Origin of the sequence: Comamonas sp. MYb69 (assembly GCF_037479315.1) — a bacterium.
Taxonomy (GTDB): Bacteria; Pseudomonadota; Gammaproteobacteria; order Burkholderiales; family Burkholderiaceae_C; genus Comamonas.
On the sequence record NZ_JBBGZG010000014.1, the window covers coordinates 56039 to 166786 of the forward strand.

The 110748-nt window shown below is 62.7% G+C and carries 98 protein-coding genes and 1 pseudogene (1 of these 99 running past the window's edge); 47 read left to right on the top strand and 52 right to left on the bottom strand.

Features of this window, described 5'->3' with window-relative positions; genetic code table 11:
* Nucleotides 1-5: the 5' end (the start) of an IPTL-CTERM sorting domain-containing protein gene (locus WH303_RS18410; RefSeq protein ID WP_445228312.1), read on the bottom strand. 1405 nt of this gene lie to the left of the window's left edge; 5 of the gene's 1410 nt are visible here — the first part of the coding sequence; the start codon lies at nucleotides 3-5; its stop codon lies beyond the left edge, outside the window.
* Complete coding sequence (locus WH303_RS18415) at nucleotides 5-466, bottom strand: choice-of-anchor J domain-containing protein (protein ID WP_339520232.1); 462 nt, start codon at nucleotides 464-466, stop codon at nucleotides 5-7. The genes WH303_RS18410 and WH303_RS18415 overlap by 1 nt, the downstream gene beginning before the upstream one ends.
* 237 nt (nucleotides 467-703) lie before the next feature.
* Between WH303_RS18415 and WH303_RS18420 the strand changes: the two genes are divergently transcribed.
* The 5 genes from WH303_RS18420 to greB all read left to right on the top strand — a co-directional run bounded on the left by WH303_RS18420 (nucleotide 704) and on the right by greB (nucleotide 4794).
* Nucleotides 704-901: a hypothetical protein gene (locus WH303_RS18420; RefSeq protein ID WP_339520233.1), complete on the top strand. Its 198-nt coding sequence runs from the start codon at nucleotides 704-706 to the stop codon at nucleotides 899-901.
* A gap of 179 nt (nucleotides 902-1080) precedes the next feature.
* Nucleotides 1081-1680, top strand: coding sequence for a TetR/AcrR family transcriptional regulator (locus WH303_RS18425; RefSeq protein ID WP_339520234.1), 600 nt, complete (start codon nucleotides 1081-1083; stop codon nucleotides 1678-1680).
* A complete protein-coding gene (locus WH303_RS18430; RefSeq protein ID WP_021026337.1) occupies nucleotides 1677-2630 on the top strand; it encodes a Bug family tripartite tricarboxylate transporter substrate binding protein in 954 nt (317 codons plus the stop codon). The genes WH303_RS18425 and WH303_RS18430 overlap by 4 nt, the downstream gene beginning before the upstream one ends.
* Complete coding sequence (locus tag WH303_RS18435; RefSeq protein WP_339520237.1) at nucleotides 2627-4138, top strand: amidase; 1512 nt, start codon at nucleotides 2627-2629, stop codon at nucleotides 4136-4138. The genes WH303_RS18430 and WH303_RS18435 overlap by 4 nt, the downstream gene beginning before the upstream one ends.
* A gap of 95 nt (nucleotides 4139-4233) precedes the next feature.
* A complete protein-coding gene (gene greB / locus WH303_RS18440; RefSeq protein WP_021026335.1) occupies nucleotides 4234-4794 on the top strand; it encodes a transcription elongation factor GreB in 561 nt (186 codons plus the stop codon).
* 81 nt (nucleotides 4795-4875) lie between these two features.
* On the opposite strand, the gene WH303_RS18445 is transcribed toward greB, so the two are convergent.
* The 4 genes from WH303_RS18445 to WH303_RS18460 form a co-directional block, all read right to left on the bottom strand.
* Nucleotides 4876-7053 carry a RelA/SpoT family protein gene (locus WH303_RS18445; RefSeq protein ID WP_084635755.1) on the bottom strand — a complete coding sequence of 726 codons (2178 nt, stop codon included), beginning with the start codon at nucleotides 7051-7053 and terminating at the stop codon, nucleotides 4876-4878.
* A gap of 166 nt (nucleotides 7054-7219) precedes the next feature.
* Nucleotides 7220-7423: a DNA-directed RNA polymerase subunit omega gene (gene rpoZ, locus WH303_RS18450; RefSeq protein ID WP_021026333.1), complete on the bottom strand. Its 204-nt coding sequence runs from the start codon at nucleotides 7421-7423 to the stop codon at nucleotides 7220-7222.
* Entirely contained in the window at nucleotides 7423-8061 is a 639-nt protein-coding gene (gene gmk, locus WH303_RS18455) for a guanylate kinase (RefSeq protein ID WP_021026332.1), read from the bottom strand. Before gmk ends, rpoZ begins: the two co-directional genes overlap by 1 nt.
* 14 nt (nucleotides 8062-8075) lie before the next feature.
* Entirely contained in the window at nucleotides 8076-8987 is a 912-nt protein-coding gene (locus WH303_RS18460) for a YicC/YloC family endoribonuclease (protein WP_021026331.1), read from the bottom strand.
* A 72-nt stretch (nucleotides 8988-9059) separates the two neighbouring features.
* On the opposite strand from WH303_RS18460, the gene WH303_RS18465 reads away from it, so the two are divergent.
* From WH303_RS18465 to WH303_RS18485, 5 genes are all read left to right on the top strand, one after another.
* Nucleotides 9060-10052 (top strand): serine/threonine protein kinase, encoded by a 993-nt coding sequence (locus WH303_RS18465; RefSeq protein ID WP_021026330.1) that lies wholly within the window; start codon nucleotides 9060-9062, stop codon nucleotides 10050-10052.
* Nucleotides 10049-10888: a PP2C family protein-serine/threonine phosphatase gene (locus WH303_RS18470; RefSeq protein WP_182343074.1), complete on the top strand. Its 840-nt coding sequence runs from the start codon at nucleotides 10049-10051 to the stop codon at nucleotides 10886-10888. The genes WH303_RS18465 and WH303_RS18470 overlap by 4 nt, the downstream gene beginning before the upstream one ends.
* A 145-nt stretch (nucleotides 10889-11033) precedes the next feature.
* A complete protein-coding gene (locus WH303_RS18475) occupies nucleotides 11034-11669 on the top strand; it encodes a non-canonical purine NTP pyrophosphatase (protein WP_312989664.1) in 636 nt (211 codons plus the stop codon).
* Nucleotide 11670: 1 nt separating this feature from the next.
* Nucleotides 11671-12912 (top strand): radical SAM family heme chaperone HemW, encoded by a 1242-nt coding sequence (hemW, locus tag WH303_RS18480; protein ID WP_339520245.1) that lies wholly within the window; start codon nucleotides 11671-11673, stop codon nucleotides 12910-12912.
* A 288-nt stretch (nucleotides 12913-13200) separates the two neighbouring features.
* On the top strand, nucleotides 13201-14343 hold the full coding sequence (locus tag WH303_RS18485) for an MFS transporter (protein WP_373604914.1): 1143 nt from the start codon (nucleotides 13201-13203) through the stop codon (nucleotides 14341-14343).
* Nucleotides 14344-14351: 8 nt separating this feature from the next.
* Here WH303_RS18485 and WH303_RS18490 read toward each other — a convergent pair whose 3' ends face one another.
* From WH303_RS18490 to WH303_RS18520, 7 genes are all read right to left on the bottom strand, one after another.
* Nucleotides 14352-16703 carry a CHASE2 domain-containing protein gene (locus tag WH303_RS18490; protein WP_339520248.1) on the bottom strand — a complete coding sequence of 784 codons (2352 nt, stop codon included), beginning with the start codon at nucleotides 16701-16703 and terminating at the stop codon, nucleotides 14352-14354.
* Between the two features lie 63 nt (nucleotides 16704-16766).
* A complete protein-coding gene (locus tag WH303_RS18495; protein WP_339520249.1) occupies nucleotides 16767-18470 on the bottom strand; it encodes a FecR domain-containing protein in 1704 nt (567 codons plus the stop codon).
* A gap of 120 nt (nucleotides 18471-18590) precedes the next feature.
* A complete protein-coding gene (locus WH303_RS18500; RefSeq protein WP_021026323.1) occupies nucleotides 18591-19298 on the bottom strand; it encodes a response regulator transcription factor in 708 nt (235 codons plus the stop codon).
* Nucleotides 19299-19455: 157 nt separating this feature from the next.
* The gene (locus tag WH303_RS18505; protein ID WP_339520251.1) at nucleotides 19456-20748 is read right to left on the bottom strand and encodes a tryptophan--tRNA ligase; all 1293 of its coding nucleotides are present in this window, start codon (nucleotides 20746-20748) and stop codon (nucleotides 19456-19458) included.
* 51 nt (nucleotides 20749-20799) lie between these two features.
* Nucleotides 20800-21453: a site-2 protease family protein gene (locus WH303_RS18510; RefSeq protein WP_043339503.1), complete on the bottom strand. Its 654-nt coding sequence runs from the start codon at nucleotides 21451-21453 to the stop codon at nucleotides 20800-20802.
* Nucleotides 21454-21627: 174 nt separating this feature from the next.
* The gene (locus WH303_RS18515; protein WP_021026320.1) at nucleotides 21628-22263 is read right to left on the bottom strand and encodes an L-threonylcarbamoyladenylate synthase; all 636 of its coding nucleotides are present in this window, start codon (nucleotides 22261-22263) and stop codon (nucleotides 21628-21630) included.
* Between the two features lie 50 nt (nucleotides 22264-22313).
* Nucleotides 22314-23219 (bottom strand): 3',5'-nucleoside bisphosphate phosphatase, encoded by a 906-nt coding sequence (locus WH303_RS18520; protein WP_339520253.1) that lies wholly within the window; start codon nucleotides 23217-23219, stop codon nucleotides 22314-22316.
* 315 nt (nucleotides 23220-23534) lie between these two features.
* Between WH303_RS18520 and WH303_RS18525 the strand changes: the two genes are divergently transcribed.
* From WH303_RS18525 to WH303_RS18545, 5 genes are all read left to right on the top strand, one after another.
* On the top strand, nucleotides 23535-24374 hold the full coding sequence (locus WH303_RS18525; protein ID WP_021026319.1) for a transporter substrate-binding domain-containing protein: 840 nt from the start codon (nucleotides 23535-23537) through the stop codon (nucleotides 24372-24374).
* 94 nt (nucleotides 24375-24468) lie between these two features.
* Nucleotides 24469-25137 carry an amino acid ABC transporter permease gene (locus WH303_RS18530; RefSeq protein WP_339520255.1) on the top strand — a complete coding sequence of 223 codons (669 nt, stop codon included), beginning with the start codon at nucleotides 24469-24471 and terminating at the stop codon, nucleotides 25135-25137.
* A 1-nt stretch (nucleotide 25138) separates the two neighbouring features.
* Nucleotides 25139-25912: an amino acid ABC transporter ATP-binding protein gene (locus WH303_RS18535; protein WP_339520257.1), complete on the top strand. Its 774-nt coding sequence runs from the start codon at nucleotides 25139-25141 to the stop codon at nucleotides 25910-25912.
* An 18-nt stretch (nucleotides 25913-25930) separates the two neighbouring features.
* Nucleotides 25931-26401, top strand: coding sequence for an Lrp/AsnC family transcriptional regulator (locus WH303_RS18540; RefSeq protein WP_021026316.1), 471 nt, complete (start codon nucleotides 25931-25933; stop codon nucleotides 26399-26401).
* An 8-nt stretch (nucleotides 26402-26409) separates the two neighbouring features.
* Complete coding sequence (locus WH303_RS18545) at nucleotides 26410-27090, top strand: aspartate/glutamate racemase family protein (RefSeq protein WP_339520268.1); 681 nt, start codon at nucleotides 26410-26412, stop codon at nucleotides 27088-27090.
* A gap of 69 nt (nucleotides 27091-27159) precedes the next feature.
* On the opposite strand, the gene WH303_RS18550 is transcribed toward WH303_RS18545, so the two are convergent.
* On the bottom strand, nucleotides 27160-28419 hold the full coding sequence (locus WH303_RS18550) for an NAD(P)/FAD-dependent oxidoreductase (protein ID WP_339520269.1): 1260 nt from the start codon (nucleotides 28417-28419) through the stop codon (nucleotides 27160-27162).
* A 44-nt stretch (nucleotides 28420-28463) separates the two neighbouring features.
* Here WH303_RS18550 and WH303_RS18555 point away from each other — a divergent pair, with 44 nt between their 5' ends.
* On the top strand, nucleotides 28464-28679 hold the full coding sequence (locus tag WH303_RS18555) for a hypothetical protein (protein WP_148293113.1): 216 nt from the start codon (nucleotides 28464-28466) through the stop codon (nucleotides 28677-28679).
* A 35-nt stretch (nucleotides 28680-28714) separates the two neighbouring features.
* On the opposite strand, the gene recJ is transcribed toward WH303_RS18555, so the two are convergent.
* Together recJ and WH303_RS18565 are read right to left on the bottom strand one after the other, a co-directional pair.
* A complete protein-coding gene (gene recJ, locus WH303_RS18560; protein WP_339520368.1) occupies nucleotides 28715-30430 on the bottom strand; it encodes a single-stranded-DNA-specific exonuclease RecJ in 1716 nt (571 codons plus the stop codon).
* Nucleotides 30427-31347, bottom strand: a complete 921-nt coding sequence (locus WH303_RS18565; RefSeq protein WP_339520271.1) for a phosphoglycerate mutase — start codon at nucleotides 31345-31347, stop codon at nucleotides 30427-30429. The genes recJ and WH303_RS18565 overlap by 4 nt, the downstream gene beginning before the upstream one ends.
* Before the next feature lie 100 nt (nucleotides 31348-31447).
* On the opposite strand from WH303_RS18565, the gene WH303_RS18570 reads away from it, so the two are divergent.
* Genes WH303_RS18570 through WH303_RS18585 form a run of 4 tightly spaced genes read left to right on the top strand, consistent with a single transcriptional unit; the run spans nucleotide 31448 to nucleotide 34772 of the window.
* Nucleotides 31448-32704, top strand: a complete 1257-nt coding sequence (locus WH303_RS18570) for a lipoprotein-releasing ABC transporter permease subunit (RefSeq protein ID WP_021025444.1) — start codon at nucleotides 31448-31450, stop codon at nucleotides 32702-32704.
* Nucleotides 32697-33380 (top strand): lipoprotein-releasing ABC transporter ATP-binding protein LolD, encoded by a 684-nt coding sequence (gene lolD / locus WH303_RS18575; RefSeq protein ID WP_021025443.1) that lies wholly within the window; start codon nucleotides 32697-32699, stop codon nucleotides 33378-33380. The genes WH303_RS18570 and lolD overlap by 8 nt, the downstream gene beginning before the upstream one ends.
* A 20-nt stretch (nucleotides 33381-33400) precedes the next feature.
* Entirely contained in the window at nucleotides 33401-34273 is an 873-nt protein-coding gene (locus WH303_RS18580; RefSeq protein WP_339520272.1) for a TatD family hydrolase, read from the top strand.
* Complete coding sequence (locus tag WH303_RS18585; RefSeq protein WP_339520274.1) at nucleotides 34266-34772, top strand: DNA-deoxyinosine glycosylase; 507 nt, start codon at nucleotides 34266-34268, stop codon at nucleotides 34770-34772. Before WH303_RS18580 ends, WH303_RS18585 begins: the two co-directional genes overlap by 8 nt.
* Here WH303_RS18585 and WH303_RS18590 read toward each other — a convergent pair.
* Nucleotides 34751-35044, bottom strand: coding sequence for a DUF2798 domain-containing protein (locus WH303_RS18590; RefSeq protein WP_021026890.1), 294 nt, complete (start codon nucleotides 35042-35044; stop codon nucleotides 34751-34753). The two genes, WH303_RS18585 and WH303_RS18590, sit on opposite strands and share 22 nt — an antisense overlap.
* A gap of 225 nt (nucleotides 35045-35269) precedes the next feature.
* Between WH303_RS18590 and WH303_RS18595 the strand changes: the two genes are divergently transcribed.
* From WH303_RS18595 to WH303_RS18645, 11 genes are all read left to right on the top strand, one after another.
* The gene (locus WH303_RS18595) at nucleotides 35270-36055 is read left to right on the top strand and encodes a spermidine synthase (protein WP_339520276.1); all 786 of its coding nucleotides are present in this window, start codon (nucleotides 35270-35272) and stop codon (nucleotides 36053-36055) included.
* A 329-nt stretch (nucleotides 36056-36384) separates the two neighbouring features.
* Nucleotides 36385-38148: a GspE/PulE family protein gene (locus tag WH303_RS18600; RefSeq protein WP_052329965.1), complete on the top strand. Its 1764-nt coding sequence runs from the start codon at nucleotides 36385-36387 to the stop codon at nucleotides 38146-38148.
* A 255-nt stretch (nucleotides 38149-38403) separates the two neighbouring features.
* Entirely contained in the window at nucleotides 38404-38892 is a 489-nt protein-coding gene (locus WH303_RS18605; RefSeq protein WP_339520278.1) for a tripartite tricarboxylate transporter TctB family protein, read from the top strand.
* A gap of 14 nt (nucleotides 38893-38906) precedes the next feature.
* On the top strand, nucleotides 38907-40421 hold the full coding sequence (locus WH303_RS18610) for a tripartite tricarboxylate transporter permease (protein ID WP_021026886.1): 1515 nt from the start codon (nucleotides 38907-38909) through the stop codon (nucleotides 40419-40421).
* Between the two features lie 170 nt (nucleotides 40422-40591).
* Nucleotides 40592-41089 carry a sigma-70 family RNA polymerase sigma factor gene (locus WH303_RS18615; protein WP_339520280.1) on the top strand — a complete coding sequence of 166 codons (498 nt, stop codon included), beginning with the start codon at nucleotides 40592-40594 and terminating at the stop codon, nucleotides 41087-41089.
* Between the two features lie 60 nt (nucleotides 41090-41149).
* Nucleotides 41150-42286: a FecR family protein gene (locus WH303_RS18620; protein WP_339520281.1), complete on the top strand. Its 1137-nt coding sequence runs from the start codon at nucleotides 41150-41152 to the stop codon at nucleotides 42284-42286.
* 151 nt (nucleotides 42287-42437) lie between these two features.
* Nucleotides 42438-44852, top strand: a complete 2415-nt coding sequence (locus tag WH303_RS18625; RefSeq protein WP_339520283.1) for a TonB-dependent siderophore receptor — start codon at nucleotides 42438-42440, stop codon at nucleotides 44850-44852.
* Nucleotides 44853-45126: 274 nt separating this feature from the next.
* Nucleotides 45127-45777, top strand: coding sequence for a hypothetical protein (locus tag WH303_RS18630; protein WP_339520285.1), 651 nt, complete (start codon nucleotides 45127-45129; stop codon nucleotides 45775-45777).
* Nucleotides 45778-45902: 125 nt separating this feature from the next.
* Entirely contained in the window at nucleotides 45903-47210 is a 1308-nt protein-coding gene (locus WH303_RS18635) for a DUF3422 family protein (RefSeq protein WP_339520286.1), read from the top strand.
* Between the two features lie 73 nt (nucleotides 47211-47283).
* Nucleotides 47284-48156: a DMT family transporter gene (locus tag WH303_RS18640; RefSeq protein WP_339520372.1), complete on the top strand. Its 873-nt coding sequence runs from the start codon at nucleotides 47284-47286 to the stop codon at nucleotides 48154-48156.
* Nucleotides 48157-48228: 72 nt separating this feature from the next.
* Nucleotides 48229-49056 (top strand): SDR family oxidoreductase, encoded by an 828-nt coding sequence (locus WH303_RS18645; RefSeq protein ID WP_312989645.1) that lies wholly within the window; start codon nucleotides 48229-48231, stop codon nucleotides 49054-49056.
* A gap of 76 nt (nucleotides 49057-49132) precedes the next feature.
* Here WH303_RS18645 and WH303_RS18650 read toward each other — a convergent pair whose 3' ends face one another.
* Nucleotides 49133-49993, bottom strand: coding sequence for a DUF2076 family protein (locus WH303_RS18650; RefSeq protein ID WP_339520287.1), 861 nt, complete (start codon nucleotides 49991-49993; stop codon nucleotides 49133-49135).
* Between the two features lie 123 nt (nucleotides 49994-50116).
* On the bottom strand, nucleotides 50117-51019 hold the full coding sequence (locus WH303_RS18655) for a DMT family transporter (RefSeq protein WP_312990384.1): 903 nt from the start codon (nucleotides 51017-51019) through the stop codon (nucleotides 50117-50119).
* 113 nt (nucleotides 51020-51132) lie between these two features.
* Between WH303_RS18655 and WH303_RS18660 the strand changes: the two genes are divergently transcribed.
* The 3 genes from WH303_RS18660 (at nucleotide 51133) to WH303_RS18670 (ending at nucleotide 54340) form a co-directional block, all read left to right on the top strand.
* The gene (locus tag WH303_RS18660; protein WP_021027201.1) at nucleotides 51133-52113 is read left to right on the top strand and encodes a quinone oxidoreductase family protein; all 981 of its coding nucleotides are present in this window, start codon (nucleotides 51133-51135) and stop codon (nucleotides 52111-52113) included.
* 101 nt (nucleotides 52114-52214) lie between these two features.
* Complete coding sequence (locus WH303_RS18665) at nucleotides 52215-53066, top strand: NUDIX hydrolase (RefSeq protein ID WP_339520290.1); 852 nt, start codon at nucleotides 52215-52217, stop codon at nucleotides 53064-53066.
* Nucleotides 53063-54340, top strand: a complete 1278-nt coding sequence (locus WH303_RS18670; protein WP_339520291.1) for an NAD(P)/FAD-dependent oxidoreductase — start codon at nucleotides 53063-53065, stop codon at nucleotides 54338-54340. The genes WH303_RS18665 and WH303_RS18670 overlap by 4 nt, the downstream gene beginning before the upstream one ends.
* 31 nt (nucleotides 54341-54371) lie before the next feature.
* On the opposite strand, the gene WH303_RS18675 is transcribed toward WH303_RS18670, so the two are convergent.
* From WH303_RS18675 to WH303_RS18755, 17 genes are all read right to left on the bottom strand, one after another.
* The gene (locus WH303_RS18675) at nucleotides 54372-55019 is read right to left on the bottom strand and encodes an aspartate/glutamate racemase family protein (RefSeq protein WP_339520292.1); all 648 of its coding nucleotides are present in this window, start codon (nucleotides 55017-55019) and stop codon (nucleotides 54372-54374) included.
* Nucleotides 55020-55028: 9 nt separating this feature from the next.
* On the bottom strand, nucleotides 55029-56456 hold the full coding sequence (locus tag WH303_RS18680; protein WP_339520294.1) for an MFS transporter: 1428 nt from the start codon (nucleotides 56454-56456) through the stop codon (nucleotides 55029-55031).
* Nucleotides 56457-56900: 444 nt separating this feature from the next.
* A complete protein-coding gene (locus tag WH303_RS18685) occupies nucleotides 56901-57350 on the bottom strand; it encodes a hypothetical protein (protein WP_021027197.1) in 450 nt (149 codons plus the stop codon).
* Nucleotides 57351-57371: 21 nt separating this feature from the next.
* Nucleotides 57372-57683: a hypothetical protein gene (locus tag WH303_RS18690; RefSeq protein ID WP_021027196.1), complete on the bottom strand. Its 312-nt coding sequence runs from the start codon at nucleotides 57681-57683 to the stop codon at nucleotides 57372-57374.
* Between the two features lie 135 nt (nucleotides 57684-57818).
* Entirely contained in the window at nucleotides 57819-58103 is a 285-nt protein-coding gene (locus tag WH303_RS18695) for a hypothetical protein (RefSeq protein ID WP_339520296.1), read from the bottom strand.
* Nucleotides 58104-58243: 140 nt separating this feature from the next.
* The gene (locus WH303_RS18700) at nucleotides 58244-59089 is read right to left on the bottom strand and encodes a MurR/RpiR family transcriptional regulator (protein WP_339520297.1); all 846 of its coding nucleotides are present in this window, start codon (nucleotides 59087-59089) and stop codon (nucleotides 58244-58246) included.
* An 89-nt stretch (nucleotides 59090-59178) separates the two neighbouring features.
* A complete protein-coding gene (gene otnI / locus WH303_RS18705; RefSeq protein ID WP_339520299.1) occupies nucleotides 59179-59988 on the bottom strand; it encodes a 2-oxo-tetronate isomerase in 810 nt (269 codons plus the stop codon).
* Between the two features lie 69 nt (nucleotides 59989-60057).
* A complete protein-coding gene (locus tag WH303_RS18710; protein ID WP_339520300.1) occupies nucleotides 60058-60744 on the bottom strand; it encodes a class II aldolase/adducin family protein in 687 nt (228 codons plus the stop codon).
* Nucleotides 60745-60758: 14 nt separating this feature from the next.
* Nucleotides 60759-62036, bottom strand: coding sequence for a 3-oxo-tetronate kinase (gene otnK / locus WH303_RS18715; RefSeq protein WP_339520302.1), 1278 nt, complete (start codon nucleotides 62034-62036; stop codon nucleotides 60759-60761).
* Entirely contained in the window at nucleotides 62033-62956 is a 924-nt protein-coding gene (gene ltnD, locus WH303_RS18720) for an L-threonate dehydrogenase (protein WP_339520304.1), read from the bottom strand. Before ltnD ends, otnK begins: the two co-directional genes overlap by 4 nt.
* A gap of 100 nt (nucleotides 62957-63056) precedes the next feature.
* The gene (locus tag WH303_RS18725; RefSeq protein WP_339520306.1) at nucleotides 63057-64421 is read right to left on the bottom strand and encodes a GntP family transporter; all 1365 of its coding nucleotides are present in this window, start codon (nucleotides 64419-64421) and stop codon (nucleotides 63057-63059) included.
* Nucleotides 64422-64716: 295 nt separating this feature from the next.
* The gene (locus WH303_RS18730; RefSeq protein WP_339520307.1) at nucleotides 64717-66795 is read right to left on the bottom strand and encodes a catalase; all 2079 of its coding nucleotides are present in this window, start codon (nucleotides 66793-66795) and stop codon (nucleotides 64717-64719) included.
* Between the two features lie 340 nt (nucleotides 66796-67135).
* A complete protein-coding gene (locus WH303_RS18735) occupies nucleotides 67136-68176 on the bottom strand; it encodes a hypothetical protein (RefSeq protein WP_339520309.1) in 1041 nt (346 codons plus the stop codon).
* A gap of 213 nt (nucleotides 68177-68389) precedes the next feature.
* A complete protein-coding gene (gene pdeM, locus WH303_RS18740; protein WP_339520310.1) occupies nucleotides 68390-69094 on the bottom strand; it encodes a ligase-associated DNA damage response endonuclease PdeM in 705 nt (234 codons plus the stop codon).
* On the bottom strand, nucleotides 69094-71835 hold the full coding sequence (locus WH303_RS18745; RefSeq protein WP_339520312.1) for a ligase-associated DNA damage response DEXH box helicase: 2742 nt from the start codon (nucleotides 71833-71835) through the stop codon (nucleotides 69094-69096). Before WH303_RS18745 ends, pdeM begins: the two co-directional genes overlap by 1 nt.
* The gene (locus WH303_RS18750; protein ID WP_339520314.1) at nucleotides 71828-73543 is read right to left on the bottom strand and encodes an ATP-dependent DNA ligase; all 1716 of its coding nucleotides are present in this window, start codon (nucleotides 73541-73543) and stop codon (nucleotides 71828-71830) included. Before WH303_RS18750 ends, WH303_RS18745 begins: the two co-directional genes overlap by 8 nt.
* The gene (locus tag WH303_RS18755) at nucleotides 73540-74574 is read right to left on the bottom strand and encodes a ligase-associated DNA damage response exonuclease (protein ID WP_339520316.1); all 1035 of its coding nucleotides are present in this window, start codon (nucleotides 74572-74574) and stop codon (nucleotides 73540-73542) included. Before WH303_RS18755 ends, WH303_RS18750 begins: the two co-directional genes overlap by 4 nt.
* A gap of 245 nt (nucleotides 74575-74819) precedes the next feature.
* Here WH303_RS18755 and WH303_RS18760 point away from each other — a divergent pair, with 245 nt between their 5' ends.
* Both WH303_RS18760 and WH303_RS18765 read left to right on the top strand, forming a co-directional pair.
* The gene (locus tag WH303_RS18760; RefSeq protein ID WP_339520317.1) at nucleotides 74820-77432 is read left to right on the top strand and encodes a P-loop NTPase fold protein; all 2613 of its coding nucleotides are present in this window, start codon (nucleotides 74820-74822) and stop codon (nucleotides 77430-77432) included.
* Nucleotides 77433-77446: 14 nt separating this feature from the next.
* Entirely contained in the window at nucleotides 77447-79951 is a 2505-nt protein-coding gene (locus WH303_RS18765; protein WP_339520319.1) for a hypothetical protein, read from the top strand.
* A gap of 7 nt (nucleotides 79952-79958) precedes the next feature.
* Here WH303_RS18765 and WH303_RS18770 read toward each other — a convergent pair whose 3' ends face one another.
* Nucleotides 79959-80735, bottom strand: a complete 777-nt coding sequence (locus tag WH303_RS18770) for a FadR/GntR family transcriptional regulator (RefSeq protein ID WP_339520321.1) — start codon at nucleotides 80733-80735, stop codon at nucleotides 79959-79961.
* 325 nt (nucleotides 80736-81060) lie between these two features.
* Complete coding sequence (locus WH303_RS18775; protein WP_339520322.1) at nucleotides 81061-81627, bottom strand: fasciclin domain-containing protein; 567 nt, start codon at nucleotides 81625-81627, stop codon at nucleotides 81061-81063.
* Nucleotides 81628-81881: 254 nt separating this feature from the next.
* Between WH303_RS18775 and WH303_RS18780 the strand changes: the two genes are divergently transcribed.
* The 3 genes from WH303_RS18780 to WH303_RS18790 all read left to right on the top strand — a co-directional run bounded on the left by WH303_RS18780 (nucleotide 81882) and on the right by WH303_RS18790 (nucleotide 83848).
* Complete coding sequence (locus WH303_RS18780; protein WP_339520324.1) at nucleotides 81882-82454, top strand: DUF3455 domain-containing protein; 573 nt, start codon at nucleotides 81882-81884, stop codon at nucleotides 82452-82454.
* Nucleotides 82455-82523: 69 nt separating this feature from the next.
* A complete protein-coding gene (locus tag WH303_RS18785; protein WP_339520325.1) occupies nucleotides 82524-83102 on the top strand; it encodes a sigma-70 family RNA polymerase sigma factor in 579 nt (192 codons plus the stop codon).
* Nucleotides 83099-83848, top strand: a complete 750-nt coding sequence (locus WH303_RS18790; RefSeq protein ID WP_339520326.1) for an anti-sigma factor — start codon at nucleotides 83099-83101, stop codon at nucleotides 83846-83848. Before WH303_RS18785 ends, WH303_RS18790 begins: the two co-directional genes overlap by 4 nt.
* Nucleotides 83849-84075: 227 nt before the next feature.
* Here WH303_RS18790 and WH303_RS18795 read toward each other — a convergent pair whose 3' ends face one another.
* From WH303_RS18795 to WH303_RS18810, 4 genes are read right to left on the bottom strand one after another with little or no spacing between them, the layout of a single operon-like run.
* Nucleotides 84076-84852 (bottom strand): ABC transporter permease, encoded by a 777-nt coding sequence (locus WH303_RS18795; protein WP_312410315.1) that lies wholly within the window; start codon nucleotides 84850-84852, stop codon nucleotides 84076-84078.
* 20 nt (nucleotides 84853-84872) lie between these two features.
* Complete coding sequence (locus WH303_RS18800; RefSeq protein ID WP_339520330.1) at nucleotides 84873-85703, bottom strand: ABC transporter ATP-binding protein; 831 nt, start codon at nucleotides 85701-85703, stop codon at nucleotides 84873-84875.
* A 57-nt stretch (nucleotides 85704-85760) separates the two neighbouring features.
* Entirely contained in the window at nucleotides 85761-86789 is a 1029-nt protein-coding gene (locus WH303_RS18805) for an ABC transporter substrate-binding protein (protein WP_339520332.1), read from the bottom strand.
* Nucleotides 86790-86844: 55 nt separating this feature from the next.
* Entirely contained in the window at nucleotides 86845-87870 is a 1026-nt protein-coding gene (locus tag WH303_RS18810) for an ABC transporter substrate-binding protein (protein WP_339520334.1), read from the bottom strand.
* 255 nt (nucleotides 87871-88125) lie between these two features.
* Between WH303_RS18810 and WH303_RS18815 the strand changes: the two genes are divergently transcribed.
* Together WH303_RS18815 and WH303_RS18820 are read left to right on the top strand one after the other, a co-directional pair.
* A complete protein-coding gene (locus tag WH303_RS18815; protein ID WP_027010938.1) occupies nucleotides 88126-88779 on the top strand; it encodes a flavin reductase family protein in 654 nt (217 codons plus the stop codon).
* A 256-nt stretch (nucleotides 88780-89035) separates the two neighbouring features.
* The gene (locus tag WH303_RS18820; protein WP_339520337.1) at nucleotides 89036-90316 is read left to right on the top strand and encodes a PDDEXK-like family protein; all 1281 of its coding nucleotides are present in this window, start codon (nucleotides 89036-89038) and stop codon (nucleotides 90314-90316) included.
* 87 nt (nucleotides 90317-90403) lie between these two features.
* Here the strand turns inward: WH303_RS18820 and WH303_RS18825 are convergent, their stop codons facing one another.
* A complete protein-coding gene (locus tag WH303_RS18825; protein WP_339520339.1) occupies nucleotides 90404-91441 on the bottom strand; it encodes a LacI family DNA-binding transcriptional regulator in 1038 nt (345 codons plus the stop codon).
* A gap of 134 nt (nucleotides 91442-91575) precedes the next feature.
* On the opposite strand from WH303_RS18825, the gene WH303_RS18830 reads away from it, so the two are divergent.
* The 5 genes from WH303_RS18830 to WH303_RS18850 all read left to right on the top strand — a co-directional run bounded on the left by WH303_RS18830 (nucleotide 91576) and on the right by WH303_RS18850 (nucleotide 97851).
* The gene (locus tag WH303_RS18830; RefSeq protein ID WP_339520341.1) at nucleotides 91576-92595 is read left to right on the top strand and encodes a TRAP transporter substrate-binding protein; all 1020 of its coding nucleotides are present in this window, start codon (nucleotides 91576-91578) and stop codon (nucleotides 92593-92595) included.
* Between the two features lie 36 nt (nucleotides 92596-92631).
* Entirely contained in the window at nucleotides 92632-94518 is a 1887-nt protein-coding gene (locus WH303_RS18835) for a TRAP transporter large permease (protein WP_339520343.1), read from the top strand.
* Nucleotides 94519-94638: 120 nt separating this feature from the next.
* Nucleotides 94639-95178: a VOC family protein gene (locus WH303_RS18840; protein WP_021027048.1), complete on the top strand. Its 540-nt coding sequence runs from the start codon at nucleotides 94639-94641 to the stop codon at nucleotides 95176-95178.
* A gap of 30 nt (nucleotides 95179-95208) precedes the next feature.
* Complete coding sequence (locus WH303_RS18845; RefSeq protein WP_339520345.1) at nucleotides 95209-96486, top strand: ribulose-bisphosphate carboxylase large subunit family protein; 1278 nt, start codon at nucleotides 95209-95211, stop codon at nucleotides 96484-96486.
* Between the two features lie 9 nt (nucleotides 96487-96495).
* The gene (locus WH303_RS18850; protein WP_339520347.1) at nucleotides 96496-97851 is read left to right on the top strand and encodes a four-carbon acid sugar kinase family protein; all 1356 of its coding nucleotides are present in this window, start codon (nucleotides 96496-96498) and stop codon (nucleotides 97849-97851) included.
* Between the two features lie 123 nt (nucleotides 97852-97974).
* On the opposite strand, the gene WH303_RS18855 is transcribed toward WH303_RS18850, so the two are convergent.
* The 6 genes from WH303_RS18855 to WH303_RS18880 all read right to left on the bottom strand — a co-directional run bounded on the left by WH303_RS18855 (nucleotide 97975) and on the right by WH303_RS18880 (nucleotide 106884).
* Entirely contained in the window at nucleotides 97975-100278 is a 2304-nt protein-coding gene (locus tag WH303_RS18855; protein WP_339520349.1) for an NADP-dependent malic enzyme, read from the bottom strand.
* A 103-nt stretch (nucleotides 100279-100381) separates the two neighbouring features.
* Nucleotides 100382-101869: a nucleobase:cation symporter-2 family protein gene (locus WH303_RS18860; protein WP_021027045.1), complete on the bottom strand. Its 1488-nt coding sequence runs from the start codon at nucleotides 101867-101869 to the stop codon at nucleotides 100382-100384.
* A gap of 270 nt (nucleotides 101870-102139) precedes the next feature.
* The gene (locus tag WH303_RS18865; RefSeq protein WP_339520351.1) at nucleotides 102140-103411 is read right to left on the bottom strand and encodes a M20/M25/M40 family metallo-hydrolase; all 1272 of its coding nucleotides are present in this window, start codon (nucleotides 103409-103411) and stop codon (nucleotides 102140-102142) included.
* Nucleotides 103408-105183 (bottom strand): 2-oxo-4-hydroxy-4-carboxy-5-ureidoimidazoline decarboxylase, encoded by a 1776-nt coding sequence (gene uraD, locus WH303_RS18870; protein WP_339520352.1) that lies wholly within the window; start codon nucleotides 105181-105183, stop codon nucleotides 103408-103410. Before uraD ends, WH303_RS18865 begins: the two co-directional genes overlap by 4 nt.
* 67 nt (nucleotides 105184-105250) lie before the next feature.
* Nucleotides 105251-106210, bottom strand: a complete 960-nt coding sequence (puuE, locus tag WH303_RS18875) for an allantoinase PuuE (RefSeq protein ID WP_339520353.1) — start codon at nucleotides 106208-106210, stop codon at nucleotides 105251-105253.
* Nucleotides 106207-106884, bottom strand: a complete 678-nt coding sequence (locus WH303_RS18880) for a GntR family transcriptional regulator (protein WP_339520354.1) — start codon at nucleotides 106882-106884, stop codon at nucleotides 106207-106209. Before WH303_RS18880 ends, puuE begins: the two co-directional genes overlap by 4 nt.
* 92 nt (nucleotides 106885-106976) lie before the next feature.
* On the opposite strand from WH303_RS18880, the gene uraH reads away from it, so the two are divergent.
* The gene (gene uraH, locus WH303_RS18885; RefSeq protein ID WP_339520355.1) at nucleotides 106977-107327 is read left to right on the top strand and encodes a hydroxyisourate hydrolase; all 351 of its coding nucleotides are present in this window, start codon (nucleotides 106977-106979) and stop codon (nucleotides 107325-107327) included.
* A 150-nt stretch (nucleotides 107328-107477) separates the two neighbouring features.
* Here the strand turns inward: uraH and WH303_RS18890 are convergent.
* From WH303_RS18890 to WH303_RS18900, 3 genes and pseudogenes are all read right to left on the bottom strand, one after another.
* Nucleotides 107478-108500: pseudogene (locus tag WH303_RS18890) on the bottom strand (IS30 family transposase).
* Nucleotides 108501-108748: 248 nt separating this feature from the next.
* Nucleotides 108749-109321 (bottom strand): hypothetical protein, encoded by a 573-nt coding sequence (locus tag WH303_RS18895; protein WP_339520357.1) that lies wholly within the window; start codon nucleotides 109319-109321, stop codon nucleotides 108749-108751.
* Nucleotides 109318-110748: RHS repeat-associated core domain-containing protein (locus tag WH303_RS18900; RefSeq protein WP_339520359.1), on the bottom strand; the 1431-nt coding region annotated here is incomplete at its 5' end. The genes WH303_RS18895 and WH303_RS18900, both read right to left, overlap by 4 nt.

Sequence of the window (110748 nt, forward strand, 5' to 3'; positions counted from 1 at the left end):
CTCATCAGCAGCGTCGTGAAATCACCCACGCCAGTGCCGCTGCCGACATTTGTGCTGGCCCCATTCGTGCTGAGACGCACTTTTCCAAGCGATCGGCGTAGGTGTCCGGGGAGGGCTTTCTTGTATAAAAAGTCAGCACATCGCCGTTGCGTATGGTTCGATTAGGCGTGAGCAGCCAGTTGCTGATCGTTCCGACACTGCCAGTGTTGTTGTAATTGGCTCCGATATACGCATTGGCAGCGCCGCTTTGTGCGTCAAAAGGACCACCTGCAGTGGGCGGATTGCCTTGAAACCAGCCGGTGGACCCGACTCCCACGCTGGCATTGCTCATTACCCATCCGCCACTAACCAGGGTGTTGATGTCGTTAAAAGCTTCTGTAAACGCCTGTGCATGTGCACTGTGGTGCACCCCTATGGAAGCCAATGCTGCAAACGCTCCCGCACATAAAAACTGGTTCATGGCCATTTAGTACACCTTCATAAGCTTTTTACATATGTTGACATTTAAATGTGCGGTGTGTGCTAGATGGTGTCAATCCCTGAAAGTGGTGATAGTGCTCACCCTAGTGCCTTCGATGGCGATATAAAAATACTGTATATTCATACAGTATTATCCATAAACTGGCTAGGCTTGATGTCGCCATCCGGCAGCAGCTGCAAACGAAGCTCTGCGTTGGCTGCCCATAAGAAGAGAGGAGTTCGCATGATTGAAATAGCCCATGACAACCTGAGCGATGCCTGGGAGGGGGGAGACGGTGCCGCTGCGCTGCCGCAGCTGGCGGCGGCCTCGGTGTTTCGGCAGCTGGCGCACAAGCATGGCTTGCTGGCGCCGGGCGAAGAGGCCAGCCCGCAGATGCAGGCGTTTCTGGCCGAGCTGGCGGTGCTCACAGATCTTTTCTGAGGCCGGCACGCTGCGGGGCAAGCGGCCACCACTGCACTCTCCGAGAAAACGCAAGAGGGGCCTGGTCTGGTGATTGCAGCGCGGATCGCCCCTGAGACCGGGCGCCCTTTTCCTAGGCCAAACCCGGATGTCAGCCAAATTACATTACACGCATAATGTATTTTAGGAGACCCCCTGTTGTGCCCAACCTGCATCAGATCAAGAGTGAGCAGACGCGTGAGCGTCTGATGGATGCTGCGCTCGATGTAATGCAAACCAAGGGGCTTGCGAGCCTCTCGATGCATGAGGTGGCCCGCATCGCGGGGATGACGACGGGGGCGGTGCAGCACCATTTCCCGTCCAAGGCCGCGCTGATGCTGCAGATCATTGAGCGGCTGGTGCAGCAGATCGATACCGACGACAGTTTCTGGCCCGCGCCGCACTGGCCCTTGCAGCGGCGTGCCGACCACTTTGTGCAACAGGCCTGGCTGCGGCTGTATGGCCAGCCCCGCTTTGCGGTCGCCTGGGAGGCCTACTTGGCGGTGCGTGCCGATGCCGCCATGGTGGCGCATATCCAGGCCGCACGCGCCCCCATCAATGACAAGCTGCTGCTGCGCATGCTGCGCAGCTTTCCCGAATGGGCCGGTGGGCCCGCCGCTGAAGCGCGCTTTCAGCTGGTGCTGTCCTGCCTGCGCGGCCTGGGCGTGCTCGCGCCGTTCTCCAGCCCGGCTGCGATGGACCGGCAGCTGCAGCAGCTGTCCCTGCTTCTTCAATCTTTTTCCAGCGAGGTGACCCCTTGATCAGAGCATCCCTTCTTGCCTGTGGCCTGACGGCCTGGGCCCTTGGCGCCGCCGCCCAGACCCCGTTGCAGGTGATCGCGCAGCAGCCGCCGGGCAGTGGCTCGGACGCGATGACGCGCGCCTGGGGCGAATGCACCGGGCGGCTGATGGGGCGCCCGGTGGTCGTGCAGAACAAGCCCGGTGCCAATGGCATCCTGGCCATCAACTACCTCAAGGGCCAGCCGGCCGATGGCGCGTTTGCGATGACCATCGGCATGTCGCAGATGACGATCACGCCCTATGTGCACCAGCAGATGCCCTATGACCCGCTCAAGGACTTTGCCGGTGTCGCGATGATTGGCTCGTCCCCGCTGGTGCTGGTGGTGCCTGCGGGTGCGGGCGTGAGCAAACTCGCGGACCTGGAGAAGGTCGCCAAGTCCCAGGCCGGTGGGCTGAACTTTGGCTCGCCCGGCAAGGGCAGCCCTGCGCATTTGCTGACCACGGCACTGACCGATGCCATGCACTGGCCCGCCACCCATGTGCCCTTTGTCGGCGAGAGCGCGGGCCTGACGGCCCTGATGGGCCAGCAGATCCAGGCGATGACCCTGGTGCTCAACACCGCAGCGCCCCAGGTCAAGGCCGGCAAGCTGGTGCCGCTGGCGATTTTTGCCGGCCAGCGCTCGGCGGTGTTGCCCGATGTGCCGACCATTGCCGAGGCCGGTGGGCCGGCGGTGCTGGCGCGGCCATCGTGGATTGCGGTGGTGGCCAAAAAGGGCACGCCGCCTGAGGTGATCAAGGCCTTGAACGATGCCACCAACCAGTGCTACAGCGACCCGGTCTATGCCAACAGCATGGACAAGATGGGCATGACCCTGATGCGCAGCCAGCCTGCCGATGTGCTGGGCTTTGCCGAGCGCGACATCGCCGTCTGGAAGCCTTTGATCGACAAACTGGGATTGGCCACGCAATGAGTTTGGTAGAACACAGCGCAGTCGAGCTGCGCAGCCTGATCCAGAGCCGGCAGATCTCGCCGGTCGAACTGCTCGATGACTGCATCGCCCGCATGCAGGCCATCAACCCGGCGGTCAATGCAATCTGCGCCACCGATTTTGAGCGGGCCCGCACAGCCGCCCAACTGGCCGAAGCGCAGGTGGGGCGGTGCAGCCAGCTGCCGCTCTTGCATGGCCTGCCCTTGGGCGTGAAGGACTTGCAGGCCACCGAAGGCCTGCTGACCACCAGCGGCAATGTGCGGCTGCGCGGCCATGTGCCTGTCAAGGACAATGCCTTCGTGGCCCGGCTGCGCGCCCAGGGCGCGATCGTGACGGCCAAGACCAATACGCCGGACATGGGCGCAGGTGCCAACAGCCGCAACCCGGTCTGGGGCGCTACGGGCAACCCCTTCAACCCGGATTTGAATGCCGGGGGCTCCTCGGGTGGCTCGGCCGCGGCGCTGGCCACCGACATGTTTCCGCTGTGCACCGGCTCGGACACCGGCGGCTCGCTGCGCATTCCGGCGGCGCTGTGCGGCGTGGTCGGCCTGCGCCCCTCGCCGGGCCTGATCGCCAATGATGACCGGCCGCTGGGCTGGTCGGCCATCTCGGTGCTCGGCCCCATGGGCCGGGATGTGGCCGATACCGCGCTGATGATGCAGGCCAGCATGGGCCCGCACCCAATGGACCCGCTGAGCATGGGCGTGGGCCATGCCCCTGTCTGGCCTGTGCCAGAGATGGACCTGCGCGGCCTGCGCGTGGCCTATACCGAAGACTTTGGCACCTGCGCGGTCGACCCGGTGGTGCGCCGTGCCTTTCGCCAGCGGGTGCAGGCCTTGGCGGGTGAGGTGGCCTGCATGGACGCCTTGCCCTGGAACCTGGAAGAAGCGCACCGCTGCTTTGACATTATCCGCGCCGAGAGCTTTGTCGCCGCCTTTGCCGATATCTACCGCACGGCTCCCGAGACCCTGGGCCCGAATGTGCTGGCCAATGTGGAGATGGCCGCCAGCATCAGCCTGGGCGACCGGGCCTGGGCGCATCTGGCGCAGACCCGCATCCAGCGCATGTTCCAGCGCACGTTTGAGCAATACGACCTGGTGCTGGCCCCTGTGACTCCCCTGTCGCCCTTCCCCTGGACGCAGCTCTATGCGCAGGAGGTGGAGGGCAAGACCCAGCGCAACTACTACGAATGGCTGAGCCTCACCTATGTGGTGACCTTGGCGACCAACCCCGCGCTGTCGCTGCCCTGCGGCCGCGATGAGGCGGGCATGCCTTTTGGCCTGCAGATGGTTGGCCCGTTGCACCAGGATGGCCGCCTGCTGGCGATGGCGGCGGCAGTCGAAAAGCTGGGCTTGCACAACAGCGACTTTGCCCGCCCCCGCCCCGACCTGGCAGCCTTGGCCCAGCCCCGGCCCGAATTGCGCAGCATCGTCACCCACCCGCCAGGGTTGGGTGGCGCCGCGCAGGCGGAGGTCGGCCAGGCGGTCTAAGCCTTTCGCAGCTTGATGGGCCAAGCCTGCCATGGCGGTGGCAGGCTTTTTTCTTTCTGGTGGGAGCCATCGCCAATCTTTGTTTAAATAGCAGGATGAACAAGGCCTTTACCAAAGAGACAGACAACGACGACGATGACGATCTGCCGCAGCTGCCCAAGATTGCTGGCGGCAAGAACTACATCACGCCTGGCGGCTACCGCGCGCTGGAGCAGGAGCTGCTGCAGTTGATCGATGACGAGCGGCCCAAGGTGGTGGAAGTGGTGCACTGGGCCGCCAGCAATGGCGACCGCTCGGAAAATGGCGACTACCTGTATGGCAAGAAGCGCTTGCGCGAGATTGACCGGCGCATCCGCTTTCTGACCAAGCGCATGGAGGCGGCCGAGGTGGTGGACCCGGGCGTGCACCACGGCAGCGACCAGGTGTATTTTGGGGCGACGGTGCTGTACTGCGACCAGCATGGCAGCGAGGAGTCGATCACCATCATGGGCATTGACGAGGCCGATGCCAGCCGGGGCCAGGTCAGCTGGGTGGCCCCGATTGCGCGGGCGCTGCTCAAGTCCCGCATTGGCGATGAGGTGCAGCTGCCCACGCCGGGCGGGGTGCGGGTGCTGGAGGTGCTGGATGTACAGTACCCGGAGCTGGGGACCTCTTGAAATAGCCCGCTCTCAAAACACAAGCGCGCCTTTAAGGCGCGCTGTGGTTTGGGGACTGTCCCGATCGCTATCGGATGGCGTTCAGGCGACCGGCAGCACCCGGTGCGCGCGGATCACATAGGGCAGCTTGACCAGCTGGCGCAGCAGCAGCTCGACCTGGGCACGGTCCTTGACGGTCAGCACAAAGCGCAGCGCCATCGTGTCCATGGCCACTTCGTCGTCCATCGTGATGTGGGTGATGTCCGAGCCCATCGCAGCAATCTCGGCAGCAATCTTGCCCAGCACACCCTTGCCGTTGTTGATGGTGACGACGACGCCGGTGTCGAACTCGTTGGCGGGTTCGTCGGCCCATTCCACATCAACAAAATGCTCGGCATCCTTGGCCAGCAGGCGCTTGCAGACGGCGCACTGGGCGTTGTGCACAACCAGGCCGGCGTTGCGGTCCAGGTGGGCGGCAATCGGATCGCCCGGCACGGGGCGGCAGCATTTGGCGTATTTGACGGCGGCATTGGGCGAGCCGTCGAGCACGAGCGCCGCCGTGGCGGTGCTGGCGCCGGTCTTGAAGCGCTCCTGGCTCAGCAGCACGGCATCCGGCCGCTGGCCTTGCTCGGCCAGCAGGTCCACCACCTGCTTGGCGGCAAACACGGCAATGCGCTTGCCCTGGCCGATGTCGTTGAACAGCTCCACCTTGTTGCGCGCTTCGAGGCGGGTGAGCAGGCGGTCCCAGACGGCCTTGTCTTCGGGCAGCTGCGAGATGCCTTCGGCCCGCATTGCCTGCAACAGCAGGCGCTCGCCCAGCGCAGCGGTCTCGTTCTGGCCCTGGGTCTTGAGGTAGTAGCGGATCTTGGACTTGGCCCGGCCGGTGCGCACGATCGTGAGCCAGGACGGGTGGGGCGCGGCATCGGGCGAGGTCGAGATCTCGATCACATCGCCGCTCTTGAGCACGGTGCTGAGCGGCACCTGCTCGTTGTTGATGCGCGCGCCTTGCGTGCGCTCGCCGACATTGGAGTGGATCGCGTAGGCAAAGTCCAGCACGGTCGCGCCCCGGGGCAAGGTGAGCATCTGGTTCTTGGGCGTGAACACATAGACCGAGTCGGGGAACAGGTCCACGCGCACGTTGTCCCAGAACTCATGGGCGTCATGTGTCTCGTCCTGGATGTCGAGCAGCGACTGCACCCATTTGTTGCCCAGTTGCTCGCCATTGGGCATGGCCCGCGCCTGGATCATCCAGTGCGTGAGCACGCCGTACTCGTCGACCAGGTTCATGTCTTCGGTGCGGATCTGGAAATCCATGCTCACACCCGAGGGGCCGACCAAGGTGGTGTGCAGCGACTGGTAGCCGTTCGACTTGGGGTTGGCGATGTAGTCGCGGAATTTGGAGGGCACCGGGCGGAACACCTGGTGCAGCACGCCCAGCGCGGTGTAGCAGTCGATCAGGTTGGGCACGATGACGCGCACGGCGTAGGAGTCGGTCACCTGCGCAAACGACAGGCGCTTGCCATCCATCTTCTTGTAGATGGCGTAGAGCGTTTTTTCCTGGTTGCCCAGGCGGATCTTGATGCCGGACTTGGCAAAGGCCGAATCGACCTCGGCATGGATCTTCTGGACCACGTCCTTGCGCCGGTTGCGCGAGCGGCCCAGCGCCTTGACCAGCGTGTCATGGCGCCAGGGGTAGAGGTGCTTGAAGGCCAGGTCCTGCAGCTCGCGGTAGACGCGGTTGATGCCCAGCCGGTTGGCGATGGGCACATGGATTTCCATGGTCTCGGTTGAGATGCGGCCCCATTTGCTGCGCGGCATGTCGGACATGGTGCGCATGTTGTGGGTGCGGTCAGCCAGCTTGACGAGGATGACGCGCACATCGCGCGCCATGGCCAGCAGCATCTTGCGGAACGACTCGGCCTGGTTCTCTTCGCGCGAGTTGAACTGCAGCTTGTCCAGCTTGGTGAGGCCATCGACCAGTTCGGCCACCGTGTCGCCAAACTGGCGGGCAATGTCATCGCGGGTGACGCCGCAGTCTTCCATCGCGTCATGCATCAGCGCGGCCATCAGCGCCTGGGCATCGAGCTTCCAGCTCGCGCAGATCTCGGCAACCGCAATCGGGTGGGTGATGTAGGGGTCACCACTGCTGCGGAACTGGCCGGTGTGGGCCGTGGCGGCAAACTCGAAAGCTTCTTCCACCAGGGCCAGATCTGCTTCACCGAGGTAGTCGAGCTTCTCCAGAAATTCGGCGTAGGCACTCACCACTACCGGATACGACATGGCAGGCTTGGCTGCGGCGGTAGCGATGACGCCAGAGACTTGGGCGGGTGCGGAGGGGATGGACACGGACTTCACGCCTTAACTGTAGCGTGCGATGACAAATTTGTGTGAATACCAAGAAAAATGGCACCGCCATTCGGTGCCATTTTGTTGCATACGCAGGGGCTTAGCCGGGTACTTTTTTCAGCATTTCCAGGCCCACCTTGCCAGCAGCGATTTCGCGCAGCGCGGTCACGGCCGGCTTGTTGCGGCTTTCGATTTTGGGCGTGTGGCCTTGGCTCAGCATGCGGGCGCGGTAGGTAGCGGCCAGAACCAGTTGGAAGCGGTTAGGGATTTTGTCGAGGCAGTCTTCAACGGTGATGCGGGCCATCAGGAGTTCTCCAGGGTAACAGGGATGTCGAGTGACGAGAATATTTCGCTGCGAACGCGTCTTTGGGCCGAATAGCGCAAGCGTTGTGAATGTACAACGGCCTTCAAATCGAACAAAGCGCGCTCGAACAATTCGTTAATTATAACGAAGTCGAATTTGTGGACCTGGGCCATCTCGTCGCGGGCGTTCTTGAGGCGCTTCTCGATGACGTCGGAGGCGTCTTCGCCGCGGTTTTCCAGACGCGAGCGCAGCTCTTCCCAGCTGGGCGGCAGGATGAAGATCAGTACCGCATGGGGAAAGCTTTGCTTGATCTGCAAAGCGCCCTGGTAGTCGATCTCCAGCACGATATCGGTGCCCTTGGCCAGGCGCTCCTCAATCGCTTTCTTCGAGGTGCCGTAGAGGTTGCCATGCACATTCGCCCATTCGACAAACGCGTTGGAGGCAATCATGCGCTCGAAGTCATCGCGCGAGGCGAAGTAGTACTCGCGCCCATGCTTTTCCTGGCCACGCGGCGAGCGCGTGGTGTGGGAGATCGAGCGAAAGACTTGGGAGTCGAGCTCGAGCAGCGCCTTGACGAGCGACGACTTGCCCGCACCGCTGGGGGCCGAGACGACAAAGAGGTTTCCGGGGTATTCCATGGTTTGGCTTCTTCTTATTCGATGTTCTGCACCTGCTCGCGCATCTGTTCGATCAGGACCTTCATGTCCACGCTGATGCGGGTCAGATCCAGCGCTGCGGACTTGGAGCCCAAGGTGTTGGCCTCGCGGTGCAGCTCCTGGATCAGGAAGTCCAGGCGCTTGCCGATGTCGCCACCCTTGGTGAGCAGGCGGCTGATTTCTTCCAGGTGCGAGCGCAGGCGGGTGAGTTCTTCGGCCACATCGATGCGGATCGCAAAGGAGGTCGCCTCGGTCAGCGCGCGGTCCTGGGCGGCTTCTGGCGAGACGCTGCCGGCGCTCAGCGCCATCGCTTCTTGCCAGCGCTCCAAAAAGCGCTGCTTTTGCTGCTTGACCAGCTCGGGGATCAGCGGCTCGGCCTGTTCGGCCAGTTGGCGCAGCTGCTTGATGCGGTCTTGCAGCATATCGGCCAGGCGCTTGCCTTCGCGTTGGCGGGCGTCGAGCAGGGTCTTGAGGGCTTGCTGGCACAGCGCGGCCACATTGTCGGCCCAGTTCTCGGGCAGCTCGATGCTGCCGCTGCCGCTCAGGCGTAGTACTTCTGCCACAGTGAAAGGCTGGGCCGTAGGCATCCAGGCCTTGACGGTGTCCTGGAAGCTGCCCAGCTGCTGGAGCAGGCGGGGCGAGGCGACGGGCACGCTGGAAGCCTGTTCACTGTTGATCAGTACACGTACTTCCACCTTGCCACGCTTCAGACTATTATCTACCAGAGAGCGTAACTGTGGTTCGCAGCTTCTGAGATCTTCCGGAAGCTTGAAAGATAAATCGAGAAAACGGCTGTTAACCGAGCGAATTTCCAGTCCGACGCGCCAGAGGGAGGGAGCATTGTTGTCACCGTCAGGTGGGATGCTTTGCTGGACAGAGGCATAGCCTGTCATGCTGTAAACTGGCATAGGACTGTATGAGGTTGCTTGCAATCGCGCTCATTATCAGGCTTCTCATATACCTGCGTTGTTCATCAAACTATGTCAAAAGTAAAGCCAGCGCCGCTACCAGCCAATACCGTCATCGGTGGCTACCGGATCGTGCGGCGCATATCGGCGGGGGGGTTCGGGGTGGTCTATCTGGCGCTGGCGCCCGATGGCCAGCAGGTCGCCATCAAGGAGTATTTGCCGTCCAGCCTGGCCACGCGTGCGCCAGGGTCGCTGTCGCCAAGCATCGAGCCCGACAAGCTGTCGCTGTACCGCCTGGGCCTCAAGAGTTTCTTTGAAGAGGGCCGCGCGCTCGCCCAGATCTCGCACTCCTCGGTCGTCAGCGTCTACAACTTCTTCCGCGAAAACGACACCGTCTACATGGTGATGAACTACCTGCAAGGGGCCACCTTGCAGGATTTCGTCGTCACCGCCCGCGATCTCAAGGAAGCCAAGGTCTTCCGCGAGTCGACGATCCGCTCGCTGTTCGACGAGGTGCTGCGCGGTCTGCGCATCGTGCACCAGCACAAGATGCTGCACCTCGATATCAAGCCGGCCAACATCTTCATCACCGACGACAACAAGGCGGTGATGATCGACTTTGGCGCTGCCCGCGAGGTGCTGAGCAAGGAGGGCAACTTTGTCCGCCCCATGTACACGCCCGGCTTTGCCGCGCCCGAGATGTACCGCCGCGACATGTCGCTGGGCCCCTGGACCGACATCTATGCCATTGGCGCCTGCATCTATGCCTGCATGCAGGGCATTCCGCCCAACGATGCGCCCAAGCGCCAGGAAAAGGACCGCCTGAGCCTGGCCATGTCCAAGGTGCGCGGCGTGTACTCGGACAACCTGATCGAGCTGGTGGAGTGGTGCATGGCGCTCGATCCCCAGGCCCGGCCCCAATCGGTGTTCCTATTACAAAAAGAGCTGGCGCGCGAAGACGAGCGCCGCTATACCAAACTGAGCGTCTCCGAGAAGGTTCGTATGTCGATTGATTCGCTGGTCAGCGATACCAAAAAGCGCGTGGGCGGAGGCCAAACCAAATGAAGTTCTCGGTCTTCCAGCTCAGCCGCAAGGGCGGGCGGGAAAAAAACGAAGACAGGATGGGGTATAGCTATACCAAGGAAGCCTGTCTGTTTGTCGTGGCCGATGGCATGGGAGGGCATCCGGAAGGGGAGGTGGCCGCGCAACTGGCCTTGCAGACCGTGTCGCTGGATTTTCAGCGCCTCGCGCGCCCCAAGCTGGAAGACCCGGCCGAGTTCCTCGAGAACGCGCTGCTGTCTGCGCACCACAACATCCTCAAGTACGCGATTGCCAACAATATGGATGACCCGCCCCGCACCACCTTGGTGGCCTCGGTGGTGCAGGATGGCAATATCTGGTGGGTGCATTGCGGCGACTCGCGCCTCTACCTGGTGCGCAGCGGCAAGGTGCTGGCGCGCACGCGTGACCACTCCTATATGGAGCTGCGCGGCTCGGGCGTGACCAGCATCAACCCCGATCGCTTCAACCGCAATGTGCTGTTCACCTGCCTGGGCAGCCCCTCGCGTCCGTTCTTCGATGTGGCCGGCCCCACCGAGATGCACCGCAGCGACCGCATCATGCTGTGCTCCGACGGCCTCTGGAGCAGCGTCTCCGAGACCGTGATTGCCCGCGAGCTGGCCAACAAGTCGGTCTCGCGCGCCATCCCCGATCTGATCGATGCCGCGCTGCGCAAGGCGGGGGCGACCAGCGACAACGTCACGGCCGTGGCGATGGAGTGGGAGATGCCCGGTGCCGAGCGCTTTGAATCCGAAGACCCGGTGAGCGACACCTTGCCGCCAGCGCCAGAGCCTGAGGCTGGTCATCAGGCCCCGCCCAAGCCCGACGCTCCGGCCGCATAAGCCCGGCATGCACTGCGTTTTGTCGCTGGTCCGATAATTCAGCCTGTCCTGGCATGGCGGCGCAAGGCCGCCAGGCCTGTTTTTACCGTTCTCAAAAAAGCAGCGGGCTGCCCGGGGATCCTGGCGCAGCCGCTGGTGCCGACCCATGAAAATCGTTCTTGCTTCCAACAACCAGGGCAAACTCGCCGAGCTGCAGGCCATGTTCGAGCCGCTGGGCGTGAGCCTGTTGCCCCAAGGCACGTTGATGGAGGGCGAGGCGCCCGAGCCCTATGGCACCTTCTTGGAAAACGCCTTGAGCAAGGCCCGTTTTGCCGCCGAGCGCACCGGACTGCCCGCGATTGCCGATGACGCCGGCCTCTGCGTGGCCGCCTTCGGTGGCCTGCCCGGGGTGGATACCGCCTACTACTGCACGCAGTTTGGATACGACAAAAGCGATGCCAACAATGTGCGCGCGCTGCTCGAGCAAATGCAGGGCGTCACCGACCGCCGCGCGGCCATGGTCAGCACCCTGGTGGCGGTGCGCCACCCCAAGGACCCGGAGCCGCTGGTGGCCGTGGGCCGCGTGGCCGCCGAGATCACGACCGAGCCGCTGGGCGAGGGTGGCTTTGGCTTTGACCCGGTGCTGCTGATTCCGGCGCTGGGCATGACCTTTGCGCAGATGGCCACCGAGGTCAAGCATGCGCACAGCCACCGGGGCCGCTCCTCGCGCCAGATGATGGCACTGCTGCGCGACAGCTGGCTGGCCGGCGCGCCGATGGTGGCCGCTGCCCCCAAGGACTGAGATGGCGGTGCATATTCCGCTGCAAGCGGCGCAGCCTTCTGAACAGGTGGTGCAGCGCGACATCCAGCACTACATGCGCCCGGGCACCTTGCAGCTGCCCAGCCTGCCGCCGCTGTCGCTCTATGTGCACCTGCCCTGGTGCATCAAGAAATGCCCCTACTGCGATTTCAATTCGCACGAAGCGCGCGACGGCCGCCATGCGGTGCCGGAAGAGCGCTACATCGATGCGCTGATCGCCGACCTGGAGCAGGCCCTGCCGCTCATCTGGGGCCGCAGCATCCACAGCATTTTTCTGGGTGGCGGCACGCCCAGCCTGTTTTCGCCCGAGTCGATTGACCGGCTGATCTCGGCCATCCGCGCCCGCCTGCGTGTGGAAGCCGGTTGCGAAATCACGATGGAGGCCAACCCCGGCACCTTCGAGAAGGACCGCTTTCGGGCCTTTCGCGGCGCGGGCATCACCCGGCTGTCGATTGGCGTGCAGAGCTTTGACGACCGCTTTCTGGAGGCCATTGGCCGCGTGCACAACGGCGCGCAGGCGATGGCTGCGGTCGAAGAGGCGGCCAGCAGCTTCGAGACCTTAAACCTCGACATCATGTATGCCCTGCCGGGCCAGACCACCCAGGACCTGGCGCGGGACCTGGACAAGGCGCTGGGCTTTGCGCCGCCGCACATCTCGATCTACCACCTGACCATCGAGCCCAACACCTTTTTTGCCAAGTACCCGCCGGCCGTTCCCGAGGACGATGTGGCCTATGCGATGCTCGACCAGATCACCGCGCGCACTGCGCAGGCCGGCATGCAGCGCTACGAGGTCTCGGCCTATGCCAAGCCCGGCCACGCCTGCGTGCACAACAGCAACTACTGGCTGTTTGGTGACTACCTGGGCATTGGCGCGGGCGCCCACAGCAAGCTGAGCTTTGCCCACCGCGTGGTGCGCCAGGTGCGGCTGCGCGACCCGGCCCGCTACATGGCTCAGGCACTGCAAGGCAACGCGCTGGCGCAGGACGACGAGGTCAAGCGCGCCGATCTGCCGTTTGAGTTCATGCTCAATGCGCTGCGCCTGCGCGAGGGCTTTGCACTGCAGGACTACCTGGACCGCACCGGCCTGCCGCTCAGTTCCATCGCCAAGGCCTTGCACGAGGCCGAGGCCAAGGGCCTCGTCAAGCTGGATTTCCAGAAAGTCACCCCCACAGAGCGTGGTTTTGACTTTCTGAGCGACCTGCAGGAGCTGTTCCTGGCTTGAATATTCCATGGTAGGCGGTCATTTTTTACCGACTAGTCAATATGTGGACTGCGCAGGCCCTACGCAGAGCGTATAGATATCGCGCACAATAGCGCCCGCTGCTGAGCAACCATGCCGCCGTCTGTGCGGCATTTTTGTGCGCGCAGCTGTCATAAAACCTACTACAAAGCGCTTGTCATGTCTTCTTCCGCTGTTGGGTCTGCCGCTTCAGGCACTGCCTCTCCCTTGTCCGATACCGTCAACCGCTATGGCTGGAAGGCCCTGGCCGGCTCGGCCGTGGGCTATGCCATGGATGGCTTTGACCTGCTGATCCTGGGCTTCATGCTCAGCGCCATCCGCGAGGACCTGGGGCTGACCACGGCCCAGGCCGGCTCCCTGGTCACCTGGACCCTGATCGGCGCGGTGTTGGGCGGCATTGTGTTTGGCATGCTCAGCGACCGCTATGGCCGCATCCGCGTGCTGACCTGGACCATCGTGCTGTTTGCGGTGTTCACCGGGCTGTGCGCGTTTGCGCAGGGCTACTGGGACCTGCTGATCTACCGCACGATTGCCGGCATTGGCCTGGGGGGCGAGTTCGGCATCGGCATGGCGCTGGCGGCCGAGGCCTGGCCTGCGCGCTACCGGGCACGGGTCTCGTCCTATGTGGCGCTGGGCTGGCAGGTGGGCGTGCTGGGCGCGGCCTTGCTCACGCCCTTGCTGCTGCCCCATATCGGCTGGCGCGGCATGTTCCTGGTGGGGGTGATCCCCGCCTTTGTGGCCTGGTTCATCCGCAACCGCCTGCATGAGCCCGAGGTGTTTGTGCGCAGCCAGGAGAAAAAGCAGTCCGTGCTGCAGTGCTTCAAGCTGCTGGTCAAGGACCGCGCCACCACCCGCATCAGCGTCGGCATTGCCGTGCTCACCTCGGTGCAGAACTTTGGCTACTACGGCATCATGATCTGGATGCCCGCCTTTCTGGCCAACAAGCTGGGCTTCAACCTGACCAAGTCCGCGCTGTGGACGGCGGTTACCATCCTGGGCATGATGGCCGGCATCTGGATCTTTGGCCAGCTGGCCGACCGCATCGGCCGCAAGCCCAGCTTTTTGCTGTTCCAGGCCGGCGCCGCACTGATGGTGTTGTTCTACTCGCAGCTCAACGACCCCATCACCATGCTCTGGGCGGGTGCCGTGATGGGCATGTTCGTCAACGGCATGATGGGCGGCTTTGGCGCGCTGATGAGCGAGGCCTACCCGACAGAAGCACGCGCCACCGCGCAGAATGTGCTGTTCAACATTGGCCGCGCCGTGGGCGGGGCAGGCCCGGTGGTGATTGGTGCGATCGCGGCGCAGTACTCGTTCCAGATGGCGATTGGCCTGTTGGCCGCCATCTATGTGCTCGATGCGCTGGCCACCGTGTGGCTGATTCCCGAGCTGAAGGGCAAAGAGCTGCACTGAGCGCCGCGTTAGGCGGCGGGCAGCTCCTGCTGCGTGCCTGGCGCTTTCGGTAAATGCAGGCTGAAGCAGGAGCCGGCGTTGACCCCGCTGGTCACGTTGACAAAGCCCTGGTGGCGCAGCACCACGGTCTGCACAAAGCTCAGGCCCAGGCCAATGCCCGAGATCTGCGGCTGGCTGTTGTGGTGAAAGCGCTGGAAGGGCTGGAACAGCCTGTCCAGCTGCTCCTGCGTCATGCCAAAGCCCTGGTCGCGCACCTCCACCCGCCAGTACGCGGCATCGTCGGCGATGCTGGCCTCGACGGCGGTGCCGCTGGGGCTGTACTTGATGGCGTTGCTGAGCAGGTTGACAAAGCAGCGCTGTAGCAAGGAGCGGTCGCCCACGCAGGCGATATCGGTCTCGGCCGCCTCCAGCTCCCCGGGCAGGTAGCGCACCTGGATCTTTTTCTCCGAGGCCTTGGCCCAGCAATCGTCCACCGCCTCTTGCAGCAGCACATCGAGGCTGAGCACATGGCGCTGCATGGCCTGCGACTGGGCCGAGGCCAGCTGCACAAAGCTCTCGGCCATCTCCAGCGATTGGTGGGCCAGGCGGTTGATCTTCTGGTGCAACTCGGCCTCGCTCATCTGGCCGGGAAACTCCTTGTACATCTCCAGCAAGGTGATGATCGAGGACTGGGGCGAGCGGAAATCATGCGAGATAAAGCGCAGCGCCTGGTCGCGCTGCTGCTGGGCCTTGTGCAGCTCGGTCAGGTCCACCAGCATCAGCAGCCAGCCCGCAGGCGCGGGCGCGCGAAAGGCCTCGGCCAGCAGCAGCCAGCGGTGGTCCTCGCGGTCCAGTACCTCGCATTCGGCCGGCAGCGCGCGCAGCTGCTCGGCATTGGCAAAGGACAGCACCTGGCCCGAATCCTTGACGCGCATGCCGCCCAGTGCCGACTGGATCGCGATCAGGCCCTGGCTGGGCATGCCGAGGTTTTGCAGGTAGCTGACGGCGGCGGCATTGTGCAGGCTGACCATGCCCAGCGGGTCCACCACAAAGGTGGGCGAGGGGATCTGGCGCAGCGTATCGCGCACAAAGCCGTGCATCTGGCGCAGGGTGTCGGTAGCGGTCTCCACCGCCTTGATGCGCCGCTCCAGAAAATCATCCATTAGCATGCCGCTGCGCTGCGGGGCGCTGGTGGTGTCCAGCGCGGCGCGCAGGTTGTGCATCTCCTGCTGCAAAAATTGGGCCGCAGCACTCAGGCGCCGCCAGCTCCAGATCGGGTAGATCGCCAAGAGCCCCACCAGCGCCGCCCCGGGCGCCAGCTGCAGGCCGGCAAAGCTGCGCAGCCCCAGGCACAGCGCCAGCAGGCCGGCAGCGACCACGGCTTGCGCCAGCAGGCCCGCCATCGGGCCCAGCATCGCAATGGCCAACAAGGCCAGCACAATGGCGGCCAGGTTGACGGCCATATTGCCCGGCAGCGATACCGCATGCACATGCTGGCCCGACAGCTGCGAATCCAGCGCATGGGCAATCAGCTCCACCCCCGCGATGTGCCGGGATGCGGGCCGCGCCGGGCTGGCAAAGTAATCGCCCAGGCCGGAAGCCGTCGCTCCCAGCAGCACATACTTGCCGCCAAAGCTGTCTGCGGGAATGCGGCCCGTCAGCACATCCTCGGCCGAGTACATGGTGTAGGGCCGGTCACCACGGGCAAAGTTGAAGATCTCGGGCGAGCGCTGCTCCCACTGCTCGCCGGGCTCGGGCGGGCGGGTGCCCTGGCACAGCGGATGGCTCTGGCCGCTGGCGCAGAGCATCGCAATGCTGAAGTGGGGCCAGGGCCCGGTGTTCTCACCCTGCGCGCCAAAATAGCGGCGTATCACGCCGTCGTCGTCGACAGTCACATTCACATGGCCGAGCTGGCGCGCCGCCGTGCGCAGGCTGGCCAGCGGCAGCTCGGCGCCAATGTCCACATTGGCCATGCGCCAGTCCACCGGCAGCACCACATTGCCAGCCTGGGCAATCGCCTGGGCCAGCTGGGCATCGTCGTCGGGGTGCTGCAGATCGGGTTCGCTGAACAGCACGTCCACGCCCAAGGCCTTGGGGTGCTGGGCGGCAATGCGCGCAATCAGCTGCGCATGCACGGAGCGGCGCCAGGGCCAGCGCCCCACGCTTTGCAAGCTGGCATCGTCAATGGCGACGATAACGATGTCGTCGCGCGGCGCAGGCGCGCTGAGCCAGCCGGTGATGTCCTGCACAAAGGTGTTGATGACGCGGGGCTGCTCGCGCAGACTGGCCCAGGCCACCAGGCCCAGCAGCAGCGCAGACAGCGCCAGCCATTCCAGCCAGCGCAGTTGCGTGCGGCTCAGCGAAAAGGAAGGGGCAGCCATGCGCTAGTCCATGGACGGGGGAGGAGTGCGGTCATGCGCTTGTGGCAGAGGCCGCAGCGCCCCTCACTTCGGGCTGAGCACCGATTTGCCGTCACCGCTTTTGAGCACGCCGCCAGCACCGGTCAGGATGGCCGGCTCGACCGGCAGCTTGCGCGGGGCGGAGTAGCGGCTCTTGAGGCCCGAGGGGTCCAGCACCTGGATGCGCACATAGTAGTCGCCCGGGGGCAGGCTGTCCGATGCCCATTGCGGGGTATCGAGCGCGAAGGTGCGGGCATCGGTGAAGCTGTCATCAGAGGCCAGCTGCAGGTTGAAGCGCTGGCCGGCTTCAGCAGGCCAGGACAGCTGCAGCTGGTTGGGGTTGTTGGACTCGGCGGGGCTTAAGGCGTCGGCGCCCAGGGTCGGCGGGTTGCTGCCGGTCCTGAAAGCCTGGGGCTGTGCAAACGGGCCTTGGTCCAGGCTGCCATCAGCTAGCTTGCGCACGCTGGCCACGCGCCAGAAATAGGCGCCCACGCCCAGCCCGGACGCGCTGGCCTGGCAGTTGTCCACGACGCCGCTGTCTTGCAGCGGGCTGCTGAAGTCCTGGCTGGCTGCGACCTGGATTCGGTAGCCCACAATGCCGGGGCCGCCTTCGGTGCACAGCAGCTCGCCGTCGGCCAGGCCAATGAGGCCGCCGGGCGCCGGGTTGGCGTAGAGCGGGGGCACCGGTGTGGCCTTGACCTTGATGGCCTGGACCGCTGGCGTGCCCGGAATGTCCTGGCCATCGATGGCCCGGGCGCTCATGTAGTACGTGCCATCTGCCACGGCCTCGAACTTGAACGTGGGGCTGGCATGGCTTTGCTGAAGGACCACGCGCGCGAGCTCTGGATCCAGCGCCAGGACCACGCCGTATTTTTGCGCCTGCGCGACCTCGCCCAGTTGCAAGGTCAGAAAGTTGGCGTCCTCAAACACCGGCGGATTGGCCTGCAGGCTGGGCGCGGGCAGCAGTGCCACCGTGGGCCCGACCTGGCCGCTGCTGGCCACGGCCACCCCTTGGCCGGCCTGGACACGTGCCTGCTGCGCCGCCTGGCGGCCCTGGACATCGACCACCCCTTTGTCAACGGCCGTGATGGCCTTGCCGGAGTCGGAAATACTGACCGAGAACACGGTGCCGCGCACGCTGGTGGTGGCCATCGGGGTCTTGATCTCGAACTTGCGCTTGCGGCGCTGGTCCATCACCGGCGTGACATGCGACTCCAGCCCGCCACGGCTCAGGTCCAGCACCGACTGCTGCTCGTCGGTGCGGCTGTTCTTGCGCAATTCGCTCAGTTTGAGTTCGGAGTTTTCGTTGATGCGCACCGAGCTGCCATCGGCAAAGCGCAAGGTCACAAAGCTGCCGGCAGGCACCTGCAGCTCATCGCCTTCGGTCAAGATGGTGCCCGAGGCTGCACTTTGCCAGTCGCCACCGGCCAGTGGCGAGCGCACGCGCGCCACGCCCTTGACGTGGCTGATGGTCACCTCCTGGTAGCCCACCATGTGCGCGGGGATGACGATCACCGAGCCAATGGGCAGGCGCAATGGGTCCTTGACGCCATTGAGCGTGCCCACGGCGCGCCACTGCTGCGGGTCCTTGAGGTAGCGCTTGGCGACGGCCTCGAGCGTGTCACCGCTGGTGACCGTGTGGCGGATGTCGGGCAACTGGTCTGCCGATGCCGCCAGCGCGAGACCAGGGGCGGCCACGCCAAAGGCCAGCAAAACGGCAGCAGAAAACGGCAGACGAGAAAGAAACAAAATGGCTCTCCTTACCGCCAGGCCATGGTGCCTGGCAAGGCCGCTGCATGCGGCAGAGTAAATACGGCCAACACGTGTGGCGTGTTGGCCGTAAACCGCACTGCATGCAACCGCAGAAATTTATTCAGGCTGCGCCTCGGACAGCGGTTTGACGGCCTCAAACCGGTAGCCGACACCATAGACTGCCGTGATGATGAAACCGTTCTCCGGTCGCAGATCCAGCAGCGTGCGCAGCCGCGATACATGGGTATCGAGCGAGCGCGAGATGACATCGGAGTTCTGGCCCCAGATGATTTCGCGCAAATGGTCGCGTGACAGCAGGCGGCCCATGTTCTGGAACAGGAACAGCGCCAGGTCGTACTCGCGGTTCTTCAACTCGACCAGCTTGCCATCGACCTCCAGGGCCCGCGAATCGGAGAGGAACTTGTAGCGGCCAAACTCCAGGATGCCCTTGGTGGCAGCCGGGTAGGCACGGCGCAGCAGTGCCCGCACGCGCGCGACCAGTTCGGCCACGCGCAGCGGCTTGATCATGAAATCGTCCGCACCCGACTCCAACCCCTCAACAATGTCGGCCTCCCCATGGCGGCTGGTGATGAAGAGCACCGGCAACTCCTGGTTGACGTTCTCTCGAATCCAGCGCACGACCTGCGGGCCCGTGGTGTCTGGCAGCTGCCAGTCCAGGATCAGCAGGTCATAGGTCTCGCGGCGCATGTCCTTGATCAGAGAGGCGCCAGAGGAATGGGTTGTACAGGCGTGGCCCTCCGCCTCCATGGTTTTGGAGAGCATATCCAACACCACCAGATCATCATCCAGTGCCACAATTCTCATAACAGCTCACTCCCACTAAGCTCAATAGCTTGCTTTTATTTGATAGCTCAATAATAAAAGCAAATTGAATCACCGGCTCCACACTGCGTTAAACGGGGAAGTTGCCACTACGGTGACAGCTTCAACAATTGGTTGCAAATGCAGTATAGGCAGTCTCTTAACTCTCGGCTATCTCTTTCAACGCCAACTGCACATCCGACAGCGAAAAGCTGTCACCCAACTGCAGGTTGTCCATGGCGTCCTGCAGATTCTGCGGCGCAGCCTGCAAATGGGCAATCATGGCGCCCGCATCCCGGGGGGCATCAAAGCCCTGGCTTTGCAGCAGCAGTGCGCCATCGGCGCGCACCAGCTTGAAGTAGAACTTGCCGTCCTTGTCGCGGTACTGCTTGAAGGCAGCGCCGCCTTGCTTGGCCGCAGCCTTGGGTGCCGCAGCCGTGCTGGCTGGCGTCAGTGGCCGCAGGCCAACAGCGCCACGTAACTTGTGTAGTAAAGGGCCCGAATATGTACGCGCCTTTTCTGCGCCTTTGCGCAAAATAGCTTCGACTTCCTCGGGGTGGGCCATCAGGTAGTTGTAGCGTTCGCGCAACGGAGCGAGCTCCCGGTCAATGCATTCGAACAGCAGGGTCTTGGCCTCGCCCCAGCCAATGCCATCGGCATAGGCCTGGCGCAGGGCCGCCGTTTCCTCGGCGCTGGCAAAGGCCTGGTAGATCTGGAACAGCGCCGAGCCTTCGACTTCTTTGGGCTCACCCGGGGCGCGCGAGTCGGTGACGATGCTGCCGATCAGCTTCTTGAGCTGGGCCTGGGTGGAGAACAGCGGGATCGTGTTGTCGTAGCTCTTGCTCATCTTGCGGCCATCGAGGCCGGCCAGGGTCGCCACGTTGTCGTCGACCGCCGCCTCGGGCAGCACGAAATGCTCGCCATAGAGGTGGTTGAAGCTCGATGCCATGTCGCGCGCCATCTCGATGTGCTGGATCTGGTCGCGGCCCACCGGCACCTTGTTGGCATTGAATGCCAGGATGTCGGCCCCCATCAGCACCGGGTACATGAACAGGCCCGCAGTCACGCCGTCATCGCCGTCCTTGCCGGTTTCGGCATTTTTGTCCTGCGCGGCCTTGTAGGCGTGAGCGCGGTTGAGCACGCCCTTGCCGGTGACGCAGGTCAGAAACCAGGTCAGCTCGGGAATCTCGGGAATGTCCGACTGGCGGTAGAAAGTGACGTGCTCGGGGTTCAGGCCCGCGGCCAGCCAGCTCGCGGCAATCTCCAAGGTCGAGCGGTTGACGCGCTCGGGATCCTGGCACTTGATCAGTGCGTGGTAGTCGGCCAGGAAGTAGAAGTTCTCCACATCGCCTGCGCGGCTGGCAGCGATGGCCGGGCGCATCATGCCGGCGTAGTTGCCCAGGTGGGGCGTTCCAGAAGGGGTGATGCCAGTGAGATAACGTGTCTTAGTCATAACTATCAATCAATATGCTTTGCGGTGCTGCAGGGCACTGGGGCCTGGCGATCAGCTAAAGGGCATCAGCACCACGCTGACCACGGCGTAGCCCAGGCTCATCAGGGGGCGCATCCAGAAGGTGCTGACGACGCCGGCGATGACCAGACCCATGACGATGAAAAAGCCATAGGGCTCGATCTTGGACACAGCCACCGCCTGTTTGTAGGGCAGCAGACCGACCAGTACCCGGCCGCCATCGAGCGGGGGCAGCGGAAACAGGTTGAAGGCCCACATCACCAGGTTGACCAGCACCCCGGCCTGCGCCATCTTGAGGAAAAAGCGCTCATCGACGCCGGAGGCGACCAAGATGCCGTAGACCAGCGCCCACAGCAGCGCCTGCACAAAATTGGTGGCCGGGCCAGCCAGCGCCACCCAGATCATGTCGCGCTTGGGGTTGCGCAGGTTGCCAAAGGCGACCGGCACGGGCTTGGCATAGCCAAACACAAAGGCGCCCGAGGTCATGAAATACAGCATCAGTGGCATCAGGATGGTGCCGATGGGGTCGATGTGCTTGAGCGGGTTGAGCGTGAGGCGGCCCAGCATGGCGGCGGTGTTGTCACCAAAATGGCGCGCTGCATAGCCATGCGCTGCCTCGTGCACGGTAATGGAGAACAGCACGGGCAGGGCGTAGATCAGAACGGTTTGTATCAGGTCAGCGTTCACGGAATGGGCGGTGGTCAAAGGGGAGGAGGGGCGCGCCGCAGCGCACCAGGCAGTGGCGAGCCTATCAGATTTGCCAGTGGCCGCTGCCAGGCGATGGCAATGGCCGTGGCAAACGATTGCGCAGCCCGGGCAGGCAGCCCTGGCGCGGCGCTGCTGCCACCAGCCAGTATGCGGCTACAGACCCAGCTGCGCCAAGGGGCCGCGGCCCTCGCGCACCACCACCGGCGCGCCACCGGTGCCCATCGGCGTCAGGTCGACAATCGTCGTGGGCTCCAGCGGGCAGGGGCCGGCATTGACGACCAGCTCGATCTGCGATTCAAAGCGCTCGCGGATCTCCTCGGGGTCGTTGAGCGGCTCGGTCTCGCCCGGCGGGATGAGGGTGGTGGACAGCAACGGCTCGCCATGCAGCTCCAGCAGCATCAGCAGGCCCTTGTTGTCGGGCACGCGCAGGCCGATGGTCTTGCGCGACGGATGGCTGATGCGGCGCGGCACTTCCTTGGTGGCATCCAGAATGAAGGTGAAGGGCCCGGGTGTGCCCAGCTTGAGCATGCGGAACTGGTGGTTGTCCACCATCGCATAGCTCGACAGTTGTGACAGATCGCAGCACAGCAAGGTCAGCATACGCTTGTCGTCGATCTGACGAATGCGGCGCAGGCGATCGACCACCTGCTTGTTGTCCAGTGCGCAGACAAAGGCGTAGCTCGAATCGGTGGGCACGGCCAGGATGCCGCCATCCTTGAGCATGGCGGCCGCCTGCTTGAGCAGGCGCGGCTGGGGATTGTCTGGATGAACCTCGAAATATTGGGCCATGGTCTTGCTGTTGCTCTTGTTATCGTGGGGGCTGCTGCGGAGCGGCTATATCAATGGACTGCGGCCTGCGGCGGCGGGCTGGCGTTCGGATGGGGGTGGGGGTGCAGGATGCGCCCCTCCAGCGCCTGCCACACGGGTTGGACCCCGCTGGGCAGCGGGGGCAGCGCACCAAAATCGGTACCCGATTCACCCGGGCTGTGAAAATCGCAGCCGCGCGAGGCATAGAAGCCAAAGCTCCTGGCCATGTCCGCGTAAATCGCGTATTCATGCGGAAAATGGCTGCCGGTCACCACTTCCACCCCCTGGCCGCCATAGTCCTTGAACGACGAGAACAGCGCATGCTCTTCGCCGCCATTCAAGTGGTAGCGCGCCGGGTGGGCGATGACGGCCATGCCGCCCGCTTGCACGATCCACTGCACGGCATCCTGCAGCCGGGCCCAGCGGTGGGGCACAAAGCCGGGTTTGCCTTCGACCAGGTAGTGGCGAAACACCTCGGCCGGATCGCGGCAGACGCGCGTGTCCACCAAAAAGCGCGCAAAGTGGGTGCGCGAGATCAGATCGGGGTTGCCCACATAGCGCAGTGCGCCCTCATAAGCGCCACCGATGCCTATTTTCTCCAGGCCGGCCGCCATATCGCGGGCGCGCTGCTCGCGGCCGCCGCGTGTGCGGGCCAGGCCGGCGCGCAGGCCGGGGTGCTGCCAGTCAAAGCCCAGGCCCACGATGTGTACCGTGGTTTCGCCAAAGCTGACCGAGATCTCCACGCCGCTCAAAAACGCCAGCTGCTGCTGGGCGGCAGCGGCGCTCGCCCGGTCCAGGCCGCTGACCTCGTCATGGTCGGTCAGCGCCCACAGCTGCACACCCCTCTCGCGCGCACGCTGCGCCAACGCTTCCGGGCTCAGGGTGCCGTCGGAAAACGTGGAGTGGCAGTGCAGATCGGCGTTGAGCATGTCTGGCATGAAATTGGCTAGAGGGACCAAGGTGCTTGCGGCGTATACGGGTGGCAGCGCATCAATATGTTCTTTCATTGTAGGCCGCGTGCTGCTTCCAGCGTGTCAGACCCGGCGCAGCGTCGGGGCTATCCCGGGTTTTTCGGGCTCGGCTGTCTCTGAAATGTCAGTATTAACCCTTAAATTGTCGTTGTTTCGCCGATTTGACGAAAATAACAATGCATCTCGACGTTTTGTGTTTTTTACTAGGGTTTTTAACAGGAATACACTGTCGGTTTTTCACGGTCGCGCAGCCCGTTTTCGCTGCGTCTAGAGGATACGTAGATGTTTTCTGTCAAAAAGTGGATGGGTGCAGCGGCCTTGGTAGTCGCAGGTGTATCAGTGGCTGGCGCGGCCCTGGCGCAAGGTGCGGAGTCGACGATGGACCGCGTCAAGCGCACCAAGGAACTGCGCGTGGGCACCGTTGCGGGTGCGATCCCCTACTTCAGCAAGGACCTGGTGACCCAGAAATGGGAAGGCTTTGGCCCCGACTTTGGCGAGAGCCTGGCCAAGAAGCTCGGCGTGAACGTCAAGTTCGTCGAGACCACCTGGGGCAATGCCGTGCTGGACCTGCAGGCCAACAAGATCGACCTGATGTTCGCGATGGCGCCGACCCCCCAGCGCATGGAGGTGGTCAACTTCTCCAAGCCCTTGCTCAACAACACCTTCACCGCCGTCTGCAAAAAGGGCCATGCCCCGGTGCAGACCTGGGAGCAGCTGAACAACCCCGATGCCAAGGTGGTGGTCGATATCGGCTCCAACCAGGACCAGTTCGCCACCCGCGCGCTGCCCAAGGCCAATATCTCGCGTCTGGAGAGCTCGGGCGCGGCCACGATGTCGGTGCAAACCGGCCGCTCCGACTGCCAGGTGCTGGTGGTGCTGCTGTCGCAGCCACTGGTGGCCAAGCGCCCCGATGTGGGCACGGTCTATGTGCCAACGCCGGTCGAGACGGCCAACACCAATGTGGGCCTGCGCAAGGAGCCGAACAAGGACTTTGAGAACGCCGTCAATGCCTGGCTGGATGAAGCCCGCTCCAAGGGCGAGATCCAGTCCGTGGTGCTCAAGAACATGGAAAAGCTCGCTGGCGTCAAGGCCGATTCCTTCCCCAAGGAAGTCAAGTTCTGATGGTTGGTCCACATGGGCGCGGTGCCCATGTGAAACACCCCGGTTGCAGCCGCGTGCTGCCTCCGGGGTGTATGCGTTAAAGGTAGATTGATTTATGTACGAGTGGGACTTTGGTTTCCTGTGGAAGTACCGCATGCTGCTGGTCGGCGGCGTGGGCTACACCTTGCTGTTCACGGTGATCTGTATCCTGGGCGGCCTTGCGGTCGGACTGGTTGCAGGCCTGGGCCGTCTGTCCAGCAACAAGATCATCACGGCGCCGCTGCGCGCCTTTGTCGAGGTCTTCCGCTGCACGCCGGTGCTGGTGCAGCTGGTCTGGTTCTACTACGCGCTGCCGGTGCTCACTGGCATCGAGATGAGCGCGCCGGTGGCCGCTGCGCTGTGCTTGTCGCTGTACGGCGGCGCCTTCTATTCCGAAATCATCCGGGGCGGCATCATCTCCACCGATATCGGCCAGACCGAAGCGGGCCAGGCCATTGGCATGACGCGCGGCCAGGTGATGCGCCGCGTGATTCTGCCCCAGGCTTTCCGCAAGATGATTCCGCCGCTGGTCAACCAGTCGATCCTGCAGCTCAAGAACACCTCGCTGCTGATGGTGCTGGCCGTGCCCGATCTGCTCTACCAGGGCCAGGTGATTGCGCATGACACCTACCGCCCCCTGGAGGTCTACACCTTCATCGCCATCACCTATTTTGTGATTCTTTTCCCTGTGACCTTGTGGGCCAAGCGCCTGGAGCACGGCACATCGGCCGGCAAGGAGGCCTGAGATGCAAGACCAACCGCTCATTTGTATTCGTGGCCTCAAGAAGTCCTTTGGCAAGCTCGATGTTCTCAAGGACATCTGCCTCGACGTGAACCGGGGCCAGGTGGTGGCGCTGATCGGGCCCTCGGGCTCGGGCAAGTCCACCTTGCTGCGCTGCATCAACCTGCTGACCGTGCCCGATGGCGGCGACATCCGCGTCGATGCGCAGTCGCTGGCCTTCAGCGGCAAGCAGACCCAGTTGCCCAAGGACAAGGTACTGGCGGGTTTTCGTGCACGCACCGGCATGGTGTTCCAGCATTTCAACCTGTTTCCGCATATGACGGTGCTGCAAAACGTCATGGAAGGCCCGCTCACGGTGCTGCGCATCAGCAAGGCGGAGGCCCAGGCCCGCGCCACGGCCCTGCTGCAAAAGGTGGGCCTGGGCGAGCGCGCGCAGATGATGCCCGATCAGCTCTCGGGCGGCCAAAAGCAGCGCGTGGCCATTGCCCGCGCGCTGGCCATGCAGCCCAGCGTGATGCTGTTTGACGAGGCCACCTCCGCGCTCGACCCCGAGCTGGTCGGCGAGGTGCTGCAGGTCATCCAGTCGCTGGCGCGCGACGGCATGACCATGATCCTGGTGACCCACGAGATCGCCTTTGCCCGCGAGGTGGCCGACAAGGTCGTCTTCATGCGCGATGGCGTGGTGGTTGAAGAGGGCCCGCCCGCGCAGGTGATCGACAACCCGCAGCACGAGGCCACACGCAGTTTTCTGGGCCGCATCATCGGCCACACCGCCTAACCAGCAGGGAGGAGAACCATGGATTTTCGACTCGACGATATTGACCGCAAGCTGCTGGCGCTGTTGCAGGCTGACGCCCGCGAGTCCACGGCCAAGCTGGCGCGCAAGCTCAACCTGGCGCGCACCACCGTGGTGGCCCGCATTGCGCGGCTGGAAAAAGAGGGCGTCATTGCCGGCTACGGCGTGCGCCTGGGCTCCAAGCTGGAGCAGTCGGCCGTGCGCGCCTACTGCGGCATCAGCGTGATGCCCAAGACCGCCCAGGCCGTCATGCAGGTGCTCGAGAGCATCCCTGAGGTCGAAGAGGTCTCGGCCGTGTCCGGCCAGCATGACTACATGATCTTTTTGCGCTGCGATTCCAACGAAAAGCTTGATGCCTTGCTCGACCGCATCGGCCTGATCGAAGGCATTCGCCAGACCTACACCTCGGTGGTGCTGAGCCGCAAGATCGACCGCCGAGGCGCACTGCCGGCGCTGCCCCTGCTCGACTGAACCTGCCCATGCTGCCCACCACGGACTCTGTGCCCTTCCTCGGCATCCTGATGCTCGATACCCAGTTCCCGCGCCCGCCCGGGGACATCGGCAACCTGCAGACCTGGGCAGCGCTGGGCATCCCCGTGCAGTTGCACAAGGTGCAAGGCGCCTCGCCCGCCAAGATCGTGCGCGAGGCCGATCCCCGTTTTGTGCAGCCCTTTGTCGATGCCGCCCGCGCGATGCAGGCACAAGGCGCGGCGCTGATCACCACCAGCTGCGGCTTTCTGGCCGCCTACCAGGATCTGCTGGCCAGTAGCGTTGATGTGCCGGTGGTCAGCTCCAGCCTGCTGCAGTGCGCGCAGCTGCCCCGGCCCGGTGTGGTCACCATTGCGGCAGCCAGCCTCACGCCGCGCATTCTGGCTGCTGCTGGCGTACCCGAAGGCACCCCCGTGCAAGGCGTGGCGCCGGAGGGCGAATTTGCCACGCGCATTCTCGGCAATGAATTGGAGATGGACATCGCCCAGGCCGAGCGCGATGTGGTGACCGCTGCTGTTGCGCTGTGCCAGGCCCATCCGCAGCTGGAATCGATCGTGCTGGAGTGCACCAATATGCCCGTCTACCGCGACGCGGTGGCACGTGCTACGGGCCTGCCGGTGCACGATGTGGTGAGCCTGCTGGCCCAGCGCTGGGCGGCGCTGCCGGCCTGATGCCTGGCCAGGCCTAGAGCGCTCGGCCATGCAGCCCGGGCGTAGCGGCATGAACGCTTGAGCTTTTGATTAGCCCTTGAGGAAACGCTCGGCGCGGAACGGCCGCACATCGACCGGTGCATCGTCGCCGCGCATCAGCGCCGCCAAAATGGCGCCCGTGCCCGGCCCGGTGCTAAAGCCAATGTGCTGGTGGCCAAAGGCCAGCCAGAGGTTGCGCTGGCCCGGCATCGCACCAATGATGGGGCGGCTGTCAGGCAGGGTGGGGCGGCTGCCCATCCAGGGCGCGGGCTCCAGCGCCTGGCCCATGTCGATTGCCTCGCGTGCCGCAGCCTCGGCCAGGCCCAGCTGGACCGGGTTGGCGGGGGCGTCGATATCGGTCAGCTCCACGCCACTGGTCAGGCGCAGGCCTTGCTCCATTGGGCTCAGCACATAGGCGCCAGCGGTGTCATAGACCGGGCGCGAGATATTGCAGGACGCGGGTGGCGCAAAGTGCATGTGGTAGCCGCGCTCATAGGCCATCGGCACCTTCACGCCCAGCGTTGCCATGAACTGGCGGCTCCAGGGGCCCAGCGCCACCACCACGCGGTCGGCCTCCAGGCCATCGTGCGCGCCATCGGCGCGGATGCGCCAGCGGCTGCCGGCGAGCGGCTCGACGGTCTTGATGCGGGCCTGCGCATACTGGCCGCCCTGCTTGCGGAACAGCTCGGCATAGGCCTTGACGACGTCGCCGGGGCTGTCCACCGACCAGCTGTCCTTGATCCACAGCGCGCGCTCAAAGATCGGGTTCAGGGCCGGCTCCAGCTGGCGGATATGGTCGCGCTCGAGCACCTCGGTGGCCACGCCAAAGTGGGCCATGCGCTCGCGCGCCAGCGCGCCGCCGGCAAAGGCGCTGGACTGGCGGTAGAGAAACATCCAGCCGTTGTCACGCATGCGGTGCGCGGCGCCACTGGCGCGCAGCAGCTGGGCATGCTCGTTCATCGACAGGCGGATGAGGCTGTCCAGCGCCGTGGTGGTTTCCTCAAACACCTGGCTGCGGGCCTGGGCGACAAAGCGCGCGGCCCAGCCCAGGTTCTGCAGCAAAAAGCGGGCCTGGTAGCGAAAGCCGGCGCTCTGGTTTTTCAACAGCACCGGCAGAATGCCCCAGAGGCCGGGGTTGTTGAAGGGCATCAGCGAGCTGCGCGCGATCACCCCGGCGTTGCCGTAGGAGGTCTCTTCGCCAGGGGCCAGCCGGTCCAGCAAGGTCACGCGGAAACCCTTTTTCTGCAATGCCAATGCGCTGGCAACGCCCACCATGCCGGCGCCCAGCACGGCCACGGAAATATTGCTCATGGAATGTCTTGGGTCCTAGCAGTCATCTAGAAACGATCTAGCGTATGACTGATATTAAATTAACAATCAAAACCAAGGGCTTGGCAAGCGCTGGCGTCCGGGCCATCGCCGGGCCATGCGGCCTGCCAGCCGCTGCGGGCCAGTCCCTGGTCGGGATGCCTGTGCGACAAGCGTTTTTCGCACCGCATCCTGCGGCGCGTATTTTAGGAAATTACGGTGACAAAGGTGTCCCGTTGCCGCGCTATTTCCTTAACTTTTAGTAAAGTCTTGCGGCCCCGCAAACCGCAGGCGCTGCTCAACCGGGCAGCTGGGCGCCTTCGACCAGAAACTGCAGCTTGCGCTGGCCCTGCCATTCGTTGATGTCCAGCCGGTAGGCCAGCAGCACCTTGGTGGGCAAGGGCTCGGTATGGCCAAACCAGATGCCGTCCACCATCTCGCCATGGTGGCGCAGCTTCAGCGACAAATGTTTTTCACCGACCAGGCGCTGGCTGACGATCTCCAGCTCTTCGCTGAAGGTCGGCGGCGCAAAGCCCTGGCCCCAGACCTGGCTGTTGAGCGTGTCCACGGTCTCGGCATGGCGGAACTGCACCGGCAGCGGGCCATCGGTCTCCAGCTGGCGGGTGAGCGTGCGTTCATCGAGCCATTCCTGCGCGACCTGGGCGAGGGCCTGCTCAAACACCTCGAAATCGTCCAGTGCAATCGTGCAGCCCGCCGCCATCGCATGGCCGCCGAACTTGATCAGCACGCCCGGGTGGCGCTTGGCCACCAGATCCAGCGCATCGCGCAGATGGAAGCCGGGGATGGAGCGGCCCGAGCCCTTGAGCTCATGCTCGTGGCCCGGCGCGCTGCTGGCGGCAAACACAAAGGTCGGGCGGTGCAGCTTGTCCTTGATGCGCGAGGCGACGATGCCGACCACGCCTTCGTGGAAATCCGGATCAAACACGCTCACAGCCGGTGGCGGCTCGGTGCCTTCTTCAAACAAGGCCTCGGCCAGCAGCATCGCGTGCTCGCGCATGCCCGTCTCGATATCGCGGCGCTCGCGGTTGATGGCGTCGAGCTGGCGCGCCAGGGTGTCGGCCAGCAAGGTGTCGTCGGTCAGCAGGCATTCGATGCCGATGGTCATATCGGCCAGGCGCCCGGCGGCATTGATGCGCGGGCCCAGCGCAAAACCAAAGTCAAAGGTGCTGGCCGTGGCCGCGCGCCGGCTGGCAGCGGAGAACAGTGCGCCCAGGCCAGGGGGCATATGGCCGGCGCGGATGCGGCGCAGGCCCTGGGCCACCAGGCGGCGGTTGTTCGCGTCGAGCTTGACCACATCGGCCACGGTGCCCAGCGCCACCAGCGGCAGCAGGCTGTCCAGGCGCGGCTGGGCCATGTCGGCAAAGGCGCCGCGATCGCGCAGCTCGGCGCGCAAGGCCATCAGCACATAGAACATCACGCCGACACCGGCCATGGCCTTGCTGGCAAAGCCGCAGCCGGGCTGGTTGGGGTTGACGATGGCATCGGCCGCCGGCAAGGTGGCTGCGGGCAGGTGGTGGTCGGTGACGATCACCGTCATGCCCAGCGCCTTGGCGCGGGCCACGCCGTCCACGCTGGCAATGCCGTTGTCCACGGTCACCAGCACCTGCGCGCCTTGCTGGTGCACGCGCTCGGCAATCGCTGCCGTCAGGCCATAGCCATCGACCACGCGGTCGGGCACCAGGTAGCTGACCTGCTGGGCGCCCAGCATGCGCAGGCCGCGCAAGGCCACGGCGCAGGCGGTGGCGCCGTCGCAGTCGTAATCGGCCACGACGCAAATGCGCTGCTGGCGGCCAATCGCATCGGCCAGCAGCAGCGCCGCCTCGCGTGTGCCCAGCAGGCCGGCAGGTGGCAGCAGTTGCGCCAGGCCGTCATCGAGCTCGGCAGCAGCCTGCACACCGCGCGCGGCAAACAGGCGGGCGAGCAGCGGGTGCACGCCTGCCTGCTCCAGCGCCCAGACGGTGCGCGGGGGAATATCTCTGGCCAGAATTTTCATAAAGAACTTAGAAGCGCCATGGGCTTGGTCGGAGCCAGCCATTGCTTGATTTTGGGTAGCCAGCCGGGGGCCGGGGGCGCCAGCGTGATGGCATTTTTCTCGCCGCACAGGCTGATCTGGCTCCAGGCGGTGGTGGCCAGTGTCGCATCCAGCTGCTGCCACTGCTGCTGCCAGCTGCGCCAATCGCCCACCAGGGCGCTGTCACGCAGTGCCGTGTTCAGCACCGGCGTCTGGGCGGGCAGCTGGTAGCCGGCGGGCAGGGCGCCAGCGCCATGCACCCAGAACGAGTTGATGGGCGCGCGGCCACTGGCCTCGCGCGCGTCGCTGAAGGCATGGGTGTAGAGCAGCATCTGCATCTCGGTCTGCAGGCGCTGGAGCACCGCCGCTTGGGCCTTGTCGGGCAGCCAGGGCCGCACATCGCGCAGCGCAATGCGGTCGAGCGCAGCAGTATCGAGCTGCGCAAACACCGCGCCGCGCGCCAGCCAGCGGTCGGGCCGGTCGTAGACCAGCGCAATGCCGTCTTCGGTAAACCAGGGCGCCATGATGGCCAGCAGGCTGCGCGATTCGTCCTCGCTCATCTGCGCGGCAGAAAGGTCGCTCATGCGCACCTGGTCGGGCGAAATCTGCCAGTGGCAGGGCGAGAGAAAGGCCCAGGCGGCATCGCCCGCTGCCTGGCCGTTTTGCAGCTGGTACAGCGCAGCCCAGGGTGTGGCCTTGGGCGGCAGGCCCAGGGCCTGGGCCAGCACACGATCATGGGGCGGGGCAAAATCTTCCAGCGCACCGTTGTCGCTGGCACTGACGGACCACTGCCGCAGCAGGCGTTGCAGGTTCGGCAGGGGGAGCGTCTGCAAGGCTTGCTGGCAGCCCGGCTCGTCCGTGGCTGCGTAGGAGATGATCAAATGCTGGTTTTCCGACATGGGTCTATTGTCGGCGATGCCACAATGCGGTTTGCGGTGCAGTGGATTAAGGTGCTGTATTTGCCGAGCGGATGCACCAAATATATTTTTAGAACGATTTATGCAGATTCCCTATGAATTGGCGCTGGGTTGGCGCTACACCCGTGCGGGCCGTGCAACCCGGCGCAACGGGTTTATTTCGTTCATCTCGGGCGTGTCCATGCTGGGCATTGCACTGGGGGTGGCGGCCTTGATCATCGTGCTGTCGGTGATGAACGGTTTTCAAAAAGAGGTGCGCGACCGCATGCTCAGCGTGGTCTCGCATATCGAGATCTTCACGCCCGGCGGTGATGCCTTGCCCGATCCGGCCCGCACCATTGCCGAGGCCAAGGCCAACCCGAACGTGATTGGCGCGGCACCGTTTGTCTCGGCCCAGGCCCTGGTCGCCCGCGGTGAGGACATGCGCGGCGCCCTGCTGCGCGGCATTGACCCGGCGCTCGAGCCCGAGGTCACCGACATGACCACCGGCATCGAGCAGACCAGTTTGCAGGCGCTCACACCGGGCAGCTTCCATGTCGTGCTGGGCTCGGAGCTGGCGCGCATTCTGGGCGTGGGCCAGGGTGACCAGGTCACCTTGATCGTGCCCAGCGGCCAGGTCACGCCAGCGGGCACCGTGCCCCGCCTCAAGCAGATGCAGGTGGTGGGTACCTTCAACTCCGGCCACTACGAGTACGACTCGACCTTGGTGCTGATGCACCATGAGGACGCCGAGCGCCTGTTCCGCCTCGAAGGCCCGACCGGCGTGCGCCTCAAGCTCAAGGACCTGCACCAGGCCCCCGAGGTGACCCAGCAGCTGGCCCACAGCCTGAGCGGCCACCTGCTGATCCGCGACTGGACGCAGCAGAACAAGACCTGGTTTGCCGCCGTTCAGGTCGAAAAACGCATGATGTTCATCATCCTGACCCTGATCGTTGCCGTGGCCGCGTTCAACCTGGTCACCACCTTGGTGATGACCGTCACCGACAAGCGCGCCGATATCGCGATCCTGCGCACCCTGGGCGCGAGCCCGCGCAGCATCATGGGCGTGTTTGTCGTGCAGGGGGCGCTGGTCGGCGTCATCGGCACCCTGGCCGGTCTGGGCCTGGGCCTGCTGATTGCCTGCAATATCGATGTGATCGTGCCCGCGATCGAGCGCGCACTGCACACCAGCTTCCTGCCCAAGGACATTTACCTCATCAGCCAGATGCCCAGCGAGCCCCAGCGCAGCGATATCGTGCCGATTACCGTCATCTCCCTGATCCTGGCCTTTGTGGCCACCCTGTATCCCAGCTGGCGCGCCAGCCGCGTGAACCCCGCCGAGGCGCTGCGTTATGAATGATTCGTCCATCGTCCTGGAGGCCTCGGGCCTGACCAAGCGCTTTACCGAAGGCCTGCTCGATGTGCAGGTGCTCCATGGCATCGACCTGCAGGTGCGTGCCGGCGAGACCCTGGCCATCGTCGGCGCCTCGGGCTCGGGCAAATCCACCTTGCTGCACTTGCTCGGCGGCCTGGACGCGCCCAGTAGCGGCACCGTCAGCCTGCACGGTCAGCGGCTCGATACGCTCAGCGCCAGCCGCCAAGGCGAGCTGCGCAACCAGCACCTGGGCTTTATCTACCAGTTTCACCATCTGCTGCCCGAGTTCAGCGCGCTGGACAACGTCGCGATGCCGCTGCGCATCCGCCGCATGCCCTATGCCGAATGTACCGAGCGTGCGCGTGAAGTGCTGGCGTCGGTGGGCCTCAAGGACCGTGTGCTGCACCGCCCCGCGGAGCTCTCGGGCGGCGAGCGCCAGCGCGTGGCCATTGCGCGCGCGCTGGTCACCCAGCCCGCTTGCGTGCTGGCCGACGAGCCCACCGGCAACCTGGACCGCGCCACCGCCGACACCGTCTTCGCGCTGATGCTGCAGCTGGCGCGCGAGCGCGGCACCGCCTTTGTCATGGTCACCCATGATGGCGAGCTGGCCCAGCGCTGCGACCGTGCGGTGCGCATGGTCAACGGGCGCTTTGAAGCCTGAGCCACGCTGGCCGCGTCCGCATGCCATTCTGGATTGACACCCACTGCCACTGGGATGCGCCCGAGTTCGATGCCGACCGCGATGCGCTGCGCGCCGCCGCGCATGCGGTGGGGGTCGCCCACTGCGTGATTCCAGCGGTGGAGCGCAGCAACTGGGCCACCGTGCGCGAGCTGGCCCAGCGCTGGGGTGACAGCTATGCGCTGGGCATCCATCCGCTCTACACCGGGCGCGCGGCCGAAGCCGATATTGACGCCTTGGCCACCATGCTCGAAGACTGCCGCGATGACCCGCGCCTGGTCGCGATTGGCGAGATCGGCCTGGATTTTTTTGTGCCCGGGCTCGATGCCGAACGCCAGACCTGGTTTTACGAGCAGCAGCTGCAACTGGCGCGCCGCTTTGACCTGCCCGTCATCTTGCATGTGCGCCGCTCGTCGGACCAGCTGCTGCGCGCGCTGCGCCGCTGGCCGGTGCAGGGCGGCATTGCGCATGCCTTCAACGGCAGCCTGCAGCAGGCCCAGCAGTTTATCGAGCGCGGCTTTGCGCTGGGCTTTGGCGGTGCGCTGACCTATGACCGCGCGCTGCACCTGCGCCGCCTGCTGCAGCAGCTGCCGATGGAGGCCATCGTTGTCGAGACCGATGCGCCCGATATTCCGCCGCACTGGCTCTACACCACCGCCGAGCAGCGCGCCGCCGGCCAGGCCCAGGGCCGCAACCAGCCCGCCGAGATCCCGCGCATCGCGCAGGTGATGCGGGCGCTGCGGGCCGAAGCCCATGCCGATGAGGCCATGGACGCCGCCGACTGGCAGCGCGCCACCAGCGCCAATGCCGCCAGGGTGCTGCCAAGGCTGCAGGCTTTGCTGCCCGGCGCCGATGGGGGATCGCCCCATGGCTGATGCGCTGCTGTGCGGGCTGGCCCCGGTCGTGGGGCCGGGCACCCAGGTCTTGATTCTGGGTAGCTTCCCTGGCGTGCAGTCCTTGCAGCTGCAGCAGTACTACGCCCATCCGCGCAACCAGATGTGGCCGCTGCTGGCGGCGCTGTGGCCCGCGCACCCGCAGCCCAGCGCCTATGCCGAGCGCTGCGCCTGGCTGCTGGATCGCGGCCTGGGCCTGTGGGATGTCTATGCCGCCTGCGAGCGCGAAGGCAGCCTGGACACCAGCATCCGCAATGCCCAGCTCAATGATTTTGTCGCGCTCCAGCAGCAGTGCCCGCAGCTGCTGGCTGCTGTGCACAATGGCGGTGAGAGCTTTCGCCATGCGCCCCGGGTGCAGGCCGTGCTGGGCCTGCCCAGCTACCGGCTGCCCTCCAGCAGCCCGGCCAATGCCTCATGGAGCTTTGAGCGCAAACTGGCCGGTTGGCGCGAGGTGATGCATCACTGCGGACTGCTGGCCTGAGCGCTTGCAGCAGGACCACTGGCGCGCGCAGGGCTTGCAGAGACGGGGCTGCCGCCGACCATGCGCCATGACAGGCGCTGCACTGCAGGCGCTAACAGCACCACGATCGTGAACGCCGCTGGCCAGGACAGCAGGTAGGCATGCAGCCAGCGCGAGAGAAAATCCCCGACAAAGCCCAGGTTCAACCAGGTGACCCAGGCGGTCATCAAGCCCGAGAGCAGCATGGACATGATGACGGAGGACAGAAAGCGTTGTTTGAGAGCGTTGGACATAAGCGTGCCAGAAAAAACAATGCCGCAGTCTAAAGCGATGCATGGCCTGCCCAATCCCTCCGCGTGGTCTGCATGCGACATTGACTATTGGTGGGTGCTGTTTATTTTGTAATAACTATGGATGGCTTCAAGGAGCGACTGCTGCCTTGTTCCGATCCGCTGATAGCCCGGCGGGCCAGGGTTATGCACGGAGCTGGCGAGGACAACGGCCGATAATCCCTCCCCATGACGACTAGAAAAAAATCTCCGCAGCTGGCGCAGCCGCTGCCCGAGGTCACGATTTCCGACTTTGACGGAGCCCGCTACCTGCACCTGGGCACCCCCTGGGTCCAGGGCTCGATGCGCATCAAGAAGCCTTTTGATATCGACCTGGAATATGTGCAGCGCATGATGGCCTGGCTGCTGCTGGTGGACTGGCCCACGGTGCCCGAGCGCCGCGCGATGCAGCTGGGCCTGGGGGCAGCGGCCGCCACCAAGTTCTGCGCGCAAAAGCTCGGCATGGCCAGCACCACCGCCATCGAGCTCAATCCCCAGGTGGTCACCGTCTGCCGCCAGTGGTTCAAGCTGCCGCCCGACAGCGACAAGCTCCAGGTCGTGCTGGGCGATGCAGGGGTGGAGATCCAGAAGCCCCAGTACCTGCAGACCGTCGATGCGCTGCAGGTCGATCTGTATGACCATGAGGCCGCAGCGCCCGTGCTCGACAGCCCCGACTTCTACCAGCACTGCCGCAATCTGCTGACCGAGGACGGCTGCATGACGGTCAACCTGTTTGGCCGCACCAACAGCTTTGCCCGCAGCCTCGCCCATATCCAGGAGGCCTTTGGGCCCGAAGCGGTCTGGCGCTTTGCGGCGACCAAGGAGGGCAATACCGTGGTGCTGGCCCAGCGCACGGCCAGCCGCCCCGGCCGCGAGCTGCTCAGCCAGCGCGCCGACCTGGTGCAGCAGCAGACGGGCTTGCCCGCGCTCAAGTGGTTAAAGGTTTTTAAACCTGTGCAGCCGCTGCTGGACTGACTTTACCTGGCATCCATGAAGCGATCAGGTATAAAGCCAGAAGACAAAAAAATACCGAGGGATACACCATGGCAGCGCCTGATCAGCCAAGCAAACACCACAAAAGCCGGGGCGATGCCTTGCCCGGCGATACCGCCGTCAAGAGCCGCTCGTCCAGTGGCTCGTCCGGCGCTGCGGCGCCGATCCGGCGCTCGGCGGTCTTTGTGCCTGGCCGGGTGGACGACGGTCCCGCGCCTGCCAAGTCCAGCGGCCCTGCGTCGGTCCCGTCCACACCCAGCGGGTTGGGCCCGGCCTCGGCGCCGCCAGCGCGCAGCGGCCTGCCTGCGCTGATGCAGCGCGCCCTGGACCTGACCCAGATCATCAACTGGCTGCAGACCGATGGCTGGATCAGCCCCGAGCTGGCCCAGGCCACCATCGACCGCTGCAGCCATGCGTCCAGCAGCCAGCACCCGATCGTGCGCCTGGCCAGCGTGGTGGTGCCGCGCCAGCTCGATGGCAAGGCGCTCGATGTGGAGCTGCTCACCGAGTTTGTCGCCAAGCACTGCGGCCTGCCTTATTACAAGATCGACCCGCTCAAGGTCGATGCCGCCAAGGTGGCCGAAACCATGGGCGCGCCCTATGCGCAGCGCCACGGCATTTTGCCGGTGCAGGTGACGGCCCAGGAGGTGGTGATTGCGGTCAAGGAGCCCTGGATCGACGAGTGGGTCAGCGAGGTCGAGCGCCAGGCGCGGCGCAAGGTGCGCCGGGTGCTGGCCAACCCCAAGGACATCGACCGCTACCGCAGCGAATTCTTTGCGCTGGCCAAGTCGGTCAAGGCCGCCAGCAAGCTGGGCGGTTCGCTGAGCTCTCTGGGCAACTTCGAGCAGCTGGTTGACCTCAGCAATACCAACCAGCAGTTCGATGCCAATGACCAGGGCATCATCCGCCTGGTGGACTGGCTGTGGCAGTTTGCGTTTGCGCAGCGCGCCAGCGATATCCACCTGGAGCCGCGCCGCGACCAGTCGGTGATCCGTTTTCGCATTGACGGCGTGCTGCACAAGGTCTACCAGATGCCGCTGGGCGTGCACAACGCCATCGTCTCGCGCGTCAAGCTGCTGGGCCGCATCGACGTGGTGGAAAAGCGCCGCCCGCAGGATGGCCGCATCAAGACCCGCAACACCTTGGGCGACGAGGTGGAAATGCGTCTGTCCACCTTGCCCACCGCCTTTGGCGAGAAGATGGTGATGCGGATCTTTGACCCGGAAAACACCGTCAAGGACCTGTCGGCGCTGGGCTTTACCGCCCATGATGCGCAGCGCTGGGAAAAGCTGGTCGAGCGCCCGCACGGCATCATTTTGGTCACCGGCCCCACCGGCTCGGGCAAGACCACCACCTTGTATTCCACCTTGAAGCGCCTGGCCACCGAAGAGGTCAATGTCTCGACCGTGGAGGACCCGATTGAAATGATCGAGCCGGCCTTCAACCAGACCCAGGTGCAGCCGGCGCTCGATTTCAGCTTTGTCGAAGGCCTGCGCGCGCTGATGCGGCAAGACCCGGACATCATCATGGTCGGCGAAATCCGCGATCTGGAAACTGCCGAGATGGCGGTGCAGTCTGCGCTGACCGGCCACCTGGTGTTCTCGACCCTGCACACCAACGATGCCCCCAGCGCCATCAGCCGCTTGATGGAGCTGGGCGTGCCGCCGTACCTGATCAATGCCACCTTGCTGGGCGTGCTGGCCCAGCGCCTGGTACGCACGCTGTGCCCGCGCTGCAAGCAGCCCGACGAGGCGGCATCGACCGATGCGCTGACCGCCGCCATCCAGCCCTGGAAGATCAAGCGCGACTACCGCCCCTACAAACCGGTGGGCTGCGAAGAGTGCCGCGACACCGGCTTTCGCGGCCGCATGGGCCTGTACGAGCTGCTCACCGTGTCCGAAGCGCTCAAGGACCAGGTGCATGCCTCGCCGTCGATGTCGGTGCTGCGCCGCCAGGCGGTGAAGGACGGCATGCACCCGCTGCGCCTGGCCGGCGCCTTGCGTGTGTCCGAGGGCCTGACCACCATCGAAGAGGTGATGGCCAACACCCCCCCCATCGAGATGGGCGACCGCTAAAAAACCAGCCGTAGCGCCCACCACCAGCGGGCAGGGCGGCGTTGCGCCGGCGGGGACTTACCCTTGCCACTGCGCGCGCTGGAGGCGCGGGCCATGCTGCGCAAACCCGCGCCCAGCTAGGGTTTCGGCGCTGTGCACCCTGGTGTCAGCCTAGGGGTTTTCCTGTGTGGAATCGTAAGTGGAATCCACATGCGTCAGCTGCCCGTCAGCGTTGACAATGCGCTGCATCCCTAAAATTGTTTGGAGACAAAGGTAATGAAGCTCAAAAGCCAGAAAGACTTCTGGGCGGGCATCATGTACATGGCAGTGGGTATTGGGTTCGCCGTCGGCGCCCAGAACTACTCGATTGGTACAGGTGCTCGCATGGGTCCGGGGTACTTCCCGTTGATTCTCGGTGTCCTGCTGACGCTGATCGGTGCGGCCGTGGCCTTCAAGGGCCTCACGGCCGGCCCCGCTGACGGAGACCCGATCGGCAAATGGGCATGGAAGCAGGTGTTCTTCATCTTGCTGGCCAACTTTGCCTTCGGCATCTTGCTCGTGGGCGTGCCCACCATCGGCATCCCCGCCATGGGCCTGATCGTCGCCATCTACGCGCTGGTCTTCATCGCCAGCCTGGCAGGGTCAGAATTCCGCGCCAAGTCGGTCTTCATTCTGGCCACCATCCTGGCCATTGGCAGTTACGTCGCTTTCGTGTGGGCACTGAACCTTCAGTTCCCCGTGTGGCCTAGCTTTATTACCGGTTAAAAGGGGCCAGGACCATGGAATTGTTTGACAACCTGGCCACCGGTTTCGGTGTTGCCTTTACCTTTCAAAACCTGATTTACTGCTTTGTCGGCTGTCTGTTGGGTACCCTGATTGGCGTGTTGCCTGGTATTGGCCCGGTGGCCACCATCGCGATGCTGCTGCCTGCCACCTACGCACTGCCACCCGTGGCTGCGCTGATCATGCTGGCCGGTATTTACTACGGCGCCCAGTACGGCGGCTCCACCACGGCGATCTTGGTGAATCTCCCGGGAGAGTCTTCGTCCGTCGTGACCGTGATTGACGGCTACCAGATGGCCCGCAAGGGACGCGCTGGTCCGGCACTGGCGGCAGCGGGCATTGGCTCGTTCTTCGCCGGCTGCGTGGGTACCGTGATTCTGGCTGCCTTCGCGCCTCCGCTGACCGAAGTGGCCTTCATGTTCGGCCCTGCCGAGTACTTCTCGCTGATGACCCTGGGCCTGATTGGCGCCGTGGTGCTGGCTTCGGGCTCGCTGCTCAAGGCCGTGGGCATGATTGTGCTGGGTCTGCTGCTGGGCCTGGTGGGTACCGACGTGAACTCCGGCGTGGCCCGTTACTCCTTCGACATTCCTGAGCTGACCGACGGTATCGACTTCGTCGTGATCGCCATGGGTGTGTTCGGCTACGGTGAAATTATCGCCAACCTGTCCAAGCCTGACGATGAGCGCGAAGTGTTTGCTGCCAAGGTGACTGGCCTGATGCCCACCAAGGAAGACTTCAAGCTGATGTTCCCCGCGATGCTGCGTGGCACGGCGCTGGGTTCGGCCCTGGGTATCTTGCCTGGTGGCGGTGCGATGCTGTCGGCTTTCGCGGCCTACACGATCGAGAAGAAGACCAAGCTGCGTCCTGGTGAAGTTCCTTTCGGCCAAGGCAATATCCGTGGCGTGTGTGCGCCAGAATCGGCCAACAACGCCGGCTCGCAGACCTCGTTCATTCCGCTGCTGACTCTGGGTATTCCACCCAACGCCGTGATGGCACTGATGGTGGGTGCGATGACCATCCACAACATCCAGCCTGGTCCCCAGGTGATGACCAGCAACCCGGAACTGTTCTGGGGTCTGATCGCCTCGATGTGGATCGGTAACCTGATGCTGATCATCCTGAACCTGCCGCTGATCGGCGTCTGGATCAAGCTGCTGACCGTGCCATACCGCTGGTTGTTCCCATCGATCGTGCTGTTCTGCGCTGTCGGTGTGTACGGCACCAACAACAACAGCTGGGACGTGTGGATGGTGGGTATCTTCGGCTTCGTGGGCTATGTGTTCCACAAGCTCGGTACCGAACCTGCTCCCTTGCTGCTGGGCTTCATCCTGGGCCCGATGATGGAAGAAAACCTGCGCCGTGCCCTGCTGCTCTCGCGGGGCGACTGGTCGGTGTTTGTCACCCGTCCGATCTCTGCCGGTCTGCTGATTGCAGCTGCCATTCTGCTGGTGGTGGTCTGCTTGCCAGCGGTGAGCAAGAGGCGCGAAGAGGCCTTCGTCGAAGAAGACTGATCGCCCGCAGCCTGGCTGCAACATGAAAAGGCATCTTCGGATGCCTTTTTCTATTTCTGCGGCCCAAGAGCGCTACGGCTTATCGGTGATAATGAGAGTTATTCCCATCTGAGGGGCGAAAGCCGGACCACCGATGGCGACCTTGGCTTTCCATGGGGCGATGCCCATTTGTGCTTGAGCGCTATTACCGAGAACTGCTGAACTTCTGCCTGCGCAAGGTCAGAGACCGCGACACCGCGGCCGACCTGGCGCAGGAGAGCTATGCGCGCGTGCTGGGCATGCAGCGCGCCGGCAAGGTGATCGACCAGCCAGCCGCCTTGCTCAAGCAGGTGGCATTGAACGCCAAGATCGACCTGGACCGGCGCGCCCAGCTGCGCCAGCACGAGGACATCGATGCGCTCGATGAGGCCCAGCAACCGGCCAGCCCCCAGCGGCTGCAGCCCGAGGCGGCCTATGCCTCGTTGCAAACGGTGCAGGCCTATCTGGCCACCATCGAGGCCCTGCCGCCCCGCTGCCGCGAGGCCTTTTGCATGTATTTGTTCGACGAGCTGTCCAACCAGCAGATCGCCGAGCGCATGGGCGTCTCGATCAGCATGGTCAACCAGTACATCAGCCGTGGCAAGATCGCCTGCGCGGCCCGCAAAGAGGAGCTGGACCATGGTGATTGATCCCATCCAGCGCGGGGCCGACATGCAGTTTTTCCGCGCCCATGCGTCTATAGCTTTGAGATGAGCCGATTTTCCACCTCGCCCTCCCACGCTTCTGCCCCGCCTTTTGACGAGGCGGCGGAGCAGCGCGCGCTGCAAGCCTTCTGGGGCGAGCAGGATGCCGTGGCGCTGCAGGCCGCGCAGTGGCATACGCGCCAGGAGCAGGGCCTGGGCGCGGCTGAGCAGGCGGAGCTGGCGCAATGGCTGCACGCCAACCCCGACCATACCGAGGCCTTTGCCCGGATCGATGCAGGTGTTGCCCGCTTGCGCGCGCTGCCCGCAGAAGTGGTGGCCCAGTGGCGCGCCAGCCCAGCGGCGAGCCAGCCCGCAGCCGCTGCTGCACCGTCGAGACCTGCAGCCGCCCCGCCAACGCCAGGCCGCACTTGGCCCTGGCTGCAGGCGCTGCGGCCCGGCACGCGTGGCCTGGCGCTGTGCGCCGTGCTGCTGGTGGCGCTGGGCCTGGGCTGGCAGCAGTGGATGCAGCCGGTTTACAGCGCGCACTATGTCGTCCAGCGCGGCCAGCACCAAAGCCTGCAGCTGCCCGATGGTTCTACCTTGGAGCTCGATGCCGATACCGATGCGCAGGTGCGCCTCTACCGCAACCGGCGCGAGGTGCAGCTGGCGCATGGCCAGGCGATGTTCATCGTGGCCCCCGATGCCAGCAAGCCTTTTGAGGTGCAGGCCGGCCCGGCCCGCGTCCGCGTAGTGGGCACGCGCTTTGCGGTGCGCTACCGCCAAGATGGCGTGGACGCCGGCCAGGTGCGGGTAGAGGTGCAAGAAGGCCGGGTGCGCGTGGCAGCGGCACAAAGCCCCGCCACTGCGCTGCTGCTGACGGCTGGCCAAACCACCCAGGTGGCGGCCAATGGCCTGCTGGCCCCCGTGGGCAGTGTGGCCCCCGACAGCGTGGGCCTGTGGCGCAAGGGCCTGCTGCGCTTTGACAACACCCCGCTGGCCCAGGCCTTGCAGGAGATGGAACGCTACGGCCCCACCGGCCTCATGGTGCGCGACCCTGCGGTCGCCGCGCTGCCCCTTGGTGGCAGCTACGCGACGGCCAGGCCAGCCGAGTTTGCCCATATGCTGACCCTGGTGCTGCCGGTGCGCCTGGTGCCGGGCACCGAGGGCCGCGCCGAAATCGTCGCGAAGTCCGAAAAAAAATAATTCCAAAAAATGCAAAAAGCGGGGTGCAGTTCTGCGCCTGCGGTGCGTCATAGAAGGTAATGAGATTTATTTACTGCATTGCCTGACCATGTCCAAACCCCGTTTGTCCCCCCGCTCTCCCTCCCGCTCCACTGGTGCATCGGTTGCCAAAATGGCCCGCTTCCACCCTGCACCTTTGGCGCTGGCCGCCGCCCTGGTGCTGGCCATGCCGCTGGCGGCACATGCCCAGGCTGCCACGCCTGCCCACCAGGCCAGCAGCCTGTCGATTGCGGCCCAGCCACTGGGCTCGGCGCTGCAGGCCTTGTCCGCAGCCACGGGCGTGTCCATCGGCTTTGCCCCGGCGCTGGTCGAGGGCAAGACGGCGCCCGCCGTCTCCGGCACGCTCACCCCGCAGCAAGCGGCTGACCGTCTTTTGGCCGGCAGCGGCCTGATGGCGCTGCGCCAGGGTGAGGCCCTGGTCATCAAGGCGACGCCCTCGGCCGCCGACACCAGCACCTTGCCCACGGTGACGGTGACCGCGCAAGGCGAGCGCAATGCCACGAGCGAAGGCTCAGGCTCGCTGGCGGCCTCGGCCGTCAGCCTCAACAAGGGTGACCAGGCGCTCAAGGCCATTCCGCAGTCCATCAGCGTGGTCACGCGCAAGCAGCTCGATGAGCAGGGCATCACCGACTTGCGCGATGCGATGAATAAGGTCACCGGCACCATGGGCGTGCAAGGGGTGGGCCAGGGCATGGTGCTGTCCGCGCGCGGTTTCCAGATCGATGCCTGGCAGTACGACGGTGTGGCCATTCCGCGCAACCACTACTCGCTGGGCAACTGGAGCACCGAGGGCATGGTCTTTTATGACCGGCTGGAAGTGCTGCGTGGTGCCTCGGGCCTGCTGCAGGGCACCGGCAGCCCAGGCGGCGCCGTCAACCTGGTGCGCAAGCGTGGCCAGCGCGAGAAGACCGTCAGCGTCACCGCCCGCGCCGGATCCTGGGACCGCTATGGCCTGCAGCTCGACGCCGGTGGCCCGCTCAATGACGAGGGCAGCTTGCGCGGCCGCCTGGTGGTGGACGAGTCACGCGGCCACTCCTTTGTCGACTATGTGAATGAGCGCACACGCTCGCTCTACGCCGCCTTGGATTACGACATCAGCCCCGACACCACGGTAGGCTTTGGCGTCAGCCAGCTCGACAGCAAGGGCCGCCCCTTCATCATGGGCCTGCCGCTGTATGCCGATGGCAGCATGACCGACCTGCCGCGCTCGACCTTCACCGGCTCCGACTGGAACCGCTCCAACGTCAAGCAAACGACGGTCTATGCCGACCTGAACCACCGCATCAACAACGACTGGAAGCTGAAGGTGTCGGCGCTGCATGTGAGCGAGCAGAACGCCTCTTTGCACCAGCGCATGACCGGTAAGGTCGAGCCCGATGGCAGTGGCGTAACCTATGACAACTGGTACACCGACTTCGACCTGAAAAAAGTGGCCTTCGATGCCTTTATCAACGGCCGCTTTGACCTCGCTGGTTTCCGCAACGATGTGACCTTGGGTGCCAACTATTCCAAGTACCGCTCCAACGATGTCTATGCCCGCACCTTCACGGCGGGCGCGAATCTCTTTGACATCGACCACCACCGCCCCGAGCCGACCCTGGACAGCCTGCTGGCCGCCGGTGGCCGGCAATGGAAGTCGGCCTACGATGTGCGGCAAAAAGGCATCTACGGCAGCCTGCGCACGCGGCTGACCGAGCCGCTCACCGCGATTGTGGGCGCTCGCACCAGCTGGTATGACTCGCTCTACACCAGCGCGCTCAGCGGTGAGCGCCAGGTCACCACGACATCGGGCGAGATCACCCCCTATGCCGGCCTGGTGTATGCGCTCACGCCCGAATGGTCGCTGTACGGCAGCTACACCAGCGTGTTCGAGCCCCAGTCCGAGCGCACGGTGGACGGCAAGGTGCTCGACCCGATCACCGGGAGCAACTATGAGCTGGGCATCAAGGGCGAGCTGATGAACGGCAAGCTCAATACATCGCTGGCGCTGTTCCGCTACGACCACAAGAACCGGGCGGTCAACGACCTGGCCTCCGGCTATGCCTGCGACGGCTGGTACTGCTCGACCTCGGCCGGCAAGGTGCGCAGCCAGGGCGTGGAGGCCGAAGTGAGCGGCGAAGTGGCGCGCAACCTGCAGGCCATGGTGGGCTACACCTTCAACACCAGCAAGTTCCTGAACGACCCGACCAACCAGGGCCAGGTCTTTAGCACCTGGACGCCCAAGCACATGCTGCGCGCCTGGCTGTCCTACCAGCTGCCGGGCGATTGGAACCGGCTGAGTGTGGGCGCTGGCGTCGTGGCGCAAAGCCATACCTTGAGCTATGACCGCTCCTTCAAGGTTGCGGGCAACACCATCACCAGCCTGCGCCTGGCCTACCAGGCCACGCCTGAGGTGAGCGTCGCCCTCAACGTGAACAACCTGTTTGACAAGCACTACATCCTGCCGGGCTTTGTCGGCTACACCGGCGGCACCTATGGCGATCCGCGCAATGCCATGCTGACCCTGAAGTACACGCCCAAGCTGTAATCGGCCGCTCAACTGCCAACGCGCCGTGGCAGAGCCCGCACTTGTCCAAAAAACGGCAGGGTTCGGGTTTTGCACCACGCAAACTGCGTTAGGCTGCGCGTTGCGATCCGCAAGCGGGTGGGCGTGCCATGCAGGGCACCTACCACAGCTTGCCCCGGGGGCCTGCAACCAGCGCCCCAGGCGATTGCCAACCAGAGCCAGCCATTGCCTGCCCATGCCCCGCGCATGCGGCAGGGAACCCGCCAGCCAGCCATTCAGCCCAAGAGGAGGAGCTATGTCCAAGAACAACCAACCATCCACCCTGTGTCGCCCGCTGCTTGCGGCGGCCTTGGCCGTGTCGGCCAGCATCGGTGCCGTGCTGCCAGCCCATGCCGATTACCTGTGGCTGCAGACCGAGAACGGCCAGACGCGCGCCCAAGTGGGTGAGCTGCACAAGGCGCCAGGGGCGCTTGGCGAACTGAGCGAGCCGCGCCAGGTGGTGGCCGAAGGCAAGAGCGTGCCCGCATCGGCCGATCCTTATGTCCTGGCCAAGGAAGAGGGTGCCCCGGCCGACCAGCGCTTTGCCGCGACGCGCGCGGGCAGCGATGGCGTGCTGACCTACTACCAGGCCCGCTTTGGCCGCCAGGAAACCAAGGCCGTCAATGACCTGGAACTGGTGCCCACCACGCCCCAGGGCAACACCTACCAGCTGATGTTCAAGGGCCGGCCCGTGGCGGCCAGCCAGGTCAATGTGGACACCAGCGAAGGCTGGCGCCGCGTGCTGGCCCCCGCCAAGGATGGCACCGTGAGCTTTACGCCGTCCTTCCCCGGCCTCTATGTGCTGGAGGTCACGGCCCGGGTCAACAACGGCAGCGTGAAGCTGGGCGATAAGCAGTACGACGAGGTGCGCCACACCGCGACCCTGAGCTTTGAGGTGCCGCAGTAACGCGCTAATCCCACCCAGGGGCGGGTGCACCGCTTTTATCGGGCGCCTGCACAAGTATTGGCTTGGCACGACAATTGCAGCAGTTCGACGGCTTGCCGTCTGGTGTTTGCCGCTTTTTGTCTTTCATGAAAAACCTGCCTCTGCTGCAGCAGCACGACCTGCGCCGTGCGCTGCACAACGAAGTCCATTCCCGCCCCCCTGAAGCCCTGCCCGACAACACCGCGGTGTTCTGCACGGTGATGTGGGCCGATGCCGCCGAGCGCGCGGCCAGCCGCCAGTGGCTGCACCAGCTGCTGCGCGATCTGCAGCTGCCCGTGCCCGATGCCGAGGCCAACCACCTGCGCCTGGACCTGGGCAATGGCCGCCTGCGCTGGGAGCTGCACACCGAGTTTGTCTCCTGGACCTGGATGGTGCCCATCCGCCCCGAGGCGCTGGACGAGGCCGAGCTGCCGTCTGCCAGCGACCTGGTGCCCGCCCAATGGCTGGCCGGCCTGCCGGGCCGCTGCCTGCTGGCGATGCACGCCTGGGTGCTGCCCGCATCGCCCGCGCTGGAGAAAAAGGTTGAGCAGCGCTGGCTGTACGAGGACAAGCTCGTCGCCTCCAAGGCCTCCGACCAGAAGGCGCAGATCTACACCGATTTTTCCATCCATTCGGATGGCGCATCGCGCCTTTTTGTGCTCAACCAGGGCCTGTCAGCCGCGCGCAATGGGCGCCTGGTGCAGCGCCTGCTGGAGATCGAGACCTACCGCATGGCCGCCTTGCTGGGCCTGCCTGCGGCGCGCGAGACCATGGAAAAGCTCGCCAGCACCGAGTCCGAACTGGCCGAGCTGTCATCAGCCATCCGCAGCGCGGGAGCGGCCAGCGAGCCGCAGTTGCTCGACCAGCTCACGCGCCTGGCCGCGCAGGTCGAGAGCCAGTACGCCGCCCACCATTCGCGCTTCTCGGCCAGCAGCGCCTACTTTGCACTGGTGCAGCAGCGCGTGGGTGATATCCAGGAGACGCGCCTGGGCAGCTACCAGACCATTGGCGACTTTATGGACCGGCGCCTGACCCCCGCGCGCAACACCTGTGTGTCCGCGCACCAGCGGCTCGAAGCCCTGTCCCAGCGCGTATCGCGCCTGAGCAACCTGCTGCAGACGCGGGTCGACATCAGCCAAAAGCAGGGCCGCCAGGCGGTGCTCAAGGCGATGAACGAGCGCCAGGGCCTGCAGCTCAAGATGCAGTCCACGGTCGAAGGTCTGTCGGTGGCGGCCATCACCTACTACTTCACCGGCCTGATCAGCTACCTGGCCAAGGGCCTGCAGAAATGGGGGTGGCCACTGTCGCCAGAAACGACGGCGGCGCTGGCCATCCCGGTGATAGGCTTGGGCGTCTGGTGGTCGATTCGCCGCATGCACCATCGCTTGTTCCATGGGTCGGCGCACCAGCACTGATTGTTGGAGAGTTATCTTGTCTGTTTCTGTTGCACCGGCTGCGGTGCTCACGCCCAGTGTGCGCCGCGCCGGCATGGTCTGCGCCGTGGTGGGCGCCATCGCCTTCAGCGGCAAGGCCATCATCGTCAAGCTGGCCTACCGCCATGGGGTCGACGCGATCACCTTGATCATGTACCGCATGCTGTTTGCGCTGCCGCTGTTTGTCATCATGGCCTGGTGGGCCGGGCGGGGCAAACCGGCGCTGTCGCTGCGCGACTGGCTGGCCGTCATCGCGCTGGGCTTTTGCGGCTACTACCTCTCCAGCTACCTCGATTTTGCCGGGCTGAGCTATATCAGCGCGGGCCTGGAGCGGCTCATCCTCTACCTCAACCCCACCTTGGTGCTGGCGCTGGGCTGGCTGCTCTACCGCAAGGTGGCCAGCGGCCGCCAGCTGCTGGGCCTGACCATCAGCTATGCCGGCGTGATGCTGGTGTTTGGCATGGAGCTCTACACCCACGGCGCCGGCCAGCAGGTGGGCTGGGGCGCCACCCTGGTGTTCCTGAGCGCCGTGAGCTATGCCATCTACCTGGTCTACAGCGCACAGTATGTGAAACGCCTGGGCGCCTTGCGCCTGGTGGGCCTGGCCACCAGCTTTGCCTGCCTGTTCTGCATTGCCCAGTTCTTGCTGACCCGGCCGCTGCAGGCCGCGCAGGTGGATGCGGCCGTCATCTGGCTGTCCGTCCTCAATGCCACCCTGTGCACCGCCGTGCCGGTATTGCTGGTGATGCTGGCCGTTGAGCGCCTGGGCGCCGCCACCGTCGCCCAGACCGGCATGATCGGCCCGCTGTCGACCATCCTGATGGGCGTGTGGCTGCTGGGCGAGCCGCTGACGCCGGTGATGGTGGGCGGCACGGCCTTGGTGCTGACCGGCATCTATGTGTTCACCCACCAGGCCAAAAGACAATAAAGGGCATGTCCAGGCGCCCGAGCGCAACTGCCATTTGTGACATAGCATCGATACCCACAAGGAGATTTGAATATGGATTTTGGAATTGCCAACAAATGGGCACTGGTCTGCGCGGCCAGCAAGGGCCTGGGCCGTGGTTGCGCGCAGGCGCTGGTCAATGAGGGCGTCAACGTGGTAATCAACGCCCGTGGCGAAGAGGCGCTGAAGGACACCGCGCGCCAGCTCAAGGTGATGGCCGCGATGTGGGCGGCAGCCGCACCCGGCCGCGTGGCACCCCAGGTGATCGCCGTGGCCGCAGACATCACCACCGAAGCCGGTCGTGCTGCGGTGCTGAATGCCCAAGGCGGCCCGGGCCAGCGCTTTGACATTCTGGTGAACAACGCCGGCGGCCCGCCACCCGGTGATTTCCGCGACTGGGACCGTGAGGCCTGGATCAAGGCACTGGACGCCAACATGCTCACCCCCATTGTGCTGATCCAGACCTTGATCGATGGCATGGCCGAGCGCGGTTTTGGCCGCATCGTCAACATCACCTCCAGCTCCGTCAAGGCCCCCATCGATATCCTGGGCCTGTCCAACGGCGCGCGCAGCGGCCTGACCGGCTTTGTCGCCGGCGTCGCACGCAGCCCCATTGCCGGCAAGGGCGTGACCATCAACAACATCCTGCCAGGCAAGTTCGACACCGACCGCATTGCCGCCACGATCTCGGCCACCGCCAGCAAGACCGGCAAGAGTGAAGCCGATATCCGCGAGGCACAGCAAAAGCAGATTCCTGCCGGCCGCTACGGCACTGCCGATGAGTTTGGTGCGATCTGCGCGTTTCTGTGCAGCCAGCAGGCGGCCTATATCACCGGCCAGAACATCCTGCCGGACGGCGGCTCCTACGCCGGTACGTTCTAAGCGCCCGCACCCAAAGCAAAACCGCCCGAGCAGCTGCCCGGGCGGTTTTTTTTACGTCTGACGTTCTGGCCGGCTATCAGGCCTGGTCGTCGTCAAAGAAATCAAAGCCATCGTCGCCGCTGTCATAGCCGGCGACGTCCTGGCTGTCGCCGCTACTGCTGGTGTTGCTGCTGTCCGAATCGGGCATCCAGCGGTTGGCGGCCGAGTCCACATGGTCACGCCCGGCTTGCTGGGCGAGCTGGTCCAGGCCTGCGTTGTCGCCGCTGCTGCTACTGGTGTTGGCCGTGCTGGCGCTGTCTGCAGCCGGGCTGCTGCTGGCCGCATGGCTGGGGTTGGTTGCCGCCTGCGCGGGGTTGCTCCAGAGGTGGCTCAGGCCATTGAACAGCAGCATGCCACCCGCCACACCGGCGGCAGAGGCAGCGGCCTGGCCCAAAAAGCCACCCGCTGCCGACCCAGCGCTGGGTTGTGCAGGCATGGGAGATGGAGCCTGGCTGGCTGCTGCCGGGGCCGCGCCAAACCAGCGCCCCGTGCTGGCCGGGGCTGGCGTATCGCCATAGCCTGCGGGCGCAGCGCTGTTGGGCGGATAACTGGGGGCATAGCCAGCGGGGCTGCGGCTGGCCAGGTTGGCATCCGGGCTGCGGCCAAAATGCGTGTCCAGCCCGGCACCCAAAAAGCTGGTGCCGCTGCCGCCAGCCGGTTTAGCGGCAGCAGCCCGGGCCTCGACCAGTTGTGCCTGCAACTGCGCCTCTTGCTGCTGGGCCTGTTGCAGCGCCTGCTCCAGCAGCAGGCCGCGCTGGGTCAGCCAATAGAGCGCATCGGGGGTTTGCTGGGCCTGTTGGCGTACCCAGGCCTCTGCCTGGCCATCCTTGGGCTGGCAATCCAACTGGCGCAGTTGCTGGAAGAGGTTCTCAATCAGGGTCTGTTCTTGCGCGTTCATCTCGGCATCCTCGCAGGTGGTGGTGTCACCGCATATGGGATGCACTGTGCGCTTGCGCAAGGGCGCCAGTGTGAAGCGCGCGTTCTATCCGTAGCAGGTTGTAAACGCCTGGGCCGGCCCGCATCAGGCCCGGCGCGACGAGATCACAATCCCGGCGACCACCAGCACAAAAGCCGCCGCATGGTAGAGCCGGGGCGGCTCACCCAAAAAGGCGGCTGACAGCACGGCGGCAAACAGCGGTGTGAGGTTGGTAAAAAAGCCCGCCACCGTGGGGCCCACGCGCTGCACGCCCATGCCCCAGCAGCGGTAGGCGACCAGGGCCGGGCCAATGACGATATAGGCAATGGCCCAGAGCAGGGTGCTGTTCATCTGCAGCTGGCTGGCGCCCACGGCCCATTCGCCAGCGGCAAACAGCCCGGACCAGAGCAGGCCAAAGGCCAGCTGGGCCATCAGCAGCAGCGCCCACTGGCTTTTGATGCCGGCCGGATCGGGGGTACGCACCAGCAGCCAGCTGTAGAGCGACCAGCAGGCGGTGGACAGCAGCATGAACAGATCGCCGGGCACCAGGCGCAGCTGGGTCAGCTGCTGCCAGCTGCCGTGGCTTAACACCAGCAGCACGCCACTGACCGAGAACAGCGCGCCCAGCATCTGCGGGCGCGTGATGCGGGTCTGGAAGAACAGCGCGCCAAAGGCCATCATCCACAGCGGCATGCTGGACGCCACCAGGGTCACATTGATGGGCCCCGAGGTCTTGAGTGCCATGTACTGGAAGGCGTTGTAGCAGCCAATGCCCAGCAGGCCGATGATGGACCAGCGCTTCCACTGCGGCCACAGCGGGCTGCCCCGGCGCAGCAGCGGGTAGGCCAGCGGCAGCATGATCGCAAAGGCCAGCAGCCAGCGCACAAAGTTCAGCAGCATGGGGGAGACTAGCTCGTGCACCAGCCGGCCCACGACGGCATTGCCCGCCCACATCAGCGGGGCGGCGGTCAGCAGCGCCATGGTCGATGGTGTCAGTTTTTGTTGCATCGCGAGACTGTACATCCCCGTGACAGCAGCGGGTGTGAAAGCGTGGCAGCATGGTGACTGACGGCACCAAGCACCTACCCAGAACCTATCTCAGTTCACACAGGAGAATTCCCATGTCTTTGGCAGTACAGATTGCGCGCAATGGCGGACCCGAGGAGATGAAGCTGGTCGACGTGGATGTCGGCGCGCCCGGCCCCGGCGAGGTGCGCATACGCCACCATGCGATCGGGCTCAACTTTATCGATGTCTACCAGCGCACGGGCCTCTACACCCTGCCGATGCCTTTGAACCTGGGCATGGAGGGCGCCGGCGTCGTCGAGGCCGTGGGCGACGGCGTGCAGCACCTGCAGGTGGGCGACCGCGTGGCCTATGCCAGCAACCCGCCCGGCAGCTACAGCGAAGTGCGGGTCATGCCTGCCACCTATGTCTGCCAGCTGCCCGACAGCATTGATTTTGAAACCGGCGCGGCGATGATGCTCAAGGGCCTGACGGCCCAGTACCTGCTGCGCCAGGCCAAGCCGGCAGAAGGCCTGCATTCGGGCGACTTTGTGCTGTTCCACGCTGCGGCAGGCGGCGTGGGGCTGATCGCCTGCCAATGGGCCAAGGCGCTGGGCCTGCGCCTGATTGCGACCGCCGGCTCCGCAGAGAAATGCCAGCTGGCGCTGGCCAACGGCGCCGAGGTCGCGATCAACTACCGCACGGAAAACTTTGCCGAACGCGTCAAGGACATCACCGGCGGCAAGGGCGTCAAGGTCGTCTATGACTCCGTCGGCAAGGACACCTGGGATGGTTCGCTGCAATGCCTGCGCGCCTTTGGCCTGATGGTCTCGTTTGGCAATGCCTCCGGCCCGGTGCCGCCTTTTGCGCCAGCCATCCTGGCGGCCAAGAGCCTCTATGTCACGCGCCAGGGGCTGTTCACCCATCTGCGCTCGCGCGAGGCCTGCCAAGCCATGGCCAATGATTTGTTCGCCGTTGTCGGCTCGGGCCAGGTCAAGATCCATATCGCGCAGCGCTTTGCGCTGTCCGAAGTGCAGGCCGCGCACCGCGCGCTGGAGGCCCGCCAAACCACGGGCAGCAGCATCCTGCTTCCCTGATGTTCCCGTAGCCGATGTCCGCATCGGGTTTTGGGCGGGGGCTCGCGGCCCCCAGGCGCAGATGGACTAACATCCATCTGCTTTTATTTTGATAGTGCCCCATGTCCCCTGTTTCTCCCCCGCTGTTCGCGCCCGAGCCGCCCACCTGGCTGGCTGCTGCGCGCAGGGCCATGCAGTCGCCGCCGCGCAAGCCCCGGCTGCCGCTCTGGGTCAACGGCCAGGCGGTCGGCTCCCTGGTCGAGCATTTCTTGATCGACACAGGCATCGCCGGGCGCCTGGGCGGGGATGCCCTGCTGTCCAAGCGCGAGCGCTCGGGCACGGCGGTGTGGCTGCTCGAATCACCCACGCAAGACGCGACGGCGCTGATGGGCCGCCTGGCCGATGCGCTGCGCGATGCCGGCCGCAGCGGCCCCTGGCGCCATGAGCAGCTGGCCGTGCAGGCGGTCGATGGCAGCCGCATCGGCACCGTGGAGCGCGGCGCAGTGCGTGTGCTGGGCATCGCCACCTTGGCCGTCCACCTGGTGGGCATCGCGCCCGATGGGCGCCTGTGGGTACAGCAGCGCGCGGCCAACAAGGCCAACTACCCGCTGCATTGGGACACCTTGATGGGCGGCATGGTCTCGGCCCAGGACAGTTTGGACCAAGCGCTGGCCCGCGAAACCTGGGAAGAGGCCGGGCTCAAGATCGCCGATCTGCAGGACCTGCGCCATGGCGGCGTGCTGCGCTTTCGCCAGCCCGACAGCGATGGCGGCGGCGACCTGGGCTATATGTACGAAGACATCCACTGGTATACCGCCACCGTGCCCGAAGGCCAGGTGCCCCGCAACCAGGATGGCGAGGTGGCGCAGTTTGCGCTGTGGCAGGCTGATGAGGTCCAGCAGCAGCTGGCGCAGGCACGATTCACGCCCGAGGCCGCCTTGGTCTGGGCCGGTTTTGCAGATTGGATGACATGACAGAGACAGTGAACAAGCAGGGCGCCCCGGTGCAGGCACCCAAGCAGGTGGTGGTCGTCGGCGCCGGTGTGGTCGGCGTGGCCACGGCCCTGGCGCTGCAAAGCTATGGCGTGGCCGTCACCTTGATCGACCGGGGCGAGCCCGGCATGGAATGCAGCTACGGCAACTCCGGCGCGATCAGTCCCGGCTCGGTCGCGCCGCTGGCCCTGCCTGGCATCTTGAAGACCGTGCCCGGCATGCTGATGGACCAGGACGGCCCGCTGTCGATTGGCTGGAAGCACCTGCCCAAGGCAGCATCCTGGCTGGTGGCCTTTGCGCAATCGGCCGAGCCCAAGCGTGTGGCTGCCGCGGCCGAGCGCCTCAACGACCTCTACCAGGGCGCCGTCGATGCACATGCCGCGCTGGCGCAGAACCTGGGCGTGTCTGAGTTGTTCATGCGGCGCGGCCATTTGCACCTCTACCCCGATGCCGACTATGCGCAAAAGGATGCCACCGGCTGGCAGCTGCGCGCCAAATACGGCTACCAGGTCGAGGAACTGGACCGCGCAGGCATCGAGGCGCTCGAACCCCATGCGCCCCAGGGCTATGCCCATGGCCGTTATCTCGCCGACCACGGCACCATCCTGAACCCGCTGCGCTATGTGCAAAGCATGCTGCATGCCTTTGTGCAGCGCGGCGGCAAGCTGGTGCAGGCCGAGGTCAAGGCCATCCGCCCCGATGACAAGGGCTGGGCCGTGCGTACGGGCGATGCCGCGCTCGATGCGCAGCGCTGGCCGCATATCGTCGTGGCCGCTGGCGCCTGGGCGCCTGCACTGCTCAAGCCGCTGGGCATGCTGCTGCCGATCGAATCGCAACGCGGCTACCACGCCCAGTTTGCCGGTGCCCAGCACCTGGTGGAACGCACCATGGTGCTGGCCGACAAAAAGGTGTTTATCGCACCGATGGAAGGCGGGCTGCGCGTAGGCGGCACGGTCGAGATCGCCGGGCTGACGGCGCCCCCCAACCCGCGCCGCGCAGCGGGCATCGAGCGCATTGCGCGCGAGGCCTTCCCTGCCCTGGCCGGCCTGGATGCCCAGCACTGGATGGGCCACCGCCCCTGCCTGCCCGGCTCCGTGCCGGTGGTTGGCCATATCGATGCAATCCAGGGCCTGTGGCTGGCCGTGGGCCATGGCCACCTGGGGCTGACGGGATCGCTGCCGACGGCACAGCGCATCGCGAACGGGATGTGCGGGCCGCAGGTGCTGCCGTTCTGGCAGCTGCGCACGGCCGGCTAAACCGCAGTGTTGCGGCTGATCGTTTGTTCGCTTAGCCCATCAGCTGCGCCAGCCGGCGCACCGCCGCCGGTATCGGCGCAATCACCGGCAGATGCAGGCGCTCGGCCAGCGCAATGGCGGCCTGGCCCAGCGGGCCGCCGCCAATGATCACGGCCTGCGCGCCATCCTCGTCCACACAGCGCTGCACCGCACGTGCCAGTGCTTCTTCCAAGGCCTGGGCATCGCCGGCCAAGGCGCGCGGGTCGCCCTCGGTCAGGCGGATGCCGGTGTAGAGATGGGTCAAACCCACGGCAGCCACGCGCCCGGCAATCGGCTCCACCAAATCGGGGGTGACGGTGGCCACGCCAAAGCGCCGCCCGCCGCTGGCGGCCTCCAGCATCGAGGCCTCGGCAATGCCGACGACGGGCACGGCGCTCAAGGCCCGCAGCCGCTCCAGCCCCGGGTCGCCAAAGGCGCTGATGATGACACCGGCGCAGTCGCTGGGCGCCTCGCGCCAGCAGTCTTCCACCTCCAGCGCGGCTTGTGCCAGCTCGGTCGCGTTGACGATCATCGAGGGGCCCTTGCCGGCGGTGCGGGGCAGAATCTGCCACTGCGCGGGTGCCGAGCGCTGGGCAATGTCGGCCATCATCGTGGTGGTGGCCTCGGAAGCATTGGGGTTGATCAGCAGGATTTTGGGCATGCAGCAAAACTAGGATTGGGCCGTGGCAGGTGTGCCAGCCAGGGGTTCGGCATCGGGGGAACGGCCATAGGTCTCGGGCACACATTGCACGCTGATGATGAAAATCAGGTACATCGCAGCGGCCAGGCCAAACACGCCGCCCAGGCCAAAACCATCAAACAGACGGCCTGCTACCAGCGGCATCAGCGCACCGGCGGCCGTGCCGGTGGCCAGGATGAAGGGGGTGCCAAAGGCGCGCACACGGGTGGGGTAGAGCTCGGGCGCATAGATCCAGATAGTAGTGTTGAGCAGCAGCACAAAGAACTGGAAGGTAGCCCCAGCAATCAGCAGCACCACAATGCTCTTGGCGGCAAAGCCAATCGTGAGCGCCGCCAAGCAGGCGCAGATGGCGCCGGCGGTCAGCACGCGTTTGCGCGGAAAGTGAAAGCCCAGCGCCGAGGCCGCAATCGCGCCCAACAGGCTTCCGCTTTGCATCACCATCGTGAACAGCAGGCTCTTGGACATGCTGTAGCCCAGGCCCACCAGAATCGTCGGCATCAAGGTCAGCACCGAAATCTGCGCGCCATAGGTCATCCAAATGGTGATGCACAGCGGCACGGTGCGGCGGCCCAGCGCGCCCCGGAAAATCTCGGTGATGCGCACCTTGATCTTGGCCGCCGTGGTGCTGGCGCCGTCATCGCTGATATAGGGGTGGGCGGCTTGCGCGGCGCCCGCCAGCTTGCCCGATGCCAGGCGCGTCAGCACCGCATTGGTCTCGGCAATGCGGCCTTGCGACAGCAGAAAGCGCGGTGTCTCGGGGATATAGCGGCGGTAGAACGCAGCCAGCAGCGCCGGCACCATCAGGCAGACAAAGAGCCAGCGCCAGCCGTTGTCCCCAGGGAAGATCCAGAACACCAAGAGGCCAAAGGCCGGTGCCAGAAAATTGCCCAGCCCGCCCGCGCCCACATTCACCAGGCCCACTGCTGTGCCCCGGAACTTGGACGAGCAGAACTCCGACAGCATGGTGACCGCAATCGCAATCTCACCCCCCAGGCCAAAGCCCACCACCGCGCGGCCCAGCGCCATCACCGCCAGATTGGGCGCCATCGCGCAGATGCCCGCACCAATGGTGAACAGCAGCAGGTCCACCGTCAGCATCACGCGGCGGCCATAGCGGTCTGCGATATAGCCCGAGACAATGCGGCCAATCGCCGCGCAGGCAAAGGTCACCGAGTTGAGCATGCCGATGTCCGACGCCGTCAACCCCCATTGCTCCTTGAGCATGGGCCCGATGATGCCGACCGCGTTCTGCTCAAAGCTGTCAAACAGGCAGCCAATCAGGATCAAAAAGATGATCGTGTGGTGCGAGCGGGTCACCCCAATCTTGTCCAGGGCCTGGTCGAGTTCGGCCACCTTGGGAGAGTCGGGTGCAGAGGAAAGTGCAGGTCCACCAGCCATTGAAAGCTCCTTGAGAAGAGTCGTACTTGCTCGATTCGGATCGCTGCGCCAGTGTTGGGCAGTTCATCGAAGTTTGGTATAGGTATTTCACTAATATGGTGCATGTGAAATTAAAATTTCATGCACCAAGCAGGCTATAGCAAGCAACGTGCCATCCATGGTGGCGTTGGGGATCAGGGCGGTGGGGACGTTAAGGTAGGCCCGGCAGCTGATGGGCTGCGTAGGTAGCTGTGGCGATAGGGGCTGAGACCAATAGGGAGAGGGCTGAGGGCGCCAGGGCACAAATACTCCATGCGCCAGCGTTGCAGCGGCCGATCTACAAAGTGGAAGTGTTGATGGGACTGGGACGATGTCGCTTGTGGCTGGCTCTAAACGCTCCAAAGCCGAAGTTCAGTTCGTTCCAAAGCAGACATCTGGCCTCGGGCGGGATCGTCTCAATCACTCCTAACCTATAAGGAGGTGTAGGTATGGCACCTTGCGCTGCCAAAATTGAAAATAGTGGATGGCCGCCATTGAAGCAGCGCCGGCTTCATACTGCAGCCTCATCTCCTCTGAGTCACCCGTGCTCAGGATCATTACTCCGACCGAGTCTTCCTTAAAGGCGCCGAAATCGACAGACTGTATATCCCTTGTTGCGACCTTAATTGTCTGGGTTAAATACTTCCCGGCCACCATGCGTGACGTCAAAATGGACCAGCTCGTTGACGAAATATAGGACGACACGATCGGCAATTCGCCGGGTTCGAGTTGATATTGGTGGGGAATACGAGGGTCAACTCTGGATAGTATTGTGTGGGCCCAAATATCCTGCTTCATGGAGGCCCGCTCGATATAAGCGAGGCAGAGGCGGGCGATCTTGGCATCATCGAAAGTTTGTTTATTGTTGTCTATCATGACCAGTTGAATCCACAGCCGTCAGGCATCTGCAGTCAGTTTCACATCGCTCTCGTTCCTCCCCAGCAGCCAAATTTCACTGCCAATCGGGACACTCTGCTTGGTAGCTGCAGGTAGCGTGCAAAAGAAACTGAGCACTTTCGCTGGTGGCGTCTGGAATGGAATTTGGAAGACAGCGCTGCATTCAAGGTTCTCGCTGTCTGGTCGGACAACGCGAACCTGCTGGTTGGCATCGAATCGATAGGCGGAGGCGGGAAAGCCGGGAGCAATGATGAGGCCGCGCCCAGACACAAGAAACGTATCTTCAACACGGCAGAGCAAGAACTCGGGCATGGATATTCCGGTTTGAAGTGGCAGTCCGATTTGAATCAGATTGTGATCCAAATCCGGTTAGCGATTCCTGGCCCATCTATCATGGTCGCCGACCGACCATTGCAGGCGTTGCCCAACTTTAATCAAGACCCTTGGTTAGTCCTCTGCGTCTCGAACGGGGCGACCCAGGGCAGTCGAGAGTTGAGCACAAAGCTGAGCGACCCATTGCTCCCATTCGCGGCTCTCCATTTCTCCCTCAAAAACGATCCCACTGGGCTCCACGGACGCCGTCACATACTTCGCATCACCTTCAGATCCGAACCAATGCGGAAAATCGTCTGATTCAATCCATCCCGGCATGGCTCCGTAGGCGTCCAATACCGCGGCCCACATCTCTTGCGGCTGGTCATATCGGACGTCGAGTGTGATCTTTTGATGCATACGTTTCTTTGGCTTGCGGCCTGTCAGTCGAATGTCGAGTAGGCGGTCGCGAGCGTCCGATGGTGGCTGTCGTCGCCCGACTTTCATCGATCACTGGTTGGGCAGCGGGCCTGCATCGCGCCAGTGCAGCCCAGCCAGCATCAAAACTCCAGGTGCTGCTCATGCTGCTGCTCAATGGCCGCCAGGCGCTTGCGCCCTGGCGCTCCCGCACCCTCCAGCACCATCGTGGCCAGCAGGTCGCAGACGGCCATCACGGCCACATGGTTGTCCAACAGGCCTGGGCCAAGGCAGTCGCACTGGATGGACCAGGTGGCCGCGGCATAGTGGGGGGAGGCCTGGTCGCTGACCAGCAGCACCGAGGCCCCGGCCTTGCTGGCGCTGGCCAGCAGTGCGGCCATCTGGCGGGTCTGGCGGCGCATGCCAAAGACGATGACGCAATCGTTTTGGCTGAGGTGGGCGGTGTACTCGGCCAGGGTCTCGCCCGGGCCGGGCAGGCTGATGACCTGGGGCACCACCTGGATGATCTGCCAGCGCAGGTACTGCGCAAACGCGTGGCTGCTGCGGCTGCCAAAGATGAGCACCTGGCGCGCAGCGATGATGGCCTGCACGATCTCGCTCAGCTGCGGCTCACTGAGCTGGTCCAGGGTGTTGATCAGGTTGGCGAGCGAGCGCTCGCGGTGGGTTGCCAGCATCTGCCCGCGCTGAAAAGCCTCGGTGGCCGACTGGAACAGCGGCGAGCCGCTTTGCTTGTCCTCGCGCACCTGGCGGCGCGCTTCTTCGTAGTTCTCATAGCCCAGGCGCCGGATAAAGCGGCTTACCGTCGAGGGCGACACCCTCGCCAGCTGGGCCAGCTCATTGCCGGCGTAGCTGGCCAGCTCACCGGGGAACTCCAGCACAAAGTCGGCCAGTTGCCGCTCGGTGGCCGGCAGTGCCTGCAGGTGCTGGCGCACCCGCTGCAAAAAGGATTCGGTCGCTGGTGTTCGCATCGCAGGGCGGCGGGCTGGTGGGCCTGCGGCTAAAGAGGGATGAGGGGATTCTAGGGCACTCCATCCACCATGGCGGTGCGTGTAGCCGCTTACTCAGCCTTTGCCAGATAGGGCTTGAGCCAGCCCAGGCCATCGCTGGTGGCATGGGGCGCTGCGCCGCGCGCGGGCTTGTACTCGCAGCCAATCCAGCCGTCCCAGCCCAGGCGGTCCAGCAGCGCAAACAGATAGGGGTAGTTCAGCTCGCCCACATCGGGCTCATGGCGTTCGGGCACGCCAGCAATCTGGATATGGCCGACCTGGCCGGTGGGTAGGTACTGGCGGATCTTCATCGCCAGGTCACCTTCGACGATCTGGCAGTGGTACAGGTCCATCTGCACCTGCACATTGGCGGCGCCCATCTCTGCGACCAGTGCATGGGCCTGGTCCTGGCGGCTCAGGAAGAAGCCGGGCATATCGCGGCCATTGATGGGTTCCAGCAGAATGCGCACACCCTGCGCCGCTGCCTGCTCGGCCGCATGGCGGATATTGGCAATATAGGTGGCACGCACGGTAGCGGCATCTGCGCCCGCAGGCACCAGGCCGGCCATCACATGCAGGCGTGGGCATTGCAACGCCTTGGCATAGCGCAGCGCCTGCGCAATGCCGTCGCGGAACTCGGCCTCACGCCCAGGGATGCAGGCAATGCCGCGCTCGCCCCGGTCCCAGTCGCCCGGCGGTGCATTGAACAGCACCTGCTGCAGGCCCTGCTGCTGCAGCAAGGCTGCCAGTTGCTCGGGCGCGTAGGCGTAGGGGAAGAGGTACTCGACGGCAGTAAAGCCATCGCGGGCGGCGGCGGAAAAGCGGTCCAGAAAGTCCAGGTCGTTGTAGAGCATGGACAGGTTGGCAGCAAAACGGGGCATGGGGTGCTTTCCAAAAATTGAAGCGGCCGGCAAGCAGGCGATCAGCGTGCGGCAGGCCGGGAGGTGGTTTTACCAGTGGGCGCCAAAGCTCTGGCGCAGCTCGTCAATCTGGGCATCCGTTAGCGGCGCGGGCGGCTGTGCGCGGCATTGGTTCCAGAGCAGGGCCGTTTCTTCCAGCTCTTCCAGTGCGGCCATGGCCGCAGCCGGGCTTTCGTGCCAGACATTGGGGCCCAGGCGTGCCAGCATCACCGCGCGGATCGGCCGGCCTGCTGCCGCGTACTGCGCAATCGCCTCGGCCACGGCCTGCGCCGCATCGGGCGAGCCGGGGCGGTGGTAGGGGATATGCGGCACACGGCCCACCTTCATCACAAAGTAGGGCGTCAACGCCGGCAGCAGCTCGGCAGCGGGCGCCACGCCCGGCACGGCAGTGGCTTGCAGCGAGCAGGCGACCAGCTGGCGGCTGTGGGTGTGGATCACGCAGCCGGCGGGTGTGGGCGTGTTGGCGCTGGCCTCGTAAATGCGCCGGTGCAGCACGATGGTCTTGCTGGCGCGGTCACCGCTCAGTTGCTGGCCTTGCAGATCGAGCTTGGCCAGGCGCTCGGGCTGCAACTGGCCCAGGCTGGCATCGGTGGGCGTGATTAGGTAGCCATCGGCCAGGCGCACGCTGATATTGCCGGCGCTGGCATGCACATAGCCGCGCTGGTACAGCGATGCGCCGACCCGGCAGATCTCGGCGCGGGCGCTGGATTCATCCATAAAGACCATGGTTGTCAGCCTTGCAAGGAGGTGAATGCTTTGGTGAAGAAATCGGTGCTGCCAAAGTTGCCCGATTTGAGCGCGATGTGCAAGCCCTCCGGTGCTGCCGGGCTGGCCGCATGGCACCAGGGCACACCCGGGTCAATCTGGCCACCAATGCGCATCTGTGCAATGCCCAGCGCCTGCACGCAGGCGCCTGATGTTTCGCCACCGGCCACCACCAGCTGGCGCACGCCCAGCTCCACCAGGCCGCGCGCAATCGCGGCCAGGGTTTGCTCGACCAAGGCCCCCGCCTGCTCCACGCCCAGCTGGGCCTGGATGCTGCGCACCGCATCGGGCTCGGCGGTGGAGTAGACCAGCACCGGGCCGCTCGCCAGATGCGGGCGGGCCCAGTCCAGCGCCTCGCGCACGACCGCATCACCAGCGGCCATGCGCAGCGGCGCAATCGCAAGCGCCTGGCGGCCGCTGGCGATAAAGTGCGCCACCTGGGCATTGGTCGCTACCGAGCAACTGCCGGACACCACCGCTTGCAGCCCACTGGCCGCTGGCAAGGCGGCAGCCTGGTTGCTGGGTTGCAGGCCAAAGTTGGCGGGCAGCGCAATGGCGACGCCCGAGCCGGCGGTCACCAGCGGCAGATCCGCCAGCGCCGGGCCCATGCGCAGCAGGTCATCGTTCGATACCGCATCGACAATCGCAATGCCCACGCCGTCGGCCTTCAGCGCCGCAATGCGGCTGCGGATGGCGTCTGCGCCCTGGGCCACCACGCTGTGGTCGATCAAGCCCACCTTGCGCCGGGTCTGCGACTGCAGCACGCGCACCAGGTTGGGGTCGGTCATGGGGGTCAGCGGGTGGTTCTGCATGCCGCTCTCGTTCAGCAGCACATCGCCGGCAAAAAGATAGCCTTTGAAGACCGTGCGCTTGTTGTCTGGAAAGGCCGGGGTGGCAATGCTGAAATCGCTGCCCAGCGCATCCATCAAGGCCTCCGTCACCGGGCCGATATTGCCGGTGGGCGTGCTGTCAAAGGTGGAGCAGTACTTGAAATAGATCTGCTGCGCGCCCTGGCCCTGCAGCCAGCGCAGGGCATCGAGCGACTGGGCAATGGCCTGGTCAGCGGGGATGGTGCGCGACTTGAGGGCCACCACCACGGCATCCACCTCGGTATCGAGCGGGCCCGTAGGCACGCCAATGGTCTGCACCACGCGCATGCCGGCGCGCACCAGGTTGTTGGCCAGGTCAGTGGCGCCGGTAAAGTCATCGGCAATGCAGCCCAGCTTCAACGCGGCCCCGCTCATCGCAGGCCTCCGTCGTTGGCGGCTTGGGGCAGGGTAATGCCGGGGAAGATCTTGATCACCGCGCTGTCATCTTCCTTGGCGTAGCCGGCAGTCGATGCCTGCATGAACATCTGGTGCGCGGTGGCCGCCAGCGGCAGCGGAAACTTGCTGGCGCGTGCCGTATCCAGCACCAGGCCCAGGTCCTTTACAAAGATATCGACGGCCGACAGCGGCGTGTAGTCACCCGCCAGCACATGGGCCATGCGGTTTTCAAACATCCAGCTGTTGCCGGCGCTGTGGGTGATGACCTCGTAGATCGCCGCAGCATCCACCCCTTCGCGCAGGCCCAAGGCCATGGCCTCGGCCGCAGCGGCAATGTGGACACCGGCCAGCAGCTGGTTGATGATCTTGACCTTGCTGCCCGCGCCGGCCTTGTCGCCCAGGCGGTAGACCTTGCCAGCCATCGCATCGAGCACATCGCCCGCTGCTGCGTAGGCCGCTGGCGTGGCCGAGGTCATCATCGTCATCTGGCCGGCCGCTGCCTTGGCCGCGCCGCCGGAGATGGGGCCATCGACATACAGCACGCCGCTCTGGGCCAGGCGTGCCTCCAGCGAGATCGACCAGTTCGGGTCCACGGTGGAGCACATCACAAAGGTGCTGCCGGGGCGCATCGCTGCAGCGGCGCCATGCTCGCCAAACAGCACGGCCTCGGTCTGCGCAGCGTTGACGACGACCGACACCACTACATCCACTTGCGCCGCCAGCTCGGCCGGGTGGGCGCAGGCCACACCGCCAGCGCTGGCAAAGTCGGCCGCCGCCCCCGGGCGCACATCACAGACATGGACCTGGTAGCCCCGGTTGCGCAAGGTTTGGGCAATGCCCAGGCCCATGGCGCCCAGGCCGATGACGCCCACCTTGGCGCCTTGCTGTTGTGTAGTCATTGGAGATGCTCCCGTGAATCAGAGATAGAGAATGCCCGGCCGGGGGCCGGCGCACAAGAATGCAAGTGACAAATAGCCAAGCGGCAAGCCAGGCAGCGGATCAGGCCACCAGCGCCCAGACCAGGCAGGTCAGCGCAAAGCCGGCCAGGCCCAGCACCGTTGTCAGCACCGTCCAGCTGCGCAGGCCATCGGCCACGCTCAGGCCCAGGTAGCGGGTCACAATCCAGAAGCCCGAGTCATTGACATGCGACAGCCCCAGGCCGCCAAAGCCGATGGCGACGGTCAGCACGGCGACCTGCACCGCGCTGTAGCCGCCGCTGTGGATGCTTTCGGCCAGCAGGCCGCAGGTGGTGAGAATGGCGACTGTTGCCGAGCCCTGCGCTGCGCGCAGCGCCAGCGAGATGATGAAGCCCAGCAAAATCAATGGCAGCCCCGTGCCCGCCAGCGCCTGCGACAGCGCGGTGCCAATGCCGCTCACCGTCAGCACCTTGGCAAACACGCCACCGGCGCCGGTTACCAAAATCACCGTGGCCGCTGCGGGCAGCGCCGATTCCATCACCTCGTTGGTGCGCTTGCGCGTCCAGCCCAAGGGGCGCACCAGCAGCACAAAGGCCAGGCCAATCGCTACCATCAGCGCAAACACCGGTGCGCCGGTAAAGGCCAGAAAATCACGCATCGCGTCGCCCTTGGGCAGCATGGTCGCGGCGGTCGTGCCCAGCATGATGAGCGCCAGTGGGGCCAGGATCAGGGTCAATACCGCTCCCACGCCGGGCAGCTTGGCGGCAGGCGCATCGGCGGCATCACCGCTGCCAAAGTTGCGGAACTGCGCTTCGGCTTCCGGCTGCATCGCGTAGTGGCGGCGGTTCAAATAGCCGCCCACCCACTGGGCGACAAAGGCCAGCGGAATGCAGATGCCCAGACCGATCAGCGTGATCCAGCCTACATCGGCCGAGAGCACGGCCGCGCCGCCCACAATGCCCGGGTGCGGTGGCACCACCACATGGGTGGCCAGCATGATGCCAGCCACCGGCAGCCCGTACTTGATGGGGCTCACGCCACCCGCCTTGCAAAAGCCATAGATGATGGGGATCAGGATGATGAAGCCCACATCAAAGAACACCGGTATCGACAGCACCAGCGCGGCGGCCGTCAGCGCCGCAGGCACCCGCTTGGGGCCCAGCAGTTGGCTAAAGCGCTGTGCCAAGGTATTGGCTCCGCCGGATACCTCGATCATCCGCCCCAGCATCGCCCCCAGCGCCACCAGGATCGCCACCGACCCCAAGGTGCCGCCCATGCCGGATATCAGGGTGGGGATGATCTCGGCTAGCGGTATGCCGGTTGCCAGCGCCACCAGCAGGCTTACCAGCATCAGCGCCACAAAGGCATGGACTTCAAATCGGATGATGAGCAGCAACAGCGCAGCAATGCTGGCGCCCGCAATGCTCAGAAGGGCAATGGTCGTCATAGGAAGGACTTGTCTCGTTGACTCGTTAGAAGAACTCCTGAGACCCTAAAACCTCGGGAGACTGGTATGGTTATCATACAAATTTTGCGGGATCATAGCATTGCCTTGCTGCGGCTCTGCGCGGTACTTTCCCGAGGCGGTGCAGGGTTTTTTATTGGCCCGGGCAAGACCAGTGGACGGGCGCGAATCGGCCAGTGCTTGCTGGATATGGATGCAAAAAAGGCGCTGCAGCTTTCACTGCAGCGCCTGGTGGTGGGGCGTCATGGGCCCCTCGGCGGCCCCCTAAAACTGGCCATCAAGCCAAGGTCCGCACCTTGGGCTCGCGATCCCAAAAGCGCGACTTCGCACCTTTGATAAAGCCGGCCACATCCTTGGGCTCAAACACGCCTTCATCGGGCTTTACGCCAGCGGCATCCAGGATCAGATGCGTGGCCTTGCAAGCGGCAATCGCCTTCAGGTGCCCAAAGGCATCGCGGAACCAGTCCTGTGCGGCGCTGTCCTTGCTCAGCATCTCGCCCGATGCCATCGGGATCACCGAGGCGACCGCATCGAACTGCGCCGATGGCGCGCCGGCCAGCTGTGCGTCGGCGGCGATGTGCTTGCCATCGCTCAAGGTCGCGCCACCAATCTTGGGGGCGATGATCTTGACCATGGCCTTCTCGGCGAGGATGGCCTTTTGCAGCGCAGCCACATTCTCGGCGTTGGAGCCATCGTCCACCAAAATCGCCACACAGCGGCCTTCCAGGGTCCGCTTCATGCGGTCGATGATGCGCAGCGCAGGGCTGGGCGGCAGGTCTTGCACGGGCACCGCTGGCTTGGCCGGTTTGGGCAGCGCAGCCAGGCCCAGGCCCTTGGCCACGCGCTTGCCCAGGTCGTTGTCAATCACCAGCAAATGGGCGACCACGGCTTCACGCACATGGGGCGTCTGCACCTTGGACAGCTCAAACACCAGGGCGCTGGCGATATGGGCTTGCTCCAGTGCGCTTTGGCTGGTGTAGAACAGGCGCGCCTGGCTGTAGTGGTCAGCAAAGCTTTCGGGGCGGATGCGGCTCTTGGCCTCGGCCTCGGACGGCTGCGCAAACGAGCGGAAGCCCTGGGCGCGCGATTCGCGGGGTGAGTTCGGGTCCAGGCTCGATGGCTCATACGCCACACGTCCCTTGGGCACCTGGGTTTGCATATGGCCATCGCGCTGGGTATGCGCAAACGGGCACTTGGGCGCATTCACGGGGATCTGGGTAAAGTTCGGCCCGCCCAGGCGCGACAGCTGCGTGTCCAGGTACGAGAACAAGCGGCCTTGCAGCAGCGGATCGTTGGAGAAATCAATGCCTGGCGGCACATTGGCCGGGCAGAAGGCGACCTGCTCGGTTTCGGCAAAAAAGTTGTCCGGCCAGCGGTCCAGGGTAAAGCTGCCGATCTTGGTGAGCGGAATCACCTCTTCCGGAATGATCTTGGTTGGGTCCAGGTGGTCATAGGGCAGGGCATCGGCCTCTTCCTGCGTGAACAGCTGCACAAACAAGTCCCAGGCAGGCGCATGGCCGGCTTCAATCGCCTCGAACAGGTCACGGCGGTGGTAGTCGTTGTCGGCAGACTGCAGCTTGGCGGCCTCGTCCCAGACGGTGGACTGGATGCCCAGCTGGGGCCGCCAGTGGAATTTCACAAAGGTGCTCTCGCCCTTGTCGTTGATGAGGCGAAAGCTGTGCACGCCAAAGCCTTCGATGGTGCGCAGGCTGCGCGGGATGGCGCGGTCGCTCATCGCCCACATGATCATGTGCATCGACTCGGGCATCAGCGAGATGAAATCCCAGAAGGTGTCATGCGCAGAAGCCGCCTGCGGGAAGCCACGGTCCGGCTCCATCTTGACGGCATGCACCAGGTCGGGGAACTTCATCGCGTCCTGGATAAAGAACACCGGAATGTTGTTGCCCACCAGGTCCCAGTTGCCTTCCTCGGTGTAGAGCTTGATCGCAAAGCCACGCACATCACGCGGCGTATCGACCGAGCCGGCGCCGCCTGCCACAGTGGACATGCGCACAAAGATCGGCACCTTCTTGCCCACTTCGGTCAGCACCCTGGCCGTTGTGTATTTCTTCAGCGAGTGGCTCAGCTCAAAGTAGCCATGCGCTGCCGTGCCGCGTGCATGCACGATGCGCTCTGGAATGCGCTCATGGTCAAAGTGCGTGATCTTTTCACGCAGCACAAAGTCTTCCAGCAGGGTGGGGCCGCGGTTGTAGGCCCGCAGCGAGTTCTGGTTGTCCGATACCGGAATGCCTTGCTGCGTCGTCATCACTGGGTGGCCGTCACCGGCCTGCTCATGGAGCTCGCCTGCGTTGCCTTGGGTCTTTGCTGCGGACGAGGTCGATTTGCGAGTGGTCATCGTGGATCTCCGTGGGGTTGGCGTTGTGGTCAGCCGGTGGGCTGGAACCACTAAGGATGACAGTTGCACCAGGCCGCGCTTGTAGGCGTTTGGAGGGCTTGGCTGTATGCGTAGGCTGAGGTGGCGGCCTGTTTTCTCCGATGCCGCAGGCGAACGCAAAAAGGCCGCTCATCGAGCGGCCTGGGTGCTAGGGGAGCGATCTTCTTAATGGAAGAAGATGGCAATCAGAATGATGATCGGGATTGGCACGCCAATCAGCCAAAGCAGGATGGATCGCATGGTGTTTCCTTTCTAGGTCTGCCCGCAGGCAAAGGTTGTTTCAGGTGGAATGGATGGTCAGTTAAGCGTCGCGCTGGCGGCCGCCAAAGGTGGCAGACAGGCTGCCCACAAAGGCACCAATCAGCAGCACCACAAACATCCACATCAGCGAATAAGCGGTGGCCTTGCGGGCTTGCTCGGCCGCTTGTTTGGCCTTGGCTTCCGCGTCTTGGGCGGCTTGCTTGGCCTTGTCGATCTGTTGCTTGACCTGGTCGTAGGTGGCTTGCACCTTCTTCTCGGACTCTTCCTGGCTCATGTCGGTGCGTTGTGCCACCAGGCGGCCCAGGTACTGGCGGTCGTCGTTCGACAGCGAACCAGCTTGCAGCGAATGCATGAAGACGCTGCTCATCTCGCTGGCATCATCGGCAGCGGAGCGGGCCTTTTGGGCAACGTTTTGCGCGCCGTCCTTCATGTCCTGCTTTTGCTGCTCGGTAGGGCCACCTTGGCGCAGCAGGCTGTTGATCCAGTAGTTCAGGTCCGAACCTGGCTCATTGGCCTTGCCAGCGGTCACGCCAGCAGCGCCGGTCAGCGCGGCGGAAGCTGCACCGCCGATCACGCCGGTGGCACCACTGGCTGCACCGCCCACCACTTGGGCTGCGCCGCTGACCACAGCACCGGCGGCCCTGGCCGTGCCGGAGATCGCAGCACCGGCCATCGAGCCGGCAATCGCCACCATCAGCATGGTCGCCAGCGCCCAGGACAGAAAGCCATGGGCGGTGTCACGGAAGTACACCTCATCGGTGTGCACGCCCTGCCACTTGGTGCGCAGACGGCCAGCAATATAGCCACCCACACCGGCCGAGGCCAGCTGTGTAAATGCCAGCCAGGCAACTGCGCCCCAGCCAATCGTCTCGCCATCGGCGCCGCGACCGGACCAGACCGAGACCGACGACAGGCCCAGGCCGATGCCCAGCATGAACAGCAACAACGACAGCACCGCTGCTGCCAATGCGCCCGCAAAAATGGCGGCCCAGGAGACCGCACTTTCGCTGCTGCCCGCTAATGCGCGCGGCACTGCGCCGCCGGTGACGACGCGCTCTTCCTCTACATATGTGGTGACCATGGCTATTCCTTGTTAGATGACGCCTTTATTCTGCTTTTGGCCCCCAAAAAGTTTGTAGTCCAAACGCGGGCCAGACCGTGCGCGCTTCGCTGTTAGCGCCATCAGCCAATCTGCGCAAAGGCGCACCAGGCTTGGTTTTTGGCGTTGTGGCAGCAGGAATGCAGTGACCGTCTGAGACAGGGAGAGCGCAAGCTGGCGATCAGCAAAGCTCCATCAATACACCGCAATCGGCGCCGTGCCTTCGCCAGCAAACAGCCAGGCATGCAGCGGCTGCACAGCCATCGGCCCCGAGCCTGTGAACTCCGAAAACGCCGGCAGGTTCAGGTAGGGGGCCGAGTAGGCCAGGCAGGGCAGGCGCTGGCGCAGCTGCGGCACGCGCATGGCCGGGTGCACATGGCCGTGGATATTGAGCGCAAAGTGGTGCACACCCGGGCCCATGGGCTCGTGGCTCATCAGCACCTGGTTGCGTGCCAGGTGCGTGTGCACGTCATCGAGCAGCAGGGCCTCGGTCTGCAGGTAGCGGTCATGGTTGCCGCGCGTCAGGCTAAAGCGGGTTTTGAGGTTGGCGCGGCGCAGGTTTTGCCAGAGCTGAAAGGTGTCTTCACCAATAAAGCGGCCATGCACAAAGTCGCCCAGAATCACCAGCTCCTGGGGCTGCCACTTTTGCAGAATCTGGTGCAGGCGCAGCAGGTCTTGCCGTTGCACTTCCAGCGGCACGGCCACGCCTCGGCGGCGGAAGATATCGCTCTTGCCCAGGTGCAGGTCGGCAATGATCAGCAGGCTTTCCTGGGGCCAGAACAATGCGCGCTCAGTTAACACCAGAAACTCCATGCCGGCGATGCTGGCCGCGACATGGTCCTGGGGCGATGGCGACAGTTGGATGGGGGAGAAAAGCGGTGCCGATTGCGTACCTGCCATTAGTGGGTGTCCTGTGGTTGGGGCGAGCGCTGCGGGGTGCTGCGTGTGCCCTTGCGGGGGGCGGCCTGCTTGGAGGTCGCCTTGGCTGCAGCCTTGTTAGGGCTGCCTGGGTGTTGCGCGCGCTGAGGTGGCGCGCCCTTACGCGGGTCGCCCGGTCGTGGTGTTCGTGGTGCGCGAGCTGAGCGTGATGGGCCTGGTGCGGGTTCGCCCCTGGCTTGCCGTTCTTGCTGCTCAGCCATGCGGCGCACCTTGTTTTGCCAGGTCTCATTGCTGAGCTGGCCGCGAAAGCTCTCGGCCCACAGCCCAAACGAAAACGGCGTGTGTTTGGCCGGAAAGCGCAATGCGATTTGCCGCGCCGCAATGCTGGCCAGCAGCCTTTGCATCGTTGGCAGGTGCAGCTCCTGGTCCAGCGCCTCTTGCCGTGCCTGGCGCAGCAGCAGGTGCTCGGGGTCGTACTTGCTCAGCACATCAAACAGCAGGCTGGCCGAGACCTGCAATTGCCTATCGCTGGCGCGGCTTTTCTTGCCCGGCACCTTGGACTGCACCAGGCCCGCAATCTGCGCAATTTCCTTGAAACGCTTGCGCGCCAGCTCGCTAAAGTTCACCGCTGAGCGCAGGTCGGTGTCAAGCCCGTCCTGCTTGAAGATCTCCGCCCAGTCCACCGCATTCGCATCGATGGGCAGGGTGGGCTGGACCATCAGCCCAATCTCATTGCAGGCCCAGGCAAAGGTGTTGGCTTGCAAGTGCGCCAAGCGCGTGGCAATCAGCACCGCCAACCCCTCGTGCGCGACACGGCCGGCAAAAGGATAGACAAACAGCGGCGCCGCCTTGCCCGCCTGGGGGGCTTGGGTTTGGCCCACCTGCTCGATCAGCAGTTGGCCCGCACCCGGCACCAGTGAGCGCTGGCTTTGCAGCTGCAGCAAGGGCTGCAGCCATTGCAGCTCGCGGGCGTGCGGCGCGTCATCGGCGGCAGGGCTGGCGGCAGCTTGGCTCAGCAGCTGCTGCATACGTTCGCCCAGGGATGAGGACATCGGCATCAGCGAGCCGGCCCAGGCCGGCGTCAGCAGGCCCACCTGGGCACTGCGGCGCACCCAGGCGGTGCTGTTCTCCAGCCGCACCAGCACCAGGCTGCGGCCGGCAAAGTTAAACACATCGCCAGCGTTCAGGCGCGCGATAAACGCCTCTTCGACCGAGCCCAGCCGCGCGCCGCGCAGGTACTGCACATTGACTGCGCCATGCGCGGTGATGGTGCCGATCGACATGCGGTGCATGCGCACCACGCCGGTGTTGGCTGGCTGGCACAGGCCATCGGCACAGTGCAGGCGCTCGTACTGCGGGTATTGCACGAGCGAATCGCTGCCATGCTCCAGGAAGGCCAGCACGGCTAGCCACTGGGCATCGCTCAAATCACGAAAGGCCGCAGTGCGCCTTACTTCCGCTAGCAGCTCCGGCGGCCTGAATCCCCCCGCCAGCGCCGCGCTCATCGCATGCTGGCTCAGCACATCAAAGCACAGGCGCAAGGGCTCGCGCCGCTCATACACCTGGGCCTCGGCCAGCTCGCGCACGGCGGCAAACTCGGCCAGGTCCATCGCCTGGGTGGCAACCGCTTCCACATGCACGGCAGCACCGGGCCGGTGCTTGGCGCGGCCAGCGCGCTGCACCATCCGCGCCACAGACCGTGCCCCGCCAATCTGAATCACGCGCTCGACTGCCGGGAAGTCCACGCCCAAATCCAGGCTGCTGGTTGCCACCACGCAGCGCAAGGTGCCTGCGCGCAGGCGCTGCTCTACCGACTGGCGCACGCCCTGGTCCAGCGAGCCATGGTGGATCGCCAAGGTGTCCGCATCTTCCGGCCAGATGCTCGCCAGCGCCGTGTGCCACAGCTCGGCCTGCGCGCGGGTGTTGGTAAACACAATGGTGCTGGGCGCGCTGAAGACCAGCTTGGCCACCTCGCCCAAATTGGCCAGGCCCAAATGCCCCGCCCAGGGCATGCGCGTGCCCAGCGGCGGCGTGATGCTGTGCAGATGGAAGGGCTTGGGCCGCATGTCCTGGACCAGCGCGGGCTCCTTGACCTGCCAGGCGCTCAGCAGCACATCGCTGGCCTCTTGCAGATTGCCAATCGTCGCCGACAGGCCCCAGACCTGTGCCCCCGGTGCCAGCGCCTGGATGCGCGCCAGGTTCAGCTGCAGCAATACCCCGCGCTTGCTGGGCAAGAGCTCATGCCATTCATCCACCACAATGCAGCGCAGCTGGCTGAACTGCTCGCGGCTGCGCTCATGGCTCAGTAGCAGCGCGAGGGATTCAGGCGTTATCACCACCAGCTGCGCCTTGCCGGTATCGGTCAGCCGCTTGTCGCGCGATGTGGCATCACCTGTGCGCATCGCCACCTGCCAGTGGGGAAGGACGGCGGCTACCGGGCCGGTGATGCGTTCGCGGGTATCGCTGGCCAGGGCGCGCAAGGGCGTTACCCATAGCATGCGTGGCCCATGGCTGGCGCGGCCTTCAGGTGTCTCGGCATCGGCCATCGCCTGCATCAAGGGCCCGCCCAGCGCCGCCAAAGTCTTGCCTCGCCCGGTGGGGGCCGATATCAATCCGCTGTGCCCTTCGGCATAGGCGCGCCAGGCCTGCTGCTGGAAGATCGCCGCACCTATGTCCTGCTCCTTCAACCAGTCGCGCCAGCGCTTGGCCGCGCGCTGCATTGCGCGGTCGCTGGGGGCTGTGCTGTGGCCCAGATCAGCCATCGGCCAACTCCAGCAAGGCGCTCAGTTGATCGGCGTCTTGCGCGGTCTTGTCCTCACGCCAACGCAAGATGCGCGGAAAGCGCACCGCCACGCCGGATTTGTGGCGGGTAGAGCGGTTCACGCCTTCAAAGGCAATCTCAAACACGAGGCTGGGCGTGACCGAGCGCACCGGCCCAAAGCGCTCTACCGTGTGGCTGCGGATCCATTTGTCCAGCCGCAAAATCTCCACATCGGTGAGGCCCGAATAGGCCTTGGCGACAGGCACCAGCGCATCGCCGCTCCACACGGCAAAGGTGTAGTCGGTGTGCAAGGTGCTGCGGCGGCCGCTGCCGCTTTGGGCATAGATCAGCACGGCATCAATGCTGAACGGGTCCACCTTCCACTTCCACCAATCGCCGCGGCGCCGGCCTTCCTTGTAGGGGGAGGCCAGCGCCTTCAGCATCAGGCCTTCGGCGTTGCGTTCCGCAGCGGTGTTGCGCAAAGGGGCTAGTGCCTCCCAGTCATCAAACGGCAACTGGGGTGACAGGCCCAGTGCGGGCAATGCCGCTTGCTCGATCACCCGCTCCAGCTTGGCACGGCGCTGCTGCAGCGGCTGGGCGCGCAGATCTTCGCCTTCAAATTCCAGCAGGTCGTAAAACAATATGCGCGCCGGCACGGTCTGCATCAGCTTGGCCGAAGGCTTGCGCTTTTGAATGCGGCTTTGCAGCGCGACAAAGCCCTGCGGCTTGTTCTGTTCATAGTCCCAGGCGAGCAATTCGCCATCCAGCACCATATCGCCCGGTAGCAGCGCGGCGGCGGCCTCCAGCTCCGGAAAGCGGCCATCCAGCCTTTCCTCGCCACGCGACCACAGATAAGGTGCATGTCCCTGGCGCCGCACCAGCTGCACCCGTATGCCATCCCATTTCCATTCGGCCAGCCAGTCCTTGGGGTCGCCCAAGGCTTCTGGCTCTTGCGGCAGTGGGGAGGCGAGGTAGAAGGGGTAGGGCTTGTCCAGCAGCTGCGCGCTGGTTTCCGGGTCCATCAAGGCCTCATAGGCCTGGGCGCTGGGCCGCCATTCGCCCACCATGCGGTGCGCCATATCGGCGGCAGATATCCCCACCAGCGGCGCCAGGCTGTTTTGCAGGCTGCGCTTGTTAACGCCAGCGCGCAGCGATCCAGTCAGCAGCTTGTTGAAGACCAGTCGCGAAGGCGTATCCAGCTGCTGCCAGGCCTGCTGGATCGCACGCTTGCGCTGCTCGGCATCAGCGGCCACCAGGGGCAGCAAAAACTGCTCCGTCCATTCATCCAGGCGGCTGTCGTTATCGGGTGTCTTAAAGGTTGCGCCCAGCAAGGAGGCATGCCAGGGCGCATCGGCATCGGGGGCCACGGCAGCGCCGGGCGCAGCCACCAGCTCAGGGTGGTTGGCGCTTTGCTTTTGCCAGGCCGCCACCAACAAGGACAAGGTCTCCGCCAAATCGCCCACCTGGCGGTAGCTCTCTTCCACCAGCCACAGCGGCAAGGCGGTCAGCTCGCTCACCCAGCTGCGCAGCTCAGTGGTGGTGGCCAGGCGGTTCTTGCCGGTGTTCACCTTGCCGCCACTCAGCACATACACGGCCCAGGTCGCCTCGGCCGCAGTGGCGCCGGCAAAGTACTGCTGCAGGGCCTGCTCCCGGTCGCGCGTGCCGGAGGCTTCGTCCAGCAACTGGTACAGCGCCACAAAGCGGTTCATTCGGCCGCCTCCTCTTCATCGCCATAGGCAGTACGCAGGCGCTCCGCCTGTATGCCCAGGCTCTGCAAGTAGGGGATCAGCGCATCGGTATTGCCATGGGTGGCCAGCACCCGCTGGGCGCCGCTTTCGGTAATCGTGTCGACGAGTTCCTGCCAATCGGCGTGGTCCGATATCACAAAGCCGCGCTGCATATTGCGCCGCCGCCGGTTGCCGCGCAGCAGCATCCACCCCGAGGCAAAGCCTTGCTCCACCTGTTTAAAGCGCTTGAGCCAGGCAGAGTCTTGCGCAGAAGGCGGTGCCAGCACCATGCGGCCAGCAAAGTCGGTATCGGTGGGCACATCGGCCACCATCTCGGTCGCGGCCAACGCAATGCCCGCCTGCCGGTAAATATCGGTGCCGCGCGCCATAGCGCCATGCAGCAACACGGGCGCATCCAGCTTGCCAGCCAAACCTGCCAGCACCCGCTGGGCCTTGCCCAGGCTGTAGGCATACAGCACTGCCGCCTTGCCTTGCTCCTTGCAATGCGCCACCCAGCGCTCTATGCGCTCCACCTCATGGGCCATCGTGGGCCAGGCGTACACCGGGTAGGCAAAGGTAGCCTCGCAAATCAGGGTGTCGCAGCGCAGCAGCTCAAACGCCTCGCAGGTTGGATCCGGCTCGCGCTTGAAGTCGCCCGTAAACACCCACACCGCATCGCCATGCTGCACCCGCACCTGGGCCGATCCGAGGATATGCCCCGCCGGGTGCAGCGATACCTGCACCTCTCCCATCGTGATCGTCTGCCCAAACGGCAGCGCATGGATGTTCTGCTCCCCCAGACGCCATCGAAGAATGGGCTCGCTGGTCGTGCTGCAGTAGTACTTGCCCATCCCCACATGGGCATGGTCTGAGTGGCCGTGGGTGACAAAGGTACGGTGTACCGGCTTCCAGGCATCAATAAAAAAATCCCCAGCCGCGCAGTACAGACCTTTGTCGGTCAGGGTGATGACGTCAGCGGGTGGGGCGTTGGCAGATGCAGAAGCAGCGAGCATGGGCAAATTCTGCGGCTGCGGGGGAGGGGGTGGGCGTCAGAGTTTGCCTTGTTGGGGTGCGGGAGTGGGGGGGCCGCGAATGCATTGCCGCAAACAACTCGTTTATGGTTGGAAGATCCGCACTTTATAAATGACGCTCAAATAGCTCAAGGAGATAAATTAGGATAGGGTATCTTCACAGATACCATTAGTAACGTTATGATGGTGGTGACTCTACCAAAAATTCTATGTTAGAAAGCGTTAGTATGATCAATTTAAACTTCAGTAATCAGAATCCCCGGATTGGCTCTCCATCTGAATTAATTCAACTGAAAGCATTTGAATCACTTTGTCTCCAAATTGAGAAGGATTTGGAAAATTCTACAAAAAATAAATTTGATAGTAGTTCAAGCTGTCAGCGAGGATATGCAGCTGGAAGTGGATTAACCTATTTCATAGATGGAACGAGAGGTGCTGGAAAATCCACTTTTCTTAATTATGTGTTTGATAATTTGAATAGTTATCAAACAAGATCGCATTTAAAAATTAATATTGCACCTTTATTGTATCTTGATCCTAGTCGAATTGAAGCTAGCGAAATAATTCTCCTGCATATTCTAAAGCAGCTAAAACGGCTAATGGAGGATCATCCCCCGTATGAGAGGGCATGGGAGGAGCGTTACGAAAAATTCAGAATAAATTTTAAGAAAATGGCTGGGGGATTACATCTTTTTGTTTCAGATGCTGAAAGTCTTAAAGAACTAGATCCCGAATTGTTTCTTGATTATGGTTTGGATAGGGCGGCAGATAGCCAAAAGCTGCGCCATATATTACATGAGACAATTGATCAGGTTTGTGAGGCGTATAATTGTCAAGCATTGCTTTTAGCAATTGATGATGCCGATACTAAATTTCACAATGCAATTGAAGTGCTCGAGTGCATACGTAAATATCTGGATATGCCTAGGCTGGTTGTAATTGTCACAGGCGATATGGAAATGTATTCTCTGCTGGTGCAGAATCATTTTCAAAAAGATTTTGCAACTTATGAAAAAGGGCTTAATCAAGATCGTAGAATGCAACAGGCGCGAATGGTTGCTCATTTAGAGGATCAGTATTTGCTTAAGCTTTTTCCGATTCATAGACGTACCCAGCTCAAGACTTTATACACCCTTTTAGAAAGAATGCGAAAAGATGGAGGAGCAACGTTTTCTCTGAAAATAGCCGGAACTAATACGGAGATGCAGCTGATCGCAGCAGTCGAGAATATTGCTAGAGATGGATTGTATTTAAGAGATACTACAGATTTGAGTTTATTCAATGAGCATGTTTTGAAGTTGCCTATACGTTCTGTTTTTCAACTTATATCTACATACTATCAGTTGGTCTCTGATGGAATCGCAGCTAGGGATGCTGCAGCTACCGCATTGCGTGCTACAACATTAACTAGTCTTTATAGGCATGATATAGAGGTTGAAAGTATCACGGAAGGTGATCTGCATGCAGTGATAAGTGCGGCATTTGATTTGTGTCAAATCGATGGAGAGCCCGATACTGCAATCTACCTGCGTCCTCAATCACGCGACGAAACTCTGCGAAATGCAAATGTATCCCTTGCTGCAGACGTCGCTCGTTTATGTGAAAACGACCCAGCCAAAGCTATTACATATATGGTAAGTATGGCTGGAAGTAGTACCATTCTAAATTTGCTCTCTGCTAAAACTCATCGCAGACAGTCTGCAAAAGAAATTTCTAATTCTGTTGGAAATGATTTGCTGCAAAGAAAGGTTAGGCAGTACTTATCTGTTGGTCGTAAAGATAATGCCCTTAATTGGGCTCTGCATGCAACAGCAGCAATTGTCGACGCTAATTCATCTTCAGGCATGCAGTTAAGGCAAGGAGTTGTCGGGGTTAGAACTTCTCGTAAAGGCGACGTGTTCACGTTTGATGCACAAATAACCGCTGCTATGGATAAATATCCATATTCTTCTTTGCCTGTAATAATTTATAGTCAATCTGCTGTAAAAAAATCAAATAATACCCAAAGATATATTTCTATATTTAATACTTTGGGCGTAATTTCTAATCTGTTAGAGATAGAAGTTCCTATGCCTAGTGACCTCATCTCTGAAGATGGAGTGAGTGATATATACAGTTCGATATTTAAGATATTAAGTAAAATTGAAAATGTGCACACTGTGTCTATGCCTAACTGGGGTGATTCGTTTGTTCGTGAGGACGAGATAGATATTGACTTTAGTATGTACAGTCAGCATTCGAATGATCAAAAAAGAATGATGCTTGGTCATTCAATTTCTATGTGGTTGAAGCAATGTGCAGTTATAAAGAAAGAATTCCGTGCCTCAGCGGTGTTGCTGGGTAAAATATGGAACAGGTTATACTTTAGTCTTGATAATATATCTGCGGCCATGCGCGCAGATCTTCACGCCGAAGGGCGATGCAGTAGATCAATGGAGCTATTTGCTTGGGCATTAATAAATGCTTGTTTGGTAGAAGAGGTGGATTATCTATATCACGATGAAGATTTTTCTAGTAGAGCGAAGTTGAACAGAAGTGCACTTAATAGGGATAATCCCAGAACTTCAGGTAGAGTGGTGATCGAAAAATTTAGTATTCCTGAAGGTGAGAAAAATGAGATTCGTCTAAACCTCAGTGTTTCCATGGCGCCCCTGACTTTTATTATCGCGTCATGTCCATTAGTACTGGGACTGATTAAGAGTGACGAAAAGAGCCGGGAATTCGTTGAAAATCTCTCGGTAAAATTAAAAGAGTTTCATGGGTTTGATACTCTAGATGCAAAAATGCTATGTAGTGAAGTTGTTTGGAATACTGTTGGCAAGACAACTATTTCAGGATAATTCCAAACAATATGATGCAAATTTCTCAGATGGCGTTGCTTTGTTGTCGTGTGCTTACAAGTAATTTGATTCGAATGCACTTATTAAACAGTCGTTGGAATTTTGCATTATCGAGAACTGATCTTCGTCAAAAACTTTATCTAAATAGTCATTCTTGGCAAGCACGACTCCCTGATCACGTATTTGATATTGGATTTAAAGCTGCGCAGGATAAAGGGCTTCAAGACGGAAAGCTTGCGTCGACATCTTTGCGGATGTTGTCTGAGCGCTATTTGTGTATCAAGCACGGGCGTGTGCAAGTACGTCTTGAGCTATTTGGTGAATGGCAACAAAGCGTACTGAGTCGTGTAAGCGGAATTCCAATTATCGCAGCCGCTAAAGCGATCCACGCACACCAGAGTGGTCACGTTACAGCAGATGGGAGGATGCAAGCATCCATTGGAAATGCATTGCCGGATGCTCTTCCGTGTATTACTCCAATCGACGGCGCCGTAGAAGATTACATTAGCCGTGAGGGACTGCATGAGAGTCACTTGCATCTAAATGGAAGCACCTTTGCAGAGCAGTGCTGGCTGCGTGCATTGGAAAATCCAGATCGGGAGGTGAAGAAATTTAGTAATCTATGGCAAAATGCTAAACGCGGCTCAGCGAGTGATAAAGTAAAAGAGTTGGCATCGCTTAATGATTCTGACTTTAGTCCAATTCGATTTCGACGCGATCTGATTTTGGCTCGAGAATTGAGAAGCTGGTTAGTTTACTTTGTTGCGCAACCAGAAACAGATGATTCCATTTTTCCTCTATGCATATCTGATCTGGGTAATAGTCGAGGAAAAAAGTCAGCCCCTTTGCGATCTAGAATTATTGATCTGCAACATGGTGCAGCCGGTGCTACGATGTTAGAAGAGTTGACGTGGTTGACTAAATTACTCGCTATGCATAATTTGCCGCATCGAATGGATCGCATGCTGCATCTTTATTTGCTTATACAACATCAATATCGTGCGTTAATGGTGCAAGGTGAAGAATTTTATGGATTTGATCAATTCCAAAAATTAACACACACTGAGCTTCGAACTGTTGCAGAGAAAAGCTATCTTCAGCGATTTGTTGATATGCATGGAGTCAACCCTACATTTAGTCAAAGCAACTATTTAGAGGGGAGATTTGCTCCGAAATCCAAAAGTAGTGAGAATGTTATTCTACTAAATAATATATTGTCGGATTTTGCTGTTTATTTGCAAATTAATAGCGAAAGGCCAATTGGTTTTGATAAAAGGTCGTTGCGAAGTACTCTTTCTGCTTTAGACTTGATATGCAGGAATTCTAATATTCTGTGGCCGAAGCGGCAGCAGCTGGCGTTGGTTGCGCATTTTATTAAGGAAGATTGGGATTTTAAAAAGGGCGGGCCATATCGTCATTATCAGTTGCGTCGCAAGTTGGACAAGCAGATGGCACAACTGCGTAAGACTCTTGGAGATTATCCAAGATTGCATCGTTGGGTTCGGGGAGTTGATGGTGCAGCGAATGAATTGCATGCTGCTCCTGAAGTTTTTGCTAGCGTATTTCGTCAGGCACTTCGTATAGGGCTTGGACATCGAAGTTTTCATGTGGGCGAAGATTTCCCCCACTTACTTACGGGTATTAGAAATATTTTCGAAGCTATAGAGTTTCTAGATCTTAGAGACGGAGCACGAATTGGTCATGGAACAGCAGTTGGAATTAATCCTTCGCTTTGGTTGAGCCGCATGCCTAGTTCTTTGCATCTTAGGTGTGGAGACAGACTATTAGACCTACTAGCCGCATGGCAGCTTCTCCGAGCCTCTTCAGTTGATGCATCTATCGCCTATAAAATAGAACTAGAAGTCAATCGGCTCGTTCAGCAGATATTTAGAAGGGAAGTTTCAATTAGTCTTTTCGAGCGTGCTATGAAAATGCGCGATTTGCATATCGGATTTGTTTCAGATGCTTGCAGTTATTCAGAATGGACGTGGAAGCATGTGTCATTTGCAGATGGCTTTCGCGAAGAGGCGAAATTGGTGATGCAAGCTAAGGAGCAAGACTACGATGCATTTTCGCTACTATGGGAGTGGCAGAGTAATATGGCGGTATGGAGTAGAAGTGAGACGCTAATGCAAGTCGAAACTGAAGATGATATATTTAATAATGAAATCTATATTAGATTGCAGCAGTCTCTAATGAAACATATTTTTGCTCGAAAAATCGTTATTGAGACGCTGCCAAGTAGCAATGTTAGAATCAGTCAATATGAGAGATTCGAGGAGCATCATATATTGCGTTGGATGGGAATTCCTGGGTATGCTTATGAGGGAGATGTTCCAATTATGGTTTCCTTGGGTTCAGATGATCCTGGGATTTTCTCTGGTAACCTAAAAGGGGAATTTTATCAAATTTATTCCGCGATGAGAAATATAGGTATTTCGGATGCAGAAGCATTGCGACATGTCAGCATAATAAATGAACGTGGCCGTCAGTACAGATTTCATGATTTATCACTTTAATCAGTACTTATTTGAATTTTATCTTCTCATTGATCAAATATTTCGCTAACCGCTCCCCATCCTGCCGCCAAAACGCTGGATCCGCCTGCCGGATCCGGTCAATCGCGTTATTCATATGCGCGGTCGCTGCAGCCCGTGCTGCACCAGGGTCGCCTGCCTCAATCGCCTCCACAATTCGCGCATGCTCTTGCGTCACCGCAGCCGCAAAATCCTGCCGCCGCGCCTCATTGGCACGGGTGATGCGCGTGGCACCCGCCAGCACCTGCGACAGGTAATCCAAAGTACTGAGCAAAAACGGATTGCCGGAGGCCTGGGCGATGACGCGGTGCAGGGCGACGTCTTCGGCTACGCCGTCTTGGCCATCGGCCACCGCCTTGGCCAATGCCTTGACGCCAGCGCGGATGTGGCGCAGATCGGCGGTGCTGCGGCGGGCGGCCGCTAGTTCTGCCACTTCGGCCTCTAGCGCGCGGCGCACTTCTACGATTTGGATGACGGCCTCTTGCGAGGCGGCATGGCCTTTTTCCAGGTCCAGCGGTTCGGCCCTAGGCGCTTGTACAAAGACGCCGCTGCCTTGGCGCGAGGCGACCAGGCCGCTGGATTTAAGGCGGGACAGCGCTTCTCGAACCACTGTGCGGCTCACGCCAAACTGTGCCACCAACAACAGCTCTGTGGGCAGGCGGTCGCCCGGTTGCATTTGTCCTTGCCGAATGCTGGCCTCCAGCGCCTGGGCCACTTGGTCGGCGAGGGAGTTGGCGGCCTTGACGGGCGTGAAGGAGATCGGCATGCGTGGGCAGGAGCTGGTTGCTGGGAGTGGGCGCTGGCTGCTGCCAGGCCGCAAGATGGCGCTAACTGTACTCCAGCCCAGGGGGCGCTGCCTGCGCCCTAGGCGCAATGGATCGCTATGCCTTGTGTTTGGCCAAGGGGCAGGCCGCTGTGGATGCGGTGGCGGCATCTGCCGCAGCGGGGCGATCTGCTTGCTACCGGCCTGTATATGCCAGCACGCCAACGCCAAAGCCGCAGGCCCTTTTCGGCGGCCTGCAGCGGGGTGCGTGGTGGCTACAGCTCTGAATGCATAGCAGCGGCTGCGGACCCATCAGCAGATGCCAGCCTTATTTAGGCAGCAGCACCTTGTCGATCACATGGATCACGCCATTGGATTGGTAGACATCGGGGATGGTGACGGTGGCGGTGCCGCCTTTCTCGTCCGTCAGCATTACCTTGGATCCTTGGGCCTTGGCCACCAAGGTGCCGCCGCTGACGGTTTTGATGCTGGCCATGCCTCCGCCGTCCTTGATCATCTTGCTGATCGCTGCGGCATCCCACTTGCCGGGGACGACGTGGTAGGTCAGCACGGTGGTCAGCATGGCCTTGTTTTCAGGCTTGAGCAGGTTGTCTACCGTGCCGGCGGGCAGCGCTGCAAATGCGGCATTGGTGGGGGCAAACACGGTGAAGGGGCCTGGGCCCTTGAGGGTGTCAACCAGGCCTGCTGCCTTGACCGCTGCCACCAGGGTGGTGTGGTCCTTGGAGTTGACGGCGTTGTCGATGATGTCCTTGGTAGGCAGCATGGGCGCGCCGCCCACCATCACGTCTTTGGCGATCGCTGCCATGGAGGTGCTAGCGACCATGAATGCCATGCCATAAGAGACCAGTTTGCGGGTACTTTGAATCGAGGCCATGAGTTGCTCCTTGCGTGTGGATGTTCAGCCGAAAAAACGTTGCGGCTGTTTGGAATACGCAGCGGATGGCGCACTGGATTCAACAAATGTGGAAACGCTTGTAAAGAGGGGAGCAAGGGAGCCGATGCAGCCAACGCAAAATTTTTTTGCATCCACTGCATCCATACGAGCATCTGGCGACTAGTAACACTAACAGCACATCAATGAGCGCTGTTTTCACTCTCGTCCTGTCCCCCTAACTTAGGAGAACTCGTATGTTGACCTCTCGCACAGCACCCCGTATCGCCGCCATCGCCACCGCAGTGGCCTCCATTGGCCTGCTCACCGCTTGCGGCTCGATGCAGAAAAAGGAGATGGCTTTCTCGCAGGCTTCGCTGCCAGCAACCATCCAGGTGCCAGCCGGCCACAAGGTGGCTTGGGAGACGGTGGGTTCGGGTGACATCACCTACGAATGCCGCGACAAGGCCAATGCAGCCGGCCAGACCGAATGGGTGTTTGTGGGCCCAGACGCAGTGCTGAAGGACCGCGCTGGCAAGTCGGTTGGCCGCTACTACGGCCCACCAGCTACTTGGGAAGCGAACGACGGCTCCAAGCTGACGGCCACCCAGCTGGCCGTGGCGCCAGCAGGTGCCGGCAATCTGCCGTACCAATTGGTGAAGGCCAACCCCGCAACGGGCAGCGGTGCCCTGGTGGGTGTGAGCCATATCCAGCGCGTGGCCTTGAAGGGCGGTGTGGCACCGGCTGACAAGCCTTGCACGCCAGCGCAAAAGGGCCAAAAGACGGTGGTGCAGTACCAAGCTGACTACATCTTCTGGAAGCCAATGTAAGTTTCTGTTTTAGAGCGGCTACACTCGAAGAAGGATTTCCTCCCCTTTCCTTCTTCGTGGATTGCCTTCATGCCGCCTGCCGCTTCTGTGACCGACGACAATTTTGACCATGCTTTGGCGCTAGAAGCTTGCGCGCGTGGCGACCGCCATGCGCTGCAGCGTATCTATGAGCAAGAGTCGCGCTATCTGCTGGGGGTGGCCATGCGCATTGTGCGCAGCCGCGCAGCGGCCGAAGATGTGCTGCACGATGCCTTTGTGGCGATCTGGAGCAAGGCGCACAGTTTTGATGCGGCACGGGGTGCGGCTAGAGGCTGGATCTATAGCATTGTTCGGCACGCCGCATTGAACCGGGTGCGCAGCAGCGCCCGCGAAAGCACACTGGATGAGCCGACGGCCGCTGCCTACGAGGCCAGCGCCGCGATGGCTGCCTGGCAGGAAGAGGGCGATGCCCTGGACCGCCAGGCCCAGCTGGGCCGCCTGGGCCAGTGCCTGGATGGCCTGGAGCCACAGCGCCGCGAATGCCTGCTGCATGCCTATGTAGATGGTTGCAGCCACAGTGAGATTGCAGCGCGGGTGCAGGCCCCGCTGGGAACCGTCAAAGCCTGGATACAGCGGGGCCTGCGCGCCCTGCGGGAATGCATGCAATGAGCGCCGATACCAACCACCAATTGCCGCCCGATGGCGACAGCCCCGACGACCTGCAGACGCTGGCCGGCCAGTATGTGCTGGGCACGCAGGATGCTGCAGAGCGTCGCGCAATCGAAGAGCGCCTGCCGCAGGATGCTGCGCTGCGCGCCGCCGTGGATGCCTGGGAGCAGCGCCTGCAACCCTTGACCACTCTGGCCCCGCCGCAAGAGCCGAGCACGGGCCTGTGGCCGCGCATTACCGCCAGCCTGTGGCCCGCAGCCGAGCCGCAGCGCGCCGCCGCCGCAGTGCCGCGCCGCTGGTGGCACTGGGACAGCCTGGCGCTGTGGCGTGGCCTGGCCGGCAGCGGTTTTGCTGCTGCTGCCGTGCTGGCCGGTGTGCTGGTGCTGGGCCCCGCCCCGGCGCCTGGCCCCGCACGCTACTTTGTGGTGCTGGCCGCGCCGCAAAGCCAGGCCCCTGGCTGGCTGGTGCAGGCCCAGGCGGCCGACCGGCTGCGCCTGGTGCCGCTGGGCAGCGATGTAGTGCCGGCCGAGAAATCGCTGCAGTTCTGGACCAAGGCCGATGGCTGGAGCGCCCCGGTATCGCTGGGTCTCGTCAAACCGGGTGAGGCGATTGAGGTGCCCGTCGACAAGCTGCCACCGCTGCAGCCCAACCAGCTGTTTGAGCTGACTTTGGAGCCTGCGGGCGGATCGCCGATTGGCAAGCCGACGGGGCCGATCCAGTTCATCGGCCGCGCGGTGCAGATTTAGAGTCGGTAACACAACCCTTGATACGTCGTTGCCGAACCTTGTCGTACTACTGTACTGCCTGCGGCTCGACGCCTAGTCGGGGACGCCTAGTCTCAATCGCAAACCTTCGGTTTGCTGGGTCGTGTTAGCGACTCTTAGCAGCTGTCACCAAACACCAAGGGGCCCGTTCATGGAACGGGCCCCTTTGTTGTGGTTGCTGTGATTCAGCCCGAGGGCCGCGATCCGCTTTAGTGGTTGTTCGCGCCTCGGTGCGCCCATGCGGTAGTCCGCTTCTCAACAAAGCTGAACAGCTCATACATCACCATCGCCATCGCGCCCACCACCAACAGGCCCGCAAAAGCCAGGCCCATTTGCATGGAGGAGCCCGCAGAAATCAGCAGGTAGCCAATGCCTTCGTTGGCGGCGGTCATCTCGGACACGGTGGTGCCGACAAAGGCCAGGGTAATGGCGACCTTGAGCGAGCCGTAGAAGTAGGGCAGCGAGCGGGGCAGGCCGACTTTGATGAGGACATCCCAGCGCTTGGCTCCGAGCACGCGCAAGACATCTTCCAGCTCGGGCTCCAAGGTGGCCAGGCCGGTGGCGATGTTGACCATGATGGGGAAGAAGCTGATCAGAAACGCGGTGAGGATGGCCGGGCCAATGCCGATGCCGAACCACACGACGAGGATGGGCACAAAGGCGGCCTTGGGCAGGGCATTGAACGCAGTCATCAGCGGGTAGACGGCGGCATAGGCCAGGCGCGAGCTGCCAATCAAAAAGCCCAGCAGCACGCCGACGACGATGGCCACGCCAAAGCCGGCCATCGTCACCCAGAAGGTGCGCCAGGCGTGCGCTGCGATGGTGGTGTGGAACTCCAGAAACTGCTGCCAGATCAGCAAGGGGCTGGGGAAGATGAACTCCGACACCTGGAAGGCTGAGCAGATGATTTGCCAGACGATGACCACGGCAGCCAGCAGCAGCCAGGGCGACCAGCGTTCGAGCTTGGGGTTGTTGAGCTTGTACATAAGTGAATGGGCCTGGGCGCTTACTGGTTGATCACGGTGCCGGTCTTGCGCATGGCGCCGATGTGGCCGCGCAGCTCATGCACGATGTCGCTGAACTCTTTGGTGTAGGTCAGCTCCAGATCGCGCGGGCGCGGGATATCGATATCGCGGCGCACCACAAAGCGGCCGGGGCTCTTGCTCATCACGTAGATGGAGTCGGCCAGGAACACCGATTCGCGCAGGTCATGCGTGACGAGGATGACGTTGAACTGCTGCTCGGCATGCAGATCGCGCAGGATGCACCAGAGCTCTTCGCGGGTGAAGGCATCGAGGGCGCCGAAGGGTTCGTCGAGCAGCAGCATCTTGGGCTCATGGATCAGCGCGCGGCAGATGCTGGCGCGCTGCTGCATGCCGCCCGACAGCTCCCAGGGGAACTTGTCCTCATAGCCCGCGAGGCCCACCTTTTGCAGCAGGCGGCGGGCGCGCTCTTCGTACTCTTGGCGCCGGGCCTTGAACTGGCTGCGGTGGGGTTCGACGATCTCCAGCGGCAGCAGCACATTGTCGACCGTGCTGCGCCAGGGCAAGAGCGATGGCGACTGGAAGGCCATGCCCGATATCTTGAGCGGGCCGGTGACGGGCTGGCCATCGATGCGGATCTTGCCAATGCTGGGCATGCGCAGGCCGGTGGCCAGCTTCATGAAGGTGGATTTGCCGCAGCCCGAGGGGCCGACGATGGCGATGAACTCGCCACGGCGCACTTGCAGGTCAATGGCTTCGACGGCGAACTGGTTCTTGGCCTGCAACTCGTCGTTGTAAGCCAGCCAGACATCGCGAAACTCAACAAAGGCAGGGTCTTGGAGGGAGGCCGTCATAGGGTGCAATCGTCTTCAAAAGGGCAGGGCGCGGGCAGCGCCCTGCAGGCGGCGGGATCAGCGCTTGGGGAGGATGTCCAGCTCGGCAGCGCTGGGCAGAAAGCTGCCGTTCCACACCGCCTGGGCGGGCACGGGATTCTTGGTTTCATAGGCCTTGGCAACCTGCTCGGCCATCAGACCCAGGCGCTCGGGGCGCAGCTGGCCAAAGCCTTCTTCGCGTGCGCCCTTGCTGTCGATGGCGGTGTCGATGGTGAGCTTGAGGCGCTTGACCTCCAGCGGCACATTGACCAGGCCATCCTTGGCTTTGAGCGAGGCAATCGCGGCCTGCGGATCGGCAATTGCCTCCTTGGCGCCTTTCGCAAACGCCTTGAGGAAGGCGCGCACCGCTTCGGGCTTCTCGGCAATCAGCTTGGGGCTGGCGATGATGACATTGCCGTAGAGCTGCACGCCATGGGTGGCATAGGGCAGCACGACCACGTCTTCGGCCTTGATGCCACGCGCCTCCAGGTTGAGCAGGCTGGTGAAGGTGTAGCCGGTGACGGCATCCAGATCACCACGCACCAGCATGGTTTCGCGCAGCGGTGGGTCCATCGTTGTCCACTGCACGGCGCCCACGCCATTGGCCTGCGCAAAGATCGGGAAGGTGCGGCGGCCCGCATCAAAAATCGGCGCGCCCATCTTCTTGCCTGTCAGGTCGCTGGCCTTGGTGATGCCGGACTTTTTCAGCGCCATCACCGATGCCGGTGTGGTGTTGTAGATCACCATGATGGCCACCGGCTTGATCGGCGCATCGGGGTTGTTGGCATGGAACTCCATCAGCGCCGCCAGGTCGGCAAAGCCCAGGTCATGCGTGCCCGAGGCCACGCGCTGGATCGCGCCCGCGCCGCTTGCTGCTTCCACCGTCACATCCAGACCAGCCTGCTTGAAGTAGCCCTTTTGCTCGGGGTGCACAAAGAGGGCGGCCGGGCCTTCAAAGCGCCAGTCGAGCTGGAACTTGAGCGGCGTCAGCGGCTGGGCCAGGGCGCTGCAGGTGCTGGCGGCGGCCAGCAGGGCGAGGGATGCGTGGAGGAAGCTGCGTTTTTTCACGGGATGGTCTCGTCAGGTGGTGGGGGCAAACGGGGTAAAGGAGGGTTGGGATGGCTTACTTTTTGGGGAGCACATCCAGCACGGCGGCAGGCGGCAGAAAGCTGCCGTTCCAGACGTCTTCGGCCTTGACGCGGGTCTTGGTGCCATAGGCGTCGGAGACCTGGGCGGCCATCAGGCTCAGGCGGCTGCTGTCCAGGCGCCCAAAACCTTCCTTGCGGGCATCGGCGCTGTTGATGACGGTGTCGATCGCCAGCTGCAGGCGGCGCGTCTCCAGCGCCACATTGGCGATGCCATCACGCGCCTTGACGGACTGGATCGCCTGGGCCGGGTTGGCGATCACGCCCTTGGCGCCCTGGGCAAAGGCGGTCAGGAACTTCTTGATCGCCTCGGGCCGCTCCTGGATCATCTTGGGGCTGGCGATGATCACATTGCCGTAGAGCTTGACGCCATAGTCGGCGTACTGCATCACCACCACATCGCTGGCCTTGGCGCCGCGTGCCTCCAGGTTCAGCAGGCTGGTAAAGGTAAAGCCGGTGATGGCATCCACATCGCCGCGCACCAGCATGGTTTCGCGCAGCGGCGGGTCCATCGCCGTCCAGGCCACGTTGCTCACACCATTGGCCTTTTCAAAAATGGGGAAGGCCTTGCGGCCGGCATCGAACACCGGTGCGCCCAGCTTTTTGCCAGCCAGATCGGCGGGGGTCTTGATGCCCGACTTCTTGAGCGCCATCACCGAGGCCGGCGTGTTGTTGTAGACCACCATCACGGCGACCGGCTTGTTGGGCGCATCGGGGTTGTTGGCATGGAACTCCATCACCGAGGCCAGGTCGGCAAAGCCCATGTCGTAGGTGCCCGATGCCACGCGCTGCACGGCACCGCCCGATCCATTGCCGGCATCCACCGTCACATCCAGGCCCTGGGCCTTGAACAGGCCTTGCGCGACCGGCTGCAAAAAGAAAGCGGCTGGCCCTTCAAAGCGCCAGTCGAGCTGGAACTTGATGGGCATATCTGCCGCCTGGGCCGCACCCCAGGACAGTGCCAGAGCGGCGACGGTGGTCTTCAGAAAACTGCGCTTGTGCATGGGGGGGCCTCCGATGTTGCATACAAGGTCGTTTGCAAGATCGGTGCCAGTTTGTAAGCCCCTGTATTGGCGTGCGTAGTTGCACCAGGCTGGTGCAAATGCCAGGTGATGCAGCCGGGGCGTGCACGCGCTGATGCATGGCCGCGCATCTGCTTGGTGCAGCTTGTATACATGCTTGGTCGGCTACTGAGGCGCTGGCGGCCCGGCATGGCAATTGCAAGCAAAATGCGCCATTCAGACGATGAGAAAGCGCCCATGACCGAGATCGACTTTGCCCAGCTGGGCACCTACGAACGCTACAAGCTGATGGCCAGCCTGATCGTGCCGCGCCCCATAGCCTTGGTGACGACCCTGGGGGCAGACGGCACCGTCAACGCCGCGCCTTTTAGCATGTTCAATATGATGGGTGAGGACCCACCGGTGGTGATGCTGAGCGTGAACAAGCTGCAGGATACGGCGCAGAAGGACACTGCCACCAACATCCTGCGCGACAAGGAGTTTGTGGTGCATATCGCCGACGAAGCGATGGCCGCCGCGATGCACCGCTGCGGCGACCGCCTGGCCCCGCACGAGAGCGAGCTGGACCACACGGGCTTAACCGCAACTCCTTCCCAAAGCGTGCGCCCCCCACGCATCGTGCAAGCCCCTGTCGCCTTCGAATGCGTGCTGCACGAAACCCTGGAAACCGCGAGCCGCTACGTCTTCATCGGCCGCGTGCAATGGCTGGCCGTGCGCGACGGCCTGGTCGACACCGAAAAATGGCGCGTGCGCCTGCAGGAGTTCTTCCCCGTGGGGCGCTTTGGCGCGAGCTTCTACATCAACTGCCGGGAGCGCTTTGCGATTGAGGCGGGGGAAGGGCTCGCTGGGGCGCAGGGCAGCGCTGCAAGTACGGCGATTGATGAGATGTGAGGGGCGGAAAAATTGCGTGCTGGGTCAGCCGTGTTGAAGGCTGCAGGTTAATAGCTGGTTTCGAGCGACTGGGACGAAAACATCTGTTTTGAGAATGGTGTAGGTCCTTTCTTTCATAAAAAGGGATGAAGACAAGAAGAATTTTTGGCTCATCTTCGGTTAGACAATAGCAAGGAGCGGATACGATTTCTTACTTGAGTCACGATCTGAAAATTAAAGATGTGGGCAGCGATTTCAATTTTTTGTAGGAAATTTCATGGAGTTTGAGGACCAAGTTGAGGAGTTGTATGCAGACACCGACGTGCATCGTATGCTGTCGTTGTCCGCAACTGCCGCACCACTGCGAATTTGCTACCCTAAGGAGATCAATGTCTCACGCTTTCTAGCTTGGCTTATGGACCCAGAAGAAGGCCATGGGCTTGGCGATCTGCCACTTCGATCGCTCCTTGCACACGCTGGGCAGACGGATAGAGCACAGGATTTACCAATAAACGACCGTCGCTTTCTGAGCGCTGCCAGCGTATACACACAATCGTTTTCTTCGGTGGTTGTGAGCACCGAAGTCGATGTTGGCACCACTTCAAAGAAACTTCTGGACGTGCTGATTTTCGACCCATTCGCCGGGCTTTATATCGCAATCGAAAACAAGTTTGGAGCCAAGGAAGGTGCAGACCAAACAAAAGAGTATCGCAAGGGTCTCAAAAATCTATTTCCTAGCTATCGCGGTATACACATTTATCTTGATAGTAGTGAAGCTGAACCCAAAGATGAATCGTGGCTGCCTGTGGGGTACGCATGGTTAGCGGAGCTCTTGAAGCTGACTGAGCAACGCGAGTCTATTGCTCCGCATGTACGTGAAGCTCTTGCCCAGTTTCGTTCGATCATTGAGGACGAAGATGAAGAATCCGCGGCTCGAAGCACCTTGGGTACTTTAATTAGCCAAGTAGCTGGCAAACACAGTGATGTGCTGGAAGCAATGCGACTTCTGGTTAGACCTCATGCACGCACACAGCGTGCAAAGGAACTGTTTGAAATTATGAAGCAGGGGGGGGCAACCAACCGAGCTAAGGCGGAAACGCGATTATTTCACTTGTATTGCCGCCGACCAGTTCTTTGGGATCGATGCTTCAAGCAAACCTTGTTCGGCTCCTTTAAAAATGCTCTTGGGGAAAAGTTCAATGACTTGGATGTGGATCAGCGGCGAGTCATCACTACTTTCTCGCTGCGGGAATGGGAACGGTTGGTCGATCCAGGAAAAGAATATTTGTCCTATATAGCAGGCATCAATGTGAGTTATGCGGACGACAAGTATGGCGTTCGAAGCTATATTAATTTTGCCGACGTCAGGCCTGATCGGCGAGCGGCCATACTTTCTTCTGCCAACGAAATGCGTGCACAAATTGGTTTACGGCCCGGCCGAGAGGAGAGCGGCTGGTTGAACCTGAAGCGTGTTGACGGCATGACGTCTAGCGATGCAGCGGTTGAAGCTATAGAGCAATTGCTGGCATTAAAGCAAGTTCTTGATCAGATCCGATAGAAAAGCAGCGTTAACTCTGCAGCAGTCGGGCGGATACTTGTAGGGAGAGTTTTTAGTACCGACCTAGGCTTTGATTGGATGAGATCCTCAAGGCAAATTCTCCCGAAAAATAATCTGACTCCGCACGATGTCCACCGCCGTCATCGTGTCGAGCTGGTCGCGCAGATTGCTGAACATGCGGATGCAACTCATGATGATGCCCAGGTGGCTTTGGGTGATGACGGCGTCCATGGTGCCGTTGATCAGCAGGGCGCGGGTGTCGGGGGTGAGGCCGTGGCCGATGAGGACGACCTGGTGCTCGCGTCCGGCCTCCTGCAGTGCGCGGCCTACGCCATCGGATGAACCGCCGATGTTGTAGATGCCGGCGATATGCGGGTGGCGCTGCAGCAGCTCCTTGGTCTGCTGGTAGTTGCGGGATGCATCGTCATAGCTCTCGCGCAGGCCCAGGATCTGCATGTCGGGGAACTGCTCGGCATGCAGTTGCAGAAAACCGCCCTCGCGCTCCTCATGCGCCAGGTAGCTGCGCGATCCTGCGATCAGTGCGATTTGCGCATCGCGGCGCTGGCTGCCGATAAAGCGGGCCAGCAGGTAGGCAGCGGTGCGGCCGGCGGCCCGGTTGTCCAGCCCCACGTAGGCGATGCGGGCGCTGTTGTCCAGGTCCGAGATGACGGTCAAGGTGGGTACGCCCCGGTCTGCGAGTTGCTGCACCGCTTCGCGCACGGCCGGGTGCTCGATGGCCATGAAGGCGATGCCCTGCACGCGCTTGCCCAGGCGCAGCAAGGTGGCGGCCAGCGCTTCGGGGTTGAAGCTCTCGACATATTCCACCTGGCATTTCACATTGAACGGCGCCTGGTGGCTTTCTGAAAAGCCAATGGTGTCGCCCAGCATGCGCAGGTAAGGGTTCTGGCCTTGGGGCAGCACAAAGGCCAGCTTCCAGGGCGCAGATTGAGGTGCGGCATCGGCCAGGGCATCGGGCAGGTAGCCCAGCGCCTGCGCGGCCTGGCGCACCTTCTGCACGGTGATGGGGCGCACGCCGGGGCGCTGGTTCAGCACCCGGTCGGCGGTGGCGGTGGAGACGCCCGCCAGGGCGGCCACGGTCTTGAGCGTGAGGCGCTGCGGGGGCATTGCTGGGTGGCTAGGCATCAGAAAACATCAGATTCAATCATTTTGTGCGTTTGACTATAGCAAGTCGTTTGCATATCTTCCAGTATGAGATCTGTGCCATTACATCAATTCAAATCAAATACTAGGAGACAAGCATGACCGAACTCAGCCGCCGTTCCCTCATCAAGGGACTGACTGCCTTGCCTGCCGCGGGCATGGTGTCGGGCTTTCCATTGATCGCCCGTGCGGCCGAGTTCTCGCTCAAATACGGCAACAACCTGCCGCTCAGCCACCCGCTCAACGTCCGCGCGCAAGAGGCGGCCGACCGTATCCGCAAGGAAACCAATGGCCGCGTTGAGCTGGCCATCTATCCCAACAACCAGCTGGGCGGTGATACCGACATGCTGGCGCAGGTGCGCTCGGGCGGTATCGATTTCTTCACGCCATCGGCGCTGGTGATTGCGACCCTGGTGCCGGCAGCGGCCATCAACGCGGTGGGCTTTGCGTTTACCAACTACGACCAGGTCTGGAAGGCGATGGATGGCCCGCTGGGCGCAATGGTGCGGGCCGAGATTGCCAAGCGCAAGCTCTATGCGTTCGAGAAGATGTGGGACAACGGTTTCCGCCAGACCACCAGCAGCAAGGGCGCGGTGCAAAGCGCCAAGGACATGGATGGCCTCAAGATCCGCGTGCCGGTGAGCCCGATGCCGATTGCGATGTTCAAGGGCCTGGGCGCTGCGCCGGCCAGCCTGCAGTTCTCTGAGGTGTATTCGTCGCTGCAGACGCGGATTGTGGATGCGCAGGAGAACCCGCTGCCCATCATCCAGGTGGCCAAGCTGTACGAGGTGCAGAAGTTCTGCTCGCTGACCAACCATATCTGGGACGGCTACTGGTTCATTGCCAATGGCCGCATGTGGGAGAGCCTGCCAGCCGATCTGAAGAAGATCGTGGCCACGGCGATCAACGATGCCGGCATGGCGCAGCGTGCGGATATCAGCCAGCTCAATGCCTCGGTGCAGGCCGATCTGGCCAGCAAGGGCCTGCAGTTCAACCAGCCCGATGCGGAGAGCTTTCGCGCGGCGCTGCGCAGCTCGGGCTTTTACAAGGATTGGCAAGGCCGCTTTGGCAAGGACGTGTGGAGCCTGCTCGAAGGCGCCGTTGGCAAGCTCGCTTGAGCGCTGCTCTGTTTTACGCCCTGAAAGAGCATTGCCATGTCCCACCCTGCAACCCCCGCGCTGGCGGGGCACTCTGCTGCGCAGCCCGACAACGCCTTGGCCTCGCTCGCGCGTGGCGTTGACCGAGGCCTGGGCGCCATTGTCGAGACGGCGGCCGCTGCCTTGGTGCTGGCCGAAATCATCGTGCTGTTTGCCGGCGTGGTGGCGCGCTATGTGTTTCACCAGCCGCTGGTCTGGTCCGATGAGCTGGCCTCACTGATGTTTCTGTGGCTGTCCATGCTGGGCGCCGTGGTGGCGCTGCGCCGGGGCGAGCACATGCGCATGACGGCCTTTATCAACAACGTGCGGCCGGGCCTGCGCGCGGCGCTGGAGGCCTTTGCGCTGGCCGCATCGCTGGCCTTTTTGCTGATGGTGCTGGGCCCCGCCTACGAGTACGCAGAGGAAGAAGCCTTTATCACCACCCCGGCGATGGAGCTGAGCAATGCCTGGCGGGCCGCTGCGCTGCCGGTGGGCATGGGCCTGATGGCCGTGGTGGCCTTGCTGCGCCTCATGACGCAGACGACCTGGCAAAAGGCGTTGGCGGCGGTGGCCATGGTGGCTGCGCTGGTGCTGCTGTTCTGGCTGTGCCAGCCGCTGTTCAAGAGCCTGGGCAAGTTCAATCTGGTGATCTTTTTTGTGCTGGTGGTGGCGGGCACGGTGTTTGCCGGTGTGCCGATTGCGTTCTCGTTTGCGCTGGCCACCTTTGGCTACCTGGCGCTGACCACGCGCACACCGCTGGTGGTGATGGTGGGCCGGTTGGACGAGGGTATGTCGCATCTCATCATGCTGGCGGTGCCGATGTTCATTTTTCTGGGCTCGCTGATCGAGATGACCGGCATGGCCAAGGCGATGATCCAGTTTCTGGCCAGCCTGCTGGGCCGCGTGCGCGGGGGCCTTTCCTATGTGCTGATTGGCGCGATGTACCTGGTCTCGGGCATTTCCGGATCGAAGGTGGCGGACATGGCCGCCATTGCGCCGGTGCTGTTCCCCGAGATGAAAAAGCGCGGCGCCAAGGAGGGGGATCTGGTCGCGCTGCTGTCAGCGACGGGCGCACAGACCGAGACCATTCCGCCGTCCATCGTGCTGATCACGATTGGCTCGGTCACCGGCATATCGATTGCCGCGCTGTTTACCGGCGGCATGCTGCCTGCCGTGGTGCTGGGCGCTGCGCTGTGCTGCGTCGTGTGGTGGCGTTACCGCAAAGAGGACCTGAGCGGTGTGGAGCGCTTTAGCGGCAAGCAGATTGGCCGCTTGCTGGTGATCGCGCTGCCGGCGCTGGCCTTGCCCTTTGTGATCCGCGCCGCGGTCGTGGAGGGCATTGCGACGGCGACCGAGGTGTCCACCATCGGCGTGGTCTATTCGGTGCTGGTGGGCCTGTTCATCTACCGCTGCTTTGACTGGCGGCGCCTCAAGCCCATGCTGGTGGAGACCGCCTCGCTGTCGGGCGCGATCATGCTGATTGTGGGTTGCGCCACTGGCATGGCCTGGGGGCTGACGCAGTCGGGCTTCTCGTCGGACCTGGCCAAGGCGATGACCAGCATGCCGGGCGGCAGCTGGGGGTTCCTGGCGATCTCCATCGTCTGCTTCATCGTGCTGGGCAGTGTGCTCGAAGGCATCCCCGCCATCGTACTGTTCGGCCCGCTGCTCTTCCCCATTGCCAAGGAGGTGGGCGTGCACGAGGTGCATTACGCGATGGTCGTTATCTTTGCGATGGGCATTGGCCTCTTTGCGCCGCCCTTTGGCGTGGGCTACTACGGCGCCTGCGCGATCAGCAAGGTCAACCCCAACGAGGGCATTCGGCCTATCGGCGGCTACATGCTGGCGCTGTTCGTCGGGCTGCTCTTTGTGGCGGCCATCCCCTGGATTTCTACCGGATTTCTTTAAAGCGGGCTGCGGTCTCAGGGCCCGCTTTTCGGTCTAGGTCTGCATCGCGTGTACCCCACGTGAGGCAGCGCCTATGCAACCAACGCAACAACCAACCCTACAACAAACGAAAGACAAGCTATGAGCCGCTTTTTGGGAGAAATCCGCCAGCTGGGCTATGTGGTCGACGACATCGAGGCCGCAATGAAATACTGGAGCGAGACCTTGGGCGTGGGCCCCTGGTTCTACAACCCGCAGGTGCCCATCGAGAACTACCAGTACGCAGGCGAGCGCTACCAGCCGCACAACTCGGTGGCGCTGGCTAACTCGGGCTTTGTGCAGGTGGAGCTGATTCAGGTGCGCAACGATGTGCCGTCGATGTACCGCGACTTTCTGCGCGCGGGCCGCACGGGCCTGCAGCATGTGGCGTACTGGACCACCGACTACGACGCCGATCTGCAGCGCCTGCTGGCGCAGGGCTTCAAGCCGCAGATGAGTGGCGAGGTGGGCAAGAACGGCCGCTTTATCTACTTTGACACCGAGTACCACCCGGGCACGGTGATCGAGCTGTCCGAAGTGATGGGCCCCAAGGGCAAGATGTTTGATCTGATCCGTGCGGCCTCCCAGGACTGGGACGGCCAGAACCCCGTGCGCCCTTTCCCTGACCTCAACACCCTGTGATGGCCGGCCCGCCCTGGGCCTGGAAATGCGATGAAATCTACCCATTTTGAAGCCAGCTACCTGATCGAGACGCCGCTGGCGCCCGAGGCCGTTGCCGAGGTGATGGCCGGTGAGCAATCCTGCGGCACCTTCACCCGCGTGGCGGGCGAGACCGATGACCTGCGGGCGCGCGCGCGTGCCCAGGTGCTGTCGGTACAAGCGCTGGGCACGGTAGAGCGGCCCAGCCTGCCCAATGCCTGGCTGGAGCGTCAAGGCTATGGCGCGGGCGCCAACTGGCAGCGTGCCCGCGTGCGCATTGCCTTCCCCATCGCCAATGTGGGCGCCAATCTGCCCACCTTGGCCGCCACCGTCAGCGGCAATCTGTATGACCTGGGAGAGGTATCGGGCCTGCGGCTGGAGCGCCTAGACCTGCCGCCGGACTACCGCGACCAGTTCGATCTGCCGACGATGGGCGTGGCCGGCACCCGGCGCAGTATTGGGGCCAGCGCAGGCGCCATGGTGGGCACCATCATCAAGCCGAATGTGGGGCTATCGGCCCAGCAGACGGCCGACCTGGTGCGGCAGCTGTGCGACGCGGGTGTGGACTTTATCAAGGACGATGAGGTATCAGCCAACCCGGCGCATGCACCGCTTGAGGAGCGCATTCCTGCCGTGATGCGCGTGATCCGCGAGCACCGGGAGCGCACCGGCAAATGGGTGATGGTGGCCTTCAACATCACCGATGAGACCAGCGCCATGCTGCGCCATGCCGATCTGGTGCAGCAAGAGGGCGGCAGCTGCGTGATGGCCAGCATCAACTGGTGCGGGCTGTCGGGCATCCAAAGCCTGCGGCGCCACACGCCCTTGGCGCTGCATGCGCACCGCAATGGTTATGGCGCACTGTCGCGCGACCCGATGCTGGGCATGGGCTACCAGGCCTACCAGACCTTGTGGCGCCTGGCCGGGGTGGACCATGTGCATGTGCATGGCTTGCAAGGCAAGTTTGCGCAGCCTGATGCCGAGGTGGTGGAATCCGCACAGGACTGCCAGCGCCGTTTGTCTGCCGCGCAGGATGACTGCGTGCTGCCAGCGTTCTCATCGGGCCAGTGGGCGGGCACGGTGCCTGCCACCTGGGCGGCGCTGCAGAGCGATGACCTGCTGTTCATGTCGGGCGGCGGCATTTTGGCGCACCCCGATGGCCCGGCCGCTGGCGTGGTGAGCATTCGCCAGGCCTGGGCTGCCGTGCGCGAATGCAGCAGCCTGGACGACTATGCCTGGCATGCGCCGGAGCTGGCGCGCGCACTGCAGTTTTTTGGCAAGCGCGGATAGGTAAGCAACATGCTGGACACCTTGCTGCGCGGCAAGCCCGCTGTCGTCTGGTATGGCGATGACTTTACCGGTGCGACCGACACCCTGGCCACGGTGGCGCAGGCGGGCCTGCGGTCTCTGCTTTTTCTGGATGTGCCGACCGAGGCGCAACGGGCCCAGGCCGGGCCCTTGCAGGCCATTGGCATCGCCGGTGCGGCCCGCAGCCTGCCGCCGGCCGTAATGGCCGAGGTGCTGACACCGGTGGCGCAGTTCATGGCCGCCAGCGGCGCGCCGCTGCTGCACTACAAATGCTGCTCCACCTTTGACAGCGCCCCGCATGTGGGTAGCATTGGTGCAGCTGTGGCGGCCTTGCGCAAGGTCGCACCCGCATCGCCAGCGGTCATCGTTGGCGGCCAGCCCAATATTGGGCGCTTTTGCGCCTTTGGCAACCTGTTTGCGCAGGCCGGGCCGGGGGGCGCGGTTCACCGTATTGACCGCCACCCCACCATGCGGCAGCACCCCGTCACTCCTATGGACGAGGCCGATCTGCGCCTGCACCTGGCCAAACAGGGACTGGCCGATATACGGCTGCTGAGCACCCGGCAGCTGGAGCTGGCGGGGGCCGATGCCGACGTGCTGCTGCACTGGATGCAGGCGCAAGAAGGCGCAAGCCCTGTGCCGGATGCCTTGCTGATCGACCTGGTGCACGAAGCCCAGCTGCCGCAGATTGGCGCGTTGCTGTGGGCGCGCGCGCAGCAGTCGCCGTTGCTGGCCGTGGGGCCCAGCGGCGTGGAGCAGTGCCTGATAGCCGGCTGGCGCCAACTGGGATTGTTGGGAGCGCTGCCAGTGGCTGAACCGCTGGCACCCGCGCAGGGCCCGGTGCTGGTGTTGGTGGGCAGCCTGTCGCCGGTATCCAGCCAGCAGATCGCGGCCAGCCAGCAGTTTGATAAGCGGGAGGTGGAGGTGGACCGGCTGTTGGCCGAAGAGGGCTATCTAAGCGCTTGCGCGGTCCAGCTGGCCCAGGGGCTGCACGAGGGGCGCCCTATGCTGGCGCACACCAGCCGACCTGACCAGGTGGTGGACGCTGCCACGACGGCAGCGGTGGCACAGCGCAGTGCGCAATTGGTGGCAGAAACCTTGCGCCTGGTGGCAGCACAAGGCCAGCCCTTGCGGCGCCTGGGCATTGCGGGCGGCGATACCTCCAGCCTGGCGACGCAGGCGCTGGGGCTGTGGGGGCTGGCGTTCCACAGCACCTTGGCGCCCGGGGTGACCTTGAGCGTGGCGCGCAGCGATGATGCGCGCATCGATGGGCTGGAGCTGATGCTCAAAGGCGGCCAGATGGGCGATGCGCAGCTGTTCGACCGGTTGGTGACGGGGGCGGGCTGAGGGGCGCCTGGGCTGCGGTGCAGACGTAAAAAAGCCCCAGGCGCTATGCCTGGGGCTATCTTTTGGTGTGGGGTGCTGTGGCTTGCTGCGCAAGCAAAGGCGCGGCGGGCGCCGCGCCAGCGCTTACTTGCCTTCCTTGCGCGCTTGGGCCTGGGCGGCGACCAGGGCCGTCATGTTGACCACGCGGCGCACGGTGGACGAGGGGGTCAGCACATGGGCGGGTGCCTCGCTGCCCAGCAGGATCGGGCCGATGGTGGTGCCGTGCGAGGCGGTGGTCTTGAGCACATTGAACAGGATGTTGGCGGCATCCAGGTTCGGGCAGATCAGCACATTGGCTTCACCGGTCAGGCTCGACTCGATGAGCGTGCGCTCGCGCACATTTTCGTCCAGCGCGGCGTCGCCATGCATTTCGCCATCGCATTCGATGTCGGGGTTGGCTGCGGCGAACAGGTCACGGGCAGCGCGCATCTTGAGCGCCGACTTGCGGGTGGACGAGCCGTAGTTGCTGTGCGAGAGGAAGGCCACCTTCGGGGGCAGGCCAAAGCGCTGCACCTCTTGCGCGGCAAGCTTGGCGATCTGGGCCAGCTCTTCGGCGGTCGGGTCTTCGTTGATGTAGGTATCCGCGATGAACAGGGTGCGGTTTTCCAGCATCAGCGCGTTCACGGTGGCCAGGCGGTTGGCGTCGGTCTTGTGGCCCAGCACGTCTTCGATATGGCCCAGGTGGCGGTCAAAGCGGCCCATCACGCCGCAGAGCATCGCGTCGGCATCGCCCAGGTGCACCATCAGTGCGGCGATCACGGTGTTGGAGCGGCGCACCGCCGACTTGGCGACCTCAGGCGTGACGCCATTGCGGCCCATCAGCGCGTGGTAGGCCTCCCAGTACTGGCGGAAGCGCGGGTCATCTTCAGGGTTGACGATGTCCACATCCTTGCCCAGTTGCAGGCGCAGGCCGGCCTTGGCAATGCGCGCTTCGATGACGGCGGGGCGGCCGATCAGGATGGGCTTGGCCAGGCCGTCGTCCACCGCCACTTGCACGGCGCGCAGCACGCGGTCATCTTCGCCTTCGGCATAGGCCACGCGTTGCACGTTGGCCTTGGCGGCTGCAAAGACCGGGCGCATGAACATGCTGGTCTGGTAGACGAAGCGGGTGAGGTTCTCACGGTAGGCTTCGATGTCTTCGATCGGGCGTGCTGCCACGCCGGATTCTTGTGCAGCCTTGGCCACGGCGGGTGCAATGCGCAGGATCAGGCGCGTATCGAACGGGGTGGGGATCAGGTAGTCGGGGCCGAACTTCAGCTCCTTGCCCTGGTAGGCGGCGGCCACTTCGTCGCTCACGTCCTGCTTGGCCAGGGCGGCGATTTCGCGCACGCAGGCCAGCTTCATCGCTTCGGTGATCTTGCTGGCGCCGCAGTCAAGCGCGCCACGGAAGATGTAGGGGAAGCACAGCACGTTGTTGACCTGGTTCGGGTAGTCCGAACGGCCGGTGGCGATGATGCAATCGGGGCGAACGGCCTTGGCCAGCTCGGGGCGGATTTCTGGCTCGGGGTTGGCCAGCGCCAGGATGATCGGCTTGTCGGCCATGGTCTTGACCATGTCGGCGGTCAGCACGCCGGGAGCCGAGCAGCCCAGGAACACATCCGCGCCGTTGACCACGTCGGCCAAGGTGCGGGCCTCGGTCTTTTGCGCGTAGCGCGCCTTGGAGGCGTCCAGGTTGCCGGGGCGGCCTTCGTAGATCACGCCCTTGGAGTCCACCATGAAGATGTTCTCGCGCTTGACGCCCAGGCCCACCATCACATCGACGCAGGCAATGGCGGCGGCACCGGCGCCGGAGACGGCGATCTTGACATTGCCGATCTGCTTGTTGACCAGCTCCAGGCCGTTGAGCAGTGCAGCGCTGGAGATGATGGCCGTGCCGTGCTGGTCGTCATGGAACACCGGAATGTTCATGCGCTTGGACAGCTCTTGCTCGATGTAGAAGCACTCGGGTGCCTTGATGTCTTCGAGGTTGATGCCGCCCAGCGTGGGCTCGAGGCTGGCGATGATGTCGATCAGCTTGTCCGGATCGCGCTCGGCCAGTTCGATGTCGAACACATCGACGCCGGCAAACTTCTTGAACAAACAGCCCTTGCCTTCCATCACCGGCTTGCTGGCCAGCGGGCCGATATCGCCCAGACCCAGCACGGCGGTGCCGTTGGTGATCACGCCCACCAGGTTGCCGCGCGAGGTGTAGTCTGCAGCCAGGCTGGGATCGGCTTCGATGTCCAGGCAAGGGTAGGCCACGCCTGGCGAATAGGCCAGCGACAGGTCACGCTGGTTGGACAGCGGCTTGGTCGGGGTGACGGAGATCTTGCCCTTGCTGGGGCTGCGGTGGTATTCGAGTGCGGCTTCGCGCAGTGCCTGTTCGGCGGCGGACAGTTGTTGTGCCATAAGAGTGAATCAATCCAGAGTGAACCAAGCTGATGATAAAGGCGCAGGCCCACCCCTATGGGGCAGTGGGCCTAAGTTTCGATGCTGCACCGCAGCAATCTTGTCAGTGGGCATCTGCTTGCTGCGCAGCCTTGATGATCTGGGCCTGGTCGAGTTTGGCGCCGTTGAAAAACAGGTTCAGCGCGACGGCACAGATGGAGGCCAGCAGGATGCCCGATTCGATCAGCGGGTGGATGGCGTGGGGCATCCATTGGCGGAACTGCGGTGCAATCAGCGGAATCATGCCCACGCCAATGGACACGGCAACGACCATGGCGTTGTAGCGGTTATGGCGGAAATCCACATTTGACAGGATACGGATGCCGGTGGCGGCCACCATACCGAACATGACCAGGCCCGCGCCGCCCAGCACCATCGTGGGCAGCGATTCGACCAGCGCGCCCAGCTTGGGCAGCACACCCAGAATGATCAGGATAAAGCCGCCGGCCACGCAGACAAAGCGGCTTTGGATGCCGGTGACTGCGACCAGGCCGACGTTTTGCGAGAAGCTGGTGTAGGGGAAGGTGTTGAAGATGCCACCCAGCAAGGTGCCCAGGCCATCGGTGCGCAGGCCCCGGGTCAGGTCGGCGGGGGTCACTTCCTTGTTGGTCATGTCGCCCAGTGCCAGGAACATGCCCACCGATTCGATCATCACGACGACCATCACCAGAGTCATGGTCAGGATCAGGATGGGATCGAACACCGGCATCGCGATCTCGAACGGCATGACAAAGTCAAACCACTCGGCATGCGCCACTTTTTCATAGGTCATCAGGCCCATGGCCGAGGCCACGATGGCGCCGATGACAATGCCGGCCAGCACCGCGATATTGGCCATAAAGCCCTTGGCGAACTTGGTGATCAGCAGGATGGAGACCAGCACCAGCGCGGAGATGCCAACGCCGCTCAGGTCCGCATAGCGGGGGTTGGGCACGGACGGCAGGATGGCCAAGCCGTGTGGGATGGGTGGCAGCGCCGAGCCGGGTGCGCCGGCGGCCATCTGGGCGCTTTGCAGCCATTTGACATGCTCGGGGTTGGGCACGGAAGGCGCCGTGGGGCCCACCGGGTTGCCAAAGATCCAGTTGATGCCCACGCGCATCAGGCTGATGCCAATCACCGTGATGATGGTGCCGGTGACGACCGGCGGGAAGAACCGCAGCATGCGGCTGACCAGCGGTGAGATCAGGATCGATATGACCCCCGCACCGATGACCGAGCCAAAGATGAGGCCTGCGCCATAGACGCCTCCTGTGGTCTGCGCCATCGAGATCATCGGCGCCACGCTGGCAAAGGTCACGCCCATCATCACCGGCAGCTTGATGCCAAACCAGCGGGTCGCTCCCCAGGCCTGGATCAGGGTGACCAGACCGCAGACGAAGAGATCAGCCGATATCAGCTTCGCTATCTGGTGGGAATCGAGGTTGAGTGCGCGCCCTACTATCAGCGGCACCGCCACGGCCCCCGCATACATGACCAGCACATGCTGCAAGCCCAAGGTGGTGAGGCGCCCCAGGGGCAGCACCTGGTCGACGGGGTGTTTGTCAGACTGCATCTTTATCACTCCTCATGCGGGGAATTTCTGACCAGAAAAGCCAGTGTTATGTCTTAAAAATCCATACAAAAAGTGTATACACATGCGCTGATGGCGCACCCCCCTGATTACCCTCAAGCCGCCACCATGCGATGGGGAGTGGCCGGTTGGATGCGCGTGGCTCGTTCACAAAAATGCCTGCCGCCCCATGCAAAACCGCCCCCAGGCGCGGGGCCTGGGGGCGGTGGATGCAAAAACAGGTGAGGCGGCGCAGCCGGGCGCCGCGTTGGATCAGGCCAACAGATCGACCAGCGAGCGGGCGATGACCTTGGTGGCGCGGCGCAGGTCTTCCAGGTCCAGGCGCTCGTCGGCGCGCTTGGCATGGCTCTCCAGCACGGTGCGGGGGCCAGCGCCGTAGATCACGCCGGGAATGCCGCGCTCCACATAGAGGCGCACATCGGTGTAGAGCGGCGTGCCCACAGCCGGGGGCTTCTCGCCAAACACGGCTTCGCCATGGGCCTGGATGGCATCGACCAGCGGCTGGTTGCCGGCCAGCGGCGTCATCGCATTGGCCAGCAGCAGGCGCTTGATGTCGATGCGCACGGCGTCGTCACCTTGGTAGCCGCGCTCGTTGTTGAAGCGCTCCACCGCCTTGGCAATCACCTGGCGGATATGGGCTTCGACCTCGACCGGGTTTTCCTCGGGGATCATGCGGCGGTCGATCTTGAGCAGCACCTTGCCCGGGATCACATTGGTGTTGGTGCCCCCTTCAATGCGGCCAATGTTCAGGTAAGGGTGCTTGATGCCTTCGACCTTAGAGCAGACCTTTTGGTAGGCGGTGTTTTCCGCATACAGGTCGTTCATGATCGCCACGGTGGCCTGCAGCGCATCCACCCCGGTGTGCGGCACGGCGGCATGGGCCATCTTGCCGTGCACGGTGATCTCCATCTGCAGGCAGCCGTTGTGGGCGACGACCACCTCATAGCTGAAGCCGGCAGCGACCATCAGGTCGGGTTTGGTCAGGCCTTTTTCCAGCAACCAGCCGGGGCCCAGCAGGCCGCCAAACTCTTCGTCGTAGGTAAAGTGCAGCTCCACCGCGCCCCGGCTGGGCTTGGCCACGGCCTCCAGTGCGCGCAAGGCGTAGGTGAAGGTGGAGAAATCGCACTTGCTCACTGCAGCAGCGCGGCCATAGAGCTTGCCGTCAACAATGCGGGCGCCATAGGGGTCATGGCTCCAGCCCTCGCCGGGCGGCACCACATCGCCATGGGCGTTGAGTGCAATGGTGCGGCCCGAGCCGGCTGCGCCAAAGGGGCGGCGCACGATCAGGTTGGTGATCGAGGTCATGCCGTAGGCTTCGACATCGGCCTGGGGCACTTCATGCTTTTCAGCGGTGTAGCCCATGGCCTGCAGCAGTTCGGCGGTGCGCTCGGCATGGGGCGTGTTGTCGCCCGGTGGCGTGTCGGTAGGCACTTGCACCAGCTTCTGGAAGAACTGCACCTGCTCGTCAAAGTGCTGGTCAATCCACTGGTCCAGGGCGGCGTAGGTGGCGTGGTTCGTGGTCATACGGTTTCGTTTTCTAGTTGTTGAAGGACATGGCTGAAGCTGTCGATTGCCAGCTGCATGTCATCGGCGGTCGAGGACTCCAGCGGGTTGTGGCTGATGCCGCTGTTGATGCCGCGCACAAAGAGCATGGCCTGGGGCATGATCTCGTGCAGCTTCATCGCATCATGGCCGGCGCCGCTGGGCATGCGGAACAGCGGCACGCCCTGGGCGGCCACGGCCTTTTCCCAGCGCTGCTGCCAGGCGGCGGCACTGGGGGCGGCAGCGGCCTGCATGGTTTGCTCGGCGCGGTAGCGCAGGCCGCGCTTGTGCGCAATCGCCTCCAATTGGCCCATCACATCGCGCACCAGCGCGTCGCGCTGCGGATCGGTGGGGGCGCGCATGTCGATGCTGAACTTGCACTGGCCGGGTACGACGTTGATCGAGCCGCTGGGCACTTCGAGCATGCCGACGGTGGCGACCGAATCGCCATCTTGCGCGGCGCGCTGCTCGGCATACAGCATCAGCTCGGCCACGCCACAGGCGGCATCGCGGCGGCGGTCCATCGGCGTGGTGCCGGCATGGCTGGCCATGCCCACCATTTCGCAGACATAGCGCGAGCTGCCATTGATCGAGGTGACGATGCCCAGCGGAATATCCAGCTCGGTCAGCACCGGGCCCTGCTCGATGTGTACCTCGATAAAGCCGAGGTACTGCGAGGCATCGCGCTGGATCTTGGGGATGTCGTCAATGCACAGGCCGGCGTGCTGCATGGCTTCGCGCATGGTGATGCCATCGGCATCGGCCTGGTCCAGCCACTGCGGGTTGAAGTGGCCGATCAATGCGCCCGAGCCCAGGAAGGTGGCCTTGTAGCGCTGGCCTTCTTCCTCGGCAAAGGCCACCACTTCGATACCGAAGGGCATGCGCTTGCCGGCGCGGTGCAGCTCACGCACACAGGCCATCGGCACAAAGATGCCCAGGCGCCCGTCGTACTTGCCGCCGTTGCGCACGGTGTCGTAATGGCTGCCGGTCAGCAGGTACTTGCCGCCCTCTTGCACGGGGCGGTAGCGGCCCACGACGTTGCCGACCGCATCGATCTCGACCTCGTCAAAGCCGCTGTCGCGCATCCAGTGGCTGATGCGCTGGGCGCAGGCGCGGTGGGCATCGGTCAGGTAGGTGACGGTGAGCTGGCCTTTTTCGGCAAAGCCTTCGTCGCTGTGCTGGGCCAGGCGCTCCTGCCAGTCCCAGACGTCATTGCCCAGCACCGGCTCATAGCCGAACTTGTCGTTCAGGCGGATCTCGGCAATGCGGTGGATATTGCGCAGCGCCTCGTTGCGCTCGAAATCGGGGTGGTGGTTCAGGCGCCGCGCAAAGGTGGCGATGATCTCCTGCTTGGCCAGGCCCAGGCCCCGTGGCCCGCGCACCGCCAGGATGAACGGAAAACCAAAGCGGGCGTTGTAGTCCGCATTGAGCTGCTGGATCTGCGCAAACTCCTCGGGCGTGCACTGGGTGAGACCGGCGCGGTTTTGCTCCAGCGTGGACTCTGCCGTCAAGGTGTTGGCCACCATGGCCTTGCCCGCCAGCTCCGGGTGGGCGCGGATCAGGGCCAGCTGCGCATCGACCGGGGCCTGGGCCAGCACGCGCACCATCGCGTGCTTGAGCTGGGCGAGCGAGGCAAAGGGCCGCTGGGCCAGCGCGGCTTGGGCAATCCAGGGCGAGTGCTCGTACAGCCCATCGAGCATGACCAGCGCCGTATCGGGCGTGGCTTGGTTGAGTTGTTCCAGGGTCAGGGCCATGTGTTTCCTATCGAATGGATGGAGTACTAGCGCTTCTTTTCGCTCGGGCGCGGCGCTGTGTCATCTTTCAAAGCGTGGGGGCGGGAAAGTGCTCGGCCCAGTGGCGGGCAATGTCGATGCGGCGGCAGACCCAGACGTTCTGGTGCTGCTGGATATGGTCCAAAAAGCGCTGCAGTGCGGTGATGCGGCCCGGGCGGCCCAGCAGGCGGCAGTGCATGCCGATGCTCATCATCTTGGGGCGGTTCTCGCCGGCCGGGTCGCCTTCGGCGTACAGCACATCAAAGCTGTCCTTGAGGTACTGGAAGAAGGGATCGGCATGCGAGTAGCCCTGGGGCAGCGCAAAGCGCATGTCGTTGCAGTCCAGGGTGTAGGGAACGATCAGCTGGTGCGCGGCGCTGCCATCGCTCTTGCCGACCTTCATCCAGAAGGGCAGGTCGTCGCCGTAGTAGTCGCTGTCATAGGTAAAGCCACCAAAGTCGGCCACCAGGCGGTGGGTGTTGGGGCTGTCGCGGCCGGTGTACCAACCCAGGCCGTGGGTGCTGCGGCTGCCGTAGAGGCTGTGGAAGATGTCCATCGCCTGCTGCATATGGGCGCGCTCGACCTCTTCGGGCGTATTTTGGTAATGCACCCATTTGAGGCCGTGGCAGGCCACCTCATGGCCCAGATCGGAAAACGCCTGAGCCAGCTCGCGGTGGCGCTGCAGGGCCGAGGCCACGCCAAACACCGTCAGCGGCAGGCCGCGCTTTTCAAACTCGCGCAGCAGGCGCCAGACGCCGGCGCGCGAGCCGTACTCATAGATACCATCCATGCTCATGTGGCGATCCGGGTAGGAGGCCGGGTTGAACATTTCCGAGAGGAACTGCTCGCTGCCCGGGTCGCCGTGCAGCACATGGTTTTCACCGCCTTCCTCGTAGTTCAGCACAAACTGCACCGCAATGCGTGCGCCCTGGGGCCACTGGGCATGGGGCAGATCGCGGCCGTAGCCGATCAGGTCGCGGGGGTAGGGGGTGGTAGCGTCGTAGGTCATAGCGTGATCGAGGACAGAGCCATGGATAAATCGTTGCTGGGAATCTCGCGTTCGAACTGCAGGCCTTGCTCCACATGCTCCAGGTGCGCGATCATCAGCTGCACTGCGCCTTCGGCATCCTTGCGGGCAAGGGCCTGCACAATCTCTTCGTGCTCCTCATGGGAGTGGGCGGCGGCGCTGGCCGACTGGTACATCAAGGTGATCAGCGCGCAGCGCGAGATCAGATCGCCCAGCAGTTGGGCCAGCACTTCGTTGCCCATCAGCTCGGCCATGCGCACATGGAAGTCGCCCAAGAGTTCGGTGCGCTCGGTGACATCGGCGCGGTGCACGGCGGCGGCCTCTTGCCGCACATGCTCGCGCAGGACCTTGATCTGCTTGGGCGTGACGGTCTCGACAAAGCTGCGGGTCATCTGCGCTTCGAGCATCTTGCGCACGGCAAAGACCTGGCGCGCTTCGGTGACGGACGGGGTGGACACAAAGGCGCCGCGTGCGGGCTCCAGCGTGACCAGGTGGTTTTGCGACAGCTGGAACAGCGCCTGGCGCACGAGGGTGCGCGATACGCCAAAGTGGTCGGCGAGTTTTTGCTCGGCCAGCTTGGTGCCCGGCAGCAACCGGTGCTCGACGATGGCACGGGTCAGGGCTTGGGCAATGGTGGACGTTGAGGTGGATTCCATGTCAGGATAGTAGGCCGAATGACAAAAAGTGTATACACTTTTAGTGCACATCACCAGTCCGATCTTACCCAGAATCATCAGGAGATTTACCTATGGGCCTGAGCACCCACGTTCTCGACACGATGCACGGCTGCCCCGCTGCGGGCATGGACATTGCGCTGTACGCCACCGATGGCGGCGAAGCTCGCCTCATCCGCCGCGAAACCCTGAACCACGACGGACGCACCGAGACCCCGTTGTTTGACAATGCGACGCTGCGCCCCGGCACCTACCGCCTGAGCTTTGAGGTGGCAGCCTACTTTGCGGCCAAGGGCGTGGAGCTGCCCAGCCCCAACTTTTTGAACCAGGTGAACCTGGACTTTGGCGTGGCCCATGCCGACCAGCACTACCACGTGCCGCTGCTGGTCAGCCCCTGGAGCTATTCGACGTACCGGGGGTCTTGAGGCGGGCGAGGGAGCTTAGGGAATTCTGCCGATTCCTTTCCTTTAGGTATCGATGCGGTGTCAGGCGACCCGCTTCGTTGCCTGCCTGGTGAATGGCTGGGCGGTCTCAAACTTGAACTGCAACACCCCCTGATTGAGATTAGTTCAGAGTCAGTGACTGCTAGCGTCTTTGCGCTGTGCAATTGCCTGCATGAACTGCTGGAATGCTTGGTACGGAGATTTCCAGCCCAGCGTTTGGCGCGGCCTGTTGTTGAGCATATCGGCAATCGAGTCCAGCGCATCTTGGTCATGGACACTGAGGTCCTTTCCTTTGGGAAGGAACTGGCGCAGCAATCCGTTGGTGTTCTCGCAACTGCCCCGCTGCCAGGGACTGTGCGGATCACAGAAGTAGACCCGAACTCCGGTTGCCTTGGTGTGCTCCCGGTGGCGTGCCATCTCCTTACCCTGATCGTAGGTGAGCGTCTGGCGCATGGGTTGGGCTACTTGATTGAGCTTGGCCGTGAATGCAGCCAAAGCCGATTGAGCTGTGGCATCAGGCATGCGGCAAAGTAGCACCAGGCGCGTGCTGCGCTCGACCAGCACACCGACTGCAGACTGATTGCCCGCGCCCCTGATCAGATCCCCCTCCCAATGACCGGGCATCAGCCGGTCATCTACCTGGGGGGAGCGCACATGAATGCTCACCATGTCGGGGATCTGACCGCGCCGATCTTGCCCTGCTGTGCGAGGTCTGCGGCCACTGCGCCCCCAGCGCAGCAACGCAATCAACTGCTTCTTGAGCTCGCCACGGGGATATGCATAGATTGCGTTGTAGATCGTCTCATGGGACACATGCTAGCTAGGATCAACTGGATGCATGCTCTGTAGTGTGTGGGCAATTTGCTGGGGAGACCAACGCCAGAGCAAAAGATGACAGACGACGTGCCACAGAGCGCCATCGGGGTGCAGCTTGGGCAAAGGCCGAGAAGAAATGCGGCGGGCGTCACAGAATGCCTGGGCAGGCCTGCAGGCATAGCCATGGGCAGCCGAGCCATTGCGGGCGAGTTCACGGCAGATGGTGCTGGGGCTGCGCCCAAGCAGCCGGGCAATGGCTCGTTGGCTAACACCCTGCTGCACCAGCGATGCAAGGGTCAGGCGATCTTCTGGCTGTAAGTGCGTATATCGTGAAGTCATCTGTGCAAGTTACCTGAGGTTCAGGTGTTGCACTTCGGATTTGAGATCGCCTTGTATAAACCTGCTATTTCTCCTGAGGTGATTTTATCTTGGAAGACACTTGCAGCTATTTTACTTAATCTTATCTCTCTTTCACTTATGACGTAAGCAGAAGCGGAGTTCATAAAAATAAAACAATAAAAACATAGAGAATTCTCACTGTATAACTTTCATATAGCAAATGTACGCATATTGCGTTTGTAAGACGCCTATGGAGCAACTTCTATTTGGGGGTAGCATGTATAAGATTCCTTGCTCTCAGGAAGACTCGCTTTGAGCCGCATGTGGGTGGGGTTATATTCTTTGAATAACTTCAATAGCCCGGCATCCGCCGTTCCAATCATAATCATATCATCGTCAATATTCCTAGCGAAAACTTGGCTGCGATATAAGATTTGATCGCGAAGTATTTTATTTGAATATAGTTTTGAATCCTGCGTTAAAAAGGCATTTTTTGTTGAAAAATTAATAAGCTTTTCTAAGTTTCCATTTTGTTTGGGTGTCGATTTTAAGTTCATGGTGCCAATTGATATGGAAATACCTAGGCCAACGCTGGTGAATTTTTTATCCTTGTAAAATCCCAGCTCCATGCTCCAAATATATTCTGGATGAGATTTTTTATACCATTCCCAATATTCTTTCTTCTTAATAATTGGAAAACCTGCAGCAAACCCATTTTCATAATAAATTGCATCGCATTTACTTGAAATGGTTTCATTATTAGCAATAGCATTGGCGCACAATAACGCAACTATGAAAATCAAATTTCTTTTTAATATCATTTTCTTGATCCTTTTCTATTTCTTAAAATTTTTGCTGCCGCATCAGCATAATCTGTGACATCTGCAGTTGCAGCGTTCCCGGCACTTTCCAATTCCGGGAAATATGCAGGAGAATCACATGAGTATCCAGATGGGATTTCAGAGGTTTTCCAAGGCCGATCGCTTGGCATGTAGTTAGATGCATTTTTAACATCTCGACCAGGCTCCTTATCTTTTGCAGTGCATGACAGGTTGCTTTTGCTCCATTTTTTACAGTACTGTGTGTAATCGTAAGGACTCAACTCCTGCCACGGCTTTTTACCGTTTGCCGCTCCCCCAATTTCATATTGGGGCAAGGATATTGTTTTGGCTGTCTGAATGTCCAGGTCGACCTGTGGGTAGGTTTGATCGAATAATAGAGATGCCTTTTGCGAGCCGCCGTTCCTTCTTCCTATCGAAACTTTCTGCAGTCCTATCGAGTCGTAAAATGAAATTGGATTTATGGGATATGCATAGATATTAAATCCCCCAGCCAGACGAATGGGATCTTGATTAATATATCTACCCATCCTCGACTCATAATACCGATACCTGTTGTAATAGAGCCCCGTATCCGCATCCGCATGCTGCCCTGGCAGCCTGATCGGCTGGTACAGCCCGCTGGGGTTATGCTTCACCCGCACATTGCCCCAGGCGTCTAGTTGCACCGCCCACTCCACGTGGGTGTCTTCCCGGATCAGTGCATGGGGCGTGCCCAGGTGGTCGCACAGGTAATGCCGTATCTCGATGCTTTGCGCCGCTTCCTCGCGCTGGCTGGTCACCGTCTGCTCCAGCTCCTGGAACTGCTCGAACATAAAGCGCTGCACATCTGGGGGCATCGCCTGGATGGCGATGTTGTGCTGCATGGAGGCATTCATCGCTTTGATATCGGAGAGCACACCGCGCAGGGCGTCTTGCACCAGGCCGGGCTGGGTGTTGGACAGCAGCTGGTCGGCCAGATCTGGCGGGGCCTTGGTTGCGCGTCGCAGCTGGATGAGCGGGGTAAAGCTGCCGGGCTCGTAGATGGTGTGGATGATTTCGGGCTGGGCTGCGCCGTTGTTGTCTTGGTTATTGGTAGCGTTGAACCGCTCGGTGTGCACGAGCCGGTCACCGTCCCAGCCAAAGTAGTCGGTGCCGCTCTCGTGGCTGGCTGCTGAGTTGGCGGGGTGGTTGTATTTGGCCAGGCGCCTGCCAAACGCGTCATAGCGGTAGTGCTGCAGGTGGTGTTTGCCGCTTTCTTGCACCTGTACCTGCACGAGCTGGTTGCCGGTGTCCCAGTACAGGTCCATCTGGCGGCCGGTGGTCTCATCCAGGCTTTGGATTCGGTTGCCACGGCTGTCGTAGCGGTAGTGGGTTTTGGCGCCCTGGCTGCTTTTGTCTTCGCTGTTTTCGTAATAGGCCACGCGGTT

Coding starts and splice junctions, on each gene's coding strand:
- WH303_RS18415 (WP_339520232.1), bottom strand. CDS start 466: ATGGCCATGAACCAGTTTTTATGTGCGGGAGCGTTTGCAGCATTGGCT.
- WH303_RS18420 (WP_339520233.1), top strand. CDS start 704: ATGATTGAAATAGCCCATGACAACCTGAGCGATGCCTGGGAGGGGGGA.
- WH303_RS18435 (WP_339520237.1), top strand. CDS start 2,627: ATGAGTTTGGTAGAACACAGCGCAGTCGAGCTGCGCAGCCTGATCCAG.
- greB (WP_021026335.1), top strand. CDS start 4,234: ATGAACAAGGCCTTTACCAAAGAGACAGACAACGACGACGATGACGAT.
- WH303_RS18445 (WP_084635755.1), bottom strand. CDS start 7,053: ATGTCGTATCCGGTAGTGGTGAGTGCCTACGCCGAATTTCTGGAGAAG.
- rpoZ (WP_021026333.1), bottom strand. CDS start 7,423: ATGGCCCGCATCACCGTTGAAGACTGCCTCGACAAAATCCCTAACCGC.
- gmk (WP_021026332.1), bottom strand. CDS start 8,061: ATGGAATACCCCGGAAACCTCTTTGTCGTCTCGGCCCCCAGCGGTGCG.
- WH303_RS18460 (WP_021026331.1), bottom strand. CDS start 8,987: ATGCCAGTTTACAGCATGACAGGCTATGCCTCTGTCCAGCAAAGCATC.
- WH303_RS18465 (WP_021026330.1), top strand. CDS start 9,060: ATGTCAAAAGTAAAGCCAGCGCCGCTACCAGCCAATACCGTCATCGGT.
- WH303_RS18470 (WP_182343074.1), top strand. CDS start 10,049: ATGAAGTTCTCGGTCTTCCAGCTCAGCCGCAAGGGCGGGCGGGAAAAA.
- WH303_RS18475 (WP_312989664.1), top strand. CDS start 11,034: ATGAAAATCGTTCTTGCTTCCAACAACCAGGGCAAACTCGCCGAGCTG.
- hemW (WP_339520245.1), top strand. CDS start 11,671: ATGGCGGTGCATATTCCGCTGCAAGCGGCGCAGCCTTCTGAACAGGTG.
- WH303_RS18485 (WP_373604914.1), top strand. CDS start 13,201: ATGGATGGCTTTGACCTGCTGATCCTGGGCTTCATGCTCAGCGCCATC.
- WH303_RS18490 (WP_339520248.1), bottom strand. CDS start 16,703: ATGGCTGCCCCTTCCTTTTCGCTGAGCCGCACGCAACTGCGCTGGCTG.
- WH303_RS18500 (WP_021026323.1), bottom strand. CDS start 19,298: ATGAGAATTGTGGCACTGGATGATGATCTGGTGGTGTTGGATATGCTC.
- WH303_RS18505 (WP_339520251.1), bottom strand. CDS start 20,748: ATGACTAAGACACGTTATCTCACTGGCATCACCCCTTCTGGAACGCCC.
- WH303_RS18515 (WP_021026320.1), bottom strand. CDS start 22,263: ATGGCCCAATATTTCGAGGTTCATCCAGACAATCCCCAGCCGCGCCTG.
- WH303_RS18520 (WP_339520253.1), bottom strand. CDS start 23,219: ATGCCAGACATGCTCAACGCCGATCTGCACTGCCACTCCACGTTTTCC.
- WH303_RS18525 (WP_021026319.1), top strand. CDS start 23,535: ATGTTTTCTGTCAAAAAGTGGATGGGTGCAGCGGCCTTGGTAGTCGCA.
- WH303_RS18530 (WP_339520255.1), top strand. CDS start 24,469: ATGTACGAGTGGGACTTTGGTTTCCTGTGGAAGTACCGCATGCTGCTG.
- WH303_RS18535 (WP_339520257.1), top strand. CDS start 25,139: ATGCAAGACCAACCGCTCATTTGTATTCGTGGCCTCAAGAAGTCCTTT.
- WH303_RS18540 (WP_021026316.1), top strand. CDS start 25,931: ATGGATTTTCGACTCGACGATATTGACCGCAAGCTGCTGGCGCTGTTG.
- WH303_RS18545 (WP_339520268.1), top strand. CDS start 26,410: ATGCTGCCCACCACGGACTCTGTGCCCTTCCTCGGCATCCTGATGCTC.
- WH303_RS18550 (WP_339520269.1), bottom strand. CDS start 28,419: ATGAGCAATATTTCCGTGGCCGTGCTGGGCGCCGGCATGGTGGGCGTT.
- WH303_RS18555 (WP_148293113.1), top strand. CDS start 28,464: ATGACTGATATTAAATTAACAATCAAAACCAAGGGCTTGGCAAGCGCT.
- recJ (WP_339520368.1), bottom strand. CDS start 30,430: ATGAAAATTCTGGCCAGAGATATTCCCCCGCGCACCGTCTGGGCGCTG.
- WH303_RS18565 (WP_339520271.1), bottom strand. CDS start 31,347: ATGTCGGAAAACCAGCATTTGATCATCTCCTACGCAGCCACGGACGAG.
- WH303_RS18570 (WP_021025444.1), top strand. CDS start 31,448: ATGCAGATTCCCTATGAATTGGCGCTGGGTTGGCGCTACACCCGTGCG.
- lolD (WP_021025443.1), top strand. CDS start 32,697: ATGAATGATTCGTCCATCGTCCTGGAGGCCTCGGGCCTGACCAAGCGC.
- WH303_RS18580 (WP_339520272.1), top strand. CDS start 33,401: ATGCCATTCTGGATTGACACCCACTGCCACTGGGATGCGCCCGAGTTC.
- WH303_RS18585 (WP_339520274.1), top strand. CDS start 34,266: ATGGCTGATGCGCTGCTGTGCGGGCTGGCCCCGGTCGTGGGGCCGGGC.
- WH303_RS18590 (WP_021026890.1), bottom strand. CDS start 35,044: ATGTCCAACGCTCTCAAACAACGCTTTCTGTCCTCCGTCATCATGTCC.
- WH303_RS18595 (WP_339520276.1), top strand. CDS start 35,270: ATGACGACTAGAAAAAAATCTCCGCAGCTGGCGCAGCCGCTGCCCGAG.
- WH303_RS18600 (WP_052329965.1), top strand. CDS start 36,385: ATGCAGCGCGCCCTGGACCTGACCCAGATCATCAACTGGCTGCAGACC.
- WH303_RS18605 (WP_339520278.1), top strand. CDS start 38,404: ATGAAGCTCAAAAGCCAGAAAGACTTCTGGGCGGGCATCATGTACATG.
- WH303_RS18610 (WP_021026886.1), top strand. CDS start 38,907: ATGGAATTGTTTGACAACCTGGCCACCGGTTTCGGTGTTGCCTTTACC.
- WH303_RS18620 (WP_339520281.1), top strand. CDS start 41,150: ATGAGCCGATTTTCCACCTCGCCCTCCCACGCTTCTGCCCCGCCTTTT.
- WH303_RS18625 (WP_339520283.1), top strand. CDS start 42,438: ATGGCCCGCTTCCACCCTGCACCTTTGGCGCTGGCCGCCGCCCTGGTG.
- WH303_RS18630 (WP_339520285.1), top strand. CDS start 45,127: ATGTCCAAGAACAACCAACCATCCACCCTGTGTCGCCCGCTGCTTGCG.
- WH303_RS18635 (WP_339520286.1), top strand. CDS start 45,903: ATGAAAAACCTGCCTCTGCTGCAGCAGCACGACCTGCGCCGTGCGCTG.
- WH303_RS18640 (WP_339520372.1), top strand. CDS start 47,284: ATGGTCTGCGCCGTGGTGGGCGCCATCGCCTTCAGCGGCAAGGCCATC.
- WH303_RS18645 (WP_312989645.1), top strand. CDS start 48,229: ATGGATTTTGGAATTGCCAACAAATGGGCACTGGTCTGCGCGGCCAGC.
- WH303_RS18650 (WP_339520287.1), bottom strand. CDS start 49,993: ATGAACGCGCAAGAACAGACCCTGATTGAGAACCTCTTCCAGCAACTG.
- WH303_RS18655 (WP_312990384.1), bottom strand. CDS start 51,019: ATGCAACAAAAACTGACACCATCGACCATGGCGCTGCTGACCGCCGCC.
- WH303_RS18660 (WP_021027201.1), top strand. CDS start 51,133: ATGTCTTTGGCAGTACAGATTGCGCGCAATGGCGGACCCGAGGAGATG.
- WH303_RS18665 (WP_339520290.1), top strand. CDS start 52,215: ATGTCCCCTGTTTCTCCCCCGCTGTTCGCGCCCGAGCCGCCCACCTGG.
- WH303_RS18670 (WP_339520291.1), top strand. CDS start 53,063: ATGACAGAGACAGTGAACAAGCAGGGCGCCCCGGTGCAGGCACCCAAG.
- WH303_RS18675 (WP_339520292.1), bottom strand. CDS start 55,019: ATGCCCAAAATCCTGCTGATCAACCCCAATGCTTCCGAGGCCACCACC.
- WH303_RS18680 (WP_339520294.1), bottom strand. CDS start 56,456: ATGGCTGGTGGACCTGCACTTTCCTCTGCACCCGACTCTCCCAAGGTG.
- WH303_RS18685 (WP_021027197.1), bottom strand. CDS start 57,350: ATGATAGACAACAATAAACAAACTTTCGATGATGCCAAGATCGCCCGC.
- WH303_RS18690 (WP_021027196.1), bottom strand. CDS start 57,683: ATGCCCGAGTTCTTGCTCTGCCGTGTTGAAGATACGTTTCTTGTGTCT.
- WH303_RS18695 (WP_339520296.1), bottom strand. CDS start 58,103: ATGCATCAAAAGATCACACTCGACGTCCGATATGACCAGCCGCAAGAG.
- WH303_RS18700 (WP_339520297.1), bottom strand. CDS start 59,089: ATGCGAACACCAGCGACCGAATCCTTTTTGCAGCGGGTGCGCCAGCAC.
- otnI (WP_339520299.1), bottom strand. CDS start 59,988: ATGCCCCGTTTTGCTGCCAACCTGTCCATGCTCTACAACGACCTGGAC.
- WH303_RS18710 (WP_339520300.1), bottom strand. CDS start 60,744: ATGGATGAATCCAGCGCCCGCGCCGAGATCTGCCGGGTCGGCGCATCG.
- otnK (WP_339520302.1), bottom strand. CDS start 62,036: ATGAGCGGGGCCGCGTTGAAGCTGGGCTGCATTGCCGATGACTTTACC.
- ltnD (WP_339520304.1), bottom strand. CDS start 62,956: ATGACTACACAACAGCAAGGCGCCAAGGTGGGCGTCATCGGCCTGGGC.
- WH303_RS18725 (WP_339520306.1), bottom strand. CDS start 64,421: ATGACGACCATTGCCCTTCTGAGCATTGCGGGCGCCAGCATTGCTGCG.
- WH303_RS18730 (WP_339520307.1), bottom strand. CDS start 66,795: ATGACCACTCGCAAATCGACCTCGTCCGCAGCAAAGACCCAAGGCAAC.
- WH303_RS18735 (WP_339520309.1), bottom strand. CDS start 68,176: ATGGTCACCACATATGTAGAGGAAGAGCGCGTCGTCACCGGCGGCGCA.
- pdeM (WP_339520310.1), bottom strand. CDS start 69,094: ATGGCAGGTACGCAATCGGCACCGCTTTTCTCCCCCATCCAACTGTCG.
- WH303_RS18745 (WP_339520312.1), bottom strand. CDS start 71,835: ATGGCTGATCTGGGCCACAGCACAGCCCCCAGCGACCGCGCAATGCAG.
- WH303_RS18750 (WP_339520314.1), bottom strand. CDS start 73,543: ATGAACCGCTTTGTGGCGCTGTACCAGTTGCTGGACGAAGCCTCCGGC.
- WH303_RS18755 (WP_339520316.1), bottom strand. CDS start 74,574: ATGCTCGCTGCTTCTGCATCTGCCAACGCCCCACCCGCTGACGTCATC.
- WH303_RS18760 (WP_339520317.1), top strand. CDS start 74,820: ATGATCAATTTAAACTTCAGTAATCAGAATCCCCGGATTGGCTCTCCA.
- WH303_RS18765 (WP_339520319.1), top strand. CDS start 77,447: ATGCAAATTTCTCAGATGGCGTTGCTTTGTTGTCGTGTGCTTACAAGT.
- WH303_RS18770 (WP_339520321.1), bottom strand. CDS start 80,735: ATGCCGATCTCCTTCACGCCCGTCAAGGCCGCCAACTCCCTCGCCGAC.
- WH303_RS18775 (WP_339520322.1), bottom strand. CDS start 81,627: ATGGCCTCGATTCAAAGTACCCGCAAACTGGTCTCTTATGGCATGGCA.
- WH303_RS18780 (WP_339520324.1), top strand. CDS start 81,882: ATGTTGACCTCTCGCACAGCACCCCGTATCGCCGCCATCGCCACCGCA.
- WH303_RS18785 (WP_339520325.1), top strand. CDS start 82,524: ATGCCGCCTGCCGCTTCTGTGACCGACGACAATTTTGACCATGCTTTG.
- WH303_RS18790 (WP_339520326.1), top strand. CDS start 83,099: ATGAGCGCCGATACCAACCACCAATTGCCGCCCGATGGCGACAGCCCC.
- WH303_RS18795 (WP_312410315.1), bottom strand. CDS start 84,852: ATGTACAAGCTCAACAACCCCAAGCTCGAACGCTGGTCGCCCTGGCTG.
- WH303_RS18800 (WP_339520330.1), bottom strand. CDS start 85,703: ATGACGGCCTCCCTCCAAGACCCTGCCTTTGTTGAGTTTCGCGATGTC.
- WH303_RS18810 (WP_339520334.1), bottom strand. CDS start 87,870: ATGCACAAGCGCAGTTTTCTGAAGACCACCGTCGCCGCTCTGGCACTG.
- WH303_RS18815 (WP_027010938.1), top strand. CDS start 88,126: ATGACCGAGATCGACTTTGCCCAGCTGGGCACCTACGAACGCTACAAG.
- WH303_RS18820 (WP_339520337.1), top strand. CDS start 89,036: ATGGAGTTTGAGGACCAAGTTGAGGAGTTGTATGCAGACACCGACGTG.
- WH303_RS18825 (WP_339520339.1), bottom strand. CDS start 91,441: ATGCCCCCGCAGCGCCTCACGCTCAAGACCGTGGCCGCCCTGGCGGGC.
- WH303_RS18830 (WP_339520341.1), top strand. CDS start 91,576: ATGACCGAACTCAGCCGCCGTTCCCTCATCAAGGGACTGACTGCCTTG.
- WH303_RS18835 (WP_339520343.1), top strand. CDS start 92,632: ATGTCCCACCCTGCAACCCCCGCGCTGGCGGGGCACTCTGCTGCGCAG.
- WH303_RS18840 (WP_021027048.1), top strand. CDS start 94,639: ATGAGCCGCTTTTTGGGAGAAATCCGCCAGCTGGGCTATGTGGTCGAC.
- WH303_RS18845 (WP_339520345.1), top strand. CDS start 95,209: ATGAAATCTACCCATTTTGAAGCCAGCTACCTGATCGAGACGCCGCTG.
- WH303_RS18850 (WP_339520347.1), top strand. CDS start 96,496: ATGCTGGACACCTTGCTGCGCGGCAAGCCCGCTGTCGTCTGGTATGGC.
- WH303_RS18855 (WP_339520349.1), bottom strand. CDS start 100,278: ATGGCACAACAACTGTCCGCCGCCGAACAGGCACTGCGCGAAGCCGCA.
- WH303_RS18860 (WP_021027045.1), bottom strand. CDS start 101,869: ATGCAGTCTGACAAACACCCCGTCGACCAGGTGCTGCCCCTGGGGCGC.
- WH303_RS18865 (WP_339520351.1), bottom strand. CDS start 103,411: ATGACCACGAACCACGCCACCTACGCCGCCCTGGACCAGTGGATTGAC.
- uraD (WP_339520352.1), bottom strand. CDS start 105,183: ATGGCCCTGACCCTGGAACAACTCAACCAAGCCACGCCCGATACGGCG.
- puuE (WP_339520353.1), bottom strand. CDS start 106,210: ATGACCTACGACGCTACCACCCCCTACCCCCGCGACCTGATCGGCTAC.
- WH303_RS18880 (WP_339520354.1), bottom strand. CDS start 106,884: ATGGAATCCACCTCAACGTCCACCATTGCCCAAGCCCTGACCCGTGCC.
- uraH (WP_339520355.1), top strand. CDS start 106,977: ATGGGCCTGAGCACCCACGTTCTCGACACGATGCACGGCTGCCCCGCT.
- WH303_RS18895 (WP_339520357.1), bottom strand. CDS start 109,321: ATGATATTAAAAAGAAATTTGATTTTCATAGTTGCGTTATTGTGCGCC.